This is a genomic window from Amycolatopsis sp. NPDC049159 (genome assembly GCF_040648295.1).
In the GTDB taxonomy this organism is placed as follows: Bacteria; Actinomycetota; Actinomycetes; order Mycobacteriales; family Pseudonocardiaceae; genus Amycolatopsis; species Amycolatopsis pretoriensis_A.
In genome coordinates this window covers 111,912-206,718 of record NZ_JBEZDL010000007.1, presented here as the reverse complement: position 1 = coordinate 206,718, position 94,807 = coordinate 111,912, and the positions used below count along the sequence as shown (strand labels likewise).

The following is a 94,807-nucleotide window of genomic DNA, read 5'->3' as shown; positions in this document are numbered from 1 at the left end:
CTACCCGACGCGCACGCACGACGTCGCCGACGACCACGGTGGCCGCACGACGCCGGGCAGCTACCCGACGCGCACGCACGACGTCGCCGACGACCACGGTGGCCGCACGACGCCGGGCAGCTACCCGACGCGCACGCACGACGTCGCCGACGACCACGGCGGCCGCACCGCGGAACCGGGCGACGACCACGGCGGTCACGGCGGCGAGCCGGGTGACGACCACGGGCGCCACGGCCGCGACCACTGACCCCGGCTCGCCGAACGCCGTGAACGACTCTTTCACCACGTCCGACGCGGTGAAAGAGTCGTTCACGGCACCCGGACCGCGCCGGTCCACAGTGGACCGGCCGGGCGAAACCCTCAGCCCACCGGTACCCCGCGCACCTGGACCGGTCCGCGGGCCGGGTCGAGCTCGACCGCCTGCTCCACCCCGGACGGCGTGAGCACGTCGAACGCCCTCGGCGCCGTCGCCGGGTCCGCCGCGCACACCGGGGCGGTGCCACCCGCCGCGCACAGGCCGAACGTGTACTGCCCGGCCGTCGGCGTGAACGGCCTCGCCTGGTCGGGGGAGTTGCCGTCCTGCCCGGTCAGCACGACCGCGAACGTCCACCCGGCCGACGGCGTCCCGAACGCGGCCTTCGCCACGCTGATCGTGATGTACCGCGTCGCCTGCGAAGCCTGCACGGACGGCGAAGCGAGCGAAGCACCCGAAGCGTCGACGAGCGCCGGTTCCGCGAACCCTTGGACCTCGAGGCGCCGGCTCCACGCGTCCTGCGGCGCGATCGCGTACGCCCGGCTCGGGAACGGCGGCGCGGTCGACGTCGCCGTCGCGGCCGGGTCGTGCGCGTAGATCGTCAGCAGCTGGGCGCCCAGCGGGGAGCCGAACGTCGGGGACAGGTCGCGGACCTGCGCCCGGAACACCAGGTTCGCGCCCGAGTCGATGACCTGGAAGCGCTGCAGGTCGAACGCGCCGGCGTGGAAGTCGCCCGCCGTCGGGTAGGTGAACGTGCCCGGGCCGTTGTCGTCGCCGTCCGGGTCGGCCGTGTCGAGCAGGACCGTGCCGGTGACGAAGTCCGAGCTGATCGTCTTTTGCGCGTATCCGGTGCCCGCGCCGGTCGCGGCCGCCGTGACGACGTTCGCGCCGAGCGGGGTCGGCACCGTCGCGCGGAACGTCCCCGCCGCCGAGGCCCGGGTCGACAGCACCGTCGTCGTCCCGGCGTCGGTGGCCGACACCGCGAGGTCGACCCGGCTGCCGGCCGGCGCGGTGCCGGTGACTTCGGCCGTGGCGGCCGACACGGACGCGGGCGCGTCGAGCGTCACCGCCAGTGCCGCGGGCGGCGCGTGCGAGACGTACCGGGCGCGGACGTCGGCGGGCTGCTCGGGCAGCCGCCCGTCGTCGAGCGCCCTGGCCAGCCGCACCGACTGCGACTGCGCCCAGCTCAGCGGCGCCACCGAGCCGACGGACTGCCCGGGTGTGAAGCCGATCGACGCCGTCCGCGGGTCCGACCCGTACGGCGACGCGGGCAGCGCCGGGTTCTCCCAGATCTGCTCGGGGATCAGCCCGGTGCCGCCGGTCTGCGCCCGCATCGCGCGCAGCAGCGCCGCCGCGCCCGCCTGGTCGCCGGTCTGCACGGCGTGCTCGCCGCGTTCCCCGGCGAGCACCGGCCACAGGTGCCCCGACCCGGTGTTCGTCGACGGCCACGGCGCCCCGGTCGGGCCGCAGTTCGTCGGGTCCGGCTCGTAGCAGTCGCCGTAACCGTCTTCGCTGCCCGCCGCCGAAGTGCCGTAGCGGTACCAGCCCGGCCCGGCGGGAGTGTCCTTTTTGATCACGCGGTCCACGACGGCGAGCGACGCGGCGACGTCCGGGTCGTTCGCGGGCAGCACGCCGAGGCGCGGCAGCTCGAGGAACCCGGCGTCGACGACCGCGCGCTGGTCGGCGTCGACCGAACCGTTGCCGAGGTTGTAGATCCATTCGGAGTTCGGATCGCCGTTCTTGGTGAGCCGCAGGAAGTACCGGCCGCCGTACGGGCCGGTCGACGTCACGGTCCAGCCCTTGATGCTGCGCTGGAAGTGGTCCGCGGTGGCCCGGTAGACGTTCGCGCGCGCCGGGTCGCCGTTGCGGTCGGCGATCACGCCCGCGGCGACGAGCCCGGCGATCTCGGCGGCGATGGTCGAGGGGGAGTAGCCGCCCTGTTCTTCCCAGCGCTCCGAACCGAACGCCGGCCCGTGCGCGACGACGAAGTCCGCCGCCGCCCGGATGTGGCCGGTGTAGAGCGTGCGGTCGCGGTCGAGGCCGGCCTGCAGCGCCATCAGGATCGGGTACGCGCTCTCGTCGAGCTGGTCGCCACCGGAGTCGGGCGCCTTCTTGCCGTTGAGCATGGAGTTGCGCGGGAACCGGCCGTCCGGCTGCTGCTGGCGGGTGAACAGCCAGCGCACGCTCGCCCGCGCCGTCTCGCGGTCGCCGGCGGCGAGCAGGCCGGAGAAGCTTTCGTAGAGGTCGCGGGCGAAGATCTCGCGGTAGGAACCGAAGTACACGGGTTTGCCGCCGGGCGCGTCGCCCGCGGAGACCGCTTGGCCCCACGGGCTGCCGAGTGACGCGACCACCGCGCCCGGGAACGTCTTGTCCTCACTGGCCTTCAGCACGTTGACCGACTGGAAGTAGGCAGTGGAGTTTTCGGAGTCCTTGCCGCGCACCGGGATCAGCCCGTTGTCGTAGTCCCGCCACTCACGCGCGTACTGGCGCCGGCTCTGGTCGAACGGCGTGCGCAGGCTCGCCCCGGCAGTGGCGACGGCGGCCCGCGCGTCCGCGCCGAACCCGAGCGCCAGCACGGCGGGCCGGCGTGGCTGCAGGTCCAGCTGCGCGGTCTGCACGACGTTCCCGTTCGCCGCCGACGGCGTCGTGTCGGTGAGCCGGTGGTCGCGGTCGAGCTGCGCGAGCCCGTCGCCCGCGGTGCCGGCGAAGCCGCTGGACGTCGCCAGGAACCGGCGGTCGGCGCGCAGCGCGGCGGCCAGCGGCGTGCCGTAGTCGCGGGCCGGGGCGCTGGAAACGGTGTTCGCGTCGGCGCTGACCAGCGCGCTCGTCGCCGCGTCGACGGTCGCGGTGTCCCCGCCGCCGTTCGCCGGGCCGCCCCCGCCGTTGCCGTTGATGCTCGCGTCGTAGCGGACGTAGACCTTGAGGTCACCGCCGGAGCCGCGCAGCGGTTCCAGCCGGGTGCGGATCAGCACGCCGGTCCGGGCCGGATCGGCCAGGTACTCGGTGACCAGCCGGTACTTCCCGCTGCGCGGGGTCGACGTCACCTCGCAGGCCATCCCGCCCGCGCTCGTGCGGACCGTGTAGGTCATGTCGCGCGCCTGCAGGTCGGTGAACGTGCGCCCGTCGGTGACGGCGAACTGCAGCGACTCGACGTTCGTGTTGTCGATCACCGGCGCGTAGACGTCGGACAGCACGCCGCCCGCGACCGTGAACCACGCCTTGCTCTGCGTGTTCCGCGCGGTACCCAGGCAGTCCTTGCGGGCCAGGCCGAAGTGCGACACCGCACCCGGCCCCGGCGCGGGCGCCGCGGCGGCCACCGGAACGGACAGCAGGGGCGCGGCCAGCACCGCGCACACCACCACGGACCACGTCGACCGAGTCATCCGCCCATCCGATCACGACGGGCGCACCACGCACCAGGGCCGAACGCAGCAGGGAAAGTCGTTGCTCGTGATTGAGATGCCGAACCGGTGGGTAGCAAACCCACAGTCCCCCGGGGAGGTGAACGTGGAAGAGCTCGGATCGGACGGCTGGCGGTACCGTGGCACGATTTCTCCGCGCACGTTGCCGAGCCTGCGCCGTCATCTGGTTTCGTGGTTGCGGCGGCGGGCCGGCGAGGAGGTCGGCAGACAAGCCGACGACGTCGTGCTGGCGTGCTGGGAAGCGATGGCCAACGTCCTCGACCACGCCTACCGCGGCCGGCCGGGACTGATCGACGTCCGCGCCCGCGTCGACGACGAGGTGCTCGTCATCACCGTCGCCGACCAGGGCCGCTGGGAGTCGATCGCCGAGCGCGCGGACGGCGGCCGCGGCCTGCGCCTGATCCAGGCGCTCGTCGACGGGCTCGACCTCCGCTCCACCGACGACGGCACCGTGATCACGCTGACCTGGCCGTTCCCGGTGCGCCGCACCGCCTGAGGCTCAGCCGGCGGACAGCTCTTCGACGAACCGGGCCGCGACGTCGCGCAGCTTCACGTTGGTGTGCTGGGATTCCGTGACCAGGCGCTTCATCGCGTCGTCGGCGCCGATCCGGTGCACGGCCATCAGGATGCCCTTGGCCTGCTCGATCACCGCCCGCGTGCGCATCGCCGCTTCGAGGTCGTCGGCCTGGCGGCGGGCCTGGTGGTAGCGCCGGGTGGTGCGCAGCCCGAACGAGACGATCGTCGTGTAGAGCCGCAGCAACCGCGAGTCGGCCTCGGCGAACCCGTGGTCGCCGTAGCCGAACAGGTTGAGCGCGCCGGAGAGGTTTTCGTCCACACGCAGCGGTGCGGCCAGGTAGCTGCCCACGCCGAGGCCGCGGGCGTGCTCGGTGAAGTCGGGCCACACGACGTCCGCGGTGGCCAGCGGCAGCCGCACGACCTCGCCGGTCGCCGCGGCCCGCAGGCACGGCCCTTCGCCCGCCGCGTACTGGACCCGGTCGATCTCGACGGCGCGCTCGTCGGTGGAGGCCACGGTCTCCGGCTCGCCGTCGCGGATCGCGGTGATGCTGGCCATGTCGGCACCGGGCACGGCGCGGACGGCTTCCGCGCAGACAGCGTCCAGTATTTCGGCCTCGGCGGGCTCGGACTCCAGCGCGCCGGTGAGGCCCGCCATCGCGGCGGTCAGCTCGTCGAGGTGCTCCTGCGGGATCGGTTCACCGGTCACGCGATCATCTCCGTCCCGGGGTGGCGGTGGTCGAGCGCACCGCTGCTGTTCAACGGAACGGCGAAACCTTACCCGCGTGCGGTGCGTCTTCCGCAACACCCGGCGCATGGCGACGCGGGTGCCGGGGGACCGGCCGGGATCTCGGGACGGGGGAAAAGCGGTGGTTCCGGCCCGCGCTCGCTGCTGAACGTCGTGGGTTGGCGCCGGGAACCACCTCACGACGGCCGGCGGCACAACCCACCCCGCGCCCGTCGCTTCGAGTGACTTACCCCGTGCGGAGCGAGTCAACCCTTCAGCGGACGGTCACCTTCGCGACTTGGGCCAGCCCGGAAACCCGCAGCACCCGATCCAGCAGCCGCGGGGCGACCAGCCGCAGGTCGTGCTCGCCGGCCCGGTCGAACAGCACGGCCACGCCCGCGCTGTCGAGGTAGTCCACCCCGGTGAGGTCCACGGTGACCGGGTTCCCCGCCGCCAGTTCGCGGTCCAGTGCCGCGCCGAACTCGGCTGCGTTGCTCATGTCGATCTCGCCGGTCGCGCGCACGGTGCGGCCACCGTCCTCGCCCCGCCCGGCGACCAGCGTGAGAGCCGTCGTCACGAACCGATTCTCCATTCCAGCGTGACGGTGGTGCCGTGGGCATCGTGCCGGATCGTGACCGCGTCGGCCAGTGCTTCCATCATCGGCGTGCCGCGGCCGCGGAGCACGTGGTTGTCCGGGGGCGGCTGCTTCCAGCGGCCGTCGTCGGTGACCACGACCACGAGGCGGGGGCCGGCGAACCGGGCGGAAAGGTGGGCGGTGCCGTCGCCTTCACCGCGGTAGGCGTGCTCGACGGCGTTGGCGCAGGCCTCGCCCGCCGCGACGAGCACGTCCTGCGCGACGTCGGGGTCGAGCTCCGCGTTGGCCAGCCACGCGCGCAGCCAGTGGCGGGTCGAAGCGAGGCTGTCCGGGTGCGCTTCGAAGTCGAGCACCAGCGCCGGCACCGACCGCCGGTAGAGCAGCAGCGCGACGTCGTCTTCGTAGCCGTCGTCGGGCCGGAGCCGGCCCATCAGGGTGGCCGCGAGGTCGGTCAGGTCGGCCTCCCGCACGTCGTGGGCGATTTCGGTGGCCCGGGTGATGCCGTCGTCCAGCGACTCGCGCCGGCGTTCGACGAGCCCGTCGGTGTAGAGCATCAGCAGCGAGCCGACCGGGACGACCGCCGTGGCCTCCGGCCGGTGCGCCGCCACGCGCACGGCGAGCGGCACGCTGCCGCCCGCGTCGAGGAACTCCGACGAGCCGTCGCTGTGCACGAGGGTGGCGGGCGGGTGCCCGGCGCTGCTGTAGGTGAGGGTGCCGGTCGCGGGGTCGAGCACCCCGCAGAAAACGGTGGTGCACAAGGCACCCGGCAGCCGGTCGGCGAAGCGGTCGAGCGTGGTCAGGGTGTGCGCCGGGCCGTTGGCCTCCAGCAGCAGCGCGCGGCAGGCGCTGCGGAGCTGGCCCATCACCGCGGCCGCCGCGAGGCCCCGGCCGACGCAGTCGCCCACGACGATGCCGATCCGGTCGCCGCCCAGCGCGATGACGTCGTACCAGTCGCCGCCGACCTCTAGGGGCGGGGTCGCCGGCTCGTAGCGCACCGCGAAGCCGTCGGGGAGCAGGGCCGGGCCGAGGATCGAGCGCTGCAGCGCGATCGCGACCTCGCGCTGGCGGTCGTCGCGGTGCGCGCGGCGCAGGGCGTGCGCGAGCGTCCCGGCCAGCAACGCCAGCAGGGTCCGGTCTTCGGTGCCGAGCGGACGGCCGGGCGGGGGCTCGACCCAGAGCGTCAGCCGGCCGCCGGGGTGGTCGACGGACGCGCCCGCGCCGCCGTTCGCCGCCGTCGTGTGCAGCGCCGGGACCGAGCGGAGCCCGTCGAGCGTCGCGCGCAGCGGCGCGGCGAGATCGGTCCACCCGCGGTCCCGGGGGTCGGTCGAGGCGACCTCCGGTTCGCCGTCCCGCGGCCAGGTCACCGCGAGGACGCGCTCGGCCTCCCACAGTTCGCACAGCAGCTCCAGCGCGGTGCGCAGGACCTCCGGCACCCCGCTGACGCCGGCCAGGCGCTGGTTCATCGCGGCGAGCGCGTTCTCGCGCTGCACGGCGTAGCGCTCGGCCGTGACGTCGCGGACCGTGCCGACGAGCCGGCGGCGGCCCTCGTCGTCCTGCAGCGCGTTGTAGGCGACGGCGGTCCAGACCCGGTGCCCGTCCACGTGCCGCAGCGGCAGCACGAAGCTGCCGGCCTGCTCGTCCCTGGCCCGCTCGAAGGCTTCGGTGACCTGGCGGTGGGCGTCGGGGTCGGCGTCGCGGTCCGGCCACCACGGGAACGGCTGGCCGTAGGGCAGCCCGTCCGGACCGGCGCCCAGCACTTCGGTGAACGCCGCGTTGATCTCCACGACCCGTCCTTCGGTGTCACTGACGAAGAAGCCCTCCTGAAGCGACTCGATCATCGCCGCGCGCCACCGGGCGTGCTGCGTCCGCAGCCGCGCCAGCTGGATGGTCGTGCGGACGCGGGCGAGCAGCTCCCGCGCCGAGAACGGCTTCACGAGGTAGTCGTCGGCCCCGGCGGCCAGCCCGTCGACCGCGGCCTCCTGCCCGGCCCTGGCCGACAGCAGCAGCACGGGCACGGCGGCGGTGCGCGGGTCGCCGCGCAGCTCGGCGAGCAGGCCGAGGCCGTCCAGCCGGGGCATCATCACGTCGCTGATGATCAGCTCGGGCGGCTCGGCGCACGCGGCGGCGAACGCCTCGACGCCGTCCCGCACCGAGGTGACCGCGTAGTCGTCCCGCAGCAGCCGCACGAGGTAGTCGCGCATGTCGGCGTTGTCGTCGGCGACCAGGACCCGGGCGCCGGTGGCCGCCGTGGGCGCGGAGGGCGCGTTCCGGCCGACGTCCGGCAGCCAGCGCAGGGCTTCCTGCACGTACGGTTCGGCGGTTTCGGTGGCGATCCCGCCGACCGGGGACGCCGCGAAGACCTGCTCGGCCGGCAGGTGCCGGACACCGAGCGGCAGCCGGATCCGGAACGTCGTCCCGGCGTCGGGCGCGCTCTCCACGGCGACGGTGCCGCCGTGCATGCCGACGAGCTCGCGGACCAGCGCCAGGCCGATCCCGCTGCCCTCGTTGGAGCGGGCCCGCGCCGACGGGATCCGGTGGAACCGCTCGAAGAGCCGGGGCAGCTCGGTGGCGTCGATGCCGGTGCCGGTGTCGGACACGGCGACCACGGCGTGCTCGCCATCGAGGGCGGCCGTCACCCGGATCGACCCGTCGAAGGTGAACTTGATCGCGTTCGACAGCAGGTTGTAGACGATCTTCTCCCACATCCCGCGGTCGACGTGCACCAGCTCGCCCAGCGGCGGGCAGTCGACCTCGAACACCAGCCCGGCCCGTTCGGCCGCGGCGCGGAAGACGCTCGCCAGCTCGGCGGTGAACGCGGCGAGGTCCACCGGCTCGAAGCGGGCCTGCATCCGGCCGGCCTCGATCCGGGAGAAGTCGAGCAGGTTGTTGACCAGCCGCCCCAGCCGCAGCGCGTTGCGGTGGATGACGGCCACCTCTTCGCGGATCCGCTCGTCGGCGTCGTCGAGTGCGTCCCGCAGATCGGCCGCCGGGCTCAGGATCAGGGTGAGCGGGGTGCGGAACTCGTGGCTGATGTTGGCGAAGAACGTCGTCTTGGCCGCGTCCAGCGCGGTCAGCTCCTCCGCCCGCTGCTGCTGCCGCCGGTAGGCGAGCGCGCCGTTGACCAGCGCCGCCGTCTGCTGGGCGACGAGGCCGAGGAACGTCCGGTAGGACTCGTCGAGCGCGCGCCCGGCGCTGGCCGCGAGCACGATCACCCCGGCCGCGGGGCTCCCGGGGTCGCCGAGCAGCGGCAGCACCATGGCCTCGGTGGGCGGAGTGGACCAGCCGCCCGGCGGGAGCTCACCGACCGCCGCGTCCGGCACCGTCCGCGGCACCCCGTCGGCGAGCACTTCGCGGAGCGGCCAGACGGCCGGATCCCCGGCGTCTTCGCCGCCGGGGGTGACCGCGGCGGGCGCGAGTTCGCCTTCGTCGTCGCGGATGTGGATGGCGGCGTACGGGACGTCGTCGCCGGCCCGCCCCAGCACGGAGGCGACCAGCTCACAGGCTTCGCCGACGGTCCGGGCGCTGCCGGCCTGGGCACCGAGCTCGCGCAGCGTCGCCATCCGGCGCTCGCCGATCACGCGCTCGGTGGTTTCGGTGACGGCGGTGAACACGGCGCGGACCACGCCTTCGTCGTCGTGGACCGGGCTGTAGGAGTACGTCCAGTACGTCTCTTCCCAGTAGCCGTGCCGGTTCATCGGCAGCAGCAGGTCTTCCGACCAGGTCGCCTCGCCGGTGGTCATCACGCTGTCCAGCATCGGGCCGATGATGTGCCAGATCTCGTCCCAGACCAGCGCACCCGGCTTGTCGAGCGCGGGGTGCTTGGTGCCGAGCAGCGGCAGGTAGGCGTCGTTGTAGAGGAAGCGCAGCTCCGGCCCCCACCAGACGATCATGGGGAAGCGGGAGGTGAGGCAGATGCGGACGGCCGTCGTCAGGCTCGTCGGCCAGCCCGCCGGGTCGCCCAGCGGCGAGGAAGCCCAGTCGAAGTCCCGCATCCGGGCGGCCATCCGGCTGGTCCCGGGAAACACGGCGCGGTGGCCGGACTCTTCCCCGACGCTCATCACACTCCCGGTTCGCACGGCCCGGGGAAAGCCTACTCGACCCGGGAGGCGGCTGCCGCGCGCACGAGCCGACACATCCGGGTGAGCGGGTTCCGGTCAGGCGCCGCCGGTCAGCCAGGTCATGGTGACGGTGGTGCCGTCCTCGCGGTGCACCTTGGCGCTGTGGTCGGCGAGGGTGTCGATGAGCAGCAGGCCGCGGCCGCGCAGGCCGTTCGTCTCGGCGGGCGGCTGCCAGGTGCCGTAGTCGGTGACCGTCACCGTCAGCCGGTCGCCCAGCGATTCGGCGCGGACGTCGATCTGGCCCGCCGCTCCGTCGCGGTACGCGTGTTCGGCCGAGTTGGCCATCGCCTCGTAGCCGGCCAGGACGACGTCCTCCTGCCGTTCCTCGCTGAGCCCGAGCCGGTTGAGCCAGCCGGCCAGCGCCTCGCGCAGGTCGGGCAGCAGCCCGGCGATCGCGGCGGTCCGCCGGTGGAACGAGGTCGCGGGACCGGGGGCGCCCGGCGGGCGGGGGTCGGTCATGGGGCGTCCTCTCCGCGGTGGCGCACGTGGATGACCGCGATGTCGTCGTCGTGCCGTCCGCGCGTCAGTTCTTGGACGAGCTTGTCCCAGGCCGTGCCGAGGTCGGCCGCGGTCAGCAGCCCGGGAATACCCGCCAGCAGCCATTCGATGCCGAGCGTGAGGTCGCGGGTGCGGCTCTCGACCAGCCCGTCGGTGTAGAGCACCAGGTCCGCGCCGACCGGGAACCCGGTGGTGCGCTGGGGGAAGACCGAACCGACGCCCAGCGGCTGCGCCAGCGCCTCGCCGATCTGCTCCGGCGGCTCGCCGGGGCGGATCAGGACCGCGGGCAGGTGACCGGCGTTCGCGTAGGTCAGGGTGCCGTGGTCCGGCCGGTGGACCGCGTAGAAGCAGGTCACGAAGCTTTCGCCGAACAGCCCGCCGGTGAGGTCGGAGACGTGGCGCAGGACCTCCGACGGCGGCAGCTCGAGCCGGGCGTAGCTGCGGATGGCGGTGCGGACCTGGCCCATCACCGTCGCGGCCGTGACGCCGTGGCCGACGACGTCGCCGATGACGAACGCCGTCCCGCCGGACGGCAGCCGGATCACGTCGAACCAGTCGCCGCCCACCTTGCTGCCGGTGACCGCGGGCAGGTACCGGGTGAACACGTCGAGACCCGGCGTGGCCGGAGCGACCGGAAGCATGCTGCGGGACAGCTCGGTGGCCAGCGTGCGCTCGCGTTCGTAGAGACGCGCGTTGTCGAGCGCGATGGCCGTGTACGCGGCGATGCCTTCGGCGAGGTACTCGTGGCGGGCGGTGAAGCGGTCCGGTTCGGGGTGGCCGAAGAAGAACCCGCCCAGCACCTCACCGGAGGTCGGGCTGAGCACCGGCACGGCCAGGTAGCTGCACACGGGCAGGTGCCCTTCGGGCATCCCGAAGTACGGCGCGTTCTTCCCGAACCGCTCGTCCTTCGTGATGTCGGGGCTGCGCACGGTGCCCTCGCCGTCGAAGGTGGGCGCGAAGACCGCGGTGTTGCGCGGCATCGGGAACCGGGCGAACGCCGCGCGCGGCACGCCCGAAATCGTGTACAGCGTGTAGGACTCGCCGAGCTCGTCGACCAGATTGTAGAAGAACGCGCCGAAGGCGGCGCCGGTCGCCTTCGTGGCGGCGTCGGTCGCGTCCTGCACGAGCGGGTCGATGTCGAGCTGGGCGGTCAGCTGCCGGCCGGTGGAGTGCAGCGCGTCGAGCACCGCGGCTTCGCCCCGCAGCCGCCGGACGGTGGCGGCCAGGTCCGCGGTTGCGGCGTCCACGGCGGCCGCGACGAGCGCGGGCAGCTCACCGACCCGCTCGGTGGTGTAGACCACGGTGCCCTGTTCACCGTCGGCGACCGCGATCGCGCGGGTGACTTCCGTGCCCGGCAGCAGTTCCGCCAGCACCTCGGGATCGGTCACGACCGCCGCGGCGCGCCCGCCCAGCACCGCGTCCGCCTCGGCGGGGGTGAGGGACCGGACCCCGGTGGCGGCCGGCGTTCCGGCGTCCCCGACGAAGGCGCGGCGCACGGCGTCGAGCACCTCGTCGGACCGCGGACCGGGCGCCATCAGCGCGCCAGTGCTTCGGACAGCGAAGAGTAGATGGCGAGTTCGTCGGTCAGCCGGGTCAGCTCCAGCGGGCGCAGGGTGATGCGGCCGCTGGCGACCACCCGCAGCGGAGTGGCGGTCTGCCCGCGGTGCGCCCGGACGAGCTCGGCCATGCCCGCCGACGCCAGGAAGGTGACGTCGGTGAGGTCGATGACGAGCGACGCGGGCCGCGACCGGGCGGCGCGTTCCACCAGCCGGCGGAGTTTCGGTGCCAGCGCGAGGTCGAGGGCACCGTCGACGCGCAGCACGGCGGTGCCGTCGCGGTCCTCCAGTGCCACCGAGCCCGCTGAACCAGCCGCGTCGCCGAGTGCGTCCCCGGTCACGTCTCTTTCGGCCATGACCTTCATCTTGCCTGCTCGGGGAGCCGCCCGAAAGCGGAGGGGGCACTGACACGGCGGTGCGGCGGCGGGACGGGCATGATTGACACCGGTTGAGCAGACAGCCTTCGTGATCACGCACGCCCACCGGGCACCCCGGAGGCGTTGCCGGAGGCAGGAGTACGCGTCATGAGCGAGCACACCCATACTGAAAGCGCGACGACCGCTGTGCCGTTCGGGGAGTTCCGGATCGCCCGAACGGAGCAAGCCGGTGCCGTCGTGGTCGAGGTCGCCGGCGACGTGGACACCACGACCGCGCCCGCTCTCGTGCGGGCCGCGGACGAGGCGCTGGCCGCCGAACCCCCGGTGCTCGTCGTCGACCTGACCCGCGTCGAGTTCCTCGCTTCGCCGGGGCTGACCGCGCTGCTGACGATCCACCGCAACGCCGCCGCGGGGACCGCGGTGCGGATCGTCGCGACCGGCCGGGCCACCCTGCGCCCGATCCAGCTGACCGGTCTCGAGGACAGCCTGTCGCTCTTCCCCACCCGGGAAGCCGCGCTGGCCGGGTGACCGCGCCGTCCCGGTCGCGCTCAGCCGCCGGCCGGGACGGGCAGCCGCCGGATGGCCAGCAGGGCCACGTCGTCCTGGGCCGGCCGGCTGCCGATCATCGCGGCCATGATCTGCGCGCAGAGCCGCTCGGGCTCGCCGGCGTACACCGAGTCGGCCAGCAGCTGCATCCCGGCGTCCACCGGCCGGTCCCGGCGCTCGACCAGACCGTCTGTGTAGAACGTGAGCACGGCGTCCGGCGGGAGGTCGACGACCGTCGTGCGCCGTTCGGGCTCGCCGATGGTCAACCCGATCGGGGGATCCGGGGGCACGTCGACCAGCCGGCCCGTCACACCGGGGGTGACCAGCACCGGCGGCAGGTGCCCGGCCAGCGAGAGCGTCACCGCTTCCCGGTCCGGGCCGATGATCCCGTAGGCCACCGTGGCCATCGCGCCGTGCTCGAAGTGGTTGGCCTTGCGGTCGAGCTTGGCGAGCACGTCGGCCGGGCTTTCGCAGTCGAGGGCGTAGGCGCGCAGCGCGCTGCGCAGGCGTCCCATGATCACGGCCGCGTCGAGGCCGTGGCCCGAAACGTCGCCCATCACGACGCCGAGCCGGTCGCCCGGCAGCGTGAACAGGTCGTACCAGTCCCCGCCGAGGCCGGTCTCCGCGCCGGGCACGTACCGGGCGCCGAACTCCAGCCCGGACACCGCGGGCAGGCTGCTCGGCAGCAGGCTGCGCTGCAGCGCCATGGTGGCGGTGCGGTTCTCTTCCCTGGCCTCCACCTGGATCGTCGCGGCGAGGCGGTCGGCGAGCAGCTGCATCGTGGCCACTTCGGTTTCGCTGAACGGCCGGGGCGTCACCGAGCCGACGTGCAGCACTCCGACGAGCTCGCTGCCGGCGATCATCGGCACGCCGAGCATCGAGTGCAGTCCGCGCTCCCACAGCAGGGAGTTCACGACGGTGGTTTCGTCGACGTGGTCGAGGATCACCGGGGCCCGCTCCAGCGCGACCCGGCCGGCGAACCCGCTGCCGACCGGCACCCGCACGCCCTGGTGGACCTCTTCCTCGATGCCGGCCGCGGCGAACGCCACGAGCTGCCGGGCACTGGGCTGGTAGCGCAGCACGGTCGCGGTGTCGACGCCCATGACCTGGCACAACCGCCGCAACGTCTCGACGAGCACCTCGGCCAGCACGAGGTGACCGGCGGGGGCGCCGATGATCGTCTCCAGTTGCTGCAGCCGGTCGTGGGCGTCGAGACTTCGCGACATGGAACGACCCTAGCCGCAACCCCTTTGCGGGCCTAACCATCCCGCGTTTCGACGGCGGGTCCCCCGGGGTAACCAGCCGGTCGTGAGCGTCGACTTGGAGTGGGTGGCCGTGCTGCGGCACGGGCAGAGCACCGGGAACGTGGCCCGCGAGGAAGCGGAGTCGGCCGGGGCGGACGTGATCGACATCGCCGAGCGCGACGCCGACGTCCCGCTGACGGAACTGGGGGAGGACCAGGCGAAGGCCGCCGGCGGGTTCTTCGCCGAGCGCCCGCCGGACCTCGTGGTCACCTCGACCTACCGCCGGGCCTGGGACACCGCCAGGCTGGCCGCGCCCGACGGCGTCCCGATCGTGCCGGACGAACGGCTGCGCGACCGCGAACTCGGCGTGCTGGACCTGCTGACGTCCCACGGCGTCCGCGAGCGGTGGCCCGACGAACTGCGGCGCAAGCGGCGGCTCGGCAAGTTCTACTACCGGCCGCCGGGCGGCGAATCCTGGGCCGATGTCGTGCTGCGGGTGCGTTCCCTGCTGAACGAGCTGAGCGCCCAGCACGCCGGAAAGCGCGTTCTGCTGGCCGCCCACGAGATGACCGTCTTCGCCCTGCGCTACCTCCTCGAAGGCCTGCCGGAGCCCGATCTGCTCCGCGCGGCCGACGCCACCGAAGTCCCGAACGGCTCGGTGACGGCGTGGGAGCGCGACCACGACCGCGGGTTCACCATGGTGCTCGCCCAGGAGGTCGGGCACCTGCACGCCACCGACATCCCGCCGACGGCGGACGACGATGCCGCGCGACAGCTCTCCTGAGCCGGCGCCGATCAGCCCGGCCCTGTTGCGGGACTGGCGGATCGGCACCGGTGACCGCGGCACGGTGCTCGTCGTCGGCGGTGCCCGCGCGGTGCCCGGCGCGCCCGCGTTGTCCGGGACCGCCGCCCTGCGCGCCGGGGCGGGCACCCTCCAGCTGGCGGTCGCCGAACGCCACGCGACGGCCATCGGCGTTTCGGTACCCGAGTCGTCGGTGTCCGGCCTGCCGGAAACCGAATCCGGCGCGATCGCCGCCGACGCCGCCGACCGGCTGGCCGACGTCCTCCCCGGCGCCGGCACCGTCGTGGTCGGTCCGGGCCTGACCGGCGCCGAGGAAACCGAAGAACTGCTGCGGCGGCTGGTGCCCGCGATCGCCCCGGACGCGCGGGTGGTGCTCGACGCGTTCGCGCTCGGCGCGCTGAGCCGGGCACCGGAGCTGGCCGAGCCGCTGGCGGACCGGCTCCTCCTCACCCCGAACCGGATCGAAGCGGCCTTCCTCGACGGGTGCGAGGAAAAGGACGTCGACGACCTGGAGACGGCGGTGCGGATCGCCCGGCGCTACCGCGGCGTGGTGCTGCTGATGGGCGTGGTCGCCACGCCCGGCGGCCGCGTCTGGCGGGACGGCAGCGGCCACGTCGGGCTGGCGACGTCCGGCAGCGGCGACGTGCTGGCCGGGCTGACCGGCGGCTTCCTCGCCCGCGGTGCGGCCGTCGACCAGGCCGCCTGCTGGGCGACGCACGTCCACGCCGTCGCCGGCCAGCGGCTGATCCCGGACACCGGCAGCACCGGGCTGCTGGCGCGGGAGCTCGTCGCCCAGATCCCGCGGGTGATCGCCGAGCTGGAGCGCTGAGTCACCGCTGGGCGGTCGGCCGCACGACGATCTCGTTGACGTCGACGCCGTCCGGCTGCCCGATCGCGTAGGAGATCGCGCCGGCGATGGTGTCCGGCGCCATCGCCACCGCGCGGTAGGTGCGCATCGCCTCCTTCGCCCCCGGATCGGTGATGCTGTCGGCCAGTTCGGACTCGACGACGCCGGGGGAGACGGTCGTGACGCGGATGCCGGGGTCGGCCTCGAGCCGCAGGCCTTCGGTGATCGCGCGGGCCGCGTACTTGGTGGCGCAGTAGACCGCGGCCGTCGGCACCACCTCGTGCGCCCCGGTGGAGGCGACGGTGACGAAGTGCCCGCCGCCTTGGCGCCGGAAGTGCGGCAGGACCGCGGCGATCCCGTGCAGCAGGCCGCGGACGTTGACGTCGATCGTGCGGTCCCACTCCTCGACGAGCAGGGAGTCCAAGCGGGACAACGGCATCACGCCCGCGTTGGCGACGAAGACGTCGAGCCGCCCGTGCGCTTCGACGGCGGCGTCCGCGAACGCGGCGACGTCCGCGCGGTCGGTGACGTCGAGGGGGTGCACGTCGGCGGTGCCGCCGGCGTCGTGGATCTCCTTGGCGAGCGCGGTCAGCCGGTCTTCGCGGCGGGCGCCGAGCACGACGTGGTGGCCTTCGCGGGCCAGGCGCAGCGCGGTGGCGTGCCCGATGCCGCTGCTGGCACCGGTGATGAGGACGGTCTTCACGGGGTTTCCTCTCGGGGGAAGTCGGCGCCGAGGGTGGTCTCGCGCCAGGTGTCGAAAGTGGACTTGAGGGTTTCGAGCCGGGCCGTGGCGATGGTGTAGGCGGCTTCGCCGAGCAGCAGCCGCAGCGGGGGCTCGGCGGCGCCGGCCGCGGCGATGATCGCTTCCGCCGCGCGGGCCGGGTCGCCGGGCTGCCTGCCGTAGGTCGCGGTGGTCGCTTCCCGGCGCGCTCCGGCCGTTTCGGCGTAGTCGTCGATGCGGATCGCCGACTGCCGCATCGACGGGCCGGACCAGGCGGTGCGGAACGCGGCGGGCTCCACGATGGTCACCTTGATGCCCAGCGGGGCCACTTCCGCGGCCAGCGACTCCGACAGCCCCTCCACGGCGAACTTCGTCGCGTGGTAGTAGCCGGTGGCGCCGAAAGCGGCGAGCCCGCCGAGCGACGACACGGTCACGACGTGCCCGCTGCGGCGGGCCCGCATGCCGGGCAGCACCGCGCGGGTGACGTCGGCGAGGCCGAACACGTTGGTGTCGAACAGCTTCCGGATCTCGGCGTCCTCGCCTTCCTCGACGGCGGCGAGGTAGCCGTAGCCGGCGTTGCCGACCAGGACGTCGATCCGGCCGAAGGTCGTTTCCGCCTTTGCGACCGCGGCGGTGACCTGGGCGTGGTCGGTGACGTCGAGCGGCAGCGCCAGTGCGCGGTCGCCGTGCGCCTCGACGAGGTCGCGGACCCGCGCCGGGTCGCGGGCGGTGACGACGGCCCGCCACCCGCGGTCGAGCACGGCTTCGGCGAGTGCGCGGCCGAGGCCGCTGGAGCAGCCGGTGATGAACCAGACAGCGTTTTCGGGCACGACGAAGTACTCCGTCCATGGGGGAACAGCGGAAGGGGTTTTCAGGAAGCGGCGAGGCTGCCCAGGAGGGCGAGGGCCGCTTCCGACGGGCTGCCCGGCTCGGCCTGGTAGACGACCAGCTGCTGGCCGGGCGCGCTGTTCACGGTCAGCGCCTCGTAGCTCAGCACGAGCTCACCGACGAGCCGGTGGTGGAACCGCTTGGTTTCGTGCGTCTTCTGCCGGATGTCGTGGCGCGCCCACAACCGGCGGAACTCCGCGCTCTTGACCGACAGCTCGCCGACCGTCTCGATCAGCCGCGGGTCGTCCGGGTCGATCCCGGCGGCCGCCCGCAGGCCACCGACCGTGTTGACGGCGACGCGCTCCCAGTCCGGGTAGAACTCGCGGGCGTCCGGGTCGAGGAACACCAGCCGGACCAGGTCGCCGCTGTGCTCGTGCCCGCCGAACAACGCCTGGCCCAGCGCGTTGTGCGCGAGCACGTCCAGGCAGCGGCCGAGCACCAGCGCGGGGGTGTCGGGCCAGCCGTCCATCAGGCGCAGCAGGTTCGGGCTGACCTGCTCGCGCCGTGGCCGTCGACGTCGTCTCGGGGCCGGGCTCGCCAGCCGGTGCAGGTGGGCGGTGGCGTCCTCGTCCAGCGCGAGCCCGTGCGCGAGCGCGTCGACGACCTGCGCCGACGGGTTCCGCTCCCGCCCCTGCTCGAGCCGGACGTAGTAGTCGGTGCTGACCCCGGCCAGCACCGCCACCTCCTCGCGGCGCAGCCCGGCGACCCGGCGCGGACCGCCCGCGGGCAGGCCGAGGTCCGCCGGGCCCACCTGTTCGCGGCGGGCCCGGAGGAACTCACCAAGAGCGTTCTCCGCAGCCATGGTCCGAGGCTAACCCGGTGGCGCCGGACTTGGGTGGCCGCGCCGCACCCACCCTCAGGTGAGCCGGATCGGCTCCCCTTCGTGGTCCGGCTGCAGGAGCGTGGCAGTGGCTTCGCGCCCGTCGACGTCCAGCGTCATCACGGCGTTGCCGAAGTGCGGCCCCGAAACGCAGCGCCAGGTCAGCGGCGCGGGCGGCACGCCGACGCGGCGGGCCAGGCCCTCGCTCAGCCGCGTCAGGCTCCGCGCCCAGCCCGCGCGGAACAGCCGGTTCATGTACCACGGCACGGTGTTGTGCACCGGCGAGCAGGTGAGCTGGTGCACCGGTGCGCCCGGCAGGTCGGCCCGGGCGACGTACGCGTGGTGCACGTCGCCCGACAGGACGTTCACCGAGGCGACGCCCCGGTCCGCCACCCGCCCGATGAGCTTGCTCAGCCGGTCGAACGACTCGCGGAACGCCGGCCAGTGCTCCAGGTCGGCGAGCTGGCGGAACCACTCGCTGACCCGGCCGACGAGCCCGGGCCGGGTGCAGAGCCGCTCGTTGACCGACTGCGCGGCCGACAGCGCGGTCGGCATCAGCCACGGCAGCGACGTGCCGATCAGCAGGTGCTCGAAGTCGCCGCCGGCCTGCTCCTCGATCCAGCGGAACTCGTCCTCGCCGACCATCGAGCGGGTGCCGCCGGCCAGGATCCGCCCGGCCCGCGAGTCGATGACCAGCAGCCGGACCGGGCCGAAGTCGCGCCGGTAGGACCACCGGGTGCCCTTGGCGCCGTCGGCCTCGCGGTCGGCGCGGTCGGCGAACTCCCGCAGCAGCCCGGCGTTGTCCACGCCCGACTTGACCACCTGCTGGTAGACGTCGTCTTCGGCGAGCTCGTCGGGGCCGAGGTTACCCAGGTGCTGGTACACCCAGTACGAGACCAGCGCGCCCCGGATCCGCTCCGGCCACCACGACGTCCGGGTCATCTCCTCGCGCCACGCGTGCGACGTGTTCCAGTCGTCGCGCACGTCGTGGTCGTCGAAGATCATCGACGTCGGCACGGTCGACATCAGCCAGCGCACCGCCGGATCGCACCACGCCTCGAAGTACAGGTGGCAGTACTCCTCGAAGTCGGCGACCTCGTTGCCCGGCGGTTCGCTCGTGTCACGCCGCTGCGCGAGCCACTCCTGCGTGGCGTCGGTGGTCTCGTCGGCGTAGACCTGATCACCCAGCAGGAGCAGCGATTCCGGCCATTCGGACTCGTCGAGCGCGGCCATCCGGTGGGCGTACGCGGCGAGTGCGTCCGGGCCGAGCGCGTCCTGCTCCCGCGGTTTGCGGCAGGACCCGAACACCAGGCGGAACCGGGGGTCGCCGGGGGCCAGCGTCCGGATCCGGCTCGGCGGCAGGGTGCTTTCCGGTCCGGGCCAGGCGAGTTCGCCGTCGAGCCGCACTTCGTACGGCGTGCTGCGCCCCGGCTCGAGCCCGGTCAGCACGACGAGGGCGTAGTGGTGCCCGGCGACCTCGAAGGTCCGGGCGGCCGCCTCGGCGACGCGGACTTCGCACGGGCCGTCCGTCTCCACCCAGATCGTCGCCGAGTCGGCGTTCACGTGCCGCAGCAGCGGTCCCAGGAGCAGCTCGGTCATGCCCGGAATCCTCGCAGCAGTCCGGCCCGGCGGCAGTTCGAAAGGTCGCGAAACATCCCGATAATCGTTGACCGGTCCCGGGCGGCGAACGAACGATCGTCACGAGCTGCGCCCCGCCCCCGGAAAGGATTCGTCGAGTGCGAAGACTCTTCACCGCCCTCCTCGCCGCCGCGCTGTCGATCGCCGCTGCCGTCGTGCTGGTGGTTTCGGCGCAGCCCGCGTCGGCGGCCACCTTGACGCGCGTGACCGATTTCGGCAGCAATCCCAGCAACCTCAACATGTACACCTACGTCCCCGACCGGCTGGCGCCGCAGCCGGCGCTGCTGGTCGCGGTCCACTACTGCACCGGCTCGGCCTCCGCCGTGTTCAACGGCTACGCCCGCGACTACGTCACCGCGGCCGACCAGTACGGCTACGTCATCGTCTTCCCGGAAGCCACGCGCAGCGGGCAGTGCTTCGACGTCTCGTCGCCGCAGGCGCTCACCCGCGGCGGCGGCAGCGACCCGGTCGGCATCCTGTCGATGGTCGACTGGGCCAAGCAGCGCTACCACGTCGACCCGGCACGCGTGTTCGTCACCGGCTTCTCCTCCGGCGCGATGATGACCAACGTGCTCGCCGCGGAGTACCCGGACGTGTTCGCGGCCGGCTCGGCGTTCATGGGCGTGCCCGCCGGCTGCTTCGCCACCACCGACGGGTCGAGCTGGAACAGCCAGTGTTCGGGTGGCCAGCTGATCAAGACCGCCCAGCAGTGGGGTGATCAGGCCCGGCAGATGAGCGGCGGGCGCAGCGGCCCGTACCCGCGGATGCAGCTGTGGCACGGCACCGCCGACGACACGCTGCGCTACCCGAACTTCGGCGAAGAGGTCAAGCAGTGGACGAACCTGCGGGGCGTGAGCCAGACGCCGTCGTCGAGTGATTCCCCTCAGTCGGGCTGGACGCGCTCGCGCTACGGCGGCACCGGCGTGCAGGCGCCGGTCGAGGGCATCAGCGTGCAGGGCGCCGGGCATGCGTTGCCGCAGAACGGGATGGTGGCGTACGCCATCGCGTTCCTCGGCCTGAACAGCGCCGGCACTTCGACGACGACGACGTCCGCGCCGCCCGCCGGGAGCACGCTCGGGAGCGCGGCGAGCGGGACCGGCCGGTACTTCGGCACCGCGGTTTCGGCGGGCAGGCTCTCGGACAGCGTCTACACCGGCATCCTGAGCCGCGAGTTCTCCATGATCACGCCGGAGAACGAGATGAAGATCGACGCGACCGAGCCCGCGCAGGGCCAGTTCTCGTACGGCAACGCCGACCGGATCGTCAGCCAGGCGACGAGCCAGGGCGCCCGGATGCGCGGGCACACGCTGGCTTGGTACGCGCAGCAGCCGGGCTGGATGCAGGGTATGGAGGGCTCGTCGCTGCGGTCGGCGATCCTGAACCACATCACCCAGGTCGCGACCCACTACCGCGGCCAGATCTACGCCTGGGACGTCGTCAACGAGGCCTTCGCGGACGGCGGTTCGGGTGCCCGGCGCGACTCCAACCTGCAGCGCACCGGGGACGACTGGATCGAGGCGGCGTTCCGCGCCGCGCGGGCGGCCGACCCGGGCGCGAAGCTCTGCTACAACGACTACAACACCGACGACTGGAACCAGGCGAAGACCCAGGCCGTGTACCGGATGGTGCAGGACTTCAAGTCCCGCGGCGTCCCGATCGACTGCGTCGGCTTCCAGTCGCACTTCAACCCCAACAGCCCGGTGCCGTCGAACTACCGGACCACCCTGCAGAGCTTCGCCGACCTCGGCGTCGACGTGCAGATCACGGAGCTGGACATCGAGGGCTCGGGGACCGCGCAGGCGGACAACTACCGCACGGTGACGAACGCCTGCCTCGCGGTGGCCCGGTGCACCGGGATGACCGTGTGGGGCATCCGGGACACGGACTCGTGGCGGGCGTCCGCCACGCCGTTGCTGTTCGACGGCAACGGCCAGAAGAAGGCCGCCTACACCGCGGTGCTCGACGCGCTGAACGGCGGCACCCCGCCGCCGCCGACCACCACCACGCCGACCACGCCCACCACCCCGCCGCCGACGACGACCACGACCCCGCCGCCGGGCGGGTGCACCGGGACGTACCTCAAGACGGCGGAGTGGAACGTCGGCTTCAACGGCCAGGTGACGGTGACCGGAAGCAACGCCTGGGTGCTCACGATCACCTTCCACTCGCCGCAGAAGGTCATCGGCAGCTGGAACTACACGGGGACGTGGGACAGCACCGGGTACGTGCTGACTGCGCGGCCCAACGGCAGCGGCAACGTCATCGGGTTCACCGTGCAGCACGGCGGGAACCTGACGGCACCGACCGTGACCTGCTCGGCGGGCTAGCGAGTCGTCAAAAGAGCCGGCCGACCTCGGCCGCGGGCGGTTCCTCCAGGCTGAGGAGGAACCGCTTGCGGGTGAGGCCGCCGGCGTACCCGGTCAGGCCGCCGCTGGTGCCGACCACGCGGTGGCAGGGCACGACGACGCTGATCGGGTTCCAGCCGTTGGCGTTCCCGACCGCCTGCGCGGCGCCGGGGTCGCCCAGCTCGGCGGCCAGCTGCCCGTACGTGCGGGTCTCGCCGTACGGGATCTTGGTGAGCAGGGCCCAGACCTGCTTTTCGAACGCGGAGCCGCGCGGCGCGAGTTCGAGGTCGAACTCGCGCCGCGTGCCCGCGAAGTACTCGCCGAGCTGCCGCTTCGCCGCCTCGAAGCCGTCGTCGTCCCGGGGCCCGAGGTCGGTGATCCTCGGCGTCCGCAGGTGGCCGTCGAAGTAGAGCCCGGCCAGCGCCTCGCCGTCGCCGACCAGGGTCAGCGGTCCGATCGGGGACGCGATGACGGCGTGCTTCATGGCGCCCAGCGTACGGGTCAGCCCTGGCTGGTCTTGACCGAGAGCGAGTCGATGCTCATCTCGGCGCCGGGCGTGATGTCGGCGGACGGGCTCGTGCAGCCGCACACCTTGTTCGGGTACGAGCCGCCGATGGCGACGTCGAAGATGACGAAGAAACCGTGGTCGACGGCGGCCTTCCAGGTGCCCGCGGAGACCTGGTTCTGCTTCACCGCGAACGTCTGGGTGCCGTCGAGGGAGAAGCGCAGCTCTTCGGCGCCGGTGTTGCGACGGTCGACGACGACGGAGTAGGTGTGGTAGCCGTCCTGGCAGCCGGCGCACTCCTGCAGGTCGCTGGTGATGCCGTCCGGGTCGTGGCACTCGCCCTGCCACTGTCCACAGTGGAACGTCGTGGAGTGCTTGCTGAGCGCGTTGACGTCTTCCATGATGTCGAGCTCGCCGATGCTCGGCCAGTTCGTCGCGCCGACCGGGCGGGCGTCCACGCCCATCGCCCAGAACGCCGGCCAGTAGCCGAGGCCGCTGGCGGGGGACGGCTGCTTGAGCGTCGCGCTGATCTCCAGCTGGCCGCCTTCGGGGGCGGCGAAGTCGGTGCGCTGGGTCTCGATGCGGCCGGAGGTCCAGTTGCCGGCGGCGTCGCGCAGCGGCTTGATCGCCAGGTGGCCCTGGCCGTCGTGGTAGACGTTGGCGGTCGAGTCCGTCGCGGTCTCGAGTTCGCCGGTGCCCCAGTTCGCCGCGCCGCCGGGGTAGCCGGTTCCCTTGTCGTAGAGCCAGTCCTGGGTGTTCAGGCCGGTGCCCGAGGCGCCGTCGAAGTCGTCCTGGAAGACGGTGGTCCAGGTTTCCGCGGCGTGCGCCGGAGCGGCCGCGGCGAGGAATGACAACGTTGCCAGCACGGCGGCCAGCCGGGTGGGGGTGCGCATGGGGGTCTCGCTTCCTGAGGGGAACGGGCCGTCCACGACCTGCGAGGCCGTCCACTGTCGCCGCCGGTCCGCGCCCGCGTCAAGGGATGTGCCCGGAAGTACCCGGCACCCGAGACCCGGGGGCACACCGGTGGGCGTCGCGTTTGGAATTCGCGGCGGCCGGGCACCGCGCGGGCCGGGTGAGACGGTGGTCTGGACCTTCTTTCGAAGGGTTGCCAGGTAACGAAACCGGAGTCATAGTTTGTTTACGTCCACAACGAATCCTGCGAACCGCCCTCGGTAGTCCTTTATGGACTCCGCCGTTTCCTCAACGTGGAGGACGCCATGATCTCCCGGCGCTCGTTCCTCAGCCTTTCGGCGGCGACGCTCGCCACGGCCACGGTGCTGCCCCTCGCGCGGCCGGCCTACGCCGCGACACCGGACCAGTTCGGCCTGAAGCTCGTCAACAACTCCGGCTCGGGCACCGTGTACGCCTACGTCACGGGCACGACCCCGGACGGCAAGCTGGTGCTGCTGCGCGCCGACGGTACGCCGTACTACCCGGCCTCGCCGGGCGCGCCGACCACCCCGCTGCCGGAAGACTGCGCGATCCCGATCGGCTCGGGCGCGCAGGTATCGGTGCCCAAGATGGGCGGCGCGCGCATCTACGTCGTCACGGACGCGAAGCTGGACTTCTTCCTCGACCCGGGCCCGAACCTGGTCCACCCCAGCTTCCTCAACTCCGGGGATGCGAACTACGGCAAGAACTGGTCGTTCAGCGAGTTCACGTTCAACGACACGCAGCTGTTCGCCAACATCAGCTACGTCGACTTCGTGGGCATCCCGATGGGACTGTCCCTGACGACGGCGGGTTCCGGGACCTCGACGGTCCAGGGGCTGCCGGCGGGCGCGGTGGACCAGATCGCCTCGTCCCTGACGGCGCTGGGCGGCGAGTGGCCGAACCTGGTCCAGACCGGCGGCGGCGCCAACCTGCGCGTGCTGTCCCCGCACCACCACGCGTCCCGGTTCGGTGGCTACCTCGACGGCTACATCGACCAGGTGTGGGCGAAGTACGAGGGCACGGACCTGGTCGTCGACTCGCAGAACCCGGGCATCGGCAAGTTCACCGGCCGCGTCTCGGGCGGCCAGCTGGTCTTCGGTGCGGAATCCTTCGCGAAGCCGGCGACGGCGGACGTGTGGAGCTGCGACAGCGGCCCGTTCGCACTGGCCGCGGGCGCGAGCGACGCGCGCAAGGCCATCGTCCCCCGCCTGGCGGCGGCCCTGAACCGCACGACGTTGCTCGACAACCCGAACCAGCCGACCGACGAGGACCCGGCACGCTTCTACGCAGGGGAGACGACCAACCACTACGCGCGCATCGTCCACTCGAAACTCCCGGACAACCGGGGTTACGCGTTCCCCTACGACGACGTGAGCCCCGGCCCGGACTTCAGCGGCGCGGTCTTCGCGGGCGACCCGGACGTGCTGACGGTCACAGTCGGTGCCACGCACGGCTGAGGCAGTGCGAAAACTGTCGGTGGTGGCGGCTAGCCTCACTGCATGAACACGGACGACGCGACGGTCCCGGCGCACCAGCTGACCAAGGGCCAGTGGTTCTGGCACGAGCCGGCGCCGGGGCTGCCCGCGTGGCAACTGCAGGTGACCTCGGCGGAGCTGGTGGAGGATTCCGTCGAGATCTTCACGACGGATGAAGAGCGCGAACTGGTGCTGTACCCGATGAACCGCCTGGTCCGCCTCGCCAGCGCGGCTTGAGGGGAGACCTTCGGGGGCTTGGGGGGAGTGAGTCGAGGTCGAGCTGCGGGGGCGCGGGGTCATCGCGCTGAGCGGCGGCCGTCGGTGGGGGATCTTCACGTTGAGCGGTGGCCGTCGGTGCGGGGTCTTCGTGCTGAGCGGCGGCCGTCGGTGGGTGGGTCTTCACGTTGAGCGGTGGCCGTCGGTGCGGGGTTTTCCTGCTGAGCGGCGGCCGTCGGTGCCGGCCTTCGTGTTGAGCGGCGGCCGCTGGGGTTTGCGCTGAGCCGCGGTGGCGCCCGGCGTTGGTGCTGAGCCGCCGACCTGCCCGGCGTTGGCGGTGGGTGGTACCGGAGCTTTGAGGGCTTGGCTGCTTGGCTGGCGTGCGCCGCCGACCGCGATCGCGCCGGTGATGGCCGCCCCTGTTGCGTGCAATTCCGCCCGTAGTCGGGCGTGCGCTGCGGACCGTGGTGGCGCCGGTTTTGGCTGATTTTCGCCGCGCCGGCCGCTGTGCCGTGGTACTTCAGTCGGTCGTGCGCGGGGCCGTCTGCCGCTTTGCGGCCGACGCTCGGCCTGCGATGTTCGGTCGTCTCGAGCGTGCGGTGCTTCGGAGTCCACTTTGTGCAGTCCGCCATCGCCGGGCGTGCGCTCCTGGCCGCGATCGCGCGGTAATGTCCGCCCCTGCCGCGTGCAAATCCGCCCGTAGTCGGGCGTGCGCTGCGGACCGTGGTCGCCGGTTATGGCCGCCCCGCTGCGTGCAATCCCGCCGTGGCCGGGCACAAGCTCGCCGGCCCGCTTCGGTGCCTGGTCCTTCGCACCTTGGCGAGCCGGCGATGAGCTCTCGGCTTGCTCAGCTTCCGCTTGCGTCGCGCAGCGAAGCCGGGCGCCAGGTCATCCGGATCGTTGTTCCGGTGTCGCCCGTTTCGATTTCCGACTGGTCCGTCACCTTGTCGATGAGCACCAGGCCGCGGCCGCCCGAAGTGCGGAGGCCTGCTGTGCGGGGGCGGGTTGCCGGGATTCCGCAGCCCGTGTCGGTGACCGTCACCGTCACCGTGTCGCCGGTGTGGGTGGCTTGGAGGCGGGCCCAGCCGTGGCCGCTCGGGTAGGCGTGGGCCGCGACGTTCGCCAGCGCTTCGTACGTGGCCAGCGTGATGTCGTGCGTGCTCTCCGCGTCGAGTGGCAGTTCGCCCAGCCAGCGGGTCAGCTTGCGGCGCAGGTCGGCCACCTCGTTCGGCAGGGCCGGCGCCAGTTCTTCGAAGGGCGAGACGACCACGGCATCAGCCTTCCTGCGCTGCGGGGCCGTGGTCCCGGTTTGGTCGGCGTCGGTGCTCTCGCCCGTATCGACGCCGGTTTCCGAGGTATGTCGATACACGATCCGCTCCCATCGTCAGCCGCTTTCCCCCGTTTCGGCGGGCTTCTCCTGTGAGCTACCCATCGCGACGGAGTCTTACCCGTTGTGCTTTGTGAAATGTCTCGCTACAGTGGAAGTGCTCCTCGTGGATGTCGGCCCCTTGGCCGCCCGGAGGAAGCTCCCGGATCCAGGCCGCTCGGCCTCTTTCCCCATTCCCGGCCGGCGCCGTGCTACGCCCCGACCGACACCTCATCAGGAGACACCCATGCCTTTTCACGGAATCCTCGACCTGTCCGGAAAAACCCCGTTCGTCCGGCACGGCCACGGTCGCACGCCCGACGACGTCGCGATCCCGCTTTCCTTGGTGCGCAAGTACAAGCTGCGCGCCGGGGACGAAATCACCGGCACCGCCGAAGAGATCATCAGCGTCGACGGCGTCGGCCCGGACGAGCCGCGCCCGCACTTCGCCGACCTGGTGCCGGTGCACCCGGATCAGCGGCTGCTGCTCGAAACCACGCCGTCGCGGCTGCTGCCGCGCGTGATCGACCTCGTCACCCCGCTCGGCAAGGGGCAGCGCGCGCTCGTCGTTTCGCCGCCGAAAGCCGGGAAAACCACTGTGCTGCAAGAAATCGGTCACGGTATCGCGGCCAACCACCCGGAGTGCCGGCTGCTCGTGCTGCTCGCCGACGAACGTCCGGAGGAGGTCACCGAACTGAGCCGCACCGTGCGCGGCGAAGTGATCGCGTCCACCTTCGACCGGCCGCCCGCCGAACACGTCGCCGTGGCCGAGCTCACCATCGAGCGCGCGAAACGCCTCGTGGAGCGCGGCGAAGACGTCGTGCTGCTGCTCGACTCCCTCACCCGCCTTGGTCGTGCGTACAACCTTTCGGCGCGCCCCTCCGGCCGCACCCTCTCGGGTGGCGTCGACGCGGCCGCGTTGCAGCCCATGAAGCGCCTCCTCGGCGCCGCCCGCAACGTCGAAGGCGGCGGCTCCCTCACGATCGTCGCGACGGCCCTGGTGGAAACCGGTTCGCTGGCCGACACGGTGTTCTTCGAAGAGCTCAAGAGCACCGGCAACGCCGAACTCAAGCTCGACCGCAAGGCCGCCGAGCGCCGCATCTTCCCGGCTGTCGACCTCCAGGGATCCGGCACCCGGCGCGAAGAACTCTTGGTGACCTCAGGAGAACTCGCGGCGATGCACGAAGTCCGGCGCGCTTTGTCGGGTCCGCACGCGATCGAGCAGCTGCTGGAGCAGCTCCGCAAGACCGGCTCCAACGCGGAGTTCTTGCTCCGCGTGATGGGCGCGGCGGCGCCGAAAGCGGCCTGACAGCTCAGCTTTCGCCTCGCTCCCGCAGTTCGCCGATCACCTTTTGCCCGGCACCACGGGCTTCCTCGACGCTCTCCGGCGGTTCACCTTCGCCGGACCGGTAGAGGTCGTCCTCCGCCCGGCCGGGATCTTCAGTCTCGGCCCGCGCGATTCCGGGCTGCTGTTCGTTCGGTCGGGACACGGTCACCGCCGTTCATCGAGGTGGCTGATAGGGAATGGCGCGCGGGTAGGACGGCCGCTCGGGCCCGCGGTTGAGCGTGGCGACGAGAAATCCGAGCCCGGCGACGATCACCACGAGCGCGCCCGCCCCGGGCGCGAACGCCCACCACCCGACCCCGGCAGCGGCCACGAGCCACGCCGCGACGAGGGTGCGCTTCGCGGTGAGGGGATACGCCTTCGGCAGCTCCCGGACGGCGGTCGCGCCGAGCACGAGCAGCCCACCCAAGGCCACGATCAGCACGATGACGTACATGGGATGTCCTCCTTCGGGGAGTCGGGCATCTCGAACGGGATTACCCGTGAAGGTGGACGGCATGCCGTGGCCTCGGGCACACGAAGCCGAGACGGCCGCTCGCTCAGCTGCCGCGGCCCGTGGTCTGCTGCAGGGCGTCGATCCGCGCCGAAGCCTCCGCCTTCGTCAAGTTCTCCGGTACCTCTTCCCCCGCTTCCTGTGCCAGCGTCTGCAGGTACGACTTCTGCGGCCCCGTCATCGGTTCGTCACCCGTGGTCCAATCGCTCGGGTCCTTCTCCGGGTTGGGCTCGACCTGATCCGTCATGACTCCTCCATTTCGAACGTCTGTTCGCACTCTAGCGCGAGGGTCCGACACTCGCCGCTCATCGGCCGACCGGCGGGGTCGTCGGCGGGCCGGCCTCGTGACCGGCGCGACCGTGGGTCCGGCGGTCGTCCTTCATCTGCTGTTCGTGCAGGTGGCGGCGACCTCCGGTCAGCGACTCCAGCAGCGAACGCTCGAGGTCGCGACAGGCCTTGTAGTACCCGTCGTCGTACTCCTCGACGACCTGGAAAGTCCACCGATCGGGTAACACGTTCAGCCCGATGAGCTCCTCGGAGATCCGCTGCGCCCAGTCCGCGTGGCCCGCCTTCTCGAGCTGCTCCACGGCTTCGCCGAGGGCCAGGTCCGCGCTGCCGGTCAGCTGGTGGAACGAATACAGGTGCCCGCGGGCGCGCTCGATCGTCTCGAGGGCCTCGGTGACCTTGCCGACGGCTTCGACGGTGGCGGCGTCCGGTTTCTCGACCATGACGCGAAAGTGCCCCGTTCCGGGATTTCTACACCTCCCGGAACGGGGCACTCGGCAAAACGACTCACGCCGTCGGGCGCGTGGCTCCCGCGTACTGGCTCATCAGCGGCGAAATCTTCACGACGTCGCCGCTCGTCGGGGCGTGGACCATCTTGCCGTCGCCGATGTACATCCCGATGTGGGACACCGGGGAGTAGTACGCGACCAGGTCGCCCGGCTGCAGCTGGCTGCGCGACACCGCGGTGCCGAAGCCCGCCTGGGCCGACGACGTCCGGGGGAGGCTGATGCCGGCCTGCTTGTACGCCCACTGCATCAGGCCCGAGCAGTCGAACGTGCCCGGCCCGGTGGCGCCCCAGACGTACGCGCTGCCGAGCTTGCTCAGCGCCGCGTTGACGGCCGCCTGGGCCGCCGCGGTCGGCGCCTTGACGTTGGGCGCCGCGCCGCCGGTGTCCTTCTGGGCCGCCTTGTCGGCGGTGCTGAGGGTCCGGCTCTGCGCCTCGATCTGGTCGAGCTGCGCCTGCAGGTTCTTCTTCTTGCCCTCGATGTCCGACGCCAGCTTGGCGGCGGCGTCACGGGCGTCCTGGGCGCGCTTCGCCGCGTCCGCCGCCGCCTTCTCGGCCGCGGTGGCCTTGTCGGCCGCGACGCTGAGGTTGTCCATCGCGGCGTTCTTGTCGGTCGCGATGACCTCGAGCGCGGCCGAGCGGTCCAGGAAGTCCTGGGTGGACGTGCCGGCCAGCAGCGCCGACAGCTTGTTCATCTGGGCGCCGCTGGTGAACGACGCGCCGGCGAACTTGTCCACCTGGGTCTGGTACTTCTGCTTCGCCTCGATCGCCTGGGCGCCGGCGTCCTTCGCGGCGGTGACGTCGGCGTTGGCCTTGTCGAGCTGGCCCTGCTTGGCGGTCAGGTCGTCCTGGGCCTTGAGCAGGTCTTCGTTGAGCTTCTCGGCCTGTCCCGCGAGTTCGCGGTACTTGGCCAGCGCGTCCGAGCCCGCGGGCGGGGCCTGCAGGACGGGGATCGGGGCGGCGGTGGCCGGGGGCTGGGCCATGGTGACGACGGCGATCACCGAGGCCGCGGCGAGGGCACCTGACACCACGCGCTTTACGGGATGCGTACGCATTCTCGCGCGGGTCTCCTTTGCTGTTCGGCCGCCGGCGGGTGCCGGACGGGCGAGTCGGGGGCCTCGCCCGGAGCGCGCTCCATCGCAACAGGAAGAGCGCGCTGTGGGTGTCCGGTACCCGGCAGGGGGGTATCGGCGGCGATCTCGCGTCGCCGTCCATCGACGACCGGGGGCCGCGAGATCTCGAACAGGTTACGAAAAGAACACGGCACCGTCCAGTGCGGGTCAGTCGCAACTCTCCGTGACGATGGGAAACACGGCTGGACCAGTGGTAATGGAAAAAGGTGTGGTGGGGATTACACGTCGTCACCGTCGAGAAGTACCCTACCCCCCAAGGGTATGAGCCCGGTTTGTACGTCCCTTGTATCCCGCCGGGTGATCCTCCTGGCCGAAGAGATTCCGACCAGTGGAGGACAGGGATGTTCACGAAGGCCGCCGTGTTGACGGCGCTCACCGCCGCGGCGTTCGCCGTGGCCGCACCGGCTCAGGCCGAAACCGCGGTCACGACGGCGCTGCCCACGGCGAACATGGAGGCCGTGCTCAAGGCGGCCCAGATCGACCCGCGCCGGGCCGACGACACCCAGACGCCGGGCGCGCACGACAGCGTCCTGCTCGTCGAACAGGCGCTGCAGGCGAAGGGGCTCCTCGCGAGCACCTACGTCGACGGCTACTTCGGCACCACCACGATCACGGCGTACTCCCAGTACCAGAAGTCGCTGGGCTACACCGGGATCGACGCCTCCGGCCTGCCGGGCAAGACGTCGCTGGAGAAGCTGGGCGAAGGCCGCTACACGGTCACCGGCCCGGTGTCCGCGGGCAGCCACGTCACCTACCACGGCGTCACGCTCAACACCCGCACCAAGGCGATGCTCGTGGCCGCCGAAGGCATCTTCGGTTCGTCGGTCAGCCTGACGCAGGGCTCGTACAACCCGGGCGGCGTCGACGCCTCGGCCGGGACCCACGACGGCGGCGGCGCGATGGACATCTCGGTGTCCAGCCTGTCCTCGACCAGCCGGACGAACCTGCTGAAGGCGCTGCGCAAGGTCGGGTTCGCGGCCTGGCTGCGCACTCCGGCCCAGGGCTTCGCCTACCACATCCACGCGATGGCGATCTCCGACCCGGACCTGTCCTCGGGCGCCCAGCACCAGACCGGCGACTACTACCTGGGCATGAACGGCCTGGCCGGCCGCGGCGCCGACGACGGCCCGTCGGTCACCAAGGTGACGTGGGAGGAGTACCAGCGCGGCTGACACCGGACGCCCGGCCGTGGTGGCACGGCCGGGCTCGCCGGTGGTTTGATCGGGGGACCAACTCTCTGGGGGTGTCCCGATGGCGGGCAAGGCGTTCCGGTTCGGTGTGGTCGCGGCGGCCGGGGAGGGCGGCGCGAAATGGCGCGAGACCGCCCGGCGCGCGGAAGAGCTCGGCTACTCGACGCTGCTCTCGCCGGACAACCTCAACCTGCCGACGCCGACCGCGTCGCTCGCGGCCGCCGCCGCGGTGACCACCGAGCTGCGCGTCGGCTCGTTCGTCCTGGCCAGTCCGCTGCGCACCGCGCGGGCGGCGGCCTGGGAGGCACACAGCCTGACCGCCGTCACCGACGGCCGGTTCGAACTCGGCCTCGGCACCGGGCTCCCGACGATGCGCCAGCAGGCCGCGGAGCTGGGCCTGCCCTACGGCTCGGGCCAGGAGCGGCTCGACTCGATCTCCGAGACCGTCGACCACGTGCGGCGGCTCGACGGCGACGCGCACACCCCGGTCATGATCGCCGCGGGCGGGCCCAAGGCGCGGGTGCTCGCCGCGAAGAAGGCCGACATCGTCACCCTCGCCGGCGGCGCGCTGACCACCCGCGCGGAAACCGCGGCCTACATCGGCGAAATCCGCGCGGCGGCCGGCGACCGGGACCTCGAGTTCGCGCTCAACATCTGGGTCGTCGGCGAGCAGGTGCCGCCGTGGATCCGCGGGTTCATCGGGGTCGACGCCGAAACGCTGATCGAGCACGACTCGCTCGCCATGCTCCGCGGCGGCACCGACGCCATGGCCGAGGAGCTCGAACGGCGTCGCGAGGAACTCGGCATCTCCTACTTCAGCGTCAACGGGGCGTTCACCGAGGAGTTCGCGCCGCTGGTGGCGCGGCTGGCGGGGAAGTGAGCGTCGCCGGGTCGGTGTTGGCCCCGCAGAGCAGGACGGCGACCCGCTCGCCCGGCGCCGGCCGGTAGGCCCCGGTGGGCAGGGCGGCGAACGCCGTCGCCCCGCCGGGTTCGACGGCGAGGCGGTAGCGGTCCCACAGCGCCGCGCGGGCGTCGAGGATCTCCGCATCGCCGACCAGCACCGAGCCCACGTCCGTGCGGGTGGCGACCGCGAACGCGATGTCCCCGAGCCGGGACGCGCCGAGCGAGTCGGCGGCGATCCCGGACACCTCGACCGGGACCGGCTCGCCCGCGGCCAGCGCCGCGTTCAGCGTCGGAGCCGTGCGCGGCTCGACGCCGATCACCCGGGCACGGCCTTCGACCGCGGCGGCGATGCCCGCCAGCAGCCCGCCGCCGCCGACCGCCACCAGGATCGTGTCCAGCCCGTCGACGTCGGCCAGCAGCTCCAGGCCGATCGTGCCCTGGCCGGCGCAGATCTCCGGCTGGTCGTAGGCGTGGCAGAAGAGCGCGCCCGAGTCCGCCGCGTGCTTGACGGCGGCGTCGTAGGCGTCGGCGTACTTGTCGCCGACCAGCTCGACGGCCGCGCCCAGCGTTCGCAGCTTCGCCACCTTCACCGCGGGCGCGTTCGCGGGGACGTAGACCCGCGCGGCCACCCCGAATTCGCGGGCGGCGTGGGCGACCGCGAGCCCGGCGTTGCCGCCCGAGGCGGCCACCACCCCGGCCGCCGAGAGCTCGCCCGCCGCGATGATCCGGTTGAAGGCGCCACGGGCCTTGAACGACCCGGTGTGCTGCAGCTGCTCCAGCTTGAACCACACGCCGTCGTCGGCGAGGACGGGCGTCCGGCGGACCCGGCCCCGGATCCGGGTGGCCGCCAGTTCGACATCCGCGGTGCTGATCATGCGCCCAGCATGCGCGCCGGCCGGCCGTAAGCACCAGCGACGTCTCCTATGCTGCCGTTAGCGGAGCTGATGGCCGGAGGTGACCGTGCTCGACGCCCACCGACTGGCCGTGCTGGCCGAGGTCGCGCACGCCGGCTCGATCGCCGGAGCCGCCCAGCGGCTCTCCTTCACCCCTTCGGCCGTCTCGCAGCAGCTGGCCAAGCTCGAGCGCGACGTCGGGGCCCGGCTGCTGCACCGGCACGCCCGCGGCGTCACCCTGACGCCGGTCGGGGAAGCGCTGCTCGGCCACGCGGAGACGATCGTCGGCGAGCTTCGCACCGCCGAGCGAACGGTCCGCGCCCTGCTCGACGAGGAGCCCGCGCAGCTCACCGTGGGCACCTTCGCGAGCGCCGGCAGCACGCTCGTGCCCGCCGCGCTCGCCGACTTCCGCCGGGACCACCCCGCGGTGGCGCTGCGGCTGCTGGACCTGGAACCACCCGACGGCTACGGCCTGGTCAGCTCCCGCGACCTCGACCTGCTGATCACCCACCGCTACCCGGGGGCGCCGCTGCCCGACCCGCGCGGGCTCACGCGGAAGCTGCTGCACTCCGAGCGGTTCCGCCTGATCCTCCCGGCCGGCCACCCGAAGGCGCGGGCCCGGCGGCTCACCCTGCGCGCGCTGTCCGGCGAGGACTGGATTTCCGGCAGCCCCGGCGCGCCCAACCGCGGCTGCCTCGAGCAGCTCGCCGACGCCGCCGGGGTCGCGCTGCGGGTGGCCTACGAAACCCGGGACTACCAGGTCGTGCTGGCGCTGGTGGAGGCCGGGCTGGGGATCGCGTTCGTGCCCGAGGGCGTGCTCGCCCGGCTGGGCCCGGCGCGGATCGAGGTCCGCGACGCGGCCGACGCGCGGCCGGTCCGTGAGATCTTCCTGGTCCACCACCGGCGGCCCGGCCCGCTGGTGACCGAGATGGTCGCGCTGCTCAGCCGCTAGGGGAGGCGGTGGCCGTCAGCGCGCGCCGGCGGGCTCGAAGCGCGCCGACGCCGCCCGGAGCGCGTCCAGGCACGCGCGCACCGCGCCGACGTTCTCCTCGCCCGCCCGGCAGATCGCGAAGATCGTCCGGTCCAGCGCCGGGCGCGTGGTCAGGATCCGGACGCCGTCGGGCAGCCGGTCGCGGGCCAAGCGGGGTACCAGCGCCGCGCCGATGCCGCCCGCCACCAGGGCCAGCTGGGTCGGGTAGCTGCCGACCGTGCAGCTGATCCGGGGCTCCAGCCGCTGCTCGCGCAGCACCTGCGTGAGCCACTCGTAGCAGCCGGACCCGGCGCTCCACGCGATCCACGCCACGTCGTCCAGCTCGCCCAGGTCGACGGCCTTGCGGTGGGCCAGCCGGTGCCCGGCGGGCAGGGCGAGGTCGGCGACGTCGGCGAACAGCGGGATGCCGGTCGCCGACGGCGGGATCTCCGTGGGGCGGTCGGCCCAGCTCTCCACCACGGCGACGTCGAGTTCGCCGGACACCACCCGCGGGATCGTCTGCTCGGCCTCGCCTTCGTGCAGCGTCACCACCAGCCCGGGGTGCTGCGTCGAGAGCGTGGTGAGCGCGGGCGGCAGCAGCGCGTGCACCGTCGTCGGGATCGCGCCGACCCGCAACGGCCCGAAGACGTCCTCGCGCAGCAGTTCGAGGTCCGCCTTCGCTTCGGCGACCTGCGCCAGGATCCGTTCGGCGTGCCCGGCGAGCACCTGGCCCGCCTTGGTCAGCCGGACGCCGCGGCCGTGGGGTTCCAGCAGGGTCTGGCCCGCTTCGCGCTCCAGCTTGGCCAGCTGCTGCGACACCCCGGAGGGCGTGACGTGCAGCGTGGCGGCCGCCGCGGCGACCGAGCCCTGGGTCGCGACGGCGTGCAGCGCCCGCATCCTCTCGAGTCCGAACACAGTAGGGATGCTACCGAATTCCGGGAAGGAACATTCGCTTGTCCTTGACAGTCGTGGCCCCCACGCTGGAGGGGTGACCACGACCGCGCCCCGTCCGACGACGCCCGCACCGACGTTCACCAGCCGGTTCGACCCCCGGCTGCTGGCCGCGCTCGGCAGTTTCTGCATCTCGCTGTCGTCGGTCTTCATCAAGGTCTCGCACACCAGCGGCAGCACGAGCGCGTTCTGGCGCTGCCTGCTGGCCCTGCCGGTGCTGGTCGTGCTCGCCGCGCGCGAACGGCGGAAGGCGGGCCCGGTGCACCGCCGCGTGCTCCTGCCGCTGCTGGCCGGCACCGGGCTCGGCCTCGACTTCGTGCTGTGGGGCGAGGCGATCCCGCGGGTCGGCGCCGGCATCGCCACCGTGCTGCTCGCCGTCCAGGTGGTCATCGTGCCGGTGCTGGCGTTCGCGTTCCTGCGCGAGCGGCCGTCGAAGCGGTTCCTCGTCGTCGCGCCCGTGCTGCTGGGCGGCGTCGTGCTGGCCGGCGGCTTCGCCGGCACCGGCTCGTTCGGCCCGGACCCGGTGACCGGCGCGGTCGCCGCGTTGCTGGCCGGCGCCGGGTACGCGGTCTACCTGTTCCTGATCCGGCTCAGCGACGCCAAGGGCACCCAGGCGAACTCGCTCGCGCTGGCGACGGTTTCGGCGGGCGTGGTGGCCTTCGTGGCCGGCGTCCCCACCGGCACGCTCGACCTGACCCCGCCGCCGGCGGCCTTCGGCTGGCTGGTCGCGCTCGCCGTCGTCGGCCAGCTGATCGGGTGGATCCTGATCTCCGCCGCGCTGCCCCGGATGTCGGCCACCACCGGCGCGACGCTGATGCTGCTGCAGCCGGTCGGCGCGGTGCTCCTGGGCATCGCGCTGCTGGGTGAGGCGCCGAGCGCGCTGCAGCTGATCGGCTGCGCGGGCGTGGTCGCGGCGGTGTGCATCGCCGGTGGCGGACGATCTGCGCGCGACCGGCGTCCCGGCTAACGTCGCGGGCATGCGGGTACTGGTGGCCGGTGCGTCCGGCTTCGTCGGCAGCCGGTTGTGCCCGGCGCTGGAATCGGCCGGGCACGAGGTGCTGGCGATGACCCGCCACCCCGCGAAGTACGGCGGGGCCGGGAAGGCCGTGCGCGGCGACGTCGCCGACGTCGGCTCCCTGCGTGACGCGCTCAAGGGCGTCGAAGCGGCTTACTACCTGGTGCATTCACTCGACAGCGCGGACTTCAAGCGCCGTGACGCCGACGCCGCGCGCGCGTTCGCCCGCGCCGCGGCCGACGCCGGCGTAAGCCGGATCGTCTACCTCGGCGGGCTCGGCGACGACGACGACGCGCTGTCGGAGCACCTGGCCAGCCGCCGCGAGGTCGAACGGCTGCTGGGGGAGACCGGCGTCCCGGTCACCGTGCTGCGCGCCGGGATCGTGATCGGCCACGGCGGGACGTCGTGGGAGCTGACGCGGCAGCTGGTCGAGCACCTGCCGGCGATGATCACCCCGCGCTGGGTCGGCACGCGCACCCAGCCGATCGCGATCGCCGACGTCGTCCGCTACCTGGCCGGCGTCCTCGACCACCCGGAGGCCGAGGGGAAGACGTTCGAGATCGGCGGCCCCGAAGTGCTGGCCTACCGGGACATGCTGCAGCGCGTCGCCGCGATCGAAGGCCGGTCGCTGCTGATCCTGCCGGTGCCGCTGCTCTCCCCGCGCCTGTCGTCGTACTGGCTTTCGTTCGTCACCGACATCGACGTGACGACCGGGCGGGCGCTGATCGACTCGATGACCAACGAGGTCGTCGTCCGCGACGACGCGATCCGCCGGATCGTCGAGTTCGAGCCGCTGGGCTACGACGAGGCCGTGCTGCAGGCGCTGGGCGAACGCGCGAAGAGCAGGCGGCCCGCGTGAGACGGGCGCTCCTGGCCGCCGTCACGGCCGCCGGGTCCGGGCTGCTCGGCGCGTCGCTGGCCAGCCGGCCCGGTTCGCGCCGGTTCCACACGCTCACGGCGTCGGTCGCGGCGACCTGGTTCGCCGGGGCGGGCCGGGTGCCGCGCGGCCGCCCGGACGTCGTCCAGCCGCTGGTGGTCGGCGTCGGCGCGTTCGGCGTGTTCTACGGCGGCGCGTTGGTGGCCCGGCACATCCCGCCGCTGCGCCGCGCGATCACCGGCGTGCTCGACCACGCCCACCGCGGTTCGACACCGTCGGTGGCGGTGACGACGCTGGTCACCGGCGTGGCGGAGGAGGCGTTCTTCCGCGGCGCGCTCTACGACGCCTTCGGGGCGCGCGGCGCCACCGCGGTCTACGTCCTGTCGACCACGGCGACGCGGAACCCCGCGCTGGTCCTGGCCTCCGCGGTGATGGGGACGCTCTTCGCCGTGCAGCGCCACCGCGCGGGCGGCGTGCAGGCCCCGATGCTGACCCACGTGGCGTGGTCCGCGCTGATGCTGGCGGTCATGCCGCGGCTGTTCCCGCCGGAGGACTAGACCACTGTTGTCCGGAACCGGACAGAATCCTTCGCCGGACGGCCCCGGTGTTCCTATGCTGGAACGAACCCCGGTGCATGGAGAGGGATGTCGATGCGGACATTGCTCGTGCTGCTGCTCGTGTTCGGTTCCCCGGCCGCGATCCCCGCGACCGCGGCGACGACCGCCGTCGCGGTGTGCGTCACCTCGTGCGACACCCTCGACCCGTCGCGAGCCGCGCGGGAGAGCTTTCCGTTGCCCGACAAGGTGCTCAACGGGCGCGTGCTGCGGCTGCACGCGTCCGACCCGGACGGCATGGCCTGGGCGAGCATCGACAACGGCGTCCCCGGCGACGCCGTCTGGCTCGACCGCTCCTGGGACGGCGGCGCCACCTGGGAAGGCTTGCTGGGCAAGGCGAGCGTCCCCGGTTCGTGGACCGGCACCCGCACCCTGATGTACAACCTGACCGACCCGGCGCACCACCGCCGTGGCCTGGTCCGCGCCTGCGGCGACGCGCAAGGCGTCGGCTGCACGGCCTGGATCTACCCGGACGTCTGCGACAGCGCGTGCGACCGGAGCGCCCCGGGCGCCGGGGACAGCCAGCCGGTCGCGCCGGCGACGCTCTTCGGCCGCACGATCCGGCTCCACTTCGACGGCCGCGGGATGGCGTGGGCCGGGATCGAAGCGGGCGGCGCCGGGGACGAGATCTGGCTCGACCGCTCGTGGGACGCCGGCGCGAGCTGGCCGGACGGCTCGTCGCTGGGCCGCACGAGCACCCCCGCGGGCGCGGCCGGCACGCACACGACAGCGTTCGCCACGCGTGATCCCCGCGGCCGGCTCTACGGCGGCGCGGTCCGGGCGTGCGGCCGCGAAGCCACGCACGCGCAGGGCGGCTGCACGGCCTGGGCCCGCCCGGCGACGACCCGCGCGGCCGGCGCGCTCGACGCCCTGATGTGGTCCTCCGAGCCGTACACCGCCTGGTGGCCGTCGAGCTGGTGGAACTCCGCGGTCGCGGTCACGGCGGTCGCGGACGCCGGCGGGTTCGACAGCGCGCTGGCGCGCACCTTCGACGTCAACCGGGTCGCTTTCCCCGCCGGGGCAAGGAGTTCCGACCCGATCGACGGGCACTTCGTCAGCCGGGCGATCGACGACAGCGCGTGGTGGGGCCTGGCCTGGCTCGCCGTCTACGACCGGACGCACGACGCGCGGTACCTGACCGAGGCGACGACGATCGCGAACTACGTCCAGGGGTTCTGGGACACCGGCACCTGCGGCGGCGGGGTGTGGTGGGACCGCGAGCGGACGTACAAGAACGCCGTCACCGCCGGCCTTCACCTGCGGCTGACCGCGTCCCTGCACCTGCGGATCGCCGGTGACACGCTGTGGGGGCAGCGGGCGCGCACCGCGGGTGACTGGTACCTCGGCAGCGGCCTGGTCAACGCGTCCGGGCTGGTGAACGACGGCTTGACGTCCTCCTGCGCCAACAACGGCCAGACGGTCTGGACGTACAACCAGGGGCTCGGGATCGGCGGGCTGCTGGAACTGTGGCGCGGCACCGGCGTCCAGTCCTATTTGGACGCGGCGAAGCGGCTCGCCGACGCGGCGATGACGCGGCTGACGTCCGGTGGCGTGCTCGCCGAGTCCTGCGAGACGGGGTCCTGCGACGACAACCAGAAGCAATTCAAGGGCATCTTCATGCGGTACTTCGGCGACCTCGCGACCGCGACGGGCTCGGCGACCTACCGCGCGTTCGCGCGGAAGCAGGCGGACGCGCTGTGGGCGGGCGACCGGGACCCGCTGAACCGGATCGGGCTGCGCTGGACCGGGGCCACGCCGAACGCGGCCGACTGGCGCACGCAGACGTCCGGGCTGGAAGCGCTGCTGGCGGCCGGGTAGGCGGGCACGCCAGAATGGGCGCGTGCGGATCCTCCTGCTCGCGGCCGTGGCCGTGCTCGCCACCGGGTGCTCGCCCGGGATCGCCGGGCACGCCGTGCCCAAGGGGTTCGTCGTCAAGGACGGGACGGTGCTGCGGTTCCGGCCGGTGCTGACCGAGGCGCCAGCCGGTCCGGTGGCGGGCCCGGCGGCCGGACGGCAGAGCACCGATCCGGCCGCGCAGCAGGCCGCCTTGCTGGGTTTCGACTGCGCGCAGGGCGAGCCGGATCCCCTGGACGGCCGGGACGACCCCGCGTTGCCGCTGGTCAGCTGCGACCGCGCGCAGGGCACGAAGTACGTCCTCGGCCCGGGCTTCCTCAGCGGCGCGGACGTGAGCCGGGTGGACGCCGTCGCCGATCCGCGGACCGGGAGCCCGGTCATCACCCTCAGCTTCACGGCCAAGGGCGCGCAGACCTGGGCCGAGTGGACCGGGCAGAACGTCGGCAAGCAGGTCGCGATGGTGCTCAAGAGCCGCGTGCTGACCGCGCCGGCCGTCCAGTCGGCCATCACCGGCGGGGAAACGCAGATCAGCGGCAAGTTCAGCCTGCCGGAGGCCCGGCAGCTGGCGAAGGACATCGCCGGGGGCTGAGCCCTCAGCAGTCCGACACGGCCTCGGTGCAGGCCTGCGTCTCGGACTTGTTCGTCGCCTGGTGCAGCAGTTCGTAGAGCTGCTCGCGCTGGTCGTCGCTCAGCGCGCTGAACACCTCGTCCTCGACCGCGGCGAGCGCGAATTCGGCCCGGACCAGCAGCTTCACGCCGACGTCGGTGAGCTCGACGACGTGCCGGCGCCGGTCGACGGGGGAGCGGCGGCGCTCGATCAGGTTCTCGGCCTCGAGGTCGTTGAGCAGCCCGACGACGTTCGTGCTGTCCATTTCCAGGATCTTCGCCAGGTCCTGCTGCGAGCTGCCGCCCAGGTCGCGCAGGACGGTCAGGGCGATCAGGTGGCGCGGGCGCAGGCCGAGGGGCTTGAGGACCGAATCGCTGCGGGTCTGCAGCCGCCGCGTCAGCTGGCCGAGCAGCGCCCCACAGCGGTGGGGCGGCTGGTTCACGACCGGCAGCGACGTCATGCGCCCAGTATATGGGCGGCTCAACGGTCGGTGTGCTATTAATGGTTTGTCTTACATCAACGATCTATGGATGGCTAACGACATGGCGCACCTCCTCCACATCGACTCGAGCATCCAGGGCGAGCGCTCGGTGAGCCGCCGGCTCAGCGCGCGGGCCGCGGCGGCGTGGCGCGCCGCGCACCCGGACGGCACGGTCACCTACCGCGACCTGGGCGCGCACCCGCTGCCCCACATCGACTCGGCGAGCGGCCTGGCCGGCATGGTGCCGCCGGACCAGCACACGCCGGAGCAGGCGGCCGCGTGGGCGCGCACCGCCGAGCTGGTCGCCGAGATCAAGGCGGCCGACACGGTCCTGCTGGGCCTGCCGCTGTACAACTTCGGCGCGCCGAGCAGCGTCAAGACCTGGGTCGACCACCTGATCGCCCCGGGCCTCTCGGTCGACCACGAAACCCGGACGGGCCTGCTGGGCGGCCGCGAGTTCATCGTGCTGGCCTCCCGGGGTGGCGGGTACGGCGAAGGCACGCCCCGCGAGGGCTGGGACCACGCCGAGCAGTGGCTCCCGCACGGCGTCTCGCTGACCGGGCTGGAGCCGCGCTTCATCACGGCGGAGCTGACGCTGGCCCACGTCAACCCGGCGATGGCGGAGCTCATCCCGCTGGCCGACGCGAGCCTGGCGACGGCGGAGCGGACCATCGACGAGCTGTGGGTCCCCGCCCACGTCTGACCGTCCCCGACCACCCCGATGTGGCGTTCGGTGCGTCTGACGCCCAGAACGCCACATCGGGGCGCTTCACCTGGGGACCCGACGGCGGTGGCGCCGGGCGCGGGCGGTACCGTGCCGCCGCGGGCGGGTTGGCAGTTGCGGCACCCCGCGGAGGCCGCACCTGGGTGAGGAAGGTCAGGTTTGAGCGCGCACACCTCCCAGATGGACGACATCAGGCTCGTCGCGCAGCCCAGTGCGCTGCCGGTCACCGAGCTGTTCGTCCGCCTGATTCTCACGGACTGGTCCCTGCGGCCCATGCTGGAGCAGACCACCGCGGCCGCCAGACGGCTGGTCGAAGCCGTGATCGAGGCCGGCAACCCCAAGGCGCCGTCCTTCGTGACGCTGCGGCTGCGGCTGACCGCCGAGGTGCTGGTGGTCGAGGTCGACGACGACGTCCCCGGCCTGCCGGAACCGAAGGCCGGACCCGGCGAGCGCGTGGGCGTCGAACACGGCGTGGGCGGCGCGCGCACGACCTGGTGCGAGCTGGCGCTGCCCGGCGGGATGAGCGCGCGCCAGGTGCGCCTGCCGCGCCGCCAGGACCGCCGGACCCTGGTCGACGAGCCGGTTTCCGGCGACCCGGTCGCCGCCGACCCGCAGGTGCTCGAGCGCCTGCTGACCCGGCTGAGCGGCTGGTCCGCCGACGGCTGAGGTGCGCACCCGGCCCGTCCTCGTCGTCCTCTACGACGGCGTCCGCCTGCTCGACGTCTCGGGCCCGCTGGAGGTCTTCGCCGAGGCCAACGAGCACGGCGGCCGCTACGGACTGCGGACGGCGTCGCCCGGCGGCACCGACGTCCGCACCAACACCGGGACGCGGCTGGGTGCCGACCTCGACCTCGCGGCGGCGGATCCCCGCGACGCGACCGTGCTGGTGCCCGGCGGTCCCGAATGGGCCCGCACGATCGCCGACGCCGATCTGATCGCCCAGATCCGCCGGCTCGCCGACGGCGCGGCCCGGACAGCGTCGGTCTGCGCGGGCGCGTTCGCGCTGGCCGCGGCCGGTGTCCTCGACGGCAGGCGCGCCACCACGCACTGGGACCTCACCGACCAGCTCGCCCGCCGCTTCCCCCACGTTCACGTCGACGGCGACGCGATCTTCGTCAAGGACGGCCCGGTCATCACCTCGGCCGGCGTCACCTCCGGCATCGACCTCGCGCTGGCGCTGGTCGAGGAAGACCTCGGCGCGGAGGTGGCCCGGCTGGTCGCCAAGCACCTGGTCGTCTTCCTGCAGCGCCCGGGCGGTCAGTCGCAGTTCAGCGTGCGCCTGGAAACCGGCCGCCCGCGCACGGAGCTGCTCCGCGGTGTCCTGGACGCCGTCGCGGCCGATCCCGCGGGCCCGCACACCCTCGGCGACCTGGCGGCCCGCGCCGGCGTCAGCACCCGGCACCTGACCCGCCTGTTCCGCGAAGAGCTCGGCCGCACCCCGGCGCGGTTCGTCGAGCAGGTCCGGCTGGAGGCCGCCCAGCAGCAGCTGGAGCGCACGACCGACCCGCTGGACGTCGTGGCGCGCCGCGCGGGCTTCGGCACCGCGGAGACGTTGCGACGCGCTTTCGTGCGCAACCTCGGGGTGCCGCCGAGCGACTACCGCGCCCGCTTCCGGACCACCGGCATCGCCTGAACGCTTCCGGCCGCGGATCCGTGCACCAGGCAGGGGAAGTGCGTGGACCGGAGGAGGAAGCCGCCGTGCGGATCGTGATCGCGGAGGACGACGCCCTGCTGCGGGAGGGGCTCGTGCTGCTCCTGCGCAGCGAGGGTTTCGACGTCGTCGAGGCCGTCGACCACCCGGGCGACCTGGTGGCGTCGGTCGTCGCGGCGGCGCCGGACCTGGCCGTCGTCGACGTCCGCCTGCCGCCGACGTTCACCGACGAAGGGCTCCGCGCCGCCCTCGAAGCGCGGCGCCGGGTGCCGGGGCTGGCGATCCTCGCGCTGTCGGCGTTCGTCGAAGACGGTTACGCGGGCGACCTCCTGGCCGCGGGCGGGGGCGGCGCCGGCTACCTGCTCAAGGAGCGCGTCGGCAAGCCCGACGAGTTCCTCGACGCCCTCCGCCGGGTCGCGGCCGGGGGCACGGTGCTGGACCGGGACGTCGTGGCGGTCCAGCTGGCCCGGCGGCGGCCCGGCGACCCGGTGGCCGCGCTGACCGACCGCGAGTGCGAGGTCGTCGCGCTGCTGGCCGAGGGCCATTCGGTGCCGACGATCGGGCGCCTGCTCGGTATCGGCACCGCGGCCGCCCGGCAGCACGCCGGGGACGTCAGCGCGAAGCTGCGCGTCCCCGACCACGGCATGCTCAGCTACTTACGAGCGTGAGCAGCTCCGCCTGCTTCTCCCGGTACCGGGCCACGTTGGCCAGCTTGACGTCTTCGTAGCCGCGCACCAGGTCGGGCAGCTCGGCCAGCGCGAGCACCCGCGCCCGGTCGGCGGCACCGGCGTCGAACGCCCGCAGCATCGTGCCGCGGTAGTCCTCGACCAGCTCGCGCTCGACCCGCCGCACCTCGGCGCGGCCGAACGGGTCGAGCCGGGTGCCGCGCAGCTTGCGCAGCGCGTGCAGCAGCCGGAACGCCGGGCGGAACCACGGGCCGAGGCTGATCTTGCGCTTCATGCCGAGCGCGCGCAGCACCGGCGGGTGCAGCCGGTAGGCGTACTTCGTGCCGTCGCCGAACTGCTCCGCCAGGCCGTCGGTGAACGCGGGGTCCAGCGACAGCCGCGCGACCTCGTACTCGTCCTTGTACGCCATCAGCTTGTACAGGTGCTTCGCGACGGCCTCGGTGATTTCCGTCGGCCCGTCCTCCAGCACCCGCACCCGCTCGACGAACTCGGCGTACGCGCGGGCGTAGCGCTTGTCCTGGTAGGCGACCAGGTCCGGGATCCGGATGTCGAGCAGCCGTGCCAATTCGGAGCCGGGCTCCGCGTGCACCAGCTTGCGCGCGGACGGCTGCGTGACCTTGCGCTCCGGCGCCGGAGCCGTCGTGAGGGCTTCGGGTTCGGCCACGAGCTGACGGCCGCGGCGGAACGCCTGCAGGTTCGCGGCCACCGCGGTGCCGTTCAGCTCGATCGCGCGCTCGATCACCGCGGCCGGCAGTGGGATCGCGCCGGTCTGGTACGCGGCGCCGAGCTGGAGGACGTTGGCGAACTGGTCGTCGTCGAAGAGCTCCTCGGCGAGGCCGCGGGCGTCGAGGGAAACCGTGCGCGCGGCCGCGGCCTCCAGCGGCGCGAGGACGCTGCCGGGCGCCGGGAAGGACACGGTCGTGTCGACGACCATCCGGCCGGTCGGGACCTCCGTCGTCGAGACGACCGCGGTGGTCCGCGCGGCGTCGGCCACGGCCAGGTTCGTCGCGTCCGCGCCGACGAGCGCGTCGCACGCCAGGTAGAGGTCGCACTCGCCGGCGGCGAGCTTCGGAGCCTGCTCGACCGGTTCCGCCGTCACCTTGAGGTCGGAGACGACGGCGCCGCCCTTCTGCGCCAAGCCGGTCTGGTCGAGCGTGCGGACGTGGCGCCCGTCGAGCACCGCCGCCGTCGCGAGGATCTGCGTCACGGTGACGACACCGGTGCCGCCGATGCCGGTGATCCGCACGGTGAAGTCCTTGCCGGCCATCGCGGGCGCCGGGATCGCGTCCGCGGCGAGCTCGGTCAGCTTGCGCCGCTGCTTCTTCCCGGTCGGCACCACGGTGACGAACGACGGGCAGTCGCCGGCGAGGCAGGAGTAGTCGACGTTGCACGACGACTGGTGGATCGTGGTCTTGCGGCCGAACTCGGTCGCCACCGGCTGCACGGACAGGCAGTTCGACTTCGTCCCGCAGTCGCCGCAGCCTTCGCAGACGCGCTCGTTGATCACCACGCGGGTCGTCGGGGTCGGCTGCTTGCCGCGACGGCGCTTCCGGCGCTTCTCGGCCGCGCACTCCTGCTCGTGGATCAGCACCGTGACGCCCTTGACGGCGGCGAGTTCCTCTTGCGCGGTCAGGAGTTCGGTGCGGTCGAGCACCTCGACGTCGGCGGGGAGCTTGCGGCGCCGCAGCTTCGCGGGCGCGTCGCTGGTGATCACGACCCGCTTCGCGCCCTCGACGAGGAGCAGCTCGGCGACCTTCTCGACGGGCAGCCCGCCGACCGCGTCCTGGCCGCCGGTCATCGCCACGGCGGAGTTGTAGAGCAGCTTGTAGGTGATGTTGACGCCGGCCGCGACCGCCGCGCGCACCGCGAGGCTGCCGGAGTGGGTGAAGGTGCCGTCGCCGATGTTCTGCACGAAGTGGTCGGCCTCGACGAACGGCGCCATGCCGATCCACTGCGTGCCCTCGCCGCCCATCTGCGTCACGCCGAGGACGGTGCCGACCTGGTCGGGCTCCATGAACAGGGCCATCGTGTGGCAGCCGATGCCGCCGCCGACGAGCGTGCCCTCCGGGACCTTCGTCGACGAGTTGTGCGGGCAGCCCGAGCAGAAGTACGGCGTGCGCGCGAGCAGCGGCACCGAGATGCGTTCGCGGCGACGGCGGCCGCGGTAGGCGTCGACCGGCGGGATGCCCTCGGGCAGCCGCCGGGCCAGCCCGGCCGCGATGCCGTCCGGGTCCAGCTCGCCGAGCTCGGTGAACAGCGTGCGGCCGTCGCGGTCCTTCTTGCCGGTGACCGCGGGGGCGCCGGGAACGCCGTAGAGGACCTCCTTGAGCGCCGTTTCGATGAACGAGCGCTTCTCCTCGAGGACGACGATCTCCTCGAGCCCGTCGGCGAATTCGCGGACGATCGAGGGCTCCAGCGGGTGGATCGCGCCGAGCTTGAGCACGCGGATGCCGTACTTCGCCAGTGCGCCCGCGTCGAGGCCGAGCGCGCGCAGCGCCTGCTGGAGGTCCAGGTAGGACTTGCCGGCGGAGACGATGCCGATCCGGTCGGCGGGCCCGCGCGCGGTGATGCGGTTGATCCCGCTCGCGCGCAGGTACTCGGTGACCAGCGGCAACCGGACGGTGAACAGGCTGCGTTCCAGCTCGGCGAGGCTGGTGCCGAGCAGCCGCGAGGTCGGGGTGTGCCGGTACGCCCGTTCGATTTCCGGCGCGGTCCACTGTGGACTCACAGTCGCGGTGCCGGACGCGTCGGCGACGTTCGCGACGACCTTCAGCGACGTCCACACGCCGGCCGCGCGGGACAGCTCGACCGCGTGCATGCCGAGGTCGAGGACGTCCTGCGAGTCGACCGGGTAGAGGATCGGGATCGCCAGGTCGGCGAGGGCGAGCTCGGACGCGCAGGGGACGGTCGAGGACTTCGCGTTCGGGTCGTCGCCGACGAGCGCGACCGCGCCGCCGCGCGGGTCGGTCCCGGCGAGGTTGGCGTGGCGCAGCGCGTCGGAGGCCCGGTCGAGGCCGGGGGCCTTGCCGTACCAGAACCCGGTGACGCCGCGCTGCCCGCCGGCGCCCGCGACGAGCTGGCTGCCCATCACCGAGGTCGCGGCCAGCTCCTCGTTGAGGCCGGGCCGGTGCACGACGTCGTGCTTCTCCAGCAGCGTCGAGCGGCGGCCGAGCTCGAGGTCGTACCCGGCCAGCGGCGAGCCCTCGTAGCCCGAGACGAAGACGGCGGGGTCGCCACCCCGGGCGCGGTCGTGGCGGACGCGGTCGAACAGCAGCCGGACCAGGGCCTGCACCCCGGTCAGGTGCACGATTCCCGCTTCCCGCAGATAGCGGTCCTCGAGCGTGAACGTCGCCACGGCGGCTCCTCTCGATGTGCTTCCGGGCACAGTGCGACGCCGGCCACAGCGACGCAACAGGTGTTGGCGTTCCGGGACTCTATACGCAAACTTCGGAGGCCCTGCGCTCCGGCTGGCTCGGAATTTTGCGCGGAGTTAGGCTCCTGCGCATGCCCGAAGAGCTGCTCGACGCGACCGACCACGAGATCCTCGGCCTGCTGCGCGAGGACGCCCGCCGCACGCTGTCCGACATCGCCGGCCGCGTCACGCTCTCGACGGCCGCGGTCAAGCGCCGCATCGACCGGCTGCGCGAGACCGGCGTGATCACGGGCTTCACGGTCCAGGTCGACCACGCGAAGCTGGGCTGGGGCATCGAGGCGTTCACGGAGCTGCGCTTCGTCGGCAACACGAAGGTCGCGGAGATCCTGCGCACGACGACCCGCATGCCGGAGGCCCAGGCGGTGTTCACGATCGCGGGCGACCCGGACGCGCTGGTGTGGCTGCGGGTGCGCGACATGGCGCACCTGCAGAAGACGATCGACGAGATCCGGCGGCACCACCAGGTGACCGGGACGAAGACGTTGATCGCGCTGGAGTCGTGGTCCCGGGGCACCTGAGGTGCTGGTGACGCTGGCCCGGCGGCCGGACCTGGCCGAGGCCGTCTACGCCATCCCGTACCCGCCCGGTTCGCCGGCGTTCATGGCGGGCAGCCTGGCGAGCCTGCTGGTCCGCGGCCGCCGGGTGGCCCGCCGCTGGCCGCACCTGGTCGTGGCCTTGCTCGACGGTGAGCGGCCGATCGCGCGCGGGATCATGGTGCCGTTCCGCGGCCGCGGGTCGCTGCCCGCCCGCGGCTGGGACGAAGTGGCGGTGTGGGCCGCGGAGGACGCGCTCGACGACGTCGTACCGGACACCGCGTGCGCGCTGGAGATCGCGGTGCACCCGGACCACCAGGGCCGCGGCCACTCGGGCACGGTGCTGGCCGCGATGCGCGAAGCCGCGGCGGCGGCCGGGCTGGAATCGCTGGTGATCCCGGTCCGGCCGCCGGACAAGGCGGCGGTGCCGTCGAAGCCGATGCGCGAGTACGCCGCCGAGACCCGCGCGGACGGGTTGCCCGCCGACCGCTGGCTGCGCACCCACGTCCGCGCGGGCGGCCGCATCGAGGCGATCGCCCCCTGTTCGGCGACGGTCCAGGCCCCGCTGGCGGACTGGCGCCGCTGGACCGGCCTGCCGTTCGACCGCGACGGCGTGGTGACGGTCCCGGGCGCACTCGCCCCGGTGTTCGTTTCGGCGGCCGGGGACTTCGCGGTCTACGTCGAGCCGAACGTCTGGGTCTCGCACCGGCCAGCCGCGCGACGCTAGCCGCGCAGCAGGACGCCGGACGTGCGCTCCCGCTCGAAGAAGAACTCCGGCCACTCCAGCCCGTCCGGCGGTGCCTGGATCGCGGCCGCCCGGCGCCGGAGTTCGTCGAGGTAGTTCGTGTCCAGGATCGCGCGGGCCGACAACGGTTCGCGCAGCAGCGTGTCCGCGGGACCTTCGTACAGGTACGCGTCCACGCCCGGGAAACCCCGGGTGCCCGGCGGGTAGTCGCGGTTCACCGGGAACGTCGTCGTGTCGAGCCCGCCCAGCCAGGAGTCCTTCAGCGGCACCAAAGCGGGCCACGATCCCAGCCGCCGCTCGAGCCGCGCATTGTCCACAGTGAACCCGCGGTGGTCGGCGACGACGTACGCCGCACCCGGGTGCGCGCGCTCCAGGCGGGCGACCGCGCCGCTGCCGCCGTCGTGCGTCAAGTGCCCCAGGCCGAACAGCATCAGGACCTTCCGGTGCTTCTGCAGCACCTGCGTCTCCACCACCGAGACGATCGTCGTGTCGCGGTCCAGGAACGGCTCCAGGTCCGCCGGGGCCCGGACGCGGCTCCAGTCGATCGGCGGGTCGCACGCCAGCACCCGGATCTTCTTCGCGGTGGGCAGCGTCGTGTTGACCTGCCGGACCAAGGCGAACAACTGCTCGTAGAACGTCGAGAACCCGCAGCTCGGCTGGGTCGTGTCACGCCAGACCCGGCTCACGTCGGGGACGTCGCCGCCGGCGATGTAGTCGTCCAGCAGCGGCTGCAGCCGCGAATTCCCGCATTCCACGGCGATGTCGTTCACGCGGCCGGGGAAGCGCGGGTCGCGCACGAGGTCGGCCAGGAACGTCCCGACGTCCGGGCTGGACTTCGCGACGATCGAGTGGTCGTCGAACGCGGCCAGGAAGGCGCCCGCGGCGTCGGCGGGCGGGTGGGACTGCCCCGCGTCCGCCGGCGCGGCGAACAGGGTGACGGCCGCCAGTACGGCCAGGAAGAGTCGCATCGAAGCTCCATGACTAGTTCCCCCACTGTCCTACGACTGTAGGACAACTCGGCCAGCATTCAGCCCGGCCCCGACGGTTGTCAAGACCGGGTCAGTGCCGGAACGCCTCCGCGAGCCACCACGAACCGCCGTCGTCGGCGATCTTCGCGTCGATCACCAGCGGCGCGGTCCGCGGGCCGGCCAGCCAGTCGCGCACCGCGAACAGGTCCTCGGCCGACCGGACCGTCACGCCCGCGCAGCCGAAACCGCGGCCGATGGCGGCGAGGTCGGAGTCGGGGAAGCGGACCGTCGTCATGTCGGCGTCGCCGAAGTGGTGGATTTCCGCGCCGTACGCGGCATCGTTGTAGACGACGACCACCAGCGGCAGCTCCAGCCGCACCGCGGTGTCCAGTTCGGACAGTGCCATGTGGAACCCGCCGTCGCCGGTGCCCAGCACGGGCAGGCGGTCCGGGCGGGCGAGTGCCGCGCCGATCGCCGTGCCCAGGCCCAGCCCGATGCTCTGGAACGCCTGCGTGAAGCAGAAACCCTGCTCGTCGGGCACGGAGAGGTACGCGCTCGGGTAGCCCATGAAGTTGCCCGAGTCGATCGACACGATCCGCTCGGCCGGCAGGAGGTCGTCGAGGAGCTTGCTCAGCGTCCGCGGGTCGATGCGCCCGCCGCGGGACAGGTCCTCGTGCTCGACGTCGTTCCAGCGCCCGGCCGCGATCCGCGCGGCGACGTCGTCGGTGCGGTACCCCTGGCGCTCCTCCGTCACGGCCAGCACCTCGGCCGCGGTGCCGGCGACGTCGCCGACGACGCCGAGGTCGACCGGCCGGTGCGCGCCGAGGGCCGCCTGCTCGACGTCGACCTGGACGAGCTTCGCGTGCGGGCTGAGCAGCTTGCCGTGCCGGGTCGTCCACGTGTTCAGCGCGCAGCCCCAGCCGACGACGAGGTCGGCGCCGAGGATCAGTTCGGCGGTCGTCGGCGACGCGAACCCACCGGAAATGCCCATCGCGAACGGGTCGCCGTGGAAGAGCCCGTGCGCCACGGCGGACGTCGCCAGCAGCGCGCCGCACCGCGAAGCCAGTTCCCGCAAGGGGTCCCGGCTGCCGCGGGCACCGCGGCCGGCGATGAACACCGGCCGCTCGGCGGCCGCGAGGAGGTCCGCGAACCCGGTCACCGAGGCGGTGTCCGGCCGGACCGCCGCGGGCCCCGGGACGGCCGGCAGCGCGGGGGACGCGGGCGCGGGTTCGGCCTGGACGTCGAGCGGGAGGTTCAGCACGACCGTCCGCCGCTGCTGCCGCGCGGTCCGGAAGGCCCGCACGGTGTCGGCGACCGCGCTCGCGGCCGAGTGCACGCGCTCCGGCACCGCGCCGACCGCCGCGGCCAGGCCGTCCTGGTCGACGCGGAAGTTCGACAGCACCGACGCCCCCGCGGAGTCGGCGGTCAGCACGAGCATCGGCGTCCGGCTCTTGGCGGCTTCGGTGATCCCGGTGACGGCGTTGGTCAGCCCGCAGCCCTGGTGCAGCGACAGCACCGACACCTTCCCGCTCATCCGGGCGTAGGCGTCGGCCATGCTGGCCGCGCCGCCCTCGTGGCGGGCGGCGACGAACCGGACCCCGCCCGCGCGCAGCGCGTTCGTCACCTCGAAGTTGCCGCTGCCCACCACGCCGAACGCCGTGCCGGCGCCGAGGTTCGCGAGGGTGCGGCCGACGAGCTCGGCGACGTTCACCGCTCCACCAGCGCGAGCACGCGGGCCGGGCTGCCGGAGCCGCCGACGATCGGCAGCGGCGAGACCACCAGCATCGTCCCGGTCGGCGGCAGCGAGGCCAGGTTCCGCAGCTGCGTCAGGCCGTGCTTGCCCGCGCCCAGCAGGAGTTCGTGGCACGGGAACATCGGCTCGAGGGCGGGCGCCTGCCCCGCGTCGGTCCCGACGGTCTCGACGCCGAGCCCGGTGATCGGCGTTTCCCCGGCGAGCCACCGCGCGCACTCGGGCGAGACGCCGGGGGAGTGCGACCCGGTTTCGTCGGCGTTGAGGAAGCCGGCCTGGTCCTCGCTGCGCGCGTCCCAGCCGGTGCGGTAGAGCAGCCAGCCGCCGTCGGGCAGCGGCCCGTGCTCGGCCGTCCACGCGCGGACGTCGTCGACCGACAGCAGGAAGTCCGGGTCCTGCGCCGCCCGCGCGGAGAAGTCGAGGACGACGGCGGGCGCGACGAGCGTCTTCAGCGGCACCTGCGAGACGTCGTGACCGTCCTTTCCGGACACCCAGTGGACGGGTGCGTCGAGGTGGGTGCCGGTGTGCTCGCCGGTGTGGATGTCGTTCCAGTACCAGCGCGGGCCGCGCTCGTCGTAGCGGCTGATCTCCTCCAGCCGGAACGGGATGGTGTTGGCGAACGGTTCCGGCAGCTGCAGGATCGGCGTGCTCGAGCTCAGGGGCGCGGTGAGGTCGACGATCTCGATCGCCCCCGACGTGATCGCCTCGCCCAGTCCGTCCAACAACGACATGCCTGCCTCCCGGTGCCGGTGTGCGTCTCGGTCGGAACCCTATGCCCGCGGGCGCCCGCTTGACAGCGCCGTGCTTCCCGGTGTTGTCTTACTGACCTAGGACAGTAGGAGGCCGGGTGATCGAGTTCGTCCTGGACGGCCGTTCCCGGGTCGCCACGTACATGCAGCTCGTCGTGCAGGTGAAGCAGGCGCTGCGGGTCGGCCTGCTGCGCCCCGGCGACCAGCTGCCGAAGGTCCGGGACGTCGCGCAGGACCTGGCGATCAACCCGAACACCGTGCTCAAGGCCTACCGCGAGCTGGTCCTCGAGGGCCTGGCCGAGGGCAGGCCGGGGGTCGGCACGTTCGTCACCGGCGATCTGGCCGGCCCGTCGCTGGGCGCACAGGCGCAGCTGCGGGACGAGCTCGTCGGGTGGCTGGAGCGCGCCGAAGCGGCGGGGATGACGCCGGACGACATCGCGGCGCTGATCGAGACGACGATGCGCGGGACAGCGGCACCGCGCGGGTGAGTGGGGGCCGAACGTGGAGCTGGCGATCGAAACCCGCGGGCTGGGCAAGCGGTACGGGCGCACGTGGGCGTTGCGCGACTGCGCGCTCGCCGTCCCCGCCGGGCGGATCGTCGCGCTGGCCGGCCCGAACGGCGCCGGCAAGACCACCCTCCTGCACCTGGCCGCCGGGCTGTTGCGGCCGGACTCGGGCGACGTGCGTGTGTTCGGCCGCCCACCCGCCGCCGCGCTCCCCGAGATCGGCTTCGTCGCCCAGGACACGCCGCTCTACCGGGACTTCACCGCGGCCGAGCTGATCACCATGGGCGGCAAGCTGAACCCCCGCCGCTGGGACGCCGCGCCGGCCCGCGAGCGGCTCGGCGCGCTCGGCGTCCCGCTCGACCGCCCGGCCGGCAAGCTTTCGGGCGGGCAACGCGCGCAGGTCGCCCTCGCGCTCGCACTGGCCAAGCGGCCGCGGCTGCTCCTGCTCGACGAGCCCATCGCGAGCCTGGACCCGCTGGCCCGCCGCGAGTTCCTGCGGACGCTGATGGGCGCGGTGGCCGAGGACGGGACCACCGTGCTGCTGTCGTCGCACCTGCTGATCGACCTCGAACGCACCTGCGACCACCTGGTCGTGCTCCAGGACGCCCGCGTCCGGCTGGCCGGGCCGGTCGACGAGCTGCTCGACGCGCACCGCACGGTCGTCGGCCCGCGGGCGGGCAGTGACGAGATCGCGGGCGTCGCCCAGGTCATCCGCGCGCACCACTCCGAACGCCAGGCGACACTGCTGGTGCGCCGCGCCGGTCCGATCGATCCACTGTGGACGGAACACGAGGTCGGCCTGGAAGACCTGGTGCTCGGCCACCTCGCCGCGGAGGTGCCCGCGTGCTCTGGCTGACCTGGCGCCGCCACCGCAAGCCCGCGCTGTTCGCGCTCGTCGCGTCCGGCCTGCTCGCCGCGGTCATGGTGCCGACCGGGCTGGCGATGCGCGCGAAGTTCGACGCCTTCGGCCTCGGCTCGTGCCGGGCCGCGCTCGGGACGACGTCGATGATCACGCAGACCGAGGCCGTGGCGCGGTGCGAGAGCCTCGGCCACGAATTCCAGCGGGAGTTCGGGAACCTGCAGTTCGTCGCCGTCCTGTTCGTGGTCCTGCCGGCCCTGGTCGGCGTGTTCTTCGGCGCGCCGCTGGTGGCCCGCGAGATCGAGCAGGGCACCCACCGTCTGGTGTGGACACAGGGCGTGAGCCGGCTGCGCTGGGCGCTCACGACGTTCGGCGTGACCGGTGCCATCACGGCCGTGCTGGCGACCGGATACGCGCTGGGCGTGTCGTGGTGGTTCGAGCCACTGGTCGCCGCGAGCACCGGCCGCCTCGCGTTCCTCGCGTTCGACGTCCAGGGGATCGTGCCGGTCGCGTACACGCTGTTCGCGCTCGCGCTGGGGATCTTCGCGGGCACGTACCGGCCGCGCGTGGTCCCGTCGATGGCGCTCGCGCTGGCCGGGTACGCGGTCGTCCGCGTCGCGGTGGAGGTCCTCGCCCGCCCGCGCTACCTGCCGGCCGAACTGCTGACGTTCCCGCCGACGGGCACGCAGACCCCGAACCCGGCGTCGGGCGACTGGATCCTGGCCCAGGACGTCCACGACGTCACGGGTCGCCTGGTGCTGCCGGAAGCCCGGATCGGGCCGTGCCCGCCCGGGCAGTGCGCCGCGGGCGACGTGACCAACTGGCTGGAATACCAGCCGGGGGACCGGTTCTGGACGTTCCAGGGCATCGAGACCGCGATCTTCGCGGTGCTGACGGCGGCGCTGGTCTTCTTCGCGATCCGCCGGATCCGCACCATCGCCTGACGCACCGGCACCGGCGAACGGCGGATTCACCACGTTGTATCTGACCGGTAGAACGCCGCGCTCCGCGCCCGGAAGGTCTGCGGCTACAGCTCGACGGCCTCCGCGGGCACTGCCGATGTCCACAGTGGACAGCGCGCGGGTGGTGCAGTTCGGCGACACCGGGACCGCCGACCACCTCTGGCGGCTGCGCTAGCGCTTGACGCCGACGATCCCAGCCACACACTTCGCCGAGCCGGACAGCGGGGTGAGGCGGGGTCCGTCCGGCCACCACTCGTCGCACACGGCCAGGCCCGGCGCCGAAGTGGCGTTGGGCTGGACGAACTCGAGCCCCGGCAGCATGCCTTCGATCTCGGCGCGGGTGCGGAACCGGCCGGCGCCGAGCGGGCCCTGGACCAGGATCTGCTCGATGCGCTTGGCGATCTCGGTCAGCTCCGGTACCTCGGGGTCGAAGAAGTGCGAAAGGACCACGTACGAGCCCGGGGCGAGCGCGTCGATGTACGCGCGCATGACGTCGACCGCGCCGTCGCCCTCGAAGTGGTGCATCGTGCCGACGTGCAGCAGCGCGACCGGCTCGGTGAAGTCGATGTGCTGGCGCACATCCTCGTTCCCCAGCACCGCTTCGGGCTGGAAGATGTCCGCTTCGACCATGTGCGTGAAGTCGTTCTCGACGAGCAGCGCGCGGCCGTGCGCGAGGACCACCGGGTCGTTGTCGACGTAGACGACCGTGTGGTCCTTGTCGATGCGCTGCACGATCTGGTGCGTGTTCTCCGCCGTCGGCAGGCCGGAGCCGCAGTCGAGGAACTGCCGGATGCCGGTCTGCGCGGCCAGCATGCGCAGCGCCCGGTTGTGGAAGCCGCGGTTGCCGCGGGCGATGTCGACCGCTTCGGGAACCGCCGCGCGGATCTTCTCCATCACGACGCGGTCGACCTCGTAGTAGTTGTTGCCGCCGAGGAAGCCGTCGTAGATCCGCGCGATGCTCGGCCGGTCGGGGTGGACTCCCACCGGCTTCTGGCTCGGGGACAGCGTCTCGGACATGGCGACCTCGCAGGACTTCGGCGGGTGGCGGTGCGCAACCCAGCGTAGTAGGTCGCGTCCGGGCGGTGAAGGCGAGGTCAGCCGCTGGGGCGCAGCCGCTGGTCCGGGATGTCGTCGCGGGCCCGGGCGGCGCGTTCGCGGCGCAGCCGGGCGAGGTGCTGCTCGATCCGGCGGTCCAGGTCGCGCGCGGCCTCGGACAGTTCTGTCAGGTCGCGGCGGGACCAGGGGTGGCCGATGGCCCCCGGGTCCACTTCGTCCCCTGCCCTGTCCACTCCGGCACCTCCCGCGTCGGTTCGTCCGTCCGCTCACCGGCGTTACTGCCCCGATGGGGCCTGGCCAAAACACGGGCCGTCGTGACGCCGGGCACCTCGTGCCGCCGTCGGAGTGGACCGGGCGCCGATTCCCTGGTGTCAATTCTGACCAGGTGGTAGAAATCTGGGCAGAGCCCACCGTGACTTCAGGAGCTGGGGATGAGCGACCTTTCCGTGCAGCTGTACTCGGTCCGCGACGCCTTCGCGGCCGACCCCGCCGAAACCCTGCGGCGGCTCGCCGCGATCGGCTTCACGCAGGTGGAGCCCTACGGCGTCGTCGAGAACGCCGAGGCCCTACGGGCCGGGCTGCCCGCGAACGGCCTGAGCGCGCCGACCGCGCACGCCCGCCTGCTCGGCGCCGACCAGGCGGCCGTCTTCGCCGCGGCCGCCGAGCTGGGCATCGGCCTGGTGATCGACCCGCTGGTCAAGCCCGAGCAGTGGCAGGACCCGGCGGACATCGCGGCGACGGCGGAGGCGCTCAACGCCGCCGCCAAGCTCGCGGCCGAGCACGGCGTGCGCGTCGGCTACCACAACCACTGGTGGGAGCTGGAGTCCCGGTTCGGCGGCCGCAGCGCGTTCGAGGTCTTCGCCGAGCAGCTCGACCCGGCCGTGGCGCTGGAGGTCGACACCTACTGGGCCACCGCCGGCGGCGAGGACGCCCCCGCCCTGCTGCGGCGCCTCGGCGACCGGGTCCGCGCGATCCACGTCAAGGACGGCGGCCTGGCCACCGACGCCACCGGCCAGCTCCCCGCCGGGCAGGGCCGGGTGCCGATCGCCGGCGTCCTGGCCGCCGCGCCGGACGCGCTGCGCGTGATCGAGTTCGACGCCTTCGACGGCGACCTGTTCGAAGCCATCGCCGCCAGCCACGCCTTCCTGACCGGCGCCGGCCGGTGACCGGCGGCCCGGTCGGCGTCGGGTTCGTCGGCGCCGGCGTCATCAGCGGCACCTACCTCGAGAACCTCACGAGCTTCCCGGACGTCCGCGTGCTCCGGATCGCCGACCTCGACACGGAGCGGGCGGCGGCCCGCGCGGCCGAGTACGGCGTCCCGCGGTCGGGCACGGTGGCCGAGCTGCTCGACGACCCGGACGTCGAGCTCGTGGTCAACCTGACCGTCCCGGTCGCGCACGTCGACGTCGGGCTGGCCGCGCTGGAAGCGGGCAAGCACGTCTGGGCGGAGAAGCCGCTCGCCCTGGACCGGCAGACCGGCCGCAAGCTCCTCGATCGGGCACGGGAGAAGAACCTGCGCGTCGCCAGCGCGCCCGACACCGTCCTCGGCGCCGGGCTGCAGACCGCGCGCCAGGCCCTCGACGCGGGCCGGATCGGGCGGTCGCTGACCGCGCTGGCGCTGTTCCAGGTGCCCGGGCCGGAGAGCTGGCACCCGGCGCCGGAGTTCCTCTTCCAGGCCGGCGGCGGGCCGCTGCTGGACATGGGCCCGTACTACCTGACGACGCTGGTGCAGCTGCTCGGGCCGATCCGGCGGGTCACCGGCGCCGGCGGGCGGGCGCGCGACACCCGCGTCATCGGGTCCGGGCCGCGCGCCGGGACGGAGTTCCCGGTGACCGTGCCGACCACGGTGACCGCGCTCGTCGAGTTCGCCGCGGGCGGCTCCGCGCAGCTCGTGCTGAGCTTCGACTCGGGCCTCAAGCGCACCGGGTTCGTCGAGCTGACCGGCACGCTCGGCACCGCCGTGCTCCCGGACCCCAACCGGTTCGACGGCGCGACCGTGCTGCACCTGACCGGCCACGCCGAACCCGAGGAACTGGCGCCGGCCGGGCACGCGGCGTCCCGCGGGACGGGCGCGCTGGAGCTGGCGCGGGCGATCCGGGCCGGGGTGCCCGAACGCGCGTCCGGCGACCTGGCCTACCACGTGCTCGACGCGATGCTGGCGATCGAGGAGTCGTTGACGCGCGGGCAGACCGTCGAAGTCGCGAGCACCGTCGAGGTCCCGCCGGCGCTGCCGCCGGGCTGGGACCCGTACGCGAAGACCCTCTAGACCGGGACGGTGAGCAGGTTCTGCAGGTAGAAGCGCAGCGAGCCGACCAGGTCCACGTCGCCGGGCACGGTCAGCCACTGCACCTGGAGCCCGTCCATCAGCGCGATGAACGTCAGCGCCGCCACTGCGGGTTCGACGCCGGCCCGCAGCTGGCCGCGGGCCGCCAGCACCTCGAACGACTCGTGCACGCCCGCGCGGGCGGCCCGGTAGTGGCGCCGGAAGTAGTCGTGCGCGGGGTGGTCCGGCGCGACCGCTTCGGCGGCCAGCCGCGAGTACAGGTCGACGATCCCGGGGTGGCGGACGTTGTGCTCGGCGAGGGCGACGAAGTGGCGCAGGACCTCCAGCCCGGCCGGCACCCCCAGCTGCTCGCGCTCGGAGTCGTCGGCGTCGCGGCGTTCGAGCACGGCGGCGAGCAGCGCTTCCTTGGTGGGGAAGTGGTAGAGGAGGCCGGCGTGCGAAATGCCGACGCGCTTGGCGATCTCGCGCAGCGACGAACCGTGGTAACCGAGCTCGCCGTACGCCACGGCCGCCGCCGTGATGATGTCCTCGCGGCGGATCCGGCCCTTCAGGTAGCCCCCGGTCACGGGGTCGCGGTGGTCTCGGCGGCGTGCACGGCACCATCATGCCGCAGCGGCGGTTCGCACAAACAGCGTGAGCGTCCGAACAAATCGGTTGTGCGAACGAGCGGGACTTGCGAGCATCGCGGGGTGAAGAGCGCGGAACGGCAGCGGGTGATCGTGGAGCGGCTGCGCGACGCCGACCTGGTGGGTGTCGCCGAGCTGGCCTCGGCGACCGGCGCGTCGGAGATGACCGTGCGCCGCGACCTCGACAACCTGGCCTCGCGCGGCGTGCTGCGCCGGGTGCACGGCGGCGCGGTCCCGGCGTCCCCGTCCGGCGTCGAGCCCCCGTTCGCGGCCCGGGCCACGGCGGCGGTCGCGGCGAAGCGGGCCATCGCGGCCGCGGCGGCGGAGCTGATCCGCGACGGCGAGACGATCGTCCTCGACAGCGGCACGACTGCGCTGGAACTGGCGCGCCTGCTGCGCGAGCGGCCGGTGACGGTGATGCCGCTGTCCCTGCACGCGGTCCGCGAGCTGGCCGACGCGCCCGGCGTCCGCCTGCTGCTGCCCGGTGGCGAGCCGCGGCCGGGGGAGCAGGCGCTGGTCGGCCCGCTGACGCTGGCTTCGCTGCGGGCGCTGCGGTTCGACGTCGCGGTGCTGAGCCCCTGCGCGTTCGGCGTCGAGGACGGGCTGACCGCGTTCGACCTCGCCGACGCGGAGGTCAAGCGGCAGGCGCTGGCGGTGTCGGCGCGGACGATCGTGCTCGCCGACGGCGCCAAGTGGGGCCGGGCCGCGCTCGCCCACGTCTGCCCCGCCGAGCGCCCGGACGTCGTGATCACCGACCCGGGCGCCCCCGAAGCCCAGCGCGCGGCGCTGACCGAACGCGGCGTGCTGGTGCACGTCGCCGTCCCCACCACCACGGAGAGCCGATGACGACCGCCCCGCCCCGCCCGCGCGCCGCCCGGTTCGCGACCTTCATGTTCTTCGGCCTCAACGGGTTCGGGATGGGCATGTGGGTGGTGCACATCCCGAACGTCGAGCGCGCGACCGGCATCTCGCACACCACGCTGGGCGCGTTGCTGCTCGTGCTCGGCGGCGCCGCGTTCGCCGGCATGCAGGTGGCCGGCCCGCTCGTCGACCGCCTCGGCCACCGGCGGCTCGTGCCCGCCGCGGGGGTGTTCCTCGGCCTCGCGCTGTGCGCGCCCGGCTTCGCGGATTCGTGGTGGGCGCTGGGTCTCGGCCTGGTGCTGTTCGGCTTCGGCAACGGCGCCATCGACGTCGGCATGAACGCGCACGCGGTCGTCGTCGAGCGGGCCTACCCGCGCCCGATCATGGCGGCGTTCCACGCGATGTGGTCGATCGGCGGCGCGATCGCCGCGGTCATCGGTGCCGCGACGCTCGGCGCGGGCGTGCCCACCGGCGTCACGCTCACCGGCACCGGCCTGCTGTGCGTGCTGCTTTCCCTGGTGTCCGCGCGGTTCCTGATGGAGCCGTCCGACGCGCCTTCGGCCGTTTCGGAGGAGCCGGAAGCGGCGCCGGCCCGCCGCCGCACCCCGGGTCGCGTGGTGTGGCTGCTCGGCCTGCTGGCGCTCGCGCTCATGCTGTCCGAGGGCGTGGCGAACGACTGGGCCGCGCTGCACATGGAAAAGGTGCTCGGCACGTCGGCGTCGACCGCGGCGTTCGCGTACGGCGCCTTCGCGGTGGCCATGACGACCGGCCGCTTCCTCACCGACCGCGTCGCGGCCTGGGCGGGCCCGGCGGCGATCGTCCGCTACGGCGCGGCGCTCGCCGCGGTCGGCCTGACGATCGCCGCGGCGGCCCCGTGGGTCCCGGTGTCCCTGGTCGGCTGGGCACTGTTCGGCCTCGGCCTCTCGGGCGGCGTCCCGCAGCTGTTCACGGCGGCGGGCAACCTGGACACCCGCGCGTCGGGCGCCCTGATGGCCCGCGTGGTCGGCCTCGGTTACGTCGGCCTGCTGGCCGGCCCGGCGGTGATCGGCGGCCTGACCCACTGGCTGCCGCTGAACGTGACGTTCGCGCTGCCGGTGATCCTCTGCGTGCTGGCGGCGTTGTCCGCGGGGGTGCTGAGCCCGAAGCCGGAACCGGCGGAGCAACCCGTCGGCTAGGGGTGGTGGGTCACCGCCTCGTGCGCCCGGTCCGCGCCCGCGCTCGGTTCGGTGTGGACGGTGACCGCGGTCAGCCGCGGGATCGTGTGCACCAGCCGGTGTTCCACCTCGTGCGCCAGGGCGTGCGCGGCTTCGACCGTCAGCTCCGCCGCGACGGTGACGGCCAGCTCGGCCCGCAGCTGGTGCCCGATCCACCGCATCCGCAGGTCCCGGGTGCCGAGCACCCCCTCGACGGCACGCGCGGTGCGTTCGGCCAGCTCGACCGAGGCGGGGTCGACGGCGTCCAGCAACCGCCGGAACACCTCCTTGGCCGCGTCGCGCAGGACGAACAAGATCGCGACGGTGATGCCGAGCCCGACGACCGGGTCCGCGATCGGGAACCCGAGCGCGACACCCGCCGCCCCCGCGACGACCGCGAGCGAGGTGAAGCCGTCCGCACGCGCGTGCAGCCCGTCGGCGACCAGCGCGGCCGAGCCGATCTCGCGGCCGACCTCGATCCGGTAGCGCGCGACCAGCTCGTTGCCGGCGAACCCGACCACCCCGGCCGCGGCGACCACCCACGGGTGTCCGACCGGCGCCGGGTGGAGCAGCCGCACCACGGATTCGTACCCGGCGATGGCCGCCGAAGCGGCGACGACCAGCACGACGACCACTCCGGCCAGGTCCTCGGCGCGCCCGAGCCCGTAGGTGTAGCGCCGGGTGGCGGCCCGGCGGCCGAGCAAGAACGCGACGCCGAGCGGCACGGCGGTGAGCGCGTCGGCGAAGTTGTGGACGGTGTCGCCCAGCAGCGCCACCGACCCGGTGACCAGCACGAGCCCGAGCTGCACGACGGCGGTGACGAACAGCGCGGCGAAGGACCACACGAGCGTCCGCACCCCACGCCGGCTGGTCTCGAGGGCGTGGTCGACGCGATCGCTGCTGTCGTGGCTGTGCGGGCGCCACCGCGAGTGGCCGTGTCCGTGTCCGGTCATGGCGGAAGTCTATCTGCGCATACACGCAGGTACGCAAGTAGTAGGGTTTGCGCCATGCACGCGTCGCTGCCGGAGTTCGACATGCCCACCGAAGAGCAGGTCCACCTGGCCGCGGAGTCGTTCCGGCTGCTGGCCGACCCGACTCGCATCAAGGTGCTGTGGGCGTTGCTGCAGGGCGAGTCCTCGGTGGCCTGCCTGGCCGAACTGGCCGGCGCGGCCCCGACCGCGGTGAGCCAGCACCTGGCGAAACTGCGGCTGGCGGGCCTGGTCAAGGGCCGCCGAGAGGGAACGTTCGTCTACTACTCGGCGGCGGACGACCACGTCCGCGGCTTGCTGGCCCAGGCCCTGCACCACGCGGAGCACGTGGACCGGCAGATCCCCGCGGGCGACCACGCCCACCACCCGGCTAGCTGATCAGCGCCGGAACGTGGCCGCGAGCCTGGCGACCAGCTCCTCGGCAACGCCTCGGATCGAGTGGCGAAGGTCGGAGGTGGGGAACGCCTCTTCGGCTTCGACCCGGATGTGTTCCGGGACGTTCATCGGTAGTGGTGCACTGGTTGCCGAAATCTCGGCGATTTTCGCAATACGTGTCAGGCTGACCGGCTCCAGGGCGATCGCCGGAGCAAACCTACCCGGAAGGGGGAGGTCGATCTCGAGCAGCGTGTGCAGTCGATCAGCGATCTGCGCCGCCAGGTGCTCCCGGTCGAGGATCCAGCCTATGTTCGCTGCCGGGAGGCCGAACCAGCAGGTGCGCTGGCCGCCCCGTAGTACTGCGAGTCCGCTTTCCCCGGATCGCCAATCCTCGGAGACCGCCCGCGCGGACTCGTCCGAGGAGATGGCGGAGACCGACTGGGTCTGAGTGAAAAGCCGCCGAGAACGACCCAGCGCCACCAAACCTTCGCTGACCCGCTCGAGTTGAAGAACACCGAAACGTGCGACTCGCTCTGCGGGGACCAAATGAACCTCGACGAGTGGACTCTGGGACTGACGGCCGCGCCGCAGCAGGTCCGCGCGCCACACGACCGGAAATTCCTCGAGCAAGGCTGTTCGATTTCGTTCCGGCGCTGGGGTCGCGACCGCTGCGCCGGCACCGGACAGCGGCGGAAGGACCGGAAGCGGACCGAGCGGAGGAAGGGGGTGACGGGGTTGCCGCGTGATGTGCCGGAGCAGGCTGTCGGCTCCTTCCGGCGTGAACGAGGTGACCGGGTAGTGATCATTCGTGTGGGCTGAGAGGAACTGGGGGATCTCGTGGACGCTGTGGCCCGGGAGGATCACCGGGAGCAACTTGCGCGTCCAGTCCTGTCGGTCGCCTTGGAGCAGATTGCGCAGCGTGGCCGCTTCGGCTTGGCCACCGAGGTTGCGATCATTCGGGCCGTACCCGTCGCCCACCCGCTGATAGCCTTCCGACGCCACGACGATCACGAAGTCGGACTCGAGGATGTTCTTCGTTGCCCAAGCTTGCCAGTCTTGTCTCTGGTCGCTGGCCCATTGGTCGAGGATGACATCGATACCCTGTTCGGACCTGAGGAAGGTCGAGAACTCCCGGACTGCGTCGCAGTGCTGAGGGCTGTCGTGGATGTAGGAAACAAAGGCCTTGGGGTGCTCACGCGACGTCATCGGCGACCTCTTCGCCCGGGCCGCGACAGCGGCGTCATTGGGCGGAAGACTAGCAACGACGTTGTTTTTCAGTGCGAAGGGGTGTGCACACATTCAGTGACAAATGTATCCACTGCTCGGGCTAGCTGATCGGCTCCTGCAGCTCCGTCACCCAGCCCGCCGGGTCCGCCGGGCAGTCCAGGTACAACTCCCGCTGCGCCCCCGCCGAAGCCGACCCGTGGTCGGCGATCCACCGCACCACCGCCTGCCAGCTCGGCAGCACCCCGTCGATCGCGCCGTGGTGGACCAGGGTCGCCGCGCGGGTGGCCGGCAGGTCCGCCACCGCGAGGCCGTTCAGGTCGCCCGGGCCGATCGACGCCGGGAGGGCCGCGTGCACCACGACCTCGTCCTCCGCGCGCTGCTCGTAGTAACACGTCAGCCGCCCGGCCGGTGTCACGTCCGCAGTGGACAGCCGGCGGCCCAGTTCCGCGCACAGCGGGCGGACGACCGGGCCGATCGACTCCGGCGCGAACCCCGCCGCGACGCCGGTCAGCTCGACGACCCGCAGCGCCGGCAGCTGCTTGACCACGACGTCGGGCGCGTGGCCTTCGTCTTCGATGGTCCGCAGCCGGGCCTCGACCTGCGCGAGCCGCGCCGCGCCCTCGGCCAGCGCGGTTTCCAGCTCCGCGCGCCGCAGCGCGAGCATGCCGCGCACCTGCTCGGCCGTGACCTCGTCGGCGAGCAGCGTCGCCACCTGCTCCAGCGTGAAGCCGAGGCCCTTCAGCGCGACGATCCGGTTGAGCCGCGCCAGCTGGCCCGCGGTGTAGCTGCGGTACCCGGTCGCGGGGTCGACACGGGCCGGGCGCAGCAGCCCGAGCGCGTCGTAGTGGCGCAGCATCCGCACCGAAACCCGGCCGTGGCGGGCGAAGTCGCCGATCGAGAACACCGCCCGATCATTCCCCAGGCGCGGCGAACCCGCCGACGACGGCCGCGGCGAGTTCCGCGAACGTGATCGCCGTGCCGTCCTCGTGCGCGGGCCCGATCACCTGCAGTCCCACCGGCAGCGTGCCGCCCGCCGGTGCGCTCACCGCCGGCAGCCCGGGCAGCGACGCCTGCGCGATCCAGAACCCCTGGTCGGCGTAGCGGTCGCCGAGGTCGCGGAACGCCGTCGTGAAGACCGCCGGGCAGAGGAAGACGTCGACGTCCCGGAAGTACCGCTCCCACGCCGCCGTGTAGGCCAGCCGCCGCCGCTCCTGCTCGTCGGCGCCGGGGAGGTCGCCGTTCGCGAAGAACAACTCGACCTGGAACCCGAACGCCTCGCCCTGGCCGGCCGGATCCACGCCGTCCGGCCAGCCTTCGCGGACGTCCACGCCGGCGCGGGCGAGCGCGTCGACGGCGTCCGAAAGGGCCTCGCCCACCTCGCCGGTGACCGGGCAGGCCGGGTCGTCGAGGACCACGCCGGCGCGGAAGCCCGCGAGCCGGTCCCGGCGCGACGGCTTGAGCGGCCGGGCCGCCGTCAAGCCGAGCGCGAGTCGCAGATCGGCGGCCGACCTGGCGAGCGGTCCGACCGCGGACGGGAACTCGCGGCTCGGCGCGGCCGTCGCTCCCGGTGGCTGGAACCCTTGCAGCGGAACGGTTCCCGCGGTCGGCTTGAGTCCGTAGACGCCGCAGTAGGCCGCCGGGATCCGGATCGAGCCCGCCAGGTCCGAGCCGTAGTCCAAAAAGGACAACCCGGCGGCCAGTGCCGCCGCCGCGCCACCGCTCGAGCCGCCGGGCGTGCGGGTGCGGTCCCAGGGGTTGAGCGTCCGCCCGTAGACCGGGTTCGCGGTCTGCCCGAAGTCGGCGAGCATGTGGTGCGCGTTGGTCTTGCCCACGACGATCGCGCCCGCGGCCCGCAGCCGTTCGACGACCACCGCGTCCCGGTCCGCGCGGTGACCGGCGAACGCGGGCTCGCCCCACGTCGTCGGCAGCCCGGCCACGTCGAAGGCCTCCTTGACGGTGATCGGCACACCGTGCAGGGGCCCGGTGGCGGTACTCCGATCGGCCGCCGTCGCCGCCTCGAGCGCGGGCTCGCGATCGGTGACGACGACGGCGTTGAGGTCGGTGGCGTCGATGCGGGCGAGCAGCTGCCCGGTGAGCTCGCGGGAAGAAAGCGCGCCGCGGCGGATGCCGTCGGCTACCTCGGTGGCGCTGCGGAAGAACGTCATGGGTCCGGGATAGGACCTGACACGGTGTCAGGGTCAAGGCTTCGGGGTAGTTGGCAGGTGATCGCCGTCCGAACCGCGGACGGCGCGTGGCGGAGGGAACCCGATGCCGATCGCAGCGAGCGCGCCCCCGGTGACACCCGAACCGGTCCGGCCCGACCCCGACCTCCCGGCGCCCGGGGCGGAGCCGTCGCCGGTGCTGCCCGATCCGGAGCCCGGCGTCCCGGTGCCCGACCCGGTGCCGCCCGAGACGGAACCGGGCCCCGATCGAACCTGAAACCCAGATCATATGAGAGTCATATGAAATGGTGTACGGTCGGAGCATGACAACAGCGCAGAGCTACCGCCGGATGGTCAACGCCGGCAACAAGATCGTGGTGGGGCTGCAGCGGCTCGGCGTCGCGTTCGGCCCGATGCAGCTGCTCACCGTGCCGGGGCGGCGCACCGGCGTCCCGCGCACGTTCCCCATCGCGGTGCTCCCCATCGACGGGCACCGCTACATCGTCCAGGCCTACCCGAAGGCGGCGTGGGTGGCGAACGTCCGGGCCGCGGGGGAGGTCACGCTCACCCGCGGCCGCCGGACGTCCGCGGCGCGGCTGGCCGAGCTGCCGGTCGAGGAGCGGCGTCCCGTCCTGCGCAAGCTGGTCGAGACGAGCCCGCCGAGCGTGGGCAAGCGGTTCGTGACGACCGGGCTCGCGGAGGCGTCGACGCCCGACGGCGTCGCCGCGGCTGCGGACCGCATCGCGGTCTTCCGCGTCGAAGCGGCCTAACGCCGTTCCAGCTCGCGCAGCAGCTGGGCGGCGGCTTCACGCGCGGCCGCGCCGGGACGGATCACGCGTTCGCCGTCGGGCTGCGTCGCCGGCGCCCCGGCGAGCTGCTTTACCAGCGCGACGGCGAGTTCGCGCACCTTGACGTTCGACGTCTGGCTGGCCTGCCGCAGCGTGGTCCAGGCTTCGCCGGGGTCGCACCGCCGCAGGGCGATGACGATGCCCTTGGCCTCCTCGAGCGCGGCCCGCGACTGCAGGAGGTCCAGCATCTGCGTCATCCGGTCCGGCTGAGCGGCCTCGGTGACGACGAACGCCATCGCGGCGAGCCGTTCGTGGCGCCGCAGGACGTCCAGCGTCTCGTTGGTGGCCGGGCGGTCGAGCGTCACGGACAGCACCAGCGTGCCTTCGGCGTCCCAGGCGACGGGCAGTGCCGCGACGCCGAAGACCCGCGACAAGTCCGCGGCCGAGCCGGGGTCCTGCTCGATCAGCCCGCTCAGGGTGAGCGACGGCCAGCGTTCGTCGGCGCAGACGTCGGCGGTCACGACCGGGAGGCCGGTGCGCCCGGCGGTGGTGACCGGGTCGCCGAAGCCGTCGAACTGCGCGGGCACCAACACCCCGTGCGCCGCGGCGATCCGGGGCGGTTCGCCGCGGTGGTGCACCGACACCGCCGCGCCGAGCGCGCCCGGCACGTCGGCGGCGATCCGTTCCAGGAGTTCTTCGAGCAGAGCGGTCGCCGGGACTCGCTCGCCCGTCGTCGTTGGGGGACGCAACGCTACCCTCCGCGAAGGGGTCGAACCTCGGTCGAGAATGTTTTACCATGTCGTCTCAGTGACGACAAGAAGAGGGTCGTCGGAAGGATGACGCCATGGACGACGATCCCGCCGCCGCGGCACGCCGGATCCACGACGTGGTCGCGGCCGCCCGAGCGGGCACCGCGGACCAGGACCGGTTGCTGGCCGCACTGACCGGCCTGCGCCTGCTGCGCGAGGAACTGTCCGGCTGGGAACCGGAGCTGATCACGGCGGCCAGAGGAGCGGGCGCGAGCTGGGTGGCGCTGGCCCCGGCCCTGGGCGTGGCGAGCCGCCAGGCCGCGGAACGGCGTTATCTGCGGCTGCAGCCGTCGAACACGGGCGAGCGGACGGGCGAAGCCCGGGTCGGCGCGGAACGCGACCGCCGCGCGGGCGACCGAGCGGTGGCCGACTGGGCCCGCCGCAACTCGGCGGGCTTGCGCCGCTTGGCGGGCCAGGTCAGCGCGTTGCCCGGCTTGGACCCGGCGGCCCAGGAAACGGCGGACCGCCTCGGTGCGGCCCTGGGCGACGACGACCCGGCGACACTCCTGTCACCCCTGGCCGCGGCCCGGCCCCACCTGGCCGCGGGGCACGCGGGGCTGGCGGAGCAGGTGGGGGAGATCTCGGAGCGCACGGACCAGCTGCGCCGCGACGCCGTCGGGCATCGCCGAGCCCGCGAGTGAGCGCGGCCGACGGCTGGGGACTCGCCCGCCGGCCGAGCCGGCCCAGCCGCGCGGTCCGCAGGCCGAGTCCGCCCGGCTGCTCGGTCCGGCGGCCGAGTCCGCCCAGCCGCTCGGTCCGGCGGGCCCCCGCCAGGAATGCCGCCCGCCGCTTCCCGTGAAGCTCACCTGGCCGCCTGCCGAGCGGCCACCTTGATCGTTTCGCGGGCTCGCTCGTGTCTGAGACCGCGCCCGAACGGGTACCAGCGACGCATGGACGACACCCCCGACCGCACGGAAACCCGCGCCGAGCTGCTGCCCGAAGAGCAGGCCGTGGAGAGCGAGGACCCCGAAGGCCAGGCCCGCGAGGTCCTGCGCGACTCCGACCGCCGGACCGAGCAGCCGGAACCCACCATGCGCCGCCGCCCGGAAGAGACGGCCTAGACCGGCACCGGCTCCGCTGTCCGTGACTCCCCGCGCAGCGCCAGCACCGCACCCAGCCCGAGCGCGGCCACCACGGCGAAGAAGTAGAACCCCCACGGGTACGCGACGCCCGCGGTGACCAGCGCGCCGGTCACGAACGGGCCCAGGATCGAGCCCAGCCGCCCGACCGCCGACGTCAGCCCGAGCGCCGTGCCCCGCAGCCGCGCCGGGAACACCTGGGCGACGTACCCGTAGATCAGCACCTGCGCGGAGAACACGAACACGCCGGTCAGCAGCACGACCGCGTTCAGCAGGAAAGCGTTCCCGATGCGCAGGCTCAGCGCCGCCAGCAGCACGGCACCGGCGCCGAACCAGATCCGCGCGATCGGCCGGATGCCGAAGCGGTCGGCGATCGTGCCCGCCAGCACCAGCCCGAGCACCGCGCCGATGTTGAGCACCAGCAACAACGTGATCGACGTCGAGATCGGGTATCCCGCGGTCCGCATCAGCTGCGGCAGCCACGTGTTGAGCCCGTAGACCAGCAGCAGCCCCATGAACGACCCGGCCCAGACCGCGATGCTGACCCGCCGGAACCGCGAACCCAGCAGGTCGCGCAGCCCCACCCGCTCGGCCGCCGCGTCCTCGCGCGAAGCCAGGTAGGCCGCGGATTCCGGCAGCTTCCACCACATCAGCGGCACGGCCAGCAGGCCGACGATCCCGCCGCCGTAGAACAGCAGGTGCCAGTCGTCCTTCGCGTACAGCGCCAAGATCGACGTCAGCACCGCCCCGACGTGGTAGCCGGTCATCGTGAACGTGCTCGCGCTGGCGCGCCGCCGGGCGGGCAGGTTCTCCGACATCACCGTCAGCGCCACCGGCATGCACGCGCCGAGCCCCAGACCGGCGACGAACCGGAAGATCCCGAACGTCGCCACGTTCGGCGCGATCGGCGTCAGCAGGGTGAACAGCGAAAAGAGCAGCACCGAGCCGATCAGCATGCCGCGGCGGCCGAACCGGTCGGTGAGCGGGCCGAGACAGGCCGCGCCGACGGCCACGCCGATCAGCGACACCGTCGCGACCAGCGTCGCGCCGGCCGCGGTGAAGCCGAGGTAGCCGCTCTTGAGCAGCGTCGGGATGGTGGCGCCGAGCGCGACCAGGTCGTAGCCCTCGAGCAGGACGGTCAGCCAGCAGAGGACCGCCGTCCACACCGGACGGACGGGAGACGTCGTCATTGCCGTGCTCCTTAGAAGGGGTAGCCCGCGATGTCCGCGCGGACGGTCAGCCACTGGGTTTCGGTGAAGGCCTCGATGTTGGCCTTGGCCCCGCCGAAGCGGGAGCCGTTGCCGGAGTCGCCGACGCCGCCGAACGGTGCGGTGGGCTCGTCGCCGACGGTCTGCTCGTTGATGTGCACCTTGCCCGAGCGGACCTCGTCGGCCAGCGTCATCGCGGTACCGACGTCGCCGAGGATGCCGACCGACAGCCCGTATTCGGACGCGTTGACCAGCCGCGCGGCCTCGTCGAGATCGCGGTAGGCGCGCACCGGCGCCACCGGGCCGAAGATCTCCTCGCGCCACGCCGGACTGTCGTCCGAGAGTCCGAAGAGGACGGTCGGCGGGTAGTACGGCGCATCCGCCTTGCCACCGGCCACGACGCGGGCACCCGCCGCCACGCTCCGGTCGACGACGTCGGTGACGTGCGCGAGCTGCCGGTCGTCGATGATCGGGCCCAGTGCGACCTCGCCGGTGGCCGGGTTCCCGACCGGCAGCCGCCGCGCCTTCTCCGCCAGCGCCTCGACGTATTCGTCCACTTGGGACTCGTGCACGAGGTGGCGCCCGGTCGTCATGCAGATCTGGCCCTGGTGCAGGAACGAACCGAACGCGCCCGCCGAGGCGGCCTTGGCGACGTCGGCGCCCGGCAGCACGACGAGCGCGTTGTTCCCGCCCAGCTCCAGGTGCACGCGCTTGAGCGAGCGCGCGGCGGCCTCGCCGACCTTCCGCCCGGCCGCGGTGGACCCGGTGAACGACACGACCGAAACCTCGGGCGCGTCGACGACCGCGGCGCCGACGGCGGCGTCACCGGGCAGCAGGTGCAGCAGCCCTTCCGGCAGCCCGGCCGCCTCGAAGATCTGCACGATGCTCACGCCGCCGGACACCGCGGTCCGCAGGTCCGGCTTGAGCAGCACGGCGTTGCCGAGCGCCAGTGCGGGCGCGACCGAGCGGATCGCCAGGATCAGCGGGAAGTTGAACGGCGAAATCACCGAAACCACGCCGCACGGCTGACGTCGCGCCAGCGACCAGCGCGGTTCGCCGGTGCTCAGCACCTCCCCGAGCGGGTGCGTGGGCAGCGCCGCGGCTTCGAAGCAGATCCCGGCCGCCATCTCGGTTTCGATCCCGGCTTTCGGCCGCGTAGAACCGGCTTCGCGGACGATCCAGTCCTGCACCTCGGCGGCGTGCGCCTCCCACAGCTCACCGGCGCGGCGCAGCACCGCGGCGCGCTCGGCGGGCTTGCGCCGCGCCCAGTCGCGCTGGGCCTTCGCCGCCGTGGCCGCGGCCGCCGCGACGTCCGACGGCGTTGCGATGCCCACGCCGCCGAGGATTTCCCCGGTGGCCGGTTCGACGACCTGGTGCGTGCCGCCGCTGCCGCGGCGGAACTCGTGCTCGAACAACGTCATGATCACTCCGGTGTGGTCGGTTCGGTGTCGACCTGGATCAGCCGCGGGCCGTCCGGGGTCGACTTGAGCTCCTCGTGCAGGTCACCGAGGTCCCCGACGGTGGTGGCGGGGACGCCGTAGCCGGCCGCGATGGCGGTGAAGTCCAGGCCCGGGATCTCCGTGCCCGGCACGTCCGGCGTGCCGAGCAGCTCGCCGAACCACCGCAGGGCGCCGTAAACGCCGTTGCGCAAGATCACGAACGTCACCGGGACGCGGTAGTGCGCCGCGCTCCACAACGCCGTGATGCCGTAGTTCGCCGAGCCGTCGCCGATGACGCCGACGACCGGCCGGTCCGGGCTGCCCATGGCGACGCCGACCGCGGCGGGCAGGCCGAACCCGAGCCCGCCGGCGGCCGGGAAGAAGTACGAACCCTCGCGGCGCAGGTCCATCTGCCGCCACCAGGCCGAATTCGTCGACGTCGATTCGACGACGTACCGGGTGTCGTCGGCCTGGGTCTCGCGCAGGGCAGCGAAAACCTGTTCCGGGTGCAGGGCTTTCGCGCCGGTCTTGGGCTCCGGGTTCGCGACGAACTCGCCGGTCGAGGCTCGCGCGGGCACCCGCGCGAGCAGGGCCTCGAGCACCGGCGCCGGGTCCGCCACGAGCGCCTCGCCCATCGGCGCGCGGGCCGCGGCACCGAAGTCGTCGGTCACCTGGATCAGCCGCGTGCCCTCGGGCAGGTACGCGCCGGGCACGTGCTGGTGGTAGCGGAACACCGGCGCGCCGAGCACGAGCACGAGGTCGTGGCCGGTGAACGCGGCCGAAATCGGGGCGATGCCGGCCGGCAGCACACCGCGGAACAGCGGGTGCCGGTTGGGGAAGGGCAGCCGGTGCGGCGACGGCGCCACCCACGTCGGCAGCCCGAGGTGCTCGGCGAGGGCGACGGCGCGGTCGAACAGCCCGGTGGCGTCGACGTCGCCGCCCAGCACCAGCGCGGGGTTCTTCGCCGCGGCCACGGTCGCGGCGAGCTCGTCGAGCTGGGCCTCCGACGGCGTGAGTCCTCTTCGGACGTTCCGGTCCAGCGTCACGGCCGCGTTCGGCGACAGCTCGGCGGCCCAGTCGTCGTAGGGGACCGAGAGGTAGGTCGGGCGCCGGTGCAGTTCGGCCTCGAACACGGCCTGCGCCAGCGAGCGGGGGACGTCGTCCGCGCAGCTCGGCTCGCCGGCCCAGCCGACCAGCGGCCGCATCAGCTGGGTGGCGTCGACGTTGGCGAGCATCGCCTCCAGGCCGATGGCCGACCGGACCTGCTGGCCGGCGGTCAGCACCAGGGGCGAGCGCGAGTAGACGGCGTTGGTCAGCGCGCCCATCGCGTTGCCCGAGCCGGCGGCGGCGTGCAGGTTGACCAGCACCGGACGGCCGGTCGCCTGGGCGTAGCCGTCGGCCATCCCGACGACGGCGCCTTCGTGCAGGCCGAGGACGTACCGGAAGTTCCCCGGCAGCTCGGCGAGGAACGGCAGCTCGTTGGAGCCGGGGTTGCCGAAGATCGTGGTCAGGCCACGGCGGTCCAGGAACTCGTGGGCGAGCCGGCGGGCGGTGGGCATGGCGCGGGTCCTCCTCGGGCGGGGTTGGACCAGACCCTAGGGAGCCCACCGGCCTGTGCTCCAATAAATGTTGTCGCGTGGGTTCATAGATGGGATCGATGATGCGGGACTTCGACCTCAACCTGGTCCGGACGTTCGTGCTGCTCTACGAGACCCGCAGCGTGACCGCGACGGCGGAGTCCCTGCACGTCACGCAGCCGACGATCAGCTACAGCCTGCAGAAGCTGCGGCGCCGGTTCTCCGACGAGCTGTTCCGCCGCGGCGGCAGCGGCCTGGTGCCGACGACGACCGCCCGCGCGCTCTACGAGCCGCTGCACAGCGCGCTGTCGGGGATCGAAACGGCGGTCAGCGGCGCCTGGTCGTTCGACCCGTCGACCGCGCGGGCGGCGTTCACGCTGTGCCTGTCGGACCTGGGGGAGATCTCGCTGCTGCCCCGGCTGATGGCCGCGCTGCCTTCGCGAGCGCCCGGCGTGACGCTGACCGTCCGCCCCCTCGACGTCGACCGCGCCGCCGACCAGCTCGGCCGCGGCGAGATCGACGCGTTCATCGCGTCCCCGCTGATCAGCTCCCAGCGGGTGGCGCGGATCCCGCTGTTCTCCGAGGGCTACCTGGGGATGGTGGCGCTGGACCACCCGCGCCTGGAAGCCGAGGTCGACTTCGCCGCGCTGGCGGCCGAGCGCCACGTGACGGTGTTCGGCCCGACCGGCCACGACGGCCCCCGCCGGGCCCTGGAGGCCCACGGGCTCCTGGACCGCGTGGTCCTGGAGGTGACCCGCTTCGCGGCCCTGCCGTACCTGGTCCAGGACAGCGACCTGGTGGCGATGGTCCCGCGCCTGGTGGCGGAGATGTTCGCGGGTGAGCACCGCGTCCGCCTGTTCGACCTGCCGATGGACGTCGAGCCGGCGCAGGTTTCGGTGTACACGCGGCACACGCACGCCCGCAGCCCGGCCCAGCACTGGCTTGTGACATTCATGCGCGAAGTGCTCAGCTGATTTAACACGCATTTTTCTTCGCGCCCATTTCCCGCCGAAAGATCTGGGCCGAACGTGTAGTGCCGGATGCGGAACCGATCCAGCGCTGCCTAGTGTCGATCACGGTCCTGGAACCGAACTAGGGAGGAATCCGGTGAAGCTCGTCCGGCTGGTCAAGAAAGCGCTTCCCAAGAAGAGCCTGAAGTCGTACGCCTGGTACGGCTGGATCTGATCACCCGGCCGGTCCCGGTCACCGGGACCGGCCCCTTCCCGAGGAGTCCCGGAACGTGGTCATCGCCCGCGCGTCCCGCACGGTCGTCTTCGCCCCCCGTCTCGAACAACTGCTCGCCGCGCACACCGGTGACAGCGTTTTCCGGCTCGAACCGGACACCATCGGGATCGCGGACCCGGGAACGATGGACGGCGTGCTCCGGGCTCGTCCGGCCAACGCCGAGGAACGGCCCACCTTCAAGCCGGTGCTGGGCCGCGGCGTCACCCGCACCGAGTCCGCCGCGCTGATGCAGGCGCTGGGCGCCGACGTCCGGGCGGCGTTGAAGCGCCCGGCCGACCGGCCCGATCTCACCGGCACCTGGCCGGACGTCCCGCACGACTACCTGCGCCGGTTCGTCTTCGGCCCGGAGCTGCGCCGCTTCCGCGTGCTCGTGGACCGCCGCCTGGAGCTGACGCCGAAGCTGACGTGGTCGGCGGTCACCGCGGGCGCCGCGCTGGTCCGCCCGCCGGCGCCCGGCACCCCGCTTTCCACGCTCGCGCGCCAGGTCGTGGCCGCCGGCAGCCTGGCCGAGCGGCGCTTCCGGATGTACCTCTACCGCCGGGTCGCCGGGCCGATCTGCTTCACGGTGGCGGCCCTGGTCACCAGCGCGGTGTGGCTCGGCGCGCCGTTCGACGACGACGTCCCGAACGAGCACGTCATCCACGAGGCGCTGCGGCTGCTGCCGCCGTCGTGGAACATCCTGCGCGTCCGCTCGCCGGAGTTCGCCGCCGTCGACCCGCGGATCCGGGCCGGGGACGACGTCCTGCTGCTGCCGCTGCTGAGCCACCGGTCACCGGAGCTGTGGGAGGCCCCGGCCGAGTTCCGGCCCCGGCGCTGGGCCGGGCTCGACCCGGACACCCACCCGGGGTACCTGCCGTTCGGGCACGCGAACGAACGCTGCTGGGGCCGGCACCTGGTGCTGCCGCTGGCGAGCAGGCTGCTCGACGTCGTGCGCGCCGAAGGCCTGGCCCCGGACCCGCGCCGGACCCGGGCCCGCGTCGAGCTGGACGGCCTGCTGGAGCCGTCCGGCGTGCGGGTCGTCAGGCCGGGGAGCAGCGGGCGCCGTTGAGGGCGAACGCGGCGGGCGCCGGGTTGCCCCGGCCGGAGGCGCCGTTGAAGCCGAAGCCGACGGTCGCGCCCGGGGCGAGGGTGGCGTTGTAGGAAGCGGCGGTGATGGTGACCCGGTCGCCGGTCTGGCCGAAGTCGCCGTCCCAGCTGTGGGTGACGCGCTGGCCGGCGGTGAACGTCCAGGTCAGCGTCCACGGCGAGCGCGTTTCGCCGCCCTTGTCGGTGACGGTGACGTTCGCGGTGAAGCCGTCGTTCCACTGGTCCGTGACGGAGTAGCGCACGGTGCAGAGCACGGGCTCGGCGGTGGGGGTCGGGGACGGCGGCGCCGAGGAGGTCTGCCGCAGCACGGTGGGGATCGGCGTCGGAGCCGGCTTCGGCACGGGCGTCGTCGAACGCGGGGTCGTCGTCGCGGGGGCGAGCGAGTCGGCCGCCGTCGCCGCCTGCCGTCCCGGCGAGCTTTCGGACGTCACCGCGATGAGCACCAGGCTGCCGAGCACCACCACCGCGCCGCCGGCCGCGAACACCCACCGGATCCGCTGCCCGGCCCGCTGCTGGTGCGCCGCGGCCTCGCGCGCCCGCTGCTCGAGGCGTTCGCGGTAGCCGTCCCCGGTGTCCTCCTCGCGAACCGGCGCGGCTTTGGGCTCGCGGGCGAGCGAGCGCGGGGTCGCCCCGGTCTCCCGGAGCAGCTCGGCGACCGAGATCTCGTCGTCGTCCCGCCGCCGACCCATCCGGAACCTCCCGTTCTGCGGCCCGACCGGCGAATCCTAGGAAGCCGCGGCGACCTTGTAAACCACGTGCACGCGACGTGCACGAGACGGTGATGCCGGGGGAGTTGTCTGGGGTCGTGGCCGGATCACCCGGCCGGTATCCCCAGGAGGTTTCCGATGTCCGAGAAGAAGATCATCGCCGTCGTCGGCGCGACCGGCCAGCAGGGCGGCGGGCTCGCGCGCGCCATCCTCGACGACCCGGAGCGGCGGTTCGCGCTGCGTGCGCTCACCCGCAACCCGGACTCCGAGTCCGCGCGGGCCCTCGCCGCGCGCGGCGCCGAAGTCGTCGCGGCCGACCTCGACGACGAAGCGAGCCTGACGAAGGCGTTCGAAGGCGCGTACGGCGCTTACCTCGTCACGGCGTTCTGGGAGTACAACTCCGTGGAGCGCGAACAGCACCAGGCCCGCGCGATGGCCGCGGCCGCCAAGGCCGCCGGACTGCGGCACGTGATCTGGTCGACCCTGCCCGACACCCGCCTCCACCTGCGTGACGACGACCGCGCGCCGACGCTGCACGGCCGGTACAAGGTCCCGCACTTCGACAGCAAGGCCGAGGCCGAGGCGTTCTTCGCCGAGGCCGGCGTGCCCACGACGTTCCTCTCGACGACGTTCTACTTCGAGGCCTTCCTGGACTTCTTCCGCCCGGTCCGTGACCCCGACGGCGTCGTCGCGCTGCACCTGCCGATGGCCGGCGGCCGGCTGCCGGGCATCGCGGCCGAGGACATCGGGCGCACGGCGTTCGGCGTCCTCGCCCGCGGCCCGGAGCTGGCGGGGGAGACGATCAGCATCTCCGGCGAGAACCTGACCGGCGAGGAGTACGCGGCGGCGTTCGCGAAGCAGCTCGGCACCGACGTCGCGTACCGGCCGATGGACGTCGACCAGCTGCGTGCCTCGGGCGCACCGGGCGCCGACGACCTCGCGAACATGCTCTTCTACTACGCCGAGCACGAAGCCGCGTTCGCCGGCGTGCGCGACCCCGAGGCGGTGCGGCGGCTGAACCCGCGGCTGCAGGACTTCACGACCTGGCTCGCCGACCACCGCGACGCCTTCGGCGAGCTGTGATGGAGTTCGGGATCTTCGGGGTCGGGGACATCGCCACCGACCCCGTGACCGGCCGGGCGCCGACCGAGCACGAGCGGATCGGGCGGATGGTCGAGCTGGCCGTGCGCGCCGAGGAGGCCGGCCTCGACGTCTACGCGACGGGGGAGCACCACAACCCGCCGTTCGTGCCGTCGTCGCCGACCACGCTGCTGGGGTTCATCGCGGCGCGCACGAGCCGGATCACGCTGTCGACGTCGACGACGCTGATCACCACGAACGACCCGGTCAAGATCGCCGAGGACTACGCGATGCTGCAGCACCTCGCCGACGGCCGCCTCGACCTGATGCTCGGGCGCGGCAACACCGGCCCGGTGTACCCGTGGTTCGGCAAGGACATCCGCGACGGCATCGCACTGGCCGTGGAGAACTACGCGCTGCTGCGGCGGCTGTGGCGGGAGGAGGTCGTGGACTGGTCCGGGCGGTTCCGGACGCCGTTGCAGGGCTTCACGGCGACGCCCCGGCCGCTGGACGGGAAGCCGCCGTTCGTCTGGCACGGGTCGATCCGCAGCCCGCAGATCGCCGAACAGGCCGCGTTCTACGGCGACGGTTTCTTCCACAACAACATCTTCTGGCCGGTCGACCACACCAAGCGGATGGTCGCGTTCTACCGGGAGCGGTTCGAGCACCACGGCCACGGCCCGGCCGGCAGCGCGATCGTCGGCCTCGGCGGCCAGGTGTTCATGCGCCGCCGTTCCCAGGACGCGATCGCGGAGTTCCGCCCGTACTTCGACCATTCGCCGATCTACGGCCACGGCCCGTCGCTCGAGGAGACGATGGCCCAGACACCCCTGGCCGTCGGCAGCCCGCAGCAGGTCATCGACCGCACCATGCGCTTCCGCGAGGACTTCGGCGAGTACCGCAGGCAGTTGTTCAACATCGACGGCATGGGCCTGCCCCATTCGGCGGCGCTGGACCAGATCGACCTGCTGGGCGCGGAGGTGGTCCCGGCCCTGCGATCGTCGTCGCGCGCGGCGTGATGCGGGAATACCGGTCCGTCGCCACGGGTTCACCCGGCGTGATGCGGTACGAGCTGCTGGGCCCGGTCCGAGCGTGGCGCGACGACGTCGAGATCGAGCTGGGCCCACCCCAGCAACGAGCGACCCTGGCGGTGCTCCTCCTGCAGGAAGGCACGCCGCTGACCCCGTCCCAGCTGGTGTCGGCCCTGTGGAGCGGCGCCGAGCCCCGGGCGGCGATCGGCATGGTCCGCTCGTACGTGTCCCGCCTGCGCCACGCGGGCGTCCCCATCGAATCCGCGTCCGGCGGCTACGCCCTTGCTGCACCGGCCCTGGACCTGACGGAGTTTCAGCGCCTGCTCGCTTCGGCCCGCTCCTCTGCTTCCTTGAGGGCCGCACTCGCCCTATGGCACGGAACCCCGTTGTCCGGCCTTTCCGGCGCCTACGCGGAGGCGGAGCGAGTGCGGCTGGCGGAGCTGCGCCTGACCGCCCGAGAAGACCTGGCGGCAGCGGACATCGCCGAGGGCCGCCACGCGGAAGCGTCGACGGCCCTGACCGACCTGATCGCCGAGGAGCCGCTGCGCGAGCGTCCCCGCGAGCTGCAGATGCTGGCGCTGTACCGCTCCGGTCGCCAGGCGGAGGCGCTGGCGGTGTTCACCAGCACGCAGCAGCTCCTGGAGTCGGAGCTCGGCCTGTACCCCGGCCCGCAGCTGAAGGAGATGCAACGGCGGATCTTGGCGGCGGACCCGACGTTGACCCCGGTCCAGCCGTCCGGCCCCTCCCAGCTACCACCCCAACTGCCGGAGTTCACGGGCCGCGCCCCGGAGCTGGCGACGCTGGTCGAGGCCCTGAAGCCCATGGATTCGTCGGTCCCGGTCCAAGGCATCGAAGGCCTGGCGGCGATCGGCAAGACAACGCTGGCCGTCCAAGCGGCCCACAAGGTGTCGGGATCTTTCCCGGACGGCCGCCTGTTCGTGGACCTGGCGGCGTCCCCGGACCCGCTGGCGGAGCTGCTACGCGGAATAGGCGTGACGGCGCTGCCCGGTTCGTCCAGCGAGCGCGCGGCTTTGTGGCGAGCCCGGACAACGGGCCTGCGCCTCTTGGTGGTCCTCGACGACGCCCGAAGCGAAGAGGAGATCCGCCCCCTGATCCCAGGCCCAGCCGGCCCGGCGGTGCTCATCACGGCCCGCCAGCGCTTGTACGGCCTGGCGCACACGCAGTGGACCAAACTGGGCGGCTTGAGCCCCTCGGACTCGCTGACGCTGTTGGAGCACCTGCTCGGCCCCTCCCGGCTCGCGGAGGACCCGGCCGCGTCGTTGACCTTGGCGACCCGAACAGCGGGCTTCCCCCAGGTCCTCCAGGCGGTAGCGGCCAGGTTGGCGTCCCGCCCGGCCTGGACGATGTCGGAAGCCCTGGCCCGGTTGGGACGTCCGGCCCCAGGAGCCCCGGTGACACCCCCGGAGTGCTGGGCGATCGAGAAGCCGTACGAGTCGACCCTGTCCCAGCTGACCCCGACCCAAGCCGAGGCGTTCCGATCCCTGGCCTCCCCAACCCCGATCTCGGTCCCCACGGCGGCTTCGATCTTGGGAATACCCCTGAGCGACGCGGCGGTGCTGCTGGAGTCCCTGGTGGACGCCCACTTGCTGGAGCCGTTCGGCACGGACCGCTACCGATACGAGGAGCCGTTGCTGATGTTCGCCCTGGGCCGGCAGGCTGAATCGATGCAGCCTGGCTGAAACCGGGTGATCTTGCCAGAGGGGGCGGGGCGGTGGATGTGCACCCCCCTGAACAAGGGGGAGGGGCGGCCGTATACTCTTTCTTCAGCAGGTCCGAGTGGCGGAATGGCAGACGCGCTAGCTTGAGGTGCTAGTGCCCTTAACGGGCGTGGGGGTTCAAGTCCCCCCTCGGACACACGCACTATTCACCCGCGGAGAGGCCGTCACGTCGACGGCCTCTTTTTCGTGGTCGAACCGCAGGTCAAGCCGCAAGTCTCGGTAGAGCTGCGCCAGCCGGCCCGGCTGACCGTCGGCCAGTGCGGCGCTGACGTTGCCGAGTGAGTCGATCATCGCGTAGATCTCGGCTTCGCCGAGTCCAGCAGGCTCGCCAACCGCCATCAGTTCCGCCTGAGCGGCCGCCCGATCGGCTTGCGCTCGGTTGATGCCCTCGACGACTGCCGACGGGTCCACGCCTGCGGAGATGGCGTTCTGGAACCGCTGCAGCCTGGCTTCCGCGTCCTCCAGTAGCTTTCGTGCTGGCCCGTCATCCGCCGTCTTCGGTGTCGGCTGAGCCTGAACGAGTTGTTCGACGGTCCGCGCGATGTTCTGCCGGTCGAACAGGCCGCCGATCCACTCGTTCAGCGCGTCCCGTAGCGGCTCTTCCTTGAGGTAAATCGTCGGCGGGTGCGTGAGCAGGGCCGGCGAACCTGGCGTAAGTGTCCTGGCTGGGCAGCGGTAATACATGCCGTGCTTCCGTGGGCTGCCCTCCATCTTCCGTCCGCAGGCGGTGCATCGAATGAGTCCGCGGAACAGATACGCGTGCTTGACCGTCCTTCCGGCGCGTTCGGTCTTGCGCGCGGTTCGTAGACCGCCAGCCGCTTTGGCTCGCCGCATCAACTGCGTTTGCGTGAAGTCTTGGACAGACACGATCTCGGGATGTGCAGGCTTGCGGGAACGAACCACCCGATCCGGCTTAGCGCGCCTGAACCGCACGATGTTCCCGGCCGCGACGTCGTCGGGATCAAGCAGCATCTCTTGACGCGCCCACCGCCCGAAGAACGCGAACCCGGTGTAGCGCGGGTTCTCTAGAATCGACCGCACCGTGCTGCCCTGCCAGCCGTCGGCAAGGCGGTGTCGATTCTGGTCCGGCCGCCGCGCCGACGGGCAGGGGATGCCGTCGCGATTCAGCCCGTTCGCAATCGCTCGATCTCCATTGCCGGCGAGGTATTCGGCGAAGATGCGACGCACGACCTCGGCGGCCGACTCGTCGAGGGCGAGCAGACGCAACCGGAATCCCTCTGCTGCCTTTCGCGGGTTTGGATGCGGCCCGCCGTCCACGACGACGTACCCGTACGGTGCCCGGCCGCCCTGGTGACGTCCTTCGTTGACTACCTGCGCGTCCATCGCGGCCCGCACGCGAGCCTGAACGTGCTGCCGTTCCGACTCGCTCATACCGCCAAGCACGCTCATCAGCATCTTGTGCGACGGGTTCCGCGGGTCGAACTTCCCGCCCAACTCCGGCACCCACAGGTCCACGCCGTAGGCGGCGAAGCGCGGCGCAATGAGCGAGAACTGATTCCCGAACCAACACCGGGTGCCCTCGCCGACGACCAGGGCATCCCATCCGCGACGCGGGTTCTTCAGCTGGGCGAGCAACTGCGACGCTTCGGTACGCCGGTCCCACGGCACCGAACGCGACTGCCCGATGTCGAAGAACTCCGCCACGATCTGGCCGCCCAGTGGCTCGACGAACTTCCGCGCGTTCCCGAACTGCCAGCCGCGCGAGGTCTCCGGGTCTTGGTTGTCCTCCGTCGAGCACCGCCCGTAGGCGGCCAAGGCGCCGATCCCTGCGTCTACGGGCTCGGCTACCTCCAGCCCGAGGATTTCGTCTAATTTCGACCACGGGTCGCTGATTTCAGCGGACATCGGTCGCCTCCCTCGCAGGTCCGTCGAGCACCGGTACCTCAGTCAGTTCGATCAGTACGGCCAGCAACGCGCGCGCAGCTGCAGGCGTCAGCTGAGGCAATCCCGCAGGTAGGATAACGCGATAAGCCGGACCTTCCACCCGCGCGCTCATAACGGGTCACCGGTCCCGGTGGGTTCGCCGCCGTCGCGAACCCGCTCTACGGCTCGGCGGATATCAGCGGTCAGGTAGCCGCGCACCTGCCGCGTCTCACCGTCTTCGCTGGTCACGCGATCACGCGTTGGCCGGCACCCCACCTCGCTCATCTGCTGGGAGAACGTCCTCCGGTCCGCGTCCATTGCCTCCAGCAGCTCGGCCGTCGGCACGAAGTCGCGACCGTCGGGGCCGAGGTCGTCACCCAGGTAGGTGACGAGCGATGCAAGCGGTTCGGGCAGCTCGGCCCTCGGTGCGGCCGTGCCCGCGCCGAGAGCGTGCGCGACGGCCGCATGGTCGAGCGTCGGCATGGTGTCCTGGCCGGCCGCGTGCCCGGTGAGCGTCCCCTCGGCCTCGCGCAGAGCGCGCCCCTGCAGGCAGATGGTCTGCCAGTCCTCGTTCGGCATGTAGTACGTCCGGACCGTTATAGCCAGCACGTCGGCGCCGGCTGCCGTGTCGCCGTCCGGTCGTAGGACACCTACGCCCTTGTGCGAAGCCAGCAGTCGCGAGGAGTCGAAGCCGCGGGTGTTCATCTGCTCGCCGAGCACGATGTTCGAGTCGCGCCAGTCCATCACCCGCAGCGCGAACCGCGACCCGAGGACCGCGCGGAGGCCCGACGGGATGGTCTTAGAGTCCGGCCGCTGTGTGGCCAGGACGAGCACGATCCCGGCAGCCGGCCCCTTCTTCGCCAGCCACGTCAGCAACTCGCCGACGTACTCGCCCGCCGTGAGCTTCTTCCCTTGTACGTCAACGGGCGTGCGGTCTTCGAGCGGTACCTGAACCTCGTCGATGAAGATTGCCGTGATCGGCATGTTCAGGGTCTTGTCCCGCGACATCTCCGGCGTCACCTTCGACTCCGGGCACACGATGTCGTCGAGGTCCCGCATGCGCCGGTACCGTCCTTGAACCTCGGCAACTAGCTCGACCAGCCAGTCGACGAGTGCCAGGACGTGCTCGGGTTCGTCACCCGCCATGAAGCGGTGGGCAACCTGAGCGGCCGCGATCCAGTCCTTTCCGGCCTTGAAGTCCGCCACGTAGAGCCGTACCCACGCGTCCAAGATGAGTCCGCTCGCCGCCAGCCGAGCGGCGAACGTCTTACCCTGTCGGGGAATCGCACCGATCAGCAACGACGTCCACACAAGCGGAAGGTCGATCCGCCTGTCTCGTGCGTCGCGTCCGAACGGGACCGCCCGCCACGCGTCCCAGCGCGCCACGCCGAGCAAAGGCGTCTGAAGGGGAGGCCGGGCATATGGGTCCTCATCGGCGACCCACATCGAGATCCGACCGGCGTGCCCGCCGTTGCCGCGCACGCGCTCGACGATGAGCTGAACTTCGTCTACCGCGAGCGCAGACGCCAGCGCATCCCGGTTCTTCACGACGTCCGCGGCCTTGCGCGTGGCCGGCAAGTCCACCGTGACAGCCCATCCGTCGCCAACGCGCGTCGCCCGCTCGACCAAGCGAAGCGTCTCATCCTTACCGATCAGTTTCGCGTCTCGGAACGCGTCCACGAGAACCTGCGGGTCCATCGTCCACGTCAGCGTGCGTGGCCCCGCGAGCGCGGGCTTCCGTCCCGGACTGCCGTCCTTGCGGCGGCCCAGGACCGCGAGCGCCAACGACGCGGCAGCCCCGCCGATCCACAGCGGATCGGCGCCGTACAGCAGATTGACCACGGCGACCACCAACGCCGCGACGGCGACCACGGCGCCGGTGACCTTCCAGCGGAACAACGTGAGTTCGCGGATCTCCGTGAACTTGTCGGCCAGCTTCTCCGACTCCTCGGCGGCCGTCCGGTAGTCGTTGACCTTGACCCACCCGCGCCACGAGCGGACGCCGACCACGATCCCGCGGACGACCGCGCCGACGTACCGGACCGGCGACTTGACCACCCAGACCACGGCATCCTTCGCAGCCTGGATCGCTTGCGGCTTGCTCTTAAGCCACAGGGGCACGCGCGGCGAGTGCTTCCACCACCGAGCGAACTGGCGTCGTACTGTCCGGGCGCGCGGCTGAGGCAGGGTGTCGTCGATCAGTTCGCCATCGAGCACCGGGCCGACATGCTCGACGTCCCCTGAAGCCATCCGGGCGAGCCTGGCACTGCTGTTGACCTCGGCATCCGATTCAGCGGTCATGGCGCACCTCATCCGCAAGCGCGGTGGCCAGCCGAGACGACAACCCGCGCGAGCACCCGGTGACCTCCCGAACCCAGGCCGGCGTCACCTTCACGTCGGGCGTCCAGGCTTGACGCGCCTCGGCGAGGTAGTCGGCGAACAGCCGCCGCGCAGGCCGTTCACGGGCAGGCGGCGGCAGTTCATGAACGTTCGTGGCGTTCACGTGTGCTACCTGAACGGCGTCGGTGAGCTTGTCGCGTAGGTCGGTGACGGCCTCGGCCGCGACGAACACGACCATCGGCGGCACGGAGTGCAGCACCACACCGGCCGGCGATCCGCCCGCCCACGACGACCAGGTGTTCATGACGTACGTGGCCGCCAGCGTGAGCCACTTCGCCGCTCGGACCCACGGTCCGGTGTGGACCTGGTACCGGGCGGTCACCTGTTCCGCTCGCAGGATCGCGAGCAGCACCAGGCACACGGTCGGCTCCAGCAGCCAAGCCGTCAGCCAGGGCAGCGACCCGAAGGCAGCTCCGGCGGCAGCGAACCACTGCACGTTGGCCGTCGTGAACGCCAGGCCGAGGACGATCCCGGCCCAGCACAGCCGGTCGACCTGAGTCCGAATTCGCTCGACTTGCAGCGCGACCACGTCCGGGTGGGTTCGCCAGCGCCGGACGTCTGCCGCTTCAGCGGCGTCCTTCGCGAGCTGCTGAGCGCGGGGGAGCTGTTCACTCATCGGCGACCACCGCCCCGGCGCGTGGTGTCCAGCGACGTCACGGTGAGAGCGCGCGTCAGGACGTAAGCCGCGACCAGGTCCGGCGCGCCGAGCACCACGAGCAGCGTCGGGTTCCCCGGGTGCGTAATCACGGGCCACTGGACGCCGACGAACGCCGAGCCTGTGAACAGCACCCGCCCGGCGAGCGAAACCACTCGGGCGCCGGCTCGCGCGGTCTCGGCAGCACGGCGCGCCTTGCGTGCGCCGAACCGCCATACCGTGAACAGGGCAAACAGCACCGCGAGGCCGGCGAGAATCTGCGTAGGCGACAGGGTGAGCGTCATCGCGCCTCACCACCCCGACGCTGCAGCCAGACGGGGTGCAGGGCCCGCCGGTCGGTGTCCGGCAGCGCGCCCCACACGCCGAGCGTGTCCGGCCCGGCGGTGCGCAGGTCGAGTTCAAGGCACTCATCGATCACCGGGCAGCCGGCACAGAGCCGCGAGGCCAACTCCCTATCCGGCGGATCGTCCCCGGTCAGCTCGGGCAGCTCAGCCGGCTCGAACGCCCAGAAGCACAGGCCGTCCCTGGCCACCACATTCGTCAGCACGTCATCGGGCACAGCGGCATACCGGTCGAGCCGAGCAGCGATGGCCGCGTAGTCGTGATCGCTCATGGGGCACCACTGCCGAGCGCCCGCCGCAGCTCGGCGGCCGGGATGACGACCCGGGAGCGGCGCCGCACTGCGCGCAGCTCGCCGACCCGGATAGCGCGATGGATGGAGTTGAGGTCGACACCGAGAAGCCACGCGGCGTCGGCTGGTGAGTAGAACGCCGGGCCACCGGCGTCAGGAAGTTTCTTCTGCATTTTTGAAGTCCCTAAAGTCGGCACGCTGATTTGAGCGCGAAATATGGGCTGATTTAGTCGCACGAAGGCATGAGAATGGTCCGAATGCGCGACGCGGTGTGGATCTCGGCGCCGTCGAATCCGTCAAGCGCTAATGTCGGCGCTGAGGCGGACCACGGAGGAATGGGTGTCGGAAGACTGGGCGGCGGTCGCGAAGGCCATCAACGAGCGCGTACACGAGCTCGGGTGGAAACAACGCGAGCTGGCCGAGCGCTCGCAGGTCTCCCAGGCGATCGTCCGCGAGATCCAGAACCACACCGTCGAGCGCAAGCGCAGTGACCGGACGTTGGAAGCGCTGGCCGTGGCGCTCGGCCTGCACCCGCAACACCTGCTCGCCGTGCTGCACGGCCGCATCCCGCCGGCCCTGGGGCAGCCCCGCGAGAACATGGAAGACGCCGTGTCGGCACGCCTCGCCGCGATCGAACAGCGGCTGACGTCGATCACCGAGCAACTGGCCGATCTCACCGAGCTGCTTCGCCGCGATGGGAAGCCCCACGCCTAGCGCGAGTCCTTTGTGGTGGGCGGCCGACTCGGCAGCCCGCCGGTGTTTCTTGTCGTGTGTCATGCCACTAAGAAACGGCATTTCCGCGCAGACCGGCAGCTGGCAGCGGATGACAAGCCCCGTGTTATCTCTTGTTATTTACGCAGCTCAAGGCGCTTATATGGCGGTCACGTCATGACCTCGACAACTGCTTTGCAAGCGGCCCGCAACGCGCTCGGCTGGAGCCAGGAAAGGCTCGCACGCGCAATCAACGCGCGAGCAGCGGCCCACGGATTGCCGGAGCGTTCGGTCCCGAGCCGAAAGACGGATATCTCCCGGTGGGAGAACGGGCACGTGATGCCTGAGCCGCCGATGCGCGCGGTCCTACGCGAGATCTACGGCCGTACCGATGACGACCTCGGGTTCCCGTCCGGCGACTTCGTCGGCCCGTCCGGTGACGAACTCGCCGAGCGGCTGATCATCGCTCGCCGGGTAGACGAGCAGACGATCGAGCTGTTCCGCGAGGAGGTGATCAGCGTCCGCCACGCCGACCGCCGGTTCGGCTCGGCGGCCCGGCTCGAACGGCTCCGCGGACAGATCACCGAGGTAGAGGGCCTGCTCAGGCACACAATCTTGCGCCGCGACCGTGCACCGTTGGCAAGCGTGCTCGTCGAGGCATCGACGCTGGCCGGCTGGAATTCGCTCGACATCGGCGCGCTAGACCAAGCGTGGACGCACTACGAGCGTGCGAAGTACGCCGCGATGGAGTCCGGCTCGGCCGCCCTGCTCGCCCACGCCACCGCCGAACAGGCATTCGTCCTTATCGACGTGGGCAACGTTGACGACGCGCTCGCCCTGTTCGCGGAAGCGCGCTCGATTGGCGAACGGGCTCCAGAGCTATTGCGAGCCTGGCTCGCAGCCGCCGAGGGGGAGGGGCACGCGATCGCTGGCCACCGAGACGAAGCGCTCCGCTCGTTCGATGAGGCCGACGCTTTCTTGCCGAACGAGGTCGTGCACCCCGAACTCCCGTTCGTCTTCCTCGGCGGCAGTCACCTCGACCGCTGGCGCGGAAACGCCCTCGTCCACCTCGGAGCGCCGGAAGCGATCGAGCACCTCGAGCGCGTGGTCGACGGTATCGGGTCGACTTCGTTCGTCCGGGCCGGCGCCGCGGTGTACGTGGATCTCGCCCTGGCGTACGGCGCGGCTGGTGACCGAGAGGCCGCCAGGACCTACGCGCTGCAGGCCCGGCGAGTCATCTCCCAAGTTGGTTCGGTGCGGTTGCGCCGTCGGCTCGAACGGCTCGTACTGCCAGGGTCACGCCCGGCGTGAGTTGAGGTAGTAGAGCAGGGACACCAGCGTGCCGGAGCCGAGCAGTTCCTGACGCTGCGCAAGCTCGTTGACCCGCGACAACGGCACCCACTCAACCCGGCCGACCTCTTCGGTGTCGGTCGGATCGCCGACGTGCTCGGCCTGACGCCACAGGTAGACGTCGACCGGCGCGGTGACCTGCCCGGGAAGCGGCTCGAAGCTCACCAGGTGCTCCGGCTCGCCGACTGGCTGCCAGCCGGACTCCTCGGCAGCCTCGCGCGCGGCGGTTCCGGCTGAGTCGTCGCCGTCGTCGACCATGCCGCCCAGCAGTTCGAAGCCCCATTGCTCGGTGGCGAACCGGTAGCGCCACAGCATCAGCGCCTCATCCTGGTCGTTCACGATCAGCGCTATGGCGATCCTGGCCAGGTGGACCACGTGGTAGTCCCAGCGTTCGCCGTTCGGCGCCTCGACGTCGGTCAACCCGACCTTGACCCACCGGTTGTCGTAGACCAGCCGCTCACCGAACGTCTTCCACGACCCATGTTCGTCAGCCACGCCGCGAGCCTACGGGCTGGCGGCTGCCGCTCGTACCGCCCTTCAGTTCGCTTGCCCGACGAGCCGCGCGATCCGACGTTGCTGCCGGACAGAACCGATTTCGACGGCCAGCGCCCGAGCGCGCCGAGCGTGCGCGCGTCCCTCGACGCGCTCGCCCATCGCGAAGAACGCCGTCGCCAGGTCGACTCGCAACGCCGTCTCCGCGCGCGTGAACGTCGGATCGAGACGGCTCAACGCGGCGGAGAGCACCTCAACGGCGTCCGGCTCGCCGATCCGGGCGAGCGCGTGCCCCCGCCACCGCGCCAGATGGACAGGATCGAGCACGACGTAAGGACCGTCCACCGCGGACACGTCGGCTGGCAGCAACCCCGCGGCGCGGTCAAAGGCACGCATGCTCGCCGAGCGCTGCCCGTCCGCGGCGAGGGCTTCGCCGTGTGCAGCGGCGAGCCACGACCTGAGCAGGCGGCCGGCGACGCGCTGAGCCCGCCGCTCGGTGGCGCCCAACAGCTCGACGGCCGATGCCGTCTCGTCGACGTCAAGCAGCACGAATGCCTGTTCAGCGGCTGTGTGCACCTCGAATGCCGCGTCACCGGACTCGCGGGCGGCCGCTTTGGCTCGTTCGTAGAATTGCCAGGAGTCGCCGACGAACCCCATGTCGAGCTGCTGCCAGCCGGCGAGTGTGCCGAATTCGGCGAGCAGGGCGCCGAGCTGGCTCCGAACCACCGGAGTCAGGCTGTGCGAGCGGAGGCGCGTGATCTGCCGTACCTTCGTGGACACCTCTTCGTGCGCCGTCGAGGCGCCCAGCTGCCGGTCAAGACGACGCACCGCGGTCAACTGGTCTTGAAGCAAGGCCAGGACGTCGGCGTTCACACGGCGAGCAGCGCTGAGCCGCTGCCGCAACTCCTCTTCACCCGCCTCGACCGGCCCGCGGACGACGTCAGGGGACGCCAGCAGGTCGTCAATCGAGAGGCCGAGCATCCTTTCGAGCAGGCGGGCAGTCGCGGGCCGCGGACGCCCGACCGGAGACCCGTCCGGCTTGCGTCCCGCGATCAGGCGCTGGAGGTGTCGCACGCTCAGCGTGCCGGGTTCGCCGAAGGTGCGCGCGAAGCGCTCGGCATCCTCGACGAACTCGGCGAGCGTCTGACTCCGCTCTCGGAGCTTCAGCTCCAGAATGGTGCGCGGCAGCTCGCCGGTCCCGTCCTCCGCCGCCATCACTGCCCCTCCTGACGTGCCGCCAGCGGTATGTCCTCGCTAAGTCGTCCGCGCGACCTGGCGCCTATATGAGCGCGCAAGTCAGGCTGATTTCAGATCTTACAACTCGTAGTGGCTGGTCAGCCGGTAGGTAGCGGAGGGGTACGTGAGCGACGTAGTACGGCAGGGGAGGGCCGCCGGACTGTACGTGAGTTGGCACCGGAGCGAGGTCGACGACCGCGATCACGCAGTGACCGACGAGGAGTTCTCCCGAGGTCGGCGCGACGCGCTCGGCCAGTACGAGGGACTGTGCGGACACGTGGTGCTGCCGACGTCGATGCTCGTCGCGCCCGGCCGGCCGTGCGTCCGCTGCCGGGCGTTCTTGGCAGCTCGGACCACGCTTCCGGCAGTCGAACGGCGCCTGCACCCACCGCGGCATCGCAAGCCGTCGCGCTGGCGTCGCCTCTTCCAGCACGTCCCGGAGGTCAACGTGCCTGAACAGGTCCAGTCGCACAGCGCCCGCACTTCTCGCGCTCGCGGGTCCCAGACTCCGGCGGGGGCGGGTAGCGCCCCGATCGCGCCCGTCCTCGCCGGACGCCACGAACTGCGGAGCGAGCGATGACGACCAGGTTGATCATCGCGCGCCCGGTACCCGGCACGGTGGGCGAGACTCGCCGCGTGGTCCACCTGTTCCCGCTGCCGGCCGACGCCGCCATGCCGGAGCGCCTGACCGCGTACTGCGACGCCACGTTCGGCCCCGGCGAACTGGAGCTGCTGGAACGCCCGCTCGGGATGCCGTGCTTGGTCTGCCTCCAGCGCTCACCGCGCCCCACAGGCGAACTTCCGGCGGCCGAGTCGTGACGCCACCAGTGCGGTCCGTTCTGCCGACGTTTCAGCAGGAGCTCGACCCGCTACTGCTCATGCCAGTCCGCCTGTTCATTGCGTGCTTACTCGCCGACGGTGAGTGGAGCGACGACTTCGCCGTTCGGAGCGCTCTGCAGCTTTCTGAACGACCCTTCGTGACGCATGTCGAGTGCCTGCGGGCGGCGGGTTACCTGGAGGTCCGCACCCAAGGGGACCGTAAGAAGCTCCGCTTGACGCCTCTCGGCGGGGATAGGTTCGCCGAGCACGTCGGCGCGCTGAGCCGGGTCACGTTCGCCGCTGTCAAACTCCTCCCAACCACGCGCCGCCCCCGGGACGACGTCGAGCTGTGACGGGCAAGAGCGGCGTCTCGAACGCTGGCCTTCAGGCCGGTTTGAGGCCAGTCGTGACGGCCGTCGCGACGGCCGTCACCGCCGTCACCAACGCCATTTCCGCAGGCTGGCCGAATTGCCGAGTCGTCACGCCAGATGGTGACACGACAGCTGCCCTGGACGGCATGTGACGGCCGACATACTCCAGTACGTCCGCGGTGGCCTCTGTCAGATGCTCATCGAGACTGAGACGGTTCGCGACGAAGAGGTGCACTCCAGGCTGCATCGACTCGCGTCGAGATCAAACTTCGGATTCGATCAGGTAAACCAGACGGCTGGCGCCCGCGTCAGACACTGCGGTCTGGGTTGAAGGAGGCGTGCGAATGGGCAACAAACCAGTGAGCGGCAGTTGGACAGCTGGCAACGCCAACGACGACTCGGTGAGCACGCGCGGCTGGCTGGTGGGGCACTTCATCGACTCATCGGGAGGCGTCCGTGTCACCGAGGACGTCGAGGTGAAGTGGGCGCATCACCCTGCAGGCGACAAGCGCCCGGCGTGGACGTCGGGCGACCAGCGCACCACCCTCGTAATCCTGATCGCTGGCGAGTTTCGCGTGGACGTCACAGGCGGTAGCAGGACGTTGAGCCGTCAGGGAGACTACATAATGTGGAAACCAGGAAACAACCATTCCTGGGAAGCTTTGACAGATTCCGTCGTTCTGACCGTGCGTTGGCCCTCGGGGAAAAGACTCGATTCGACGTCGACAGCTACTTGACCCGAGTGCTGTTCGTCAAGTGTCAAAGATAGACGGAAAAGAAGCCTGTTCCATCACCTATTTTTGGCCCGTCTCCCGCATGTCTGAGTACGCCCGCGCTCTGGCAAGCGTCTCTGACGCAAGGTTAAACTGCTTGGTCAGGGCATATAGTCTCGACATATTAGTCAGAACCATATGCATTCCTGTAAAAGACTCAAACTCCTGGAATGTTTTCAGTGCAGTCTTGTACTGCCCAAGTGCTTCTGCGTATCGTCCCTGCTGTGAGTATAGGTTACCGAGATTAATGAGCATCATTGCGCCATTGTATGCGTCATTGACATCCTTCGCAGCCTGGATGGATTCAAGGATGAATTTCTCGGCTTCGATCCAGCTCCCTGTCTGGCTCAATGCTGTTCCAAGCTGGCCAAGTGTGGACGCTTCTGCCTGGCGATCTTCGTTTACCTGGTGATATTCGAGTGCGTTCCTAAAGTATGGAATAGATGCCTTTGGCTGACCGGACTCGCGTAGGGCTATCCCAATATTGGTAAGAATGTACCCGGTGCTTCCGTATGTTCCATGCTTCTCGACAAGCTTCAATGCCCGCTTAAGAGGGCCAATACTCAAAAACGCGTCGCCGCGCTGCCTTATTGATTCACTCAGTCCGGTAAGCAGCCTGATCTCATGGTCTGGTGTATCGCAGGTTCGGGCGATTCGAAGACCTCTGGTGAACGTTCTAATTGCTTGGTCGTACCTTTGCAGCGAGTTCTCGGTGAGGCCAACATTGTTCAGCGCTGCAGCCAACTTGTCCGAGTCGTTGAGTTGCTCAGCTGTCGACACGGCAAGATTTGAGGTATACAAGCGCAACGCATGATTATTCTTGGCTGAGAGAACGGAGCCCGTCGAGATGGCGAGCGTCCAAGACGTCGTCAGACGTGACATCTTCGATGCTAGATGTATGCAAGAGACGACTGTGGAGATCTCATGCTCAAGCCAGTCGTTTGCGGCCTGCCTGGTTTCGAAATGCGTATCCTTAGAGTGCCATTCCGCGGCCGCGACTGCAGTCTCTTCATAGTAATCGAGAAGTCGATTATTTGCGTCGTTGACGGCGCTCTGATCATCTACTTCTGAGAGCTTATCGGCCGAGTAAATTCGCACTAGGTCGTGTAACCGCCATCGATCACTCGTGGCGCCGGGCTCGAATAGATGTGCGTGCTGCAGGGCGCGAACTAGTCGGCGAGTCGTGATAGAGCGACGCGCAATGAGAGAAGAAAGAGACGCCAGTGAAAGCTCCTCGCCAGGATGTAGAGATGCAAATCGCAGTAGTCGTGCAGTTTCTTCATCGAGTCGGATGTAGGAAGCTGTCAGTGCGGCATTAACCATGAGATCGTGATACTGGAGAGTCTCGAGGCGATCAGCCTCGGAAGAAAGCTCATCTGAGAGTTCGCTCGGAGAAAGGCCGGGGTCTGAGAGGAGGATAGCCGACGCTATCTGTAGTGCTAAAGGTAGCTCGCCGCATAGCCGAGCAAGGCGACGGAATTCGCCCTCGTCTCGATCTGGATGATCTTTGGCTCGTTCGGCAGATAGCTGCATCAGCATGTGACAAGCTTCAGCGTTCTCTAATTTGTTGATTCGGAGGGCTAAACAGTTCGGCAACCGACCTTCAAATGCCGATCTCGAAGTAATAATCACCCTGTGTTCACCTGCGCGAGGTAACAGGGGCTCGATCTGACTTACGTCAGATACATTGTCGAATACGAACAGAATCCTGGTGCCGGATCGAGCTTTGGTCTCAAGTACCTCGTGGTATTTCAAGACCATAGAACTTGGTTCAAGGTTCGTTTCGTGTTCACCTAAGGCGTAGATTATTCCAGGAATTACTGAGCTGGGTTGTACTGCCTCTGATACATCTAACGTATACCCGCGAAAATCTACAAAAACTGAACTTCCGACGAAGTGGCCCCGGTCCACGGCGTCGTTTGCGGCGCGGTTTGCAAGTGCCGTTTTTCCTGTGCCCGCTAAACCTGAGATCAGGCTGATCTTGGGACTATTAGCTTGAGTTCCGGTCAAAAAGTTTTCAAGTATCGAGATGTCGCTATCGCGTCCGAACAATCTCGTAGAGGCTCCCCTCTCAGAATGGGGAGAAATCCTCCTTGCTAAGAGCAGGTCCTGAGAGATCGCTGCGACTCTAGGGCTTGCTGCGGAACTAGCACTAGGAATGTCTAGGAATTGCTCACGCACTGCATGCATGGCGGGAGCATCAAGGATGGCAACGATTCGCTCAAGGTGTAGTAGTTCAAGTTTCTTATCGACTGATTCTGCTAGCGATTCTCTCTCTTTTAGGGTGATTTCCTGATTCGTGACAAAAACTAGTCCTACCGCGTTGTGTTGTTGCACGCCAGCGTAGTCGGCAAGCAGTTTTGCTTTGATATCCGAAAAGCTTCTCTGCCCTCGCGGGAAGTAAACGGCCATGATCCACGATTCACCGTTGCGCTTCGCATGTGCGTCACGCTTGCCGTCGGGGCCTCCAAGCGGGTGGCTAGGGTCGATGTCCGTGAACATCTGGCTGAGCAGAACCTGCGCGGCGAGCCGCTCTGATCGCGCTTGGCCGTTGGTCCATTCGCGCAGGCGATGCCAGGTCTCGTCCCATCTGAGCGACATATGGCCATCCTACCTCATATGAAACAGGAGCAACTAGTTCTTACGCAGGTTAGCTTTTATGCTCCTAATTGCGTCCGACTTGACCGCATGCAAGGTCTTGCATGCGGTCATCATTCGGGGCTCGACCATGCAGAATCTCGAAGTAGTCTTGCCACTGCCTCCGGGCTCGTTCGAGGAGACCTGCCCAGTCGACAACGTCGAAGCCCTCACGTCTCATCGATGCGAGCTTTCCTGCGAAGCCTTTAGGATTTTCTAGGCGGTCAGCGACCATAAGTCCTGAAACGTCTCGAAAATCACCTCGACGACGCGCGGTAACGACGTCGCGCAAGGAATAAACATAGCGCTCAAATCGATAGATATGATCCCAATCTGCGGTCACTCCTGGCCGCATGAATTCGACTACCAGCAACTGCGATCCGGCGCGCAAGGCTAGGTCGATTCGTGCTTTCCAGTCTGTATTCCCATCAAGGAGCTCTGCGCCGAGTTCCTTCATGAGCCCCGACACGCTGCGTTCGACTTTAAAAGTGTCCCATTCGGGCGATATCAGCCACGGATTTTCGGCAATGTAGTCGCGTACGGCTAACTCAAGCTCTTTATTCTCGATCCGTTTCTCAAGGCCCTGGATTAGATTCAGCTGCGCACGAACTCGCTCGGCGGCATGGAGCGCGCTCATGACCTCGGATTCTGCTAGGATCTTAACTAATGCTTCCGCATCGAGCTCGCCGGCATCCGCCAGGTCGCCAATGAGGTCGTTGAGCCGGCCCTTTTCCCATGCGCCTAGGATCGCGTTGGCGATGTCGGTGAAGTTCTGATCAGAAAGCACAGAAATGCGAGCCATCGACTTGAGTGCGCGCTCAACAATGGATCGCTCTCGTCTTTCAAGTTTGTCTAGACGAGGTGTGAACGGCGCAATCTTGTCGTTCATGGCTCGCACTTTAGCCTCGGTGCGCGCTTCTTGCCAGATTCGCAGGAGGGACTTTACTTTCTCTTGTCCCCAGTGAAGTAATGGTGTCGAGGTGTCGGAATCCCAGTTAATTCGCTGCCGTTCTGTCGAGATTAGGTCTTTGGGCTGGTCGTCAATGAAGTCTGCCTCGACGCGGCCTGACAGATAACTCAATCCTTGTTGGCCGCCGACGCTACTTGCAAGGTTGAAATTGAACGGACGTTGCGCAAGCTTTCGGCGACTAAATATCGAGATTCCTACGAGCTCCTCATCGTTGATGGTGTCGCGATAGAAAACAAACCGCCATCGGATCTTGTGACCGTTCGAGAGCCTTTCGATTCCCCAGCCGTCCTCGATCTCGATGTTCTCGGGCCTGCGCTTATCGCTATAGTCGGACGGAAAATCGAACTCAATATTTTCGACATCGTCATGCTGGCTGATAGGTTCGCCATTGACTAAGACGTCGAACTCATCCGAGCGTTCGAGCAGGAGAAAACGTCTTGCCATACTACGCCGAAAAGCGTCAATGTTTGACTTCTGTTTCATCGTTAGAGATTGCAGTGTTATCTTGGTGCCATGCAGAGCTTTCCGACTTTCGTCGGGTTCGAGATATTCGATTACATCGACGTCCATCGGCTTGCGCCCGGCATACTTGTCTCCGCCGGTAAGCTGTTCGACGTCCAGCTGGAATACTGTCTTCTCGCCTGTTTCTGAACTAACCGTTTCAACCGTTACTAGCTCTGCGATGCCGAAGCCTGCAAACTTGCCGATTCCCTTCCTCCCCATCACGGGACGACCTAGCCTCGTTTGCTCTGATCGTCGATCTTTGCGGCGGTTGTAGCCGACGGCTAAGTAGCGGTCCTGGCACTGCGTGAACGTCATTCCTTCGCCGTTGTCGGATATGGTAAGCTTCGCATCTTCGCGAAGTCGATCAGGAAGTTCGACTTCAACCTTGCTCGAATCGGCATCCCAGGCGTTAGAGATCAACTCGGCGATAGCGGCGACAGGTGATTGATACATGTCAATACCTAAATGCTCGATCACTCGACCGTGAAATTCGATCTTCAGTCTCCGCTTATCTGTTGTCATTTTCAGCCTTTCACTGTGGTATGTTTGAGGTTTCGCCAAGTATTGGAGTAGATCTTAACGGTGCACTTTGTTTGTCGCTGCTTGCGATGGATGTGCCATGTTTTCTTGCGAGCCACGGTGACTCGCTGCTGTGATAGAGCTCAATCGCAAGATGTGCCTGCTGCCAGCCTGGGCGTGATGGGGCTTCACTGCAGCGGAACCCGC

General features: G+C 71.3%; 95 protein-coding genes, 1 tRNA gene and 1 pseudogene (1 of these 97 running past the window's edge). 47 read left to right on the top strand and 50 right to left on the bottom strand.

Annotated elements, in window-relative coordinates; genetic code table 11:
- Window positions 1–247 (top strand): annotated as a pseudogene (locus tag AB0B33_RS15685) (hypothetical protein); the annotation flags it as partial.
- Window positions 248–360: 113 nt separating this feature from the next.
- On the opposite strand, the gene AB0B33_RS15680 reads toward AB0B33_RS15685, so the two are convergent.
- Window positions 361–3,636 carry a glucodextranase DOMON-like domain-containing protein gene (locus tag AB0B33_RS15680; protein WP_360771697.1) on the bottom strand — a complete coding sequence of 1,092 codons (3,276 nt, stop codon included), beginning with the start codon at window positions 3,634–3,636 and terminating at the stop codon, window positions 361–363.
- A 124-nt stretch (window positions 3,637–3,760) separates the two neighbouring features.
- Between AB0B33_RS15680 and AB0B33_RS15675 the strand changes: the two genes are divergently transcribed.
- On the top strand, window positions 3,761–4,171 hold the full coding sequence (locus tag AB0B33_RS15675) for an ATP-binding protein (protein ID WP_247021815.1): 411 nt from the start codon (window positions 3,761–3,763) through the stop codon (window positions 4,169–4,171).
- A 3-nt stretch (window positions 4,172–4,174) separates the two neighbouring features.
- Here AB0B33_RS15675 and AB0B33_RS15670 read toward each other — a convergent pair whose 3' ends face one another.
- From AB0B33_RS15670 to AB0B33_RS15645, 6 genes are all read right to left on the bottom strand, one after another.
- Entirely contained in the window at window positions 4,175–4,897 is a 723-nt protein-coding gene (locus AB0B33_RS15670) for a GAF and ANTAR domain-containing protein (RefSeq protein WP_360771693.1), read from the bottom strand.
- Window positions 4,898–5,189: 292 nt separating this feature from the next.
- Complete coding sequence (locus tag AB0B33_RS15665) at window positions 5,190–5,492, bottom strand: STAS domain-containing protein (protein ID WP_247021819.1); 303 nt, start codon at window positions 5,490–5,492, stop codon at window positions 5,190–5,192.
- A complete protein-coding gene (locus AB0B33_RS15660) occupies window positions 5,489–9,568 on the bottom strand; it encodes a SpoIIE family protein phosphatase (RefSeq protein ID WP_360771689.1) in 4,080 nt (1,359 codons plus the stop codon). The genes AB0B33_RS15665 and AB0B33_RS15660 overlap by 4 nt, the downstream gene beginning before the upstream one ends.
- A 96-nt stretch (window positions 9,569–9,664) precedes the next feature.
- Complete coding sequence (locus AB0B33_RS15655) at window positions 9,665–10,087, bottom strand: ATP-binding protein (RefSeq protein WP_360771688.1); 423 nt, start codon at window positions 10,085–10,087, stop codon at window positions 9,665–9,667.
- Entirely contained in the window at window positions 10,084–11,661 is a 1,578-nt protein-coding gene (locus tag AB0B33_RS15650) for a GAF domain-containing SpoIIE family protein phosphatase (RefSeq protein ID WP_360771685.1), read from the bottom strand. Before AB0B33_RS15650 ends, AB0B33_RS15655 begins: the two co-directional genes overlap by 4 nt.
- Window positions 11,661–12,038, bottom strand: a complete 378-nt coding sequence (locus AB0B33_RS15645) for an STAS domain-containing protein (RefSeq protein ID WP_360771682.1) — start codon at window positions 12,036–12,038, stop codon at window positions 11,661–11,663. Before AB0B33_RS15645 ends, AB0B33_RS15650 begins: the two co-directional genes overlap by 1 nt.
- 168 nt (window positions 12,039–12,206) lie before the next feature.
- Here AB0B33_RS15645 and AB0B33_RS15640 point away from each other — a divergent pair, with 168 nt between their 5' ends.
- Window positions 12,207–12,587, top strand: coding sequence for an STAS domain-containing protein (locus AB0B33_RS15640; RefSeq protein WP_360771680.1), 381 nt, complete (start codon window positions 12,207–12,209; stop codon window positions 12,585–12,587).
- A 20-nt stretch (window positions 12,588–12,607) separates the two neighbouring features.
- Here AB0B33_RS15640 and AB0B33_RS15635 read toward each other — a convergent pair whose 3' ends face one another.
- Entirely contained in the window at window positions 12,608–13,831 is a 1,224-nt protein-coding gene (locus AB0B33_RS15635) for a GAF domain-containing SpoIIE family protein phosphatase (protein WP_360771677.1), read from the bottom strand.
- A gap of 82 nt (window positions 13,832–13,913) precedes the next feature.
- Here AB0B33_RS15635 and AB0B33_RS15630 point away from each other — a divergent pair, with 82 nt between their 5' ends.
- Together AB0B33_RS15630 and AB0B33_RS15625 are read left to right on the top strand one after the other, a co-directional pair.
- The gene (locus AB0B33_RS15630) at window positions 13,914–14,633 is read left to right on the top strand and encodes a histidine phosphatase family protein (RefSeq protein ID WP_360771676.1); all 720 of its coding nucleotides are present in this window, start codon (window positions 13,914–13,916) and stop codon (window positions 14,631–14,633) included.
- Window positions 14,611–15,480: an NAD(P)H-hydrate dehydratase gene (locus AB0B33_RS15625; protein ID WP_360771674.1), complete on the top strand. Its 870-nt coding sequence runs from the start codon at window positions 14,611–14,613 to the stop codon at window positions 15,478–15,480. The genes AB0B33_RS15630 and AB0B33_RS15625 overlap by 23 nt, the downstream gene beginning before the upstream one ends.
- Window position 15,481: 1 nt before the next feature.
- On the opposite strand, the gene AB0B33_RS15620 is transcribed toward AB0B33_RS15625, so the two are convergent.
- The 4 genes from AB0B33_RS15620 to AB0B33_RS15605 are packed head-to-tail and all read right to left on the bottom strand — an operon-like array spanning window position 15,482 to window position 19,526.
- Window positions 15,482–16,201 (bottom strand): SDR family oxidoreductase, encoded by a 720-nt coding sequence (locus tag AB0B33_RS15620; RefSeq protein WP_247021836.1) that lies wholly within the window; start codon window positions 16,199–16,201, stop codon window positions 15,482–15,484.
- Window positions 16,198–17,049 carry an oxidoreductase gene (locus tag AB0B33_RS15615; RefSeq protein ID WP_360771671.1) on the bottom strand — a complete coding sequence of 284 codons (852 nt, stop codon included), beginning with the start codon at window positions 17,047–17,049 and terminating at the stop codon, window positions 16,198–16,200. The genes AB0B33_RS15620 and AB0B33_RS15615 overlap by 4 nt, the downstream gene beginning before the upstream one ends.
- Window positions 17,050–17,090: 41 nt before the next feature.
- Entirely contained in the window at window positions 17,091–17,909 is an 819-nt protein-coding gene (locus tag AB0B33_RS15610; protein ID WP_360771668.1) for a helix-turn-helix transcriptional regulator, read from the bottom strand.
- A 54-nt stretch (window positions 17,910–17,963) separates the two neighbouring features.
- Window positions 17,964–19,526 carry an alkaline phosphatase D family protein gene (locus tag AB0B33_RS15605; protein WP_360771666.1) on the bottom strand — a complete coding sequence of 521 codons (1,563 nt, stop codon included), beginning with the start codon at window positions 19,524–19,526 and terminating at the stop codon, window positions 17,964–17,966.
- 137 nt (window positions 19,527–19,663) lie between these two features.
- On the opposite strand from AB0B33_RS15605, the gene AB0B33_RS15600 reads away from it, so the two are divergent.
- The gene (locus tag AB0B33_RS15600; RefSeq protein ID WP_360771663.1) at window positions 19,664–21,892 is read left to right on the top strand and encodes a PHB depolymerase family esterase; all 2,229 of its coding nucleotides are present in this window, start codon (window positions 19,664–19,666) and stop codon (window positions 21,890–21,892) included.
- 7 nt (window positions 21,893–21,899) lie between these two features.
- On the opposite strand, the gene AB0B33_RS15595 is transcribed toward AB0B33_RS15600, so the two are convergent.
- Together AB0B33_RS15595 and AB0B33_RS15590 are read right to left on the bottom strand one after the other, a co-directional pair.
- The gene (locus AB0B33_RS15595) at window positions 21,900–22,394 is read right to left on the bottom strand and encodes a methylated-DNA--[protein]-cysteine S-methyltransferase (protein WP_360771661.1); all 495 of its coding nucleotides are present in this window, start codon (window positions 22,392–22,394) and stop codon (window positions 21,900–21,902) included.
- A gap of 17 nt (window positions 22,395–22,411) precedes the next feature.
- Window positions 22,412–23,308: a glycoside hydrolase family 16 protein gene (locus tag AB0B33_RS15590; protein ID WP_360771659.1), complete on the bottom strand. Its 897-nt coding sequence runs from the start codon at window positions 23,306–23,308 to the stop codon at window positions 22,412–22,414.
- A 324-nt stretch (window positions 23,309–23,632) separates the two neighbouring features.
- Here AB0B33_RS15590 and AB0B33_RS15585 point away from each other — a divergent pair, with 324 nt between their 5' ends.
- Window positions 23,633–24,805 carry a glycoside hydrolase family 64 protein gene (locus AB0B33_RS15585; protein ID WP_360771656.1) on the top strand — a complete coding sequence of 391 codons (1,173 nt, stop codon included), beginning with the start codon at window positions 23,633–23,635 and terminating at the stop codon, window positions 24,803–24,805.
- 42 nt (window positions 24,806–24,847) lie between these two features.
- The gene (locus AB0B33_RS15580; RefSeq protein WP_247021851.1) at window positions 24,848–25,060 is read left to right on the top strand and encodes a hypothetical protein; all 213 of its coding nucleotides are present in this window, start codon (window positions 24,848–24,850) and stop codon (window positions 25,058–25,060) included.
- 826 nt (window positions 25,061–25,886) lie between these two features.
- Here the strand turns inward: AB0B33_RS15580 and AB0B33_RS15575 are convergent.
- A complete protein-coding gene (locus tag AB0B33_RS15575; RefSeq protein ID WP_360771652.1) occupies window positions 25,887–26,309 on the bottom strand; it encodes an ATP-binding protein in 423 nt (140 codons plus the stop codon).
- 343 nt (window positions 26,310–26,652) lie between these two features.
- Between AB0B33_RS15575 and rho the strand changes: the two genes are divergently transcribed.
- Complete coding sequence (gene rho / locus AB0B33_RS15570) at window positions 26,653–27,714, top strand: transcription termination factor Rho (protein ID WP_360771649.1); 1,062 nt, start codon at window positions 26,653–26,655, stop codon at window positions 27,712–27,714.
- A 193-nt stretch (window positions 27,715–27,907) separates the two neighbouring features.
- Here the strand turns inward: rho and AB0B33_RS15565 are convergent, their stop codons facing one another.
- From AB0B33_RS15565 to AB0B33_RS15550, 4 genes are all read right to left on the bottom strand, one after another.
- Window positions 27,908–28,186, bottom strand: a complete 279-nt coding sequence (locus AB0B33_RS15565; RefSeq protein ID WP_360771647.1) for a hypothetical protein — start codon at window positions 28,184–28,186, stop codon at window positions 27,908–27,910.
- A 103-nt stretch (window positions 28,187–28,289) separates the two neighbouring features.
- Window positions 28,290–28,490 carry a DUF3072 domain-containing protein gene (locus AB0B33_RS15560; RefSeq protein ID WP_360771644.1) on the bottom strand — a complete coding sequence of 67 codons (201 nt, stop codon included), beginning with the start codon at window positions 28,488–28,490 and terminating at the stop codon, window positions 28,290–28,292.
- Between the two features lie 58 nt (window positions 28,491–28,548).
- The gene (locus tag AB0B33_RS15555; protein WP_360771642.1) at window positions 28,549–28,971 is read right to left on the bottom strand and encodes a hypothetical protein; all 423 of its coding nucleotides are present in this window, start codon (window positions 28,969–28,971) and stop codon (window positions 28,549–28,551) included.
- Window positions 28,972–29,035: 64 nt separating this feature from the next.
- Window positions 29,036–30,088: an NlpC/P60 family protein gene (locus AB0B33_RS15550; protein WP_360771639.1), complete on the bottom strand. Its 1,053-nt coding sequence runs from the start codon at window positions 30,086–30,088 to the stop codon at window positions 29,036–29,038.
- 419 nt (window positions 30,089–30,507) lie between these two features.
- Here AB0B33_RS15550 and AB0B33_RS15545 point away from each other — a divergent pair, with 419 nt between their 5' ends.
- Both AB0B33_RS15545 and AB0B33_RS15540 read left to right on the top strand, forming a co-directional pair.
- Window positions 30,508–31,338, top strand: a complete 831-nt coding sequence (locus AB0B33_RS15545; protein WP_247021867.1) for a peptidoglycan-binding protein — start codon at window positions 30,508–30,510, stop codon at window positions 31,336–31,338.
- A 79-nt stretch (window positions 31,339–31,417) separates the two neighbouring features.
- Window positions 31,418–32,236, top strand: coding sequence for an LLM class flavin-dependent oxidoreductase (locus AB0B33_RS15540; protein ID WP_247021869.1), 819 nt, complete (start codon window positions 31,418–31,420; stop codon window positions 32,234–32,236).
- Here AB0B33_RS15540 and AB0B33_RS15535 read toward each other — a convergent pair.
- Window positions 32,190–33,134, bottom strand: a complete 945-nt coding sequence (locus AB0B33_RS15535) for a threonine/serine dehydratase (protein ID WP_360771636.1) — start codon at window positions 33,132–33,134, stop codon at window positions 32,190–32,192. The two genes, AB0B33_RS15540 and AB0B33_RS15535, sit on opposite strands and share 47 nt — an antisense overlap.
- An 85-nt stretch (window positions 33,135–33,219) precedes the next feature.
- Between AB0B33_RS15535 and AB0B33_RS15530 the strand changes: the two genes are divergently transcribed.
- Window positions 33,220–34,104 (top strand): LysR family transcriptional regulator, encoded by an 885-nt coding sequence (locus tag AB0B33_RS15530; protein ID WP_360771634.1) that lies wholly within the window; start codon window positions 33,220–33,222, stop codon window positions 34,102–34,104.
- A gap of 15 nt (window positions 34,105–34,119) precedes the next feature.
- Here the strand turns inward: AB0B33_RS15530 and AB0B33_RS15525 are convergent, their stop codons facing one another.
- Window positions 34,120–35,037 carry a LysR family transcriptional regulator gene (locus AB0B33_RS15525; protein WP_360771631.1) on the bottom strand — a complete coding sequence of 306 codons (918 nt, stop codon included), beginning with the start codon at window positions 35,035–35,037 and terminating at the stop codon, window positions 34,120–34,122.
- Window positions 35,038–35,110: 73 nt separating this feature from the next.
- Here AB0B33_RS15525 and AB0B33_RS15520 point away from each other — a divergent pair, with 73 nt between their 5' ends.
- The 5 genes from AB0B33_RS15520 (at window position 35,111) to AB0B33_RS15500 (ending at window position 40,022) form a co-directional block, all read left to right on the top strand.
- Window positions 35,111–36,040, top strand: coding sequence for a DMT family transporter (locus tag AB0B33_RS15520; RefSeq protein WP_360771629.1), 930 nt, complete (start codon window positions 35,111–35,113; stop codon window positions 36,038–36,040).
- 10 nt (window positions 36,041–36,050) lie between these two features.
- Window positions 36,051–36,947 carry an NAD(P)H-binding protein gene (locus tag AB0B33_RS15515; protein ID WP_360771626.1) on the top strand — a complete coding sequence of 299 codons (897 nt, stop codon included), beginning with the start codon at window positions 36,051–36,053 and terminating at the stop codon, window positions 36,945–36,947.
- The gene (locus AB0B33_RS15510; protein WP_360771623.1) at window positions 36,944–37,522 is read left to right on the top strand and encodes a CPBP family intramembrane glutamic endopeptidase; all 579 of its coding nucleotides are present in this window, start codon (window positions 36,944–36,946) and stop codon (window positions 37,520–37,522) included. The genes AB0B33_RS15515 and AB0B33_RS15510 overlap by 4 nt, the downstream gene beginning before the upstream one ends.
- Before the next feature lie 93 nt (window positions 37,523–37,615).
- Window positions 37,616–39,397 (top strand): glycoside hydrolase family 76 protein, encoded by a 1,782-nt coding sequence (locus AB0B33_RS15505; RefSeq protein WP_360771620.1) that lies wholly within the window; start codon window positions 37,616–37,618, stop codon window positions 39,395–39,397.
- Window positions 39,398–39,419: 22 nt separating this feature from the next.
- Window positions 39,420–40,022 carry a precorrin-3B C(17)-methyltransferase gene (locus tag AB0B33_RS15500; RefSeq protein WP_360771617.1) on the top strand — a complete coding sequence of 201 codons (603 nt, stop codon included), beginning with the start codon at window positions 39,420–39,422 and terminating at the stop codon, window positions 40,020–40,022.
- Between the two features lie 4 nt (window positions 40,023–40,026).
- Here the strand turns inward: AB0B33_RS15500 and AB0B33_RS15495 are convergent, their stop codons facing one another.
- Window positions 40,027–40,500, bottom strand: coding sequence for a MarR family winged helix-turn-helix transcriptional regulator (locus AB0B33_RS15495; RefSeq protein ID WP_360771614.1), 474 nt, complete (start codon window positions 40,498–40,500; stop codon window positions 40,027–40,029).
- 82 nt (window positions 40,501–40,582) lie between these two features.
- Between AB0B33_RS15495 and AB0B33_RS15490 the strand changes: the two genes are divergently transcribed.
- The 4 genes from AB0B33_RS15490 to AB0B33_RS15475 all read left to right on the top strand — a co-directional run bounded on the left by AB0B33_RS15490 (window position 40,583) and on the right by AB0B33_RS15475 (window position 43,564).
- A complete protein-coding gene (locus AB0B33_RS15490) occupies window positions 40,583–41,224 on the top strand; it encodes an NAD(P)H-dependent oxidoreductase (protein ID WP_247021880.1) in 642 nt (213 codons plus the stop codon).
- Between the two features lie 180 nt (window positions 41,225–41,404).
- Complete coding sequence (locus tag AB0B33_RS15485) at window positions 41,405–41,911, top strand: ATP-binding protein (protein ID WP_247021881.1); 507 nt, start codon at window positions 41,405–41,407, stop codon at window positions 41,909–41,911.
- 1 nt (window position 41,912) lies between these two features.
- The gene (locus AB0B33_RS15480; protein ID WP_360771610.1) at window positions 41,913–42,878 is read left to right on the top strand and encodes a DJ-1/PfpI family protein; all 966 of its coding nucleotides are present in this window, start codon (window positions 41,913–41,915) and stop codon (window positions 42,876–42,878) included.
- Window positions 42,879–42,943: 65 nt separating this feature from the next.
- Complete coding sequence (locus tag AB0B33_RS15475; RefSeq protein ID WP_247025074.1) at window positions 42,944–43,564, top strand: response regulator; 621 nt, start codon at window positions 42,944–42,946, stop codon at window positions 43,562–43,564.
- Here the strand turns inward: AB0B33_RS15475 and AB0B33_RS15470 are convergent.
- Complete coding sequence (locus AB0B33_RS15470) at window positions 43,545–46,937, bottom strand: indolepyruvate ferredoxin oxidoreductase family protein (RefSeq protein WP_360771608.1); 3,393 nt, start codon at window positions 46,935–46,937, stop codon at window positions 43,545–43,547. The two genes, AB0B33_RS15475 and AB0B33_RS15470, sit on opposite strands and share 20 nt — an antisense overlap.
- Before the next feature lie 149 nt (window positions 46,938–47,086).
- Here AB0B33_RS15470 and AB0B33_RS15465 point away from each other — a divergent pair, with 149 nt between their 5' ends.
- On the top strand, window positions 47,087–47,533 hold the full coding sequence (locus AB0B33_RS15465) for an Lrp/AsnC family transcriptional regulator (protein ID WP_247021884.1): 447 nt from the start codon (window positions 47,087–47,089) through the stop codon (window positions 47,531–47,533).
- A gap of 7 nt (window positions 47,534–47,540) precedes the next feature.
- Window positions 47,541–48,275 carry a GNAT family N-acetyltransferase gene (locus tag AB0B33_RS15460; RefSeq protein WP_360771606.1) on the top strand — a complete coding sequence of 245 codons (735 nt, stop codon included), beginning with the start codon at window positions 47,541–47,543 and terminating at the stop codon, window positions 48,273–48,275.
- On the opposite strand, the gene AB0B33_RS15455 is transcribed toward AB0B33_RS15460, so the two are convergent.
- From AB0B33_RS15455 to AB0B33_RS15445, 3 genes are all read right to left on the bottom strand, one after another.
- Window positions 48,272–49,261, bottom strand: coding sequence for a hypothetical protein (locus AB0B33_RS15455; RefSeq protein WP_360771604.1), 990 nt, complete (start codon window positions 49,259–49,261; stop codon window positions 48,272–48,274). The genes AB0B33_RS15460 and AB0B33_RS15455 overlap by 4 nt on opposite strands.
- Before the next feature lie 91 nt (window positions 49,262–49,352).
- Window positions 49,353–50,972, bottom strand: a complete 1,620-nt coding sequence (locus AB0B33_RS15450) for a thiamine pyrophosphate-binding protein (RefSeq protein WP_360771602.1) — start codon at window positions 50,970–50,972, stop codon at window positions 49,353–49,355.
- Window positions 50,969–51,742 (bottom strand): cyclase family protein, encoded by a 774-nt coding sequence (locus AB0B33_RS15445; protein ID WP_360771600.1) that lies wholly within the window; start codon window positions 51,740–51,742, stop codon window positions 50,969–50,971. The genes AB0B33_RS15450 and AB0B33_RS15445 overlap by 4 nt, the downstream gene beginning before the upstream one ends.
- A gap of 116 nt (window positions 51,743–51,858) precedes the next feature.
- On the opposite strand from AB0B33_RS15445, the gene AB0B33_RS15440 reads away from it, so the two are divergent.
- From AB0B33_RS15440 to AB0B33_RS15430, 3 genes are read left to right on the top strand one after another with little or no spacing between them, the layout of a single operon-like run.
- Window positions 51,859–52,248 (top strand): GntR family transcriptional regulator, encoded by a 390-nt coding sequence (locus AB0B33_RS15440; RefSeq protein ID WP_360771597.1) that lies wholly within the window; start codon window positions 51,859–51,861, stop codon window positions 52,246–52,248.
- 13 nt (window positions 52,249–52,261) lie between these two features.
- A complete protein-coding gene (locus AB0B33_RS15435) occupies window positions 52,262–53,122 on the top strand; it encodes an ABC transporter ATP-binding protein (RefSeq protein WP_360771594.1) in 861 nt (286 codons plus the stop codon).
- Window positions 53,110–54,069 carry a transporter gene (locus AB0B33_RS15430; RefSeq protein ID WP_360771591.1) on the top strand — a complete coding sequence of 320 codons (960 nt, stop codon included), beginning with the start codon at window positions 53,110–53,112 and terminating at the stop codon, window positions 54,067–54,069. The genes AB0B33_RS15435 and AB0B33_RS15430 overlap by 13 nt, the downstream gene beginning before the upstream one ends.
- Window positions 54,070–54,258: 189 nt before the next feature.
- On the opposite strand, the gene AB0B33_RS15425 is transcribed toward AB0B33_RS15430, so the two are convergent.
- A complete protein-coding gene (locus AB0B33_RS15425) occupies window positions 54,259–55,104 on the bottom strand; it encodes an SAM-dependent methyltransferase (RefSeq protein WP_360771589.1) in 846 nt (281 codons plus the stop codon).
- Window positions 55,105–55,181: 77 nt separating this feature from the next.
- On the bottom strand, window positions 55,182–55,376 hold the full coding sequence (locus AB0B33_RS15420) for a hypothetical protein (RefSeq protein ID WP_360771586.1): 195 nt from the start codon (window positions 55,374–55,376) through the stop codon (window positions 55,182–55,184).
- Window positions 55,377–55,574: 198 nt separating this feature from the next.
- On the opposite strand from AB0B33_RS15420, the gene AB0B33_RS15415 reads away from it, so the two are divergent.
- Window positions 55,575–56,309 (top strand): TIM barrel protein, encoded by a 735-nt coding sequence (locus tag AB0B33_RS15415; RefSeq protein ID WP_360771583.1) that lies wholly within the window; start codon window positions 55,575–55,577, stop codon window positions 56,307–56,309.
- A complete protein-coding gene (locus tag AB0B33_RS15410; RefSeq protein WP_360771580.1) occupies window positions 56,306–57,409 on the top strand; it encodes a Gfo/Idh/MocA family oxidoreductase in 1,104 nt (367 codons plus the stop codon). Before AB0B33_RS15415 ends, AB0B33_RS15410 begins: the two co-directional genes overlap by 4 nt.
- On the opposite strand, the gene AB0B33_RS15405 is transcribed toward AB0B33_RS15410, so the two are convergent.
- The gene (locus AB0B33_RS15405; protein WP_247021898.1) at window positions 57,406–57,993 is read right to left on the bottom strand and encodes a TetR/AcrR family transcriptional regulator; all 588 of its coding nucleotides are present in this window, start codon (window positions 57,991–57,993) and stop codon (window positions 57,406–57,408) included. The two genes, AB0B33_RS15410 and AB0B33_RS15405, sit on opposite strands and share 4 nt — an antisense overlap.
- Before the next feature lie 123 nt (window positions 57,994–58,116).
- Here AB0B33_RS15405 and AB0B33_RS15400 point away from each other — a divergent pair, with 123 nt between their 5' ends.
- Window positions 58,117–58,899 (top strand): DeoR/GlpR family DNA-binding transcription regulator, encoded by a 783-nt coding sequence (locus tag AB0B33_RS15400; RefSeq protein WP_360771577.1) that lies wholly within the window; start codon window positions 58,117–58,119, stop codon window positions 58,897–58,899.
- The gene (locus tag AB0B33_RS15395) at window positions 58,896–60,089 is read left to right on the top strand and encodes an MFS transporter (protein ID WP_360771574.1); all 1,194 of its coding nucleotides are present in this window, start codon (window positions 58,896–58,898) and stop codon (window positions 60,087–60,089) included. Before AB0B33_RS15400 ends, AB0B33_RS15395 begins: the two co-directional genes overlap by 4 nt.
- Here AB0B33_RS15395 and AB0B33_RS15390 read toward each other — a convergent pair.
- Window positions 60,086–61,060, bottom strand: a complete 975-nt coding sequence (locus AB0B33_RS15390) for a cation diffusion facilitator family transporter (protein ID WP_360771571.1) — start codon at window positions 61,058–61,060, stop codon at window positions 60,086–60,088. The two genes, AB0B33_RS15395 and AB0B33_RS15390, sit on opposite strands and share 4 nt — an antisense overlap.
- A gap of 54 nt (window positions 61,061–61,114) precedes the next feature.
- Here AB0B33_RS15390 and AB0B33_RS15385 point away from each other — a divergent pair, with 54 nt between their 5' ends.
- Window positions 61,115–61,474 (top strand): metalloregulator ArsR/SmtB family transcription factor, encoded by a 360-nt coding sequence (locus AB0B33_RS15385; protein ID WP_360771569.1) that lies wholly within the window; start codon window positions 61,115–61,117, stop codon window positions 61,472–61,474.
- Here the strand turns inward: AB0B33_RS15385 and AB0B33_RS15380 are convergent, their stop codons facing one another.
- From AB0B33_RS15380 to AB0B33_RS15370, 3 genes are all read right to left on the bottom strand, one after another.
- A complete protein-coding gene (locus tag AB0B33_RS15380) occupies window positions 61,475–62,677 on the bottom strand; it encodes an SEFIR domain-containing protein (RefSeq protein WP_360771566.1) in 1,203 nt (400 codons plus the stop codon).
- A 121-nt stretch (window positions 62,678–62,798) separates the two neighbouring features.
- On the bottom strand, window positions 62,799–63,602 hold the full coding sequence (locus tag AB0B33_RS15375; RefSeq protein WP_360771564.1) for a MerR family transcriptional regulator: 804 nt from the start codon (window positions 63,600–63,602) through the stop codon (window positions 62,799–62,801).
- Between the two features lie 7 nt (window positions 63,603–63,609).
- The gene (locus AB0B33_RS15370; protein ID WP_360771561.1) at window positions 63,610–64,863 is read right to left on the bottom strand and encodes an amidase family protein; all 1,254 of its coding nucleotides are present in this window, start codon (window positions 64,861–64,863) and stop codon (window positions 63,610–63,612) included.
- Window positions 64,864–64,966: 103 nt separating this feature from the next.
- Here AB0B33_RS15370 and AB0B33_RS15365 point away from each other — a divergent pair, with 103 nt between their 5' ends.
- Both AB0B33_RS15365 and AB0B33_RS15360 read left to right on the top strand, forming a co-directional pair.
- On the top strand, window positions 64,967–65,137 hold the full coding sequence (locus tag AB0B33_RS15365; protein ID WP_360771559.1) for a hypothetical protein: 171 nt from the start codon (window positions 64,967–64,969) through the stop codon (window positions 65,135–65,137).
- Window positions 65,138–65,183: 46 nt separating this feature from the next.
- Window positions 65,184–65,630: a nitroreductase family deazaflavin-dependent oxidoreductase gene (locus AB0B33_RS15360; RefSeq protein WP_247021905.1), complete on the top strand. Its 447-nt coding sequence runs from the start codon at window positions 65,184–65,186 to the stop codon at window positions 65,628–65,630.
- Here the strand turns inward: AB0B33_RS15360 and AB0B33_RS15355 are convergent.
- Window positions 65,627–66,397: an ANTAR domain-containing protein gene (locus AB0B33_RS15355; protein ID WP_360771555.1), complete on the bottom strand. Its 771-nt coding sequence runs from the start codon at window positions 66,395–66,397 to the stop codon at window positions 65,627–65,629. The genes AB0B33_RS15360 and AB0B33_RS15355 overlap by 4 nt on opposite strands.
- Window positions 66,398–66,492: 95 nt before the next feature.
- On the opposite strand from AB0B33_RS15355, the gene AB0B33_RS15350 reads away from it, so the two are divergent.
- Together AB0B33_RS15350 and AB0B33_RS15345 are read left to right on the top strand one after the other, a co-directional pair.
- Window positions 66,493–67,098 (top strand): HSP18 transcriptional regulator, encoded by a 606-nt coding sequence (locus tag AB0B33_RS15350; RefSeq protein ID WP_360771552.1) that lies wholly within the window; start codon window positions 66,493–66,495, stop codon window positions 67,096–67,098.
- A gap of 249 nt (window positions 67,099–67,347) precedes the next feature.
- Window positions 67,348–67,518 carry a hypothetical protein gene (locus AB0B33_RS15345; RefSeq protein ID WP_247021908.1) on the top strand — a complete coding sequence of 57 codons (171 nt, stop codon included), beginning with the start codon at window positions 67,348–67,350 and terminating at the stop codon, window positions 67,516–67,518.
- Here the strand turns inward: AB0B33_RS15345 and AB0B33_RS15340 are convergent.
- From AB0B33_RS15340 to mdlC, 3 genes are read right to left on the bottom strand one after another with little or no spacing between them, the layout of a single operon-like run.
- Entirely contained in the window at window positions 67,515–68,726 is a 1,212-nt protein-coding gene (locus AB0B33_RS15340; RefSeq protein WP_360771548.1) for an aromatic acid/H+ symport family MFS transporter, read from the bottom strand. The two genes, AB0B33_RS15345 and AB0B33_RS15340, sit on opposite strands and share 4 nt — an antisense overlap.
- A gap of 11 nt (window positions 68,727–68,737) precedes the next feature.
- Window positions 68,738–70,165, bottom strand: a complete 1,428-nt coding sequence (locus AB0B33_RS15335) for a benzaldehyde dehydrogenase (RefSeq protein ID WP_360771546.1) — start codon at window positions 70,163–70,165, stop codon at window positions 68,738–68,740.
- 2 nt (window positions 70,166–70,167) lie between these two features.
- Window positions 70,168–71,742 carry a benzoylformate decarboxylase gene (gene mdlC / locus AB0B33_RS15330; RefSeq protein WP_360771543.1) on the bottom strand — a complete coding sequence of 525 codons (1,575 nt, stop codon included), beginning with the start codon at window positions 71,740–71,742 and terminating at the stop codon, window positions 70,168–70,170.
- An 89-nt stretch (window positions 71,743–71,831) separates the two neighbouring features.
- Between mdlC and AB0B33_RS15325 the strand changes: the two genes are divergently transcribed.
- The 3 genes from AB0B33_RS15325 to AB0B33_RS15315 all read left to right on the top strand — a co-directional run bounded on the left by AB0B33_RS15325 (window position 71,832) and on the right by AB0B33_RS15315 (window position 74,053).
- Window positions 71,832–72,734 (top strand): LysR family transcriptional regulator, encoded by a 903-nt coding sequence (locus AB0B33_RS15325; protein ID WP_360771540.1) that lies wholly within the window; start codon window positions 71,832–71,834, stop codon window positions 72,732–72,734.
- 133 nt (window positions 72,735–72,867) lie between these two features.
- Window positions 72,868–72,945, top strand: coding sequence for a tryptorubin family RiPP precursor (locus AB0B33_RS15320; RefSeq protein ID WP_360772027.1), 78 nt, complete (start codon window positions 72,868–72,870; stop codon window positions 72,943–72,945).
- Window positions 72,946–73,000: 55 nt separating this feature from the next.
- A complete protein-coding gene (locus tag AB0B33_RS15315; protein ID WP_360771537.1) occupies window positions 73,001–74,053 on the top strand; it encodes a cytochrome P450 in 1,053 nt (350 codons plus the stop codon).
- On the opposite strand, the gene AB0B33_RS15310 is transcribed toward AB0B33_RS15315, so the two are convergent.
- On the bottom strand, window positions 74,025–74,780 hold the full coding sequence (locus AB0B33_RS15310) for a cellulose binding domain-containing protein (RefSeq protein WP_360771534.1): 756 nt from the start codon (window positions 74,778–74,780) through the stop codon (window positions 74,025–74,027). The two genes, AB0B33_RS15315 and AB0B33_RS15310, sit on opposite strands and share 29 nt — an antisense overlap.
- 156 nt (window positions 74,781–74,936) lie before the next feature.
- Here AB0B33_RS15310 and AB0B33_RS15305 point away from each other — a divergent pair, with 156 nt between their 5' ends.
- The 4 genes from AB0B33_RS15305 (at window position 74,937) to AB0B33_RS15290 (ending at window position 78,784) form a co-directional block, all read left to right on the top strand.
- Window positions 74,937–75,881, top strand: coding sequence for an NmrA/HSCARG family protein (locus AB0B33_RS15305; protein WP_360771531.1), 945 nt, complete (start codon window positions 74,937–74,939; stop codon window positions 75,879–75,881).
- On the top strand, window positions 75,881–76,897 hold the full coding sequence (locus AB0B33_RS15300; RefSeq protein WP_360771529.1) for a CE1758 family FMN-dependent luciferase-like monooxygenase: 1,017 nt from the start codon (window positions 75,881–75,883) through the stop codon (window positions 76,895–76,897). The genes AB0B33_RS15305 and AB0B33_RS15300 overlap by 1 nt, the downstream gene beginning before the upstream one ends.
- Before the next feature lie 41 nt (window positions 76,898–76,938).
- Window positions 76,939–78,609, top strand: coding sequence for a BTAD domain-containing putative transcriptional regulator (locus AB0B33_RS15295; RefSeq protein WP_360771526.1), 1,671 nt, complete (start codon window positions 76,939–76,941; stop codon window positions 78,607–78,609).
- A gap of 91 nt (window positions 78,610–78,700) precedes the next feature.
- A tRNA-Leu gene (locus AB0B33_RS15290) sits at window positions 78,701–78,784 on the top strand.
- Here the strand turns inward: AB0B33_RS15290 and AB0B33_RS15285 are convergent.
- The 6 genes from AB0B33_RS15285 to AB0B33_RS15260 form a co-directional block, all read right to left on the bottom strand.
- Complete coding sequence (locus AB0B33_RS15285) at window positions 78,766–80,514, bottom strand: recombinase family protein (RefSeq protein WP_360771523.1); 1,749 nt, start codon at window positions 80,512–80,514, stop codon at window positions 78,766–78,768. The two genes, AB0B33_RS15290 and AB0B33_RS15285, sit on opposite strands and share 19 nt — an antisense overlap.
- A 147-nt stretch (window positions 80,515–80,661) precedes the next feature.
- The gene (locus AB0B33_RS15280) at window positions 80,662–82,833 is read right to left on the bottom strand and encodes a cell division protein FtsK (protein WP_360771520.1); all 2,172 of its coding nucleotides are present in this window, start codon (window positions 82,831–82,833) and stop codon (window positions 80,662–80,664) included.
- Entirely contained in the window at window positions 82,823–83,548 is a 726-nt protein-coding gene (locus AB0B33_RS15275; RefSeq protein WP_360771517.1) for a hypothetical protein, read from the bottom strand. The genes AB0B33_RS15280 and AB0B33_RS15275 overlap by 11 nt, the downstream gene beginning before the upstream one ends.
- Window positions 83,545–83,871 (bottom strand): hypothetical protein, encoded by a 327-nt coding sequence (locus AB0B33_RS15270; RefSeq protein WP_360771514.1) that lies wholly within the window; start codon window positions 83,869–83,871, stop codon window positions 83,545–83,547. Before AB0B33_RS15270 ends, AB0B33_RS15275 begins: the two co-directional genes overlap by 4 nt.
- Window positions 83,868–84,200 (bottom strand): WhiB family transcriptional regulator, encoded by a 333-nt coding sequence (locus AB0B33_RS15265; protein WP_360771512.1) that lies wholly within the window; start codon window positions 84,198–84,200, stop codon window positions 83,868–83,870. The genes AB0B33_RS15270 and AB0B33_RS15265 overlap by 4 nt, the downstream gene beginning before the upstream one ends.
- A complete protein-coding gene (locus tag AB0B33_RS15260) occupies window positions 84,197–84,391 on the bottom strand; it encodes a helix-turn-helix domain-containing protein (protein ID WP_360771509.1) in 195 nt (64 codons plus the stop codon). Before AB0B33_RS15260 ends, AB0B33_RS15265 begins: the two co-directional genes overlap by 4 nt.
- A 166-nt stretch (window positions 84,392–84,557) precedes the next feature.
- Between AB0B33_RS15260 and AB0B33_RS15255 the strand changes: the two genes are divergently transcribed.
- Together AB0B33_RS15255 and AB0B33_RS15250 are read left to right on the top strand one after the other, a co-directional pair.
- A complete protein-coding gene (locus AB0B33_RS15255; protein ID WP_360771506.1) occupies window positions 84,558–84,932 on the top strand; it encodes a helix-turn-helix transcriptional regulator in 375 nt (124 codons plus the stop codon).
- A gap of 174 nt (window positions 84,933–85,106) precedes the next feature.
- Complete coding sequence (locus AB0B33_RS15250) at window positions 85,107–86,240, top strand: tetratricopeptide repeat protein (RefSeq protein WP_360771503.1); 1,134 nt, start codon at window positions 85,107–85,109, stop codon at window positions 86,238–86,240.
- Here the strand turns inward: AB0B33_RS15250 and AB0B33_RS15245 are convergent.
- The gene (locus tag AB0B33_RS15245; RefSeq protein WP_360771500.1) at window positions 86,226–86,774 is read right to left on the bottom strand and encodes an NUDIX hydrolase; all 549 of its coding nucleotides are present in this window, start codon (window positions 86,772–86,774) and stop codon (window positions 86,226–86,228) included. The genes AB0B33_RS15250 and AB0B33_RS15245 overlap by 15 nt on opposite strands.
- Before the next feature lie 42 nt (window positions 86,775–86,816).
- Window positions 86,817–87,986, bottom strand: a complete 1,170-nt coding sequence (locus AB0B33_RS15240; protein WP_360771496.1) for a hypothetical protein — start codon at window positions 87,984–87,986, stop codon at window positions 86,817–86,819.
- 597 nt (window positions 87,987–88,583) lie between these two features.
- Between AB0B33_RS15240 and AB0B33_RS15235 the strand changes: the two genes are divergently transcribed.
- Both AB0B33_RS15235 and AB0B33_RS15230 read left to right on the top strand, forming a co-directional pair.
- A complete protein-coding gene (locus AB0B33_RS15235) occupies window positions 88,584–88,826 on the top strand; it encodes a hypothetical protein (RefSeq protein WP_360771493.1) in 243 nt (80 codons plus the stop codon).
- A 59-nt stretch (window positions 88,827–88,885) separates the two neighbouring features.
- Complete coding sequence (locus AB0B33_RS15230) at window positions 88,886–89,179, top strand: transcriptional regulator (protein ID WP_360771490.1); 294 nt, start codon at window positions 88,886–88,888, stop codon at window positions 89,177–89,179.
- Window positions 89,180–89,210: 31 nt separating this feature from the next.
- On the opposite strand, the gene AB0B33_RS15225 is transcribed toward AB0B33_RS15230, so the two are convergent.
- Window positions 89,211–89,432, bottom strand: coding sequence for a hypothetical protein (locus AB0B33_RS15225; protein WP_360771488.1), 222 nt, complete (start codon window positions 89,430–89,432; stop codon window positions 89,211–89,213).
- 109 nt (window positions 89,433–89,541) lie between these two features.
- On the opposite strand from AB0B33_RS15225, the gene AB0B33_RS15220 reads away from it, so the two are divergent.
- Window positions 89,542–89,934: a signal peptidase I gene (locus AB0B33_RS15220; RefSeq protein ID WP_360771485.1), complete on the top strand. Its 393-nt coding sequence runs from the start codon at window positions 89,542–89,544 to the stop codon at window positions 89,932–89,934.
- Window positions 89,935–89,991: 57 nt separating this feature from the next.
- Here the strand turns inward: AB0B33_RS15220 and AB0B33_RS15215 are convergent, their stop codons facing one another.
- The 3 genes from AB0B33_RS15215 to AB0B33_RS15205 form a co-directional block, all read right to left on the bottom strand.
- Window positions 89,992–92,571, bottom strand: coding sequence for a tetratricopeptide repeat protein (locus AB0B33_RS15215; RefSeq protein ID WP_360771482.1), 2,580 nt, complete (start codon window positions 92,569–92,571; stop codon window positions 89,992–89,994).
- 64 nt (window positions 92,572–92,635) lie between these two features.
- On the bottom strand, window positions 92,636–94,642 hold the full coding sequence (locus AB0B33_RS15210; RefSeq protein WP_360771479.1) for an ATP-binding protein: 2,007 nt from the start codon (window positions 94,640–94,642) through the stop codon (window positions 92,636–92,638).
- Window positions 94,643–94,788: 146 nt separating this feature from the next.
- Window positions 94,789–94,807: the final stretch of a hypothetical protein gene (locus AB0B33_RS15205; RefSeq protein ID WP_360771476.1), read on the bottom strand. Its footprint extends 401 nt past the window's final position; the window shows 19 of its 420 coding nt (coding positions 402–420); its start codon lies beyond the right edge, outside the window; the stop codon is at window positions 94,789–94,791.

Excerpts from the sequence above, each read along its gene's own strand:
- AB0B33_RS15560 (WP_360771644.1), bottom strand. The coding sequence starts at position 28,490 with ATGACGGATCAGGTCGAGCCCAACCCGGAGAAGGACCCGAGCGATTGG.
- AB0B33_RS15270 (WP_360771514.1), bottom strand. The coding sequence starts at position 83,871 with ATGACGCTCACCCTGTCGCCTACGCAGATTCTCGCCGGCCTCGCGGTG.
- AB0B33_RS15465 (WP_247021884.1), top strand. The coding sequence starts at position 47,087 with ATGCCCGAAGAGCTGCTCGACGCGACCGACCACGAGATCCTCGGCCTG.
- AB0B33_RS15580 (WP_247021851.1), top strand. The coding sequence starts at position 24,848 with ATGAACACGGACGACGCGACGGTCCCGGCGCACCAGCTGACCAAGGGC.
- AB0B33_RS15445 (WP_360771600.1), bottom strand. The coding sequence starts at position 51,742 with ATGTCGTTGTTGGACGGACTGGGCGAGGCGATCACGTCGGGGGCGATC.
- AB0B33_RS15545 (WP_247021867.1), top strand. The coding sequence starts at position 30,508 with ATGTTCACGAAGGCCGCCGTGTTGACGGCGCTCACCGCCGCGGCGTTC.
- AB0B33_RS15370 (WP_360771561.1), bottom strand. The coding sequence starts at position 64,863 with ATGACGTTCTTCCGCAGCGCCACCGAGGTAGCCGACGGCATCCGCCGC.
- AB0B33_RS15340 (WP_360771548.1), bottom strand. The coding sequence starts at position 68,726 with ATGACGACGTCTCCCGTCCGTCCGGTGTGGACGGCGGTCCTCTGCTGG.
- AB0B33_RS15555 (WP_360771642.1), bottom strand. The coding sequence starts at position 28,971 with ATGGTCGAGAAACCGGACGCCGCCACCGTCGAAGCCGTCGGCAAGGTC.
- AB0B33_RS15505 (WP_360771620.1), top strand. The coding sequence starts at position 37,616 with ATGCGGACATTGCTCGTGCTGCTGCTCGTGTTCGGTTCCCCGGCCGCG.
- AB0B33_RS15680 (WP_360771697.1), bottom strand. The coding sequence starts at position 3,636 with ATGACTCGGTCGACGTGGTCCGTGGTGGTGTGCGCGGTGCTGGCCGCG.
- AB0B33_RS15515 (WP_360771626.1), top strand. The coding sequence starts at position 36,051 with ATGCGGGTACTGGTGGCCGGTGCGTCCGGCTTCGTCGGCAGCCGGTTG.
- AB0B33_RS15660 (WP_360771689.1), bottom strand. The coding sequence starts at position 9,568 with ATGAGCGTCGGGGAAGAGTCCGGCCACCGCGCCGTGTTTCCCGGGACC.
- AB0B33_RS15365 (WP_360771559.1), top strand. The coding sequence starts at position 64,967 with ATGCCGATCGCAGCGAGCGCGCCCCCGGTGACACCCGAACCGGTCCGG.
- AB0B33_RS15455 (WP_360771604.1), bottom strand. The coding sequence starts at position 49,261 with ATGCGACTCTTCCTGGCCGTACTGGCGGCCGTCACCCTGTTCGCCGCG.
- AB0B33_RS15220 (WP_360771485.1), top strand. The coding sequence starts at position 89,542 with ATGGGCAACAAACCAGTGAGCGGCAGTTGGACAGCTGGCAACGCCAAC.
- AB0B33_RS15285 (WP_360771523.1), bottom strand. The coding sequence starts at position 80,514 with ATGTCCGCTGAAATCAGCGACCCGTGGTCGAAATTAGACGAAATCCTC.
- AB0B33_RS15640 (WP_360771680.1), top strand. The coding sequence starts at position 12,207 with ATGAGCGAGCACACCCATACTGAAAGCGCGACGACCGCTGTGCCGTTC.
- AB0B33_RS15610 (WP_360771668.1), bottom strand. The coding sequence starts at position 17,909 with ATGGCTGCGGAGAACGCTCTTGGTGAGTTCCTCCGGGCCCGCCGCGAA.
- AB0B33_RS15550 (WP_360771639.1), bottom strand. The coding sequence starts at position 30,088 with ATGCGTACGCATCCCGTAAAGCGCGTGGTGTCAGGTGCCCTCGCCGCG.
- AB0B33_RS15595 (WP_360771661.1), bottom strand. The coding sequence starts at position 22,394 with ATGAAGCACGCCGTCATCGCGTCCCCGATCGGACCGCTGACCCTGGTC.
- AB0B33_RS15295 (WP_360771526.1), top strand. The coding sequence starts at position 76,939 with ATGCGGTACGAGCTGCTGGGCCCGGTCCGAGCGTGGCGCGACGACGTC.
- AB0B33_RS15390 (WP_360771571.1), bottom strand. The coding sequence starts at position 61,060 with ATGACCGGACACGGACACGGCCACTCGCGGTGGCGCCCGCACAGCCAC.
- AB0B33_RS15635 (WP_360771677.1), bottom strand. The coding sequence starts at position 13,831 with ATGTCGCGAAGTCTCGACGCCCACGACCGGCTGCAGCAACTGGAGACG.
- AB0B33_RS15215 (WP_360771482.1), bottom strand. The coding sequence starts at position 92,571 with ATGTCGCTCAGATGGGACGAGACCTGGCATCGCCTGCGCGAATGGACC.
- AB0B33_RS15235 (WP_360771493.1), top strand. The coding sequence starts at position 88,584 with ATGACGACCAGGTTGATCATCGCGCGCCCGGTACCCGGCACGGTGGGC.
- AB0B33_RS15495 (WP_360771614.1), bottom strand. The coding sequence starts at position 40,500 with ATGACGTCGCTGCCGGTCGTGAACCAGCCGCCCCACCGCTGTGGGGCG.
- AB0B33_RS15265 (WP_360771512.1), bottom strand. The coding sequence starts at position 84,200 with ATGAGCGATCACGACTACGCGGCCATCGCTGCTCGGCTCGACCGGTAT.
- AB0B33_RS15655 (WP_360771688.1), bottom strand. The coding sequence starts at position 10,087 with ATGACCGACCCCCGCCCGCCGGGCGCCCCCGGTCCCGCGACCTCGTTC.
- AB0B33_RS15310 (WP_360771534.1), bottom strand. The coding sequence starts at position 74,780 with ATGGGTCGGCGGCGGGACGACGACGAGATCTCGGTCGCCGAGCTGCTC.
- AB0B33_RS15300 (WP_360771529.1), top strand. The coding sequence starts at position 75,881 with ATGGAGTTCGGGATCTTCGGGGTCGGGGACATCGCCACCGACCCCGTG.
- AB0B33_RS15345 (WP_247021908.1), top strand. The coding sequence starts at position 67,348 with ATGGACGACACCCCCGACCGCACGGAAACCCGCGCCGAGCTGCTGCCC.
- AB0B33_RS15540 (WP_247021869.1), top strand. The coding sequence starts at position 31,418 with ATGGCGGGCAAGGCGTTCCGGTTCGGTGTGGTCGCGGCGGCCGGGGAG.
- AB0B33_RS15490 (WP_247021880.1), top strand. The coding sequence starts at position 40,583 with ATGGCGCACCTCCTCCACATCGACTCGAGCATCCAGGGCGAGCGCTCG.
- AB0B33_RS15425 (WP_360771589.1), bottom strand. The coding sequence starts at position 55,104 with ATGTCCGAGACGCTGTCCCCGAGCCAGAAGCCGGTGGGAGTCCACCCC.
- AB0B33_RS15385 (WP_360771569.1), top strand. The coding sequence starts at position 61,115 with ATGCACGCGTCGCTGCCGGAGTTCGACATGCCCACCGAAGAGCAGGTC.
- AB0B33_RS15645 (WP_360771682.1), bottom strand. The coding sequence starts at position 12,038 with ATGGCCGAAAGAGACGTGACCGGGGACGCACTCGGCGACGCGGCTGGT.
- AB0B33_RS15585 (WP_360771656.1), top strand. The coding sequence starts at position 23,633 with ATGATCTCCCGGCGCTCGTTCCTCAGCCTTTCGGCGGCGACGCTCGCC.
- AB0B33_RS15275 (WP_360771517.1), bottom strand. The coding sequence starts at position 83,548 with ATGAGTGAACAGCTCCCCCGCGCTCAGCAGCTCGCGAAGGACGCCGCT.
- mdlC (WP_360771543.1), bottom strand. The coding sequence starts at position 71,742 with ATGCCCACCGCCCGCCGGCTCGCCCACGAGTTCCTGGACCGCCGTGGC.
- AB0B33_RS15350 (WP_360771552.1), top strand. The coding sequence starts at position 66,493 with ATGGACGACGATCCCGCCGCCGCGGCACGCCGGATCCACGACGTGGTC.
- AB0B33_RS15625 (WP_360771674.1), top strand. The coding sequence starts at position 14,611 with ATGCCGCGCGACAGCTCTCCTGAGCCGGCGCCGATCAGCCCGGCCCTG.
- AB0B33_RS15230 (WP_360771490.1), top strand. The coding sequence starts at position 88,886 with ATGCCAGTCCGCCTGTTCATTGCGTGCTTACTCGCCGACGGTGAGTGG.
- AB0B33_RS15395 (WP_360771574.1), top strand. The coding sequence starts at position 58,896 with ATGACGACCGCCCCGCCCCGCCCGCGCGCCGCCCGGTTCGCGACCTTC.
- AB0B33_RS15360 (WP_247021905.1), top strand. The coding sequence starts at position 65,184 with ATGACAACAGCGCAGAGCTACCGCCGGATGGTCAACGCCGGCAACAAG.
- AB0B33_RS15240 (WP_360771496.1), bottom strand. The coding sequence starts at position 87,986 with ATGGCGGCGGAGGACGGGACCGGCGAGCTGCCGCGCACCATTCTGGAG.
- AB0B33_RS15325 (WP_360771540.1), top strand. The coding sequence starts at position 71,832 with ATGGGATCGATGATGCGGGACTTCGACCTCAACCTGGTCCGGACGTTC.
- AB0B33_RS15535 (WP_360771636.1), bottom strand. The coding sequence starts at position 33,134 with ATGATCAGCACCGCGGATGTCGAACTGGCGGCCACCCGGATCCGGGGC.
- AB0B33_RS15590 (WP_360771659.1), bottom strand. The coding sequence starts at position 23,308 with ATGCGCACCCCCACCCGGCTGGCCGCCGTGCTGGCAACGTTGTCATTC.
- AB0B33_RS15335 (WP_360771546.1), bottom strand. The coding sequence starts at position 70,165 with ATGACGTTGTTCGAGCACGAGTTCCGCCGCGGCAGCGGCGGCACGCAC.
- AB0B33_RS15605 (WP_360771666.1), bottom strand. The coding sequence starts at position 19,526 with ATGACCGAGCTGCTCCTGGGACCGCTGCTGCGGCACGTGAACGCCGAC.
- AB0B33_RS15380 (WP_360771566.1), bottom strand. The coding sequence starts at position 62,677 with ATGACGTCGCGTGAGCACCCCAAGGCCTTTGTTTCCTACATCCACGAC.
- AB0B33_RS15650 (WP_360771685.1), bottom strand. The coding sequence starts at position 11,661 with ATGGCGCCCGGTCCGCGGTCCGACGAGGTGCTCGACGCCGTGCGCCGC.
- AB0B33_RS15565 (WP_360771647.1), bottom strand. The coding sequence starts at position 28,186 with ATGTACGTCATCGTGCTGATCGTGGCCTTGGGTGGGCTGCTCGTGCTC.
- rho (WP_360771649.1), top strand. The coding sequence starts at position 26,653 with ATGCCTTTTCACGGAATCCTCGACCTGTCCGGAAAAACCCCGTTCGTC.
- AB0B33_RS15250 (WP_360771503.1), top strand. The coding sequence starts at position 85,107 with ATGACCTCGACAACTGCTTTGCAAGCGGCCCGCAACGCGCTCGGCTGG.
- AB0B33_RS15280 (WP_360771520.1), bottom strand. The coding sequence starts at position 82,833 with ATGACCGCTGAATCGGATGCCGAGGTCAACAGCAGTGCCAGGCTCGCC.
- AB0B33_RS15415 (WP_360771583.1), top strand. The coding sequence starts at position 55,575 with ATGAGCGACCTTTCCGTGCAGCTGTACTCGGTCCGCGACGCCTTCGCG.
- AB0B33_RS15305 (WP_360771531.1), top strand. The coding sequence starts at position 74,937 with ATGTCCGAGAAGAAGATCATCGCCGTCGTCGGCGCGACCGGCCAGCAG.
- AB0B33_RS15260 (WP_360771509.1), bottom strand. The coding sequence starts at position 84,391 with ATGCAGAAGAAACTTCCTGACGCCGGTGGCCCGGCGTTCTACTCACCA.